106 protein-coding genes and 1 tRNA gene (1 of these 107 cut by a window edge) are annotated in these 112,937 nt (G+C 69.6%); 32 read left to right on the top strand and 75 right to left on the bottom strand.

Annotation, left to right across the window (positions count from 1 at the left end; translation table 11 throughout):
- Positions 1–121 precede the first annotated feature (121 nt).
- Positions 122–295, top strand: coding sequence for a DUF5302 domain-containing protein (locus ACFWHT_RS06185; protein ID WP_378826473.1), 174 nt, complete (start codon positions 122–124; stop codon positions 293–295).
- A 56-nt stretch (positions 296–351) separates the two neighbouring features.
- Here ACFWHT_RS06185 and ACFWHT_RS06180 read toward each other — a convergent pair whose 3' ends face one another.
- Entirely contained in the window at positions 352–1,788 is a 1,437-nt protein-coding gene (locus ACFWHT_RS06180; RefSeq protein WP_378826471.1) for a cation:dicarboxylate symporter family transporter, read from the bottom strand.
- Positions 1,789–1,930: 142 nt separating this feature from the next.
- Between ACFWHT_RS06180 and ACFWHT_RS06175 the strand changes: the two genes are divergently transcribed.
- Both ACFWHT_RS06175 and ACFWHT_RS06170 read left to right on the top strand, forming a co-directional pair.
- The gene (locus tag ACFWHT_RS06175) at positions 1,931–3,211 is read left to right on the top strand and encodes an ATP-binding protein (RefSeq protein ID WP_378826469.1); all 1,281 of its coding nucleotides are present in this window, start codon (positions 1,931–1,933) and stop codon (positions 3,209–3,211) included.
- Entirely contained in the window at positions 3,208–3,894 is a 687-nt protein-coding gene (locus tag ACFWHT_RS06170) for a response regulator (RefSeq protein ID WP_378826467.1), read from the top strand. The genes ACFWHT_RS06175 and ACFWHT_RS06170 overlap by 4 nt, the downstream gene beginning before the upstream one ends.
- A 6-nt stretch (positions 3,895–3,900) precedes the next feature.
- On the opposite strand, the gene ACFWHT_RS06165 is transcribed toward ACFWHT_RS06170, so the two are convergent.
- Positions 3,901–4,545 carry an FMN reductase gene (locus tag ACFWHT_RS06165; protein WP_378826465.1) on the bottom strand — a complete coding sequence of 215 codons (645 nt, stop codon included), beginning with the start codon at positions 4,543–4,545 and terminating at the stop codon, positions 3,901–3,903.
- Position 4,546: 1 nt separating this feature from the next.
- Positions 4,547–5,764 (bottom strand): LLM class flavin-dependent oxidoreductase, encoded by a 1,218-nt coding sequence (locus tag ACFWHT_RS06160; protein ID WP_378826463.1) that lies wholly within the window; start codon positions 5,762–5,764, stop codon positions 4,547–4,549.
- 105 nt (positions 5,765–5,869) lie between these two features.
- On the opposite strand from ACFWHT_RS06160, the gene ACFWHT_RS06155 reads away from it, so the two are divergent.
- Positions 5,870–7,000, top strand: a complete 1,131-nt coding sequence (locus ACFWHT_RS06155) for an acyltransferase family protein (protein WP_378826461.1) — start codon at positions 5,870–5,872, stop codon at positions 6,998–7,000.
- Between the two features lie 78 nt (positions 7,001–7,078).
- Positions 7,079–8,083 (top strand): isopenicillin N synthase family dioxygenase, encoded by a 1,005-nt coding sequence (locus ACFWHT_RS06150; protein ID WP_378826459.1) that lies wholly within the window; start codon positions 7,079–7,081, stop codon positions 8,081–8,083.
- Between the two features lie 14 nt (positions 8,084–8,097).
- Here the strand turns inward: ACFWHT_RS06150 and ACFWHT_RS06145 are convergent, their stop codons facing one another.
- The 3 genes from ACFWHT_RS06145 to rpsO form a co-directional block, all read right to left on the bottom strand.
- Positions 8,098–8,424, bottom strand: coding sequence for a transcriptional regulator (locus tag ACFWHT_RS06145; RefSeq protein WP_378826457.1), 327 nt, complete (start codon positions 8,422–8,424; stop codon positions 8,098–8,100).
- Positions 8,417–9,271 carry a hypothetical protein gene (locus tag ACFWHT_RS06140; protein WP_378826455.1) on the bottom strand — a complete coding sequence of 285 codons (855 nt, stop codon included), beginning with the start codon at positions 9,269–9,271 and terminating at the stop codon, positions 8,417–8,419. Before ACFWHT_RS06140 ends, ACFWHT_RS06145 begins: the two co-directional genes overlap by 8 nt.
- Positions 9,272–9,423: 152 nt before the next feature.
- Positions 9,424–9,693: a 30S ribosomal protein S15 gene (gene rpsO, locus ACFWHT_RS06135; protein ID WP_005048780.1), complete on the bottom strand. Its 270-nt coding sequence runs from the start codon at positions 9,691–9,693 to the stop codon at positions 9,424–9,426.
- A gap of 140 nt (positions 9,694–9,833) precedes the next feature.
- Here rpsO and ACFWHT_RS06130 point away from each other — a divergent pair, with 140 nt between their 5' ends.
- Entirely contained in the window at positions 9,834–11,126 is a 1,293-nt protein-coding gene (locus tag ACFWHT_RS06130) for an MFS transporter (protein WP_378826453.1), read from the top strand.
- Positions 11,127–11,167: 41 nt separating this feature from the next.
- Here the strand turns inward: ACFWHT_RS06130 and ACFWHT_RS06125 are convergent, their stop codons facing one another.
- The 6 genes from ACFWHT_RS06125 to ACFWHT_RS06100 form a co-directional block, all read right to left on the bottom strand.
- On the bottom strand, positions 11,168–11,716 hold the full coding sequence (locus ACFWHT_RS06125; protein WP_378826451.1) for a YceI family protein: 549 nt from the start codon (positions 11,714–11,716) through the stop codon (positions 11,168–11,170).
- 134 nt (positions 11,717–11,850) lie between these two features.
- Positions 11,851–12,219 (bottom strand): FKBP-type peptidyl-prolyl cis-trans isomerase, encoded by a 369-nt coding sequence (locus ACFWHT_RS06120; protein ID WP_285633152.1) that lies wholly within the window; start codon positions 12,217–12,219, stop codon positions 11,851–11,853.
- 85 nt (positions 12,220–12,304) lie between these two features.
- Positions 12,305–13,117, bottom strand: a complete 813-nt coding sequence (locus tag ACFWHT_RS06115; RefSeq protein ID WP_378826448.1) for an ABC transporter permease — start codon at positions 13,115–13,117, stop codon at positions 12,305–12,307.
- A 7-nt stretch (positions 13,118–13,124) separates the two neighbouring features.
- The gene (locus tag ACFWHT_RS06110) at positions 13,125–13,952 is read right to left on the bottom strand and encodes an ABC transporter permease (RefSeq protein ID WP_378826446.1); all 828 of its coding nucleotides are present in this window, start codon (positions 13,950–13,952) and stop codon (positions 13,125–13,127) included.
- Positions 13,953–14,019: 67 nt separating this feature from the next.
- On the bottom strand, positions 14,020–15,207 hold the full coding sequence (locus tag ACFWHT_RS06105; RefSeq protein WP_378826444.1) for an extracellular solute-binding protein: 1,188 nt from the start codon (positions 15,205–15,207) through the stop codon (positions 14,020–14,022).
- A 39-nt stretch (positions 15,208–15,246) separates the two neighbouring features.
- The gene (locus ACFWHT_RS06100; protein WP_378826443.1) at positions 15,247–16,317 is read right to left on the bottom strand and encodes an ABC transporter ATP-binding protein; all 1,071 of its coding nucleotides are present in this window, start codon (positions 16,315–16,317) and stop codon (positions 15,247–15,249) included.
- Between the two features lie 108 nt (positions 16,318–16,425).
- On the opposite strand from ACFWHT_RS06100, the gene ACFWHT_RS06095 reads away from it, so the two are divergent.
- Both ACFWHT_RS06095 and ACFWHT_RS06090 read left to right on the top strand, forming a co-directional pair.
- Complete coding sequence (locus tag ACFWHT_RS06095; RefSeq protein ID WP_378826441.1) at positions 16,426–17,229, top strand: FadR/GntR family transcriptional regulator; 804 nt, start codon at positions 16,426–16,428, stop codon at positions 17,227–17,229.
- A 34-nt stretch (positions 17,230–17,263) separates the two neighbouring features.
- Positions 17,264–17,968, top strand: a complete 705-nt coding sequence (locus ACFWHT_RS06090; protein WP_378826439.1) for a cache domain-containing protein — start codon at positions 17,264–17,266, stop codon at positions 17,966–17,968.
- Between the two features lie 143 nt (positions 17,969–18,111).
- Here the strand turns inward: ACFWHT_RS06090 and ACFWHT_RS06085 are convergent, their stop codons facing one another.
- On the bottom strand, positions 18,112–19,197 hold the full coding sequence (locus ACFWHT_RS06085; protein ID WP_378826436.1) for a PrsW family intramembrane metalloprotease: 1,086 nt from the start codon (positions 19,195–19,197) through the stop codon (positions 18,112–18,114).
- Between the two features lie 440 nt (positions 19,198–19,637).
- Between ACFWHT_RS06085 and ACFWHT_RS06080 the strand changes: the two genes are divergently transcribed.
- Positions 19,638–20,507 carry a fumarylacetoacetate hydrolase family protein gene (locus ACFWHT_RS06080; RefSeq protein ID WP_378826434.1) on the top strand — a complete coding sequence of 290 codons (870 nt, stop codon included), beginning with the start codon at positions 19,638–19,640 and terminating at the stop codon, positions 20,505–20,507.
- 98 nt (positions 20,508–20,605) lie between these two features.
- Here the strand turns inward: ACFWHT_RS06080 and ACFWHT_RS06075 are convergent, their stop codons facing one another.
- Genes ACFWHT_RS06075 through ACFWHT_RS06060 form a run of 4 tightly spaced genes read right to left on the bottom strand, consistent with a single transcriptional unit; the run spans position 20,606 to position 24,879 of the window.
- A complete protein-coding gene (locus ACFWHT_RS06075) occupies positions 20,606–22,066 on the bottom strand; it encodes an aspartate ammonia-lyase (RefSeq protein ID WP_378826432.1) in 1,461 nt (486 codons plus the stop codon).
- 52 nt (positions 22,067–22,118) lie between these two features.
- Positions 22,119–23,036 carry a phosphodiesterase gene (locus ACFWHT_RS06070; RefSeq protein ID WP_378826431.1) on the bottom strand — a complete coding sequence of 306 codons (918 nt, stop codon included), beginning with the start codon at positions 23,034–23,036 and terminating at the stop codon, positions 22,119–22,121.
- 47 nt (positions 23,037–23,083) lie between these two features.
- Positions 23,084–23,416: a peptidase gene (locus tag ACFWHT_RS06065; RefSeq protein ID WP_378826430.1), complete on the bottom strand. Its 333-nt coding sequence runs from the start codon at positions 23,414–23,416 to the stop codon at positions 23,084–23,086.
- Entirely contained in the window at positions 23,413–24,879 is a 1,467-nt protein-coding gene (locus tag ACFWHT_RS06060; protein WP_378826429.1) for an anion permease, read from the bottom strand. The genes ACFWHT_RS06065 and ACFWHT_RS06060 overlap by 4 nt, the downstream gene beginning before the upstream one ends.
- Before the next feature lie 179 nt (positions 24,880–25,058).
- Here ACFWHT_RS06060 and ACFWHT_RS06055 point away from each other — a divergent pair, with 179 nt between their 5' ends.
- Together ACFWHT_RS06055 and ACFWHT_RS06050 are read left to right on the top strand one after the other, a co-directional pair.
- On the top strand, positions 25,059–27,164 hold the full coding sequence (locus ACFWHT_RS06055; protein ID WP_378826427.1) for a S9 family peptidase: 2,106 nt from the start codon (positions 25,059–25,061) through the stop codon (positions 27,162–27,164).
- A 252-nt stretch (positions 27,165–27,416) separates the two neighbouring features.
- A complete protein-coding gene (locus ACFWHT_RS06050) occupies positions 27,417–28,385 on the top strand; it encodes a hypothetical protein (protein ID WP_378826425.1) in 969 nt (322 codons plus the stop codon).
- A 163-nt stretch (positions 28,386–28,548) separates the two neighbouring features.
- On the opposite strand, the gene ACFWHT_RS06045 is transcribed toward ACFWHT_RS06050, so the two are convergent.
- From ACFWHT_RS06045 to truB, 7 genes are all read right to left on the bottom strand, one after another.
- Positions 28,549–29,577, bottom strand: a complete 1,029-nt coding sequence (locus ACFWHT_RS06045) for an ATP-dependent 6-phosphofructokinase (RefSeq protein WP_378826423.1) — start codon at positions 29,575–29,577, stop codon at positions 28,549–28,551.
- A gap of 210 nt (positions 29,578–29,787) precedes the next feature.
- Positions 29,788–31,932, bottom strand: a complete 2,145-nt coding sequence (locus ACFWHT_RS06040; protein WP_378826421.1) for a DEAD/DEAH box helicase — start codon at positions 31,930–31,932, stop codon at positions 29,788–29,790.
- Between the two features lie 142 nt (positions 31,933–32,074).
- The gene (locus ACFWHT_RS06035) at positions 32,075–32,245 is read right to left on the bottom strand and encodes a hypothetical protein (protein WP_378826420.1); all 171 of its coding nucleotides are present in this window, start codon (positions 32,243–32,245) and stop codon (positions 32,075–32,077) included.
- Positions 32,246–32,326: 81 nt separating this feature from the next.
- Positions 32,327–33,277: a bifunctional riboflavin kinase/FAD synthetase gene (locus ACFWHT_RS06030; RefSeq protein WP_378826418.1), complete on the bottom strand. Its 951-nt coding sequence runs from the start codon at positions 33,275–33,277 to the stop codon at positions 32,327–32,329.
- Positions 33,274–33,711, bottom strand: a complete 438-nt coding sequence (locus ACFWHT_RS06025; protein WP_378826416.1) for a hypothetical protein — start codon at positions 33,709–33,711, stop codon at positions 33,274–33,276. Before ACFWHT_RS06025 ends, ACFWHT_RS06030 begins: the two co-directional genes overlap by 4 nt.
- A gap of 26 nt (positions 33,712–33,737) precedes the next feature.
- The gene (locus tag ACFWHT_RS06020; RefSeq protein WP_378826413.1) at positions 33,738–34,106 is read right to left on the bottom strand and encodes a hypothetical protein; all 369 of its coding nucleotides are present in this window, start codon (positions 34,104–34,106) and stop codon (positions 33,738–33,740) included.
- Positions 34,103–34,996 (bottom strand): tRNA pseudouridine(55) synthase TruB, encoded by an 894-nt coding sequence (truB, locus tag ACFWHT_RS06015; protein ID WP_378826411.1) that lies wholly within the window; start codon positions 34,994–34,996, stop codon positions 34,103–34,105. The genes ACFWHT_RS06020 and truB overlap by 4 nt, the downstream gene beginning before the upstream one ends.
- 72 nt (positions 34,997–35,068) lie before the next feature.
- On the opposite strand from truB, the gene ACFWHT_RS06010 reads away from it, so the two are divergent.
- Complete coding sequence (locus tag ACFWHT_RS06010; protein WP_378826409.1) at positions 35,069–35,956, top strand: A/G-specific adenine glycosylase; 888 nt, start codon at positions 35,069–35,071, stop codon at positions 35,954–35,956.
- Positions 35,957–36,023: 67 nt separating this feature from the next.
- Here the strand turns inward: ACFWHT_RS06010 and ACFWHT_RS06005 are convergent, their stop codons facing one another.
- From ACFWHT_RS06005 to ACFWHT_RS05960, 10 genes are all read right to left on the bottom strand, one after another.
- A complete protein-coding gene (locus ACFWHT_RS06005) occupies positions 36,024–37,664 on the bottom strand; it encodes a glycosyl hydrolase family 18 protein (protein WP_378826406.1) in 1,641 nt (546 codons plus the stop codon).
- 62 nt (positions 37,665–37,726) lie between these two features.
- Positions 37,727–40,291 carry a glycosyl hydrolase family 18 protein gene (locus ACFWHT_RS06000; protein WP_378826404.1) on the bottom strand — a complete coding sequence of 855 codons (2,565 nt, stop codon included), beginning with the start codon at positions 40,289–40,291 and terminating at the stop codon, positions 37,727–37,729.
- A 175-nt stretch (positions 40,292–40,466) separates the two neighbouring features.
- Positions 40,467–42,455, bottom strand: coding sequence for a LuxR C-terminal-related transcriptional regulator (locus ACFWHT_RS05995; RefSeq protein WP_378826402.1), 1,989 nt, complete (start codon positions 42,453–42,455; stop codon positions 40,467–40,469).
- Between the two features lie 98 nt (positions 42,456–42,553).
- Positions 42,554–42,982: a 30S ribosome-binding factor RbfA gene (gene rbfA, locus ACFWHT_RS05990; protein ID WP_378826400.1), complete on the bottom strand. Its 429-nt coding sequence runs from the start codon at positions 42,980–42,982 to the stop codon at positions 42,554–42,556.
- Between the two features lie 64 nt (positions 42,983–43,046).
- Positions 43,047–45,815 carry a translation initiation factor IF-2 gene (gene infB / locus ACFWHT_RS05985; protein ID WP_378826397.1) on the bottom strand — a complete coding sequence of 923 codons (2,769 nt, stop codon included), beginning with the start codon at positions 45,813–45,815 and terminating at the stop codon, positions 43,047–43,049.
- A gap of 94 nt (positions 45,816–45,909) precedes the next feature.
- Positions 45,910–46,182, bottom strand: a complete 273-nt coding sequence (locus ACFWHT_RS05980) for a YlxR family protein (protein WP_378826395.1) — start codon at positions 46,180–46,182, stop codon at positions 45,910–45,912.
- A 53-nt stretch (positions 46,183–46,235) separates the two neighbouring features.
- Positions 46,236–47,225 carry a transcription termination factor NusA gene (gene nusA / locus ACFWHT_RS05975; protein ID WP_378826393.1) on the bottom strand — a complete coding sequence of 330 codons (990 nt, stop codon included), beginning with the start codon at positions 47,223–47,225 and terminating at the stop codon, positions 46,236–46,238.
- A 93-nt stretch (positions 47,226–47,318) separates the two neighbouring features.
- A complete protein-coding gene (locus ACFWHT_RS05970) occupies positions 47,319–48,353 on the bottom strand; it encodes a TIGR00730 family Rossman fold protein (protein WP_378826391.1) in 1,035 nt (344 codons plus the stop codon).
- 32 nt (positions 48,354–48,385) lie between these two features.
- A complete protein-coding gene (locus ACFWHT_RS05965) occupies positions 48,386–50,140 on the bottom strand; it encodes a proline--tRNA ligase (protein ID WP_378826389.1) in 1,755 nt (584 codons plus the stop codon).
- Positions 50,141–50,182: 42 nt separating this feature from the next.
- Positions 50,183–50,953: an isocitrate lyase/phosphoenolpyruvate mutase family protein gene (locus ACFWHT_RS05960; protein WP_378826387.1), complete on the bottom strand. Its 771-nt coding sequence runs from the start codon at positions 50,951–50,953 to the stop codon at positions 50,183–50,185.
- Between the two features lie 32 nt (positions 50,954–50,985).
- Here ACFWHT_RS05960 and ACFWHT_RS05955 point away from each other — a divergent pair, with 32 nt between their 5' ends.
- Positions 50,986–52,407, top strand: a complete 1,422-nt coding sequence (locus ACFWHT_RS05955; RefSeq protein WP_378826385.1) for an RNB domain-containing ribonuclease — start codon at positions 50,986–50,988, stop codon at positions 52,405–52,407.
- 36 nt (positions 52,408–52,443) lie between these two features.
- Here the strand turns inward: ACFWHT_RS05955 and ACFWHT_RS05950 are convergent, their stop codons facing one another.
- Complete coding sequence (locus tag ACFWHT_RS05950) at positions 52,444–53,298, bottom strand: hypothetical protein (protein WP_378826383.1); 855 nt, start codon at positions 53,296–53,298, stop codon at positions 52,444–52,446.
- A gap of 44 nt (positions 53,299–53,342) precedes the next feature.
- The gene (gene ispG / locus ACFWHT_RS05945) at positions 53,343–54,473 is read right to left on the bottom strand and encodes a flavodoxin-dependent (E)-4-hydroxy-3-methylbut-2-enyl-diphosphate synthase (RefSeq protein WP_378827924.1); all 1,131 of its coding nucleotides are present in this window, start codon (positions 54,471–54,473) and stop codon (positions 53,343–53,345) included.
- Between the two features lie 268 nt (positions 54,474–54,741).
- Here ispG and ACFWHT_RS05940 point away from each other — a divergent pair, with 268 nt between their 5' ends.
- Positions 54,742–56,619 (top strand): anthranilate synthase family protein, encoded by a 1,878-nt coding sequence (locus ACFWHT_RS05940; RefSeq protein WP_378826381.1) that lies wholly within the window; start codon positions 54,742–54,744, stop codon positions 56,617–56,619.
- 17 nt (positions 56,620–56,636) lie between these two features.
- On the opposite strand, the gene ACFWHT_RS05935 is transcribed toward ACFWHT_RS05940, so the two are convergent.
- Positions 56,637–57,953 (bottom strand): M50 family metallopeptidase, encoded by a 1,317-nt coding sequence (locus ACFWHT_RS05935; protein ID WP_378826379.1) that lies wholly within the window; start codon positions 57,951–57,953, stop codon positions 56,637–56,639.
- Between the two features lie 96 nt (positions 57,954–58,049).
- On the opposite strand from ACFWHT_RS05935, the gene ACFWHT_RS05930 reads away from it, so the two are divergent.
- Positions 58,050–59,669 (top strand): Mur ligase family protein, encoded by a 1,620-nt coding sequence (locus ACFWHT_RS05930; RefSeq protein WP_378826377.1) that lies wholly within the window; start codon positions 58,050–58,052, stop codon positions 59,667–59,669.
- A gap of 13 nt (positions 59,670–59,682) precedes the next feature.
- On the opposite strand, the gene dxr is transcribed toward ACFWHT_RS05930, so the two are convergent.
- Together dxr and ACFWHT_RS05920 are read right to left on the bottom strand one after the other, a co-directional pair.
- On the bottom strand, positions 59,683–60,768 hold the full coding sequence (gene dxr / locus ACFWHT_RS05925) for a 1-deoxy-D-xylulose-5-phosphate reductoisomerase (protein WP_378826375.1): 1,086 nt from the start codon (positions 60,766–60,768) through the stop codon (positions 59,683–59,685).
- 26 nt (positions 60,769–60,794) lie between these two features.
- The gene (locus ACFWHT_RS05920; protein ID WP_378826374.1) at positions 60,795–61,748 is read right to left on the bottom strand and encodes an FKBP-type peptidyl-prolyl cis-trans isomerase; all 954 of its coding nucleotides are present in this window, start codon (positions 61,746–61,748) and stop codon (positions 60,795–60,797) included.
- Positions 61,749–61,862: 114 nt separating this feature from the next.
- On the opposite strand from ACFWHT_RS05920, the gene ACFWHT_RS05915 reads away from it, so the two are divergent.
- Positions 61,863–62,639 carry a lysophospholipid acyltransferase family protein gene (locus ACFWHT_RS05915; protein WP_378826372.1) on the top strand — a complete coding sequence of 259 codons (777 nt, stop codon included), beginning with the start codon at positions 61,863–61,865 and terminating at the stop codon, positions 62,637–62,639.
- 13 nt (positions 62,640–62,652) lie between these two features.
- On the opposite strand, the gene ACFWHT_RS05910 is transcribed toward ACFWHT_RS05915, so the two are convergent.
- Positions 62,653–63,132 (bottom strand): OsmC family protein, encoded by a 480-nt coding sequence (locus tag ACFWHT_RS05910; RefSeq protein ID WP_378826370.1) that lies wholly within the window; start codon positions 63,130–63,132, stop codon positions 62,653–62,655.
- A 76-nt stretch (positions 63,133–63,208) separates the two neighbouring features.
- Between ACFWHT_RS05910 and ACFWHT_RS05905 the strand changes: the two genes are divergently transcribed.
- Positions 63,209–64,204, top strand: a complete 996-nt coding sequence (locus ACFWHT_RS05905; RefSeq protein WP_378826368.1) for an asparaginase — start codon at positions 63,209–63,211, stop codon at positions 64,202–64,204.
- A gap of 34 nt (positions 64,205–64,238) precedes the next feature.
- Here ACFWHT_RS05905 and ACFWHT_RS05900 read toward each other — a convergent pair whose 3' ends face one another.
- The 17 genes from ACFWHT_RS05900 to prmC form a co-directional block, all read right to left on the bottom strand.
- Complete coding sequence (locus ACFWHT_RS05900; RefSeq protein ID WP_378826365.1) at positions 64,239–66,938, bottom strand: FtsK/SpoIIIE domain-containing protein; 2,700 nt, start codon at positions 66,936–66,938, stop codon at positions 64,239–64,241.
- A 58-nt stretch (positions 66,939–66,996) separates the two neighbouring features.
- The gene (locus ACFWHT_RS05895; RefSeq protein WP_378826362.1) at positions 66,997–67,791 is read right to left on the bottom strand and encodes a PP2C family protein-serine/threonine phosphatase; all 795 of its coding nucleotides are present in this window, start codon (positions 67,789–67,791) and stop codon (positions 66,997–66,999) included.
- 72 nt (positions 67,792–67,863) lie between these two features.
- The gene (locus ACFWHT_RS05890; protein WP_378826360.1) at positions 67,864–68,847 is read right to left on the bottom strand and encodes an aldo/keto reductase; all 984 of its coding nucleotides are present in this window, start codon (positions 68,845–68,847) and stop codon (positions 67,864–67,866) included.
- A gap of 93 nt (positions 68,848–68,940) precedes the next feature.
- Positions 68,941–69,612 carry a DUF4870 domain-containing protein gene (locus ACFWHT_RS05885; protein ID WP_378826358.1) on the bottom strand — a complete coding sequence of 224 codons (672 nt, stop codon included), beginning with the start codon at positions 69,610–69,612 and terminating at the stop codon, positions 68,941–68,943.
- A 102-nt stretch (positions 69,613–69,714) separates the two neighbouring features.
- Positions 69,715–70,455 carry a YaaA family protein gene (locus ACFWHT_RS05880; protein WP_378826356.1) on the bottom strand — a complete coding sequence of 247 codons (741 nt, stop codon included), beginning with the start codon at positions 70,453–70,455 and terminating at the stop codon, positions 69,715–69,717.
- Between the two features lie 76 nt (positions 70,456–70,531).
- Complete coding sequence (locus tag ACFWHT_RS05875) at positions 70,532–70,792, bottom strand: F0F1 ATP synthase subunit epsilon (protein ID WP_378826354.1); 261 nt, start codon at positions 70,790–70,792, stop codon at positions 70,532–70,534.
- A gap of 2 nt (positions 70,793–70,794) precedes the next feature.
- Positions 70,795–72,249 (bottom strand): F0F1 ATP synthase subunit beta, encoded by a 1,455-nt coding sequence (gene atpD, locus ACFWHT_RS05870; RefSeq protein WP_378826352.1) that lies wholly within the window; start codon positions 72,247–72,249, stop codon positions 70,795–70,797.
- Between the two features lie 26 nt (positions 72,250–72,275).
- Positions 72,276–73,172: a F0F1 ATP synthase subunit gamma gene (locus tag ACFWHT_RS05865; protein ID WP_378826350.1), complete on the bottom strand. Its 897-nt coding sequence runs from the start codon at positions 73,170–73,172 to the stop codon at positions 72,276–72,278.
- Between the two features lie 19 nt (positions 73,173–73,191).
- The gene (gene atpA / locus ACFWHT_RS05860; RefSeq protein ID WP_378826348.1) at positions 73,192–74,832 is read right to left on the bottom strand and encodes a F0F1 ATP synthase subunit alpha; all 1,641 of its coding nucleotides are present in this window, start codon (positions 74,830–74,832) and stop codon (positions 73,192–73,194) included.
- A 51-nt stretch (positions 74,833–74,883) separates the two neighbouring features.
- Positions 74,884–75,672, bottom strand: coding sequence for a F0F1 ATP synthase subunit delta (locus tag ACFWHT_RS05855; RefSeq protein WP_378826345.1), 789 nt, complete (start codon positions 75,670–75,672; stop codon positions 74,884–74,886).
- Positions 75,672–76,211 carry a F0F1 ATP synthase subunit B gene (locus tag ACFWHT_RS05850; protein ID WP_378826343.1) on the bottom strand — a complete coding sequence of 180 codons (540 nt, stop codon included), beginning with the start codon at positions 76,209–76,211 and terminating at the stop codon, positions 75,672–75,674. Before ACFWHT_RS05850 ends, ACFWHT_RS05855 begins: the two co-directional genes overlap by 1 nt.
- Positions 76,212–76,238: 27 nt before the next feature.
- Entirely contained in the window at positions 76,239–76,475 is a 237-nt protein-coding gene (gene atpE, locus ACFWHT_RS05845; RefSeq protein WP_067198640.1) for an ATP synthase F0 subunit C, read from the bottom strand.
- A gap of 43 nt (positions 76,476–76,518) precedes the next feature.
- On the bottom strand, positions 76,519–77,262 hold the full coding sequence (gene atpB, locus ACFWHT_RS05840) for a F0F1 ATP synthase subunit A (RefSeq protein ID WP_378826341.1): 744 nt from the start codon (positions 77,260–77,262) through the stop codon (positions 76,519–76,521).
- 181 nt (positions 77,263–77,443) lie between these two features.
- Positions 77,444–77,947, bottom strand: a complete 504-nt coding sequence (locus ACFWHT_RS05835) for a hypothetical protein (RefSeq protein WP_378826339.1) — start codon at positions 77,945–77,947, stop codon at positions 77,444–77,446.
- A complete protein-coding gene (locus tag ACFWHT_RS05830; protein WP_378826337.1) occupies positions 77,947–79,158 on the bottom strand; it encodes an MraY family glycosyltransferase in 1,212 nt (403 codons plus the stop codon). Before ACFWHT_RS05830 ends, ACFWHT_RS05835 begins: the two co-directional genes overlap by 1 nt.
- Positions 79,155–79,892 (bottom strand): L-threonylcarbamoyladenylate synthase, encoded by a 738-nt coding sequence (locus tag ACFWHT_RS05825; RefSeq protein WP_378826335.1) that lies wholly within the window; start codon positions 79,890–79,892, stop codon positions 79,155–79,157. The genes ACFWHT_RS05830 and ACFWHT_RS05825 overlap by 4 nt, the downstream gene beginning before the upstream one ends.
- A 47-nt stretch (positions 79,893–79,939) precedes the next feature.
- On the bottom strand, positions 79,940–80,797 hold the full coding sequence (prmC, locus tag ACFWHT_RS05820) for a peptide chain release factor N(5)-glutamine methyltransferase (protein ID WP_378826332.1): 858 nt from the start codon (positions 80,795–80,797) through the stop codon (positions 79,940–79,942).
- Positions 80,798–80,897: 100 nt separating this feature from the next.
- Between prmC and cysK the strand changes: the two genes are divergently transcribed.
- Entirely contained in the window at positions 80,898–81,836 is a 939-nt protein-coding gene (gene cysK, locus ACFWHT_RS05815) for a cysteine synthase A (RefSeq protein WP_378826330.1), read from the top strand.
- Positions 81,837–81,843: 7 nt separating this feature from the next.
- The gene (gene epsC / locus ACFWHT_RS05810; RefSeq protein WP_378826328.1) at positions 81,844–82,413 is read left to right on the top strand and encodes a serine O-acetyltransferase EpsC; all 570 of its coding nucleotides are present in this window, start codon (positions 81,844–81,846) and stop codon (positions 82,411–82,413) included.
- 16 nt (positions 82,414–82,429) lie between these two features.
- Here epsC and ACFWHT_RS05805 read toward each other — a convergent pair whose 3' ends face one another.
- From ACFWHT_RS05805 to lysA, 6 genes are all read right to left on the bottom strand, one after another.
- Positions 82,430–82,915 carry a GNAT family N-acetyltransferase gene (locus ACFWHT_RS05805; RefSeq protein WP_378826326.1) on the bottom strand — a complete coding sequence of 162 codons (486 nt, stop codon included), beginning with the start codon at positions 82,913–82,915 and terminating at the stop codon, positions 82,430–82,432.
- A gap of 23 nt (positions 82,916–82,938) precedes the next feature.
- Positions 82,939–84,021: a peptide chain release factor 1 gene (gene prfA, locus ACFWHT_RS05800; RefSeq protein WP_378826323.1), complete on the bottom strand. Its 1,083-nt coding sequence runs from the start codon at positions 84,019–84,021 to the stop codon at positions 82,939–82,941.
- A gap of 24 nt (positions 84,022–84,045) precedes the next feature.
- Positions 84,046–86,064 (bottom strand): transcription termination factor Rho, encoded by a 2,019-nt coding sequence (rho, locus tag ACFWHT_RS05795; RefSeq protein ID WP_378826321.1) that lies wholly within the window; start codon positions 86,062–86,064, stop codon positions 84,046–84,048.
- Positions 86,065–86,227: 163 nt separating this feature from the next.
- Positions 86,228–87,190: a homoserine kinase gene (thrB, locus tag ACFWHT_RS05790; protein ID WP_378827922.1), complete on the bottom strand. Its 963-nt coding sequence runs from the start codon at positions 87,188–87,190 to the stop codon at positions 86,228–86,230.
- A 29-nt stretch (positions 87,191–87,219) separates the two neighbouring features.
- The gene (locus tag ACFWHT_RS05785; protein ID WP_378826319.1) at positions 87,220–88,533 is read right to left on the bottom strand and encodes a homoserine dehydrogenase; all 1,314 of its coding nucleotides are present in this window, start codon (positions 88,531–88,533) and stop codon (positions 87,220–87,222) included.
- A gap of 73 nt (positions 88,534–88,606) precedes the next feature.
- Complete coding sequence (gene lysA / locus ACFWHT_RS05780; protein WP_378826317.1) at positions 88,607–89,998, bottom strand: diaminopimelate decarboxylase; 1,392 nt, start codon at positions 89,996–89,998, stop codon at positions 88,607–88,609.
- Between the two features lie 121 nt (positions 89,999–90,119).
- On the opposite strand from lysA, the gene ACFWHT_RS05775 reads away from it, so the two are divergent.
- Positions 90,120–91,160, top strand: coding sequence for a YhjD/YihY/BrkB family envelope integrity protein (locus ACFWHT_RS05775; RefSeq protein ID WP_378826315.1), 1,041 nt, complete (start codon positions 90,120–90,122; stop codon positions 91,158–91,160).
- 5 nt (positions 91,161–91,165) lie between these two features.
- On the opposite strand, the gene ACFWHT_RS05770 is transcribed toward ACFWHT_RS05775, so the two are convergent.
- From ACFWHT_RS05770 to ACFWHT_RS05760, 3 genes are read right to left on the bottom strand one after another with little or no spacing between them, the layout of a single operon-like run.
- Positions 91,166–91,936, bottom strand: coding sequence for a DUF2993 domain-containing protein (locus ACFWHT_RS05770; RefSeq protein ID WP_378826313.1), 771 nt, complete (start codon positions 91,934–91,936; stop codon positions 91,166–91,168).
- A 1-nt stretch (position 91,937) separates the two neighbouring features.
- Positions 91,938–93,605, bottom strand: coding sequence for an arginine--tRNA ligase (gene argS / locus ACFWHT_RS05765; RefSeq protein WP_378826311.1), 1,668 nt, complete (start codon positions 93,603–93,605; stop codon positions 91,938–91,940).
- Between the two features lie 50 nt (positions 93,606–93,655).
- Positions 93,656–94,639, bottom strand: a complete 984-nt coding sequence (locus ACFWHT_RS05760) for an N-acetylglucosamine kinase (protein WP_378826309.1) — start codon at positions 94,637–94,639, stop codon at positions 93,656–93,658.
- A gap of 87 nt (positions 94,640–94,726) precedes the next feature.
- Between ACFWHT_RS05760 and ACFWHT_RS05755 the strand changes: the two genes are divergently transcribed.
- From ACFWHT_RS05755 to ACFWHT_RS05730, 6 genes are all read left to right on the top strand, one after another.
- Complete coding sequence (locus ACFWHT_RS05755) at positions 94,727–95,662, top strand: MurR/RpiR family transcriptional regulator (RefSeq protein WP_378826307.1); 936 nt, start codon at positions 94,727–94,729, stop codon at positions 95,660–95,662.
- Entirely contained in the window at positions 95,659–96,411 is a 753-nt protein-coding gene (locus ACFWHT_RS05750; protein ID WP_378826305.1) for a sugar isomerase domain-containing protein, read from the top strand. The genes ACFWHT_RS05755 and ACFWHT_RS05750 overlap by 4 nt, the downstream gene beginning before the upstream one ends.
- Positions 96,412–96,471: 60 nt before the next feature.
- Complete coding sequence (ngcE, locus tag ACFWHT_RS05745) at positions 96,472–97,893, top strand: N-acetylglucosamine/diacetylchitobiose ABC transporter substrate-binding protein (RefSeq protein ID WP_378826303.1); 1,422 nt, start codon at positions 96,472–96,474, stop codon at positions 97,891–97,893.
- Positions 97,890–98,912, top strand: a complete 1,023-nt coding sequence (locus tag ACFWHT_RS05740; RefSeq protein ID WP_378826300.1) for a carbohydrate ABC transporter permease — start codon at positions 97,890–97,892, stop codon at positions 98,910–98,912. Before ngcE ends, ACFWHT_RS05740 begins: the two co-directional genes overlap by 4 nt.
- Positions 98,913–99,034: 122 nt before the next feature.
- The gene (locus tag ACFWHT_RS05735) at positions 99,035–99,823 is read left to right on the top strand and encodes a carbohydrate ABC transporter permease (RefSeq protein ID WP_378827920.1); all 789 of its coding nucleotides are present in this window, start codon (positions 99,035–99,037) and stop codon (positions 99,821–99,823) included.
- Positions 99,824–99,931: 108 nt separating this feature from the next.
- Entirely contained in the window at positions 99,932–100,726 is a 795-nt protein-coding gene (locus tag ACFWHT_RS05730) for an SGNH/GDSL hydrolase family protein (RefSeq protein ID WP_378826298.1), read from the top strand.
- On the opposite strand, the gene ACFWHT_RS05725 is transcribed toward ACFWHT_RS05730, so the two are convergent.
- The 6 genes from ACFWHT_RS05725 to ACFWHT_RS05700 form a co-directional block, all read right to left on the bottom strand.
- Positions 100,671–101,294, bottom strand: coding sequence for a DUF488 family protein (locus ACFWHT_RS05725; protein ID WP_378826296.1), 624 nt, complete (start codon positions 101,292–101,294; stop codon positions 100,671–100,673). The genes ACFWHT_RS05730 and ACFWHT_RS05725 overlap by 56 nt on opposite strands.
- A 91-nt stretch (positions 101,295–101,385) precedes the next feature.
- Positions 101,386–101,458, bottom strand: a tRNA-Arg gene (locus tag ACFWHT_RS05720).
- Between the two features lie 99 nt (positions 101,459–101,557).
- Positions 101,558–101,944, bottom strand: a complete 387-nt coding sequence (locus ACFWHT_RS05715; protein ID WP_378826294.1) for a DUF1304 domain-containing protein — start codon at positions 101,942–101,944, stop codon at positions 101,558–101,560.
- A gap of 37 nt (positions 101,945–101,981) precedes the next feature.
- On the bottom strand, positions 101,982–102,848 hold the full coding sequence (locus tag ACFWHT_RS05710; RefSeq protein ID WP_378826293.1) for a CPBP family intramembrane glutamic endopeptidase: 867 nt from the start codon (positions 102,846–102,848) through the stop codon (positions 101,982–101,984).
- Positions 102,845–103,570, bottom strand: a complete 726-nt coding sequence (gene trmB / locus ACFWHT_RS05705; protein ID WP_378826291.1) for a tRNA (guanosine(46)-N7)-methyltransferase TrmB — start codon at positions 103,568–103,570, stop codon at positions 102,845–102,847. The genes ACFWHT_RS05710 and trmB overlap by 4 nt, the downstream gene beginning before the upstream one ends.
- Before the next feature lie 29 nt (positions 103,571–103,599).
- Positions 103,600–104,439 carry a DUF3097 domain-containing protein gene (locus tag ACFWHT_RS05700; RefSeq protein WP_378826289.1) on the bottom strand — a complete coding sequence of 280 codons (840 nt, stop codon included), beginning with the start codon at positions 104,437–104,439 and terminating at the stop codon, positions 103,600–103,602.
- 122 nt (positions 104,440–104,561) lie between these two features.
- Here ACFWHT_RS05700 and ACFWHT_RS05695 point away from each other — a divergent pair, with 122 nt between their 5' ends.
- From ACFWHT_RS05695 to ACFWHT_RS05680, 4 genes are all read left to right on the top strand, one after another.
- A complete protein-coding gene (locus tag ACFWHT_RS05695; protein WP_378826287.1) occupies positions 104,562–106,571 on the top strand; it encodes a TPM domain-containing protein in 2,010 nt (669 codons plus the stop codon).
- Between the two features lie 102 nt (positions 106,572–106,673).
- On the top strand, positions 106,674–107,411 hold the full coding sequence (locus ACFWHT_RS05690; RefSeq protein WP_378826286.1) for a PspA/IM30 family protein: 738 nt from the start codon (positions 106,674–106,676) through the stop codon (positions 107,409–107,411).
- 62 nt (positions 107,412–107,473) lie between these two features.
- A complete protein-coding gene (locus ACFWHT_RS05685; RefSeq protein ID WP_378826284.1) occupies positions 107,474–108,280 on the top strand; it encodes an arginase family protein in 807 nt (268 codons plus the stop codon).
- Complete coding sequence (locus tag ACFWHT_RS05680) at positions 108,277–108,717, top strand: Fe-S oxidoreductase (protein ID WP_378826282.1); 441 nt, start codon at positions 108,277–108,279, stop codon at positions 108,715–108,717. The genes ACFWHT_RS05685 and ACFWHT_RS05680 overlap by 4 nt, the downstream gene beginning before the upstream one ends.
- Before the next feature lie 17 nt (positions 108,718–108,734).
- On the opposite strand, the gene ACFWHT_RS05675 is transcribed toward ACFWHT_RS05680, so the two are convergent.
- The 3 genes from ACFWHT_RS05675 to ACFWHT_RS05665 all read right to left on the bottom strand — a co-directional run bounded on the left by ACFWHT_RS05675 (position 108,735) and on the right by ACFWHT_RS05665 (position 110,435).
- A complete protein-coding gene (locus tag ACFWHT_RS05675; RefSeq protein ID WP_378826280.1) occupies positions 108,735–109,196 on the bottom strand; it encodes an SIP domain-containing protein in 462 nt (153 codons plus the stop codon).
- A gap of 70 nt (positions 109,197–109,266) precedes the next feature.
- A complete protein-coding gene (locus ACFWHT_RS05670; protein ID WP_378826278.1) occupies positions 109,267–109,971 on the bottom strand; it encodes a tyrosine-protein phosphatase in 705 nt (234 codons plus the stop codon).
- On the bottom strand, positions 109,968–110,435 hold the full coding sequence (locus ACFWHT_RS05665; RefSeq protein WP_378826276.1) for a carboxymuconolactone decarboxylase family protein: 468 nt from the start codon (positions 110,433–110,435) through the stop codon (positions 109,968–109,970). The genes ACFWHT_RS05670 and ACFWHT_RS05665 overlap by 4 nt, the downstream gene beginning before the upstream one ends.
- A gap of 160 nt (positions 110,436–110,595) precedes the next feature.
- On the opposite strand from ACFWHT_RS05665, the gene ACFWHT_RS05660 reads away from it, so the two are divergent.
- Together ACFWHT_RS05660 and ACFWHT_RS05655 are read left to right on the top strand one after the other, a co-directional pair.
- Complete coding sequence (locus ACFWHT_RS05660; RefSeq protein ID WP_378826274.1) at positions 110,596–111,510, top strand: alpha/beta fold hydrolase; 915 nt, start codon at positions 110,596–110,598, stop codon at positions 111,508–111,510.
- Positions 111,511–111,549: 39 nt separating this feature from the next.
- Positions 111,550–112,937: the 5' portion of an ABC transporter substrate-binding protein gene (locus ACFWHT_RS05655; protein ID WP_378826272.1), read on the top strand. Its footprint extends 145 nt past the window's final position; only the first 1,388 of its 1,533 coding nucleotides appear in the window; the start codon lies at positions 111,550–111,552; its stop codon lies off the right edge, out of view.

Raw genomic sequence — 112,937 nt, 5'->3', positions numbered from 1 at the left:
GCATCACCCGACGGGATCCCGCACGAGCGCACCGTCGCGATCGATGTGGACGTACGCGGCATGCTCGGCGACGCGGCCGTCGCCGGCGGCGCGCTTCGGCCGCGCCCGCTAGGCTGGCGGCATGAGCGATGACAAGGCAGTCTCCTCCGAGGAGATGAAGCGCAAGTTCCGAGAAGCGCTCGACAAGAAGAACGCGCAGCAGCGCGGCGGCGAGGCACACCTCGACGGCGACTCCGCGGTGCACTCGACGCACGCACCGCAGATGAAGCGCGAGTTCCGACGCAAGAGCGGCTGACCTGCAGCGAGGGGAGCCGACGTCGCGCCGTCTCCCCTCGCTCCCTTCTCCCCCGGTCAGCGGTCCAGGAGCCGTGCCCGCGCGCGATCCTGCTTGGCCGCCATCTCCGCCACCGCCGCATCGTTCAGCTCCTGCACGTCGGCGGCACGCCGACCATCCGACATGCCGTGGTCGTCGACTCCGTCGAGCGTCGACTCGTCGAACGGGAGCTCACCGCGCAGCACGCTGCGCACACGGTCTCGGTCGATCTGCCGAGTCCACGTGCCGATCAGCAGCGTCGCGACGGCGTTGCCGGTGAAGTTGGTCAACGCACGCCCCTCCGACATGAACCGGTCGATGCCGACGATGACGCCGACGCCGTCGACGAGATCGGGCCGGTACGCCTGCAGCCCTCCGGCGAGTGTCGCCAGGCCCGCCCCGGTGACGCCCGCCGCGCCCTTGCTGGCGATGATCATGAAGACCAGCAGGCCGATCTGCTCGCCGATGCTCATCGGCTGCCCCATGGCCGTGGCGATGAACAGCGAGGCCATGGTGAGGTAGATCGCCGTGCCGTCCAGATTGAACGAGTACCCGGTCGGCACCGTGATGCCGACCAGGGGCTTGGAGACGCCGACGTGCTCCATCTTGGCGATCAGCCTGGGCAGCGCCGACTCCGAGGAGGACGTGCCGACGATGAGCAGGTACTCGCGACCCAGGTACTTCATCAGGCTGAAGATGCTGACCCGCGTGACCACCCACAGCAGCGTCCCCAGCACGACGACCATGAACAGGATGCACGTGATGTAGAACGCGAGCATGAGGATCCCCAGGCTCCAGATGGCGGCCACGCCGGTCTTGCCGACCACGGCGGCGATGGCGCCGAACGCACCGACGGGAGCCAGCCAGAGGATCATGCCGAGGATGCGGAAGACCAGCTTCTGCAGGTGCTTGACCGCCTCCATGATGGGAGCGCCCCGCTCCCCGAGACCCTGCAGCGCGAACCCGGCCAGCAGCGCGATGAACAGCACCTGCAGCACGCTCTCCCCGGTGAAGGCGGAGAAGAAGGTGGTCGGGATGATTCCGAGGATGAACTCGTGAGTGCCGGTGGCCTCGCCCTCGACCTCGTAGCTCGCGGCGGACATGTCCAGTCCCTCGCCGGGGTGGATGATGTTGCCGACCACCAGGCCGATCGCCAGGGCGAACGTGGACATGACCATGAAGTAGATCAGTGCGCCGCCGCCGATCTTGCCGACGGTCGCGGCCTTGGCGATGGAGCCGACGCCCACGACGATCGTGCAGAAGATGATCGGCGCGATCATCATCTTGATCAGCGACACGAACCCCTTGCCGACGGGTTCGAGCGCCTGTCCCGCCTCGGGCCAGATCAGCCCGACCGCGATGCCGAGCCCGACGGCGATGATCACCGACACATAGAGCCACGTGTGCCGGTCCCAGGGGCGCCTGCCCCGCCGCGGATGGAACCTCGGAAGCGTGAATCCGGTCGTGATGGCCATGTGTCCTCCTCGATCATGAACGTCGTCGTCTCATGCCCGGAGGCATCCGCGCCTCCGGTCACCCCACCGTCGCGGACTTCACACCGGGACACGATTTGTGGTCGTATTGGTCACGATCGGAAGGCGACGCGAGGGAGGCGGGATGCTCGGCGGCTCTCGCCCGCGCAGTGCGGCCTCGCGCGTGTTCCTCGTCGTCCTCGGCGCCTCCGTGCTGATCGCGGGGCTCGTGACGGCGTTCCTGGTGATCGAGACGCAGCGCGCCGTGCGCGTCGAGGCGGAGCGGGTCACCGCCACGACGGCGTCGACCATCGCCCTCGCGCCGGATGTGCGCTCCGCGCTCGCCGGCGCCGACACCGCCGCGGCGACGCGTGTGCTGGAGCCCTTCGCCCTGGACGTGCTCGACGAGGCCTCGCTGGATTTCGTCACCATCATGACGATCGACGGCGTGCGCATCACGCATCCGGACCCGAGCGAGATCGGCGAGCGCTACCTCGGCACCGTCCCGGACGCGATCCACCCGCACACGGAGGTCTTCACGGGCACCCTGGGCCCGTCTGTGCGCACGATCGTGCCCGTGCTCGATGATGCGGGTGCCCATGTCGGCTGGGTCGCCGCAGGTGTCACCACGGAATCCATCTCCGAGACGCTGCTGCGCCGTCTGCCGCTCTCTTTCGCGATCACCGCGGTGCTCGTCGCGGTGGGCGCCTTCGGCGCGTGGCTCGCGCGGCGCGTCACGCGCCGCATCACCGGGGATCTGCCTCCGGGGCAGGTGCGCGATGCCGTGTCGTCGTACGAGTCGATCCGCACGCTGGGCGAGGCGCTGCGGGCGCAGACGCACGAGCACGGGAACCGGATGCACACCGCGGTCGCCCTGCTGGAGCTCGGCCGCACCGAGGAGGCGGTCGGGATCCTCACAGAGACGTCTCGGCAGAGCCAGTCCCTCGTCGACCAGGTGACGGCGCGCCGGCACGGCGATCCCGCCGTCGGCGCTCTGCTGCTCGGAAAGGCCTCCCAGGCGAAGGAGCGCGGCATCGACTGGCGGGTGAGGATCGAGCCCGGTGCGCCTCGCTCGGGGCTCTCGGCGGTCGACAGCGTGGCGGTGCTCGGCAATCTCATCGACAACGCGATGGACGCCGCGAGCGCGGCGCCGGAGCGCTGGGTCGAGGTGGTGCTTCGCTCGTCGAGCCCGGATGCTCTCGTGGTCGAGGTCTCGGACAGCGGCGAGGGCGTGCCCCCGGAGCTGCGCGAGAGCGTCTTCCAGCACGGCTACTCCACGAAGCCCGCCGGGGTCGAAGGCCGCGGCGTCGGTCTCGCCCTGGTCCGCTCCGTCGTCGCAGAGGCGCGCGGGACGGTCGAGATCCTCGATGATCCGACCACCTTCCGCGTGACCCTGCCCGCCGCATCGGCGCGGAGGCGAGCATGATCCGCACGCTGATCGTCGATGACGATCCGCTGACCCTCGAGCTGCATCGCACCTATCTGGATCGCCTCGAGGGCTTCGTCGTGTCCGGCGAATGCGCCGGCGCTCGCGCAGCGGCATCCGCCGTCCTGGAGAAGCCCGGACCGGGATCCTTCGATCTCGTGCTGCTCGACATCACCATGCCGGACGGCTCTGGCGTCGACGTCCTGCGCGCGCTGCGCGCGAAAGCCGCGGCAGTGGATGTGATCGCGATCACCGGCGTCCGGGATGCGGAGACCGTGCGTCAGATGGCCGCACTCGGCGTGTTCCAGTACCTGGTCAAACCCTTTCCCTTCGCCGTGTTCCGCGAGCGTCTCCTGGCGTACCGCACGCATCGCGAGCAGGCCGGCGCCACCGACGGCGAGGCGACGCAGGCCGAGATCGACGCGCTCCTGGGGCGCACCACCGGCCGCATCAGCATCCCCAAGGGGCTGTCGGCGGACTCCCTCGACCGCGTGGTCGCGGCGATCCGCGCCGCCGGAGCCCTGTCGGCGAGGGAAGCCGCCGAGAGGCTGGGGATGTCACGCGTGGCCGTGCGGCGCTATCTCGAGCACCTCGCGGCGGATGGGGTGGTCAGCCGCGAGGGCCGATACGGCGCCCGCGGCCGCCCCGAGACCGAGTACCGCTGGATCCGCCCCAGCGGCTGAGTCCGCTCACTCCCCCGCGAGACCCCCGAGCAGGTGGCCGAAGGACTTCCCCTTGCCGAGGTAGGTGTCGGGGTCGAACGGGTCGGACGCGACGGAAGCCTCTCTGCGCGCCATCGCCTCGGCCAGCTCGCGCGCACCGCGCTCGACCCGAGCGCTGAGCGGTGCGACCTCGTCGGCGTTGGCGCCCCAGTCACTGGAAGCCGCGAACACGCCCGTGGACACCGGCTCGGCGTGCAGGTAGGTGAACAGCGGCCGGATGGCGTAGTCGATCGCGAGCGAGTGTCGCGCCGTGCCCGCGTTCGCACCGATCAGCACCGGCTTTCCGGTCAGGGCGTCGGGATCGAGCACGTCGATGAAGGACTTGAACAGGCCTGCGTAGCTGGTCGAGAAGATCGGCGTGACCGCGATGAGCGCGTCTGCGGAGACGACCCTGTTGATCGCCTCCTCGAGCGGTGGACGGGCGAATCCGGTGAGCAGGTTGTCGGTGATGTCGTGCGCGAGGTCGCGCAGTTCGATCACATCCACCTGCACGGTGATGTCGCGCTCGCCGAGCACCCTGGCGGTCTCGGCCGCCAGCCGGTCGGCGAGCATCCGGGTCGATGAGGGGTTCGAGAGCCCGGAGGAGATGACGGCGATGCGCCGGTCGCTCATCTCACGCCTCCTTTCCTGCAAGACCGAAGGCAGCGCCTGCGGGTGCGGGTGCGTCCTGGTACGGGGAGCCGGCGGTCAGGTTGTCGCCGCGATTGGCGCCGGGCCGCGCCTGCCGTGCCGGCCCGTCGCCGTAGGCCGCCCGCACGCGCGCCGCGTGGGTGGGCCCGTCAGGCACGCCGGCGGGCCGGTTCGCGGCGAGTTCGCGGCGCAGCACGGGAACGACTTCGCCGCCGAGGATGTCGAGCTGCTCGAGCACGGTCTTCAGCGGCAGTCCGGCGTGGTCGATGAGGAACAGCTGGCGCTGGAAGTCGCCGAACGTGTCGCGCATGGACGCGTAGCGGTCGATGACCTGCTGCGGTGACCCCACGGTCAGCGGGGTCATCTCGGTGAAGTCCTCCATGCTCGGCCCGTGCCCGTACACGGGCGCGTTGTCGAAGTACGGCCGGAACTCCCGCACCGCATCCTGGGAGTTCGCCGCCAGGAACACCTGACCGCCGATTCCGACGATCGCCTCCTCCGGCGCACCGTGACCGTAGTGGGCGAAGCGCTGGCGGTAGAGCTCGATGAGGCGCTGATAGTGCTCCTTGGGCCAGAAGATGTTGTTCGCGAAGAAGCCGTCGCCGTAGTAGGCCGCCTGCTCGGCGATCTCCGGCGTGCGGATCGAGCCGTGCCAGACGAACGGGGCGACGCCGTCCAGCGGGCGCGGGGTCGCGGTGAAGCCCTGCAGCGGGGTGCGGAACTTGCCCTCCCAGTCGACGACGTCCTGGGTCCACAGCTTGTGCAGCAGCGCGTAGTTCTCGATCGCGAGGGGCAGGCCCTGGCGGATGTCCTGCCCGAACCAGGGATACACCGGCCCCGTGTTGCCGCGGCCCAGCATGAGGTCCATGCGGCCGCCGGTGACGTGCTGAAGCATCGCGTAATCCTCGGCGATGCGCACGGGATCGTTCGTGGTGATCAGCGTGGTCGAGGTCGAGACGATCAGGCGCTCGGTCTGCGCGGCCACATGCGCCAGGAAGGTCGTCGGGCTGGACGACCAGAACGGCGGGTTGTGGTGCTCCCCGATGGCGAAGACGTCGAGACCGACCTCCTCCGCGTGCTTGGCGATCGTCGCGGTCGCCCGGATGCGCTCGGCCTCGCTCGGGGTGATGCCGGTCGTGGGATCCTGCGTGATGTCGCTGACCGACATGATGCCGAACTGCACACCGCTCTGCTCGTTCACTGTTCTCTCCGCTCGGGACGCCTCGCAGCATCCGGTCTATTCACCTGAATGTACTTGGTATAACGCCTCGATCGCAAACCTATTCCCTGCCGGTAGCCTCGGAGCATGAGCAGTGCCGAGCTTCACCCTCCGACCGGCTCGACAGCCACGATCGCGCGCCCCCGACGACGCGTACCGTTCTGGGACAACGCCCGCTTCGCGTGCGTCATCCTGGTCGTGATCGGACACGGCACGCAGCGACTGATCTACGACTCCGACATCTCCTACGCGTTCTACCTCTGGGTGTACGCGTTCCACATGCCGGCTTTCGCCATCATCTCGGGGTACTTCTCCAAAGCCTCCAGCCCCACCCGCCGGCAGATGGCCCGGGTCATCACCGACATCCTCGTGCCGTATGTGATCTTCGAGGGCCTGTGGACGCTCACCAAGCTCCTCGTCGAGGGCAGGGCCGACCCGAATCTGACGCAACCGTCCTGGACCCTGTGGTTCCTGCTGGCGCTGGGCATCTTCCGCCTGGTGCTCCCCTATCTCGCGCTGCTGCGGTGGCCGCTCGCCTGGGCCCTCGCGATCTCGATCGGCGTGGGCTATCTGGACAACGTCAACAGCACGTTCTCGCTGTCGCGCACACTGGGCCTGCTGTTCTTCTTCACACTGGGCTGGTGGCTGCGCGAACGCGACGTGGTGCGCAGACTGCGGCTGATCGACTTCCGACCCTGGTGGCTGCGCGCGGCCGGTGTGCTGGTGCTCAGCGCCTGGGCTTTCGTGTGCTGGCGCTGGCTGGCCACGTGGGATGCGGTCGATCTGCGTTTCTGGTTCTTCTACGACGATTCCTACTCCGACCTCGCCGGCGACCAGTGGTGGGCCGGAGGCATCCGGCTCGGCCTGATGGCTCTCGCGATCCTGCTCAGCGCCTCGTTCTTCGTGCTCCTTCCCCGGCGCACCCAGTGGTGGACGACCCTCGGCCAGTACACGATGTACGTGTACCTGCTGCACTCGTTCGTCCTCTACCCGTTCCGCGAATCGGGAGTGCTGCGAGGGCTCGACCCGACCTGGATCTGGCTGCCCCTGATCACGCTGCTGGCCGTCGCGATCGCCTTCCTGCTGGCATCCAGGCCCGTGCGCCGCCTGTTCCGCCCTCTGATCGAGCCGCGGCCGCGCTGGATGTTCGCCGATCCCACCCTGACCTCGGGCGCCGACCACCGGAGCGATCCGACGGGCTCGCGCCGCAGCCGGTGACCGCGAGCCCACTGAAACAGAACGGTAAGACGGCGCAACATTGCATCCCGGCATCCCGTCGCGGATTAGCGTCGACGCATGACCGATCCGAACCTCCCCGTCCTGGACCTCTCCCGCCTCGATGCGGGAGACGAAGCCGCCGCGCGCTTCCGCGCCGACCTGCGCGCCGCCACCCACGACGTCGGGTTCTTCTATCTGACCGGCACCGGAATCCCTGCGGAGCTCGAACAGCGCCTTCATCGTGTGGCGCGCGAGTTCTTCGTCCTGCCGGAGCAGGAGAAGCTGGCGATCGAGAACGTGCACAGCCCGCACTTCCGCGGCTACACCCGCATCGGCGGCGAGCGCACGCAGGGCAACGTCGACTGGCGGGAGCAGATCGACATCGGCCCCGAGCGCGCGGCGGTCGGAAGCGGCCCCGCCTTCAACCGCCTGATCGGCCCGAACCTGTGGCCCTCCGCACTGCCCGAGCTGCGTGAGGTCGTCACCGAATGGCACGCGGCGCTCTCCGGGATCGCGCGAAGACTGCTGCGCGCGTGGGCGCTCGCGCTGGGCGCCCACGAGGGCTACTTCGACGATCACTTCGGCGAACCCTCGACGCTCATCAAGATCGTCCGCTATCCCGGCACCGACGAGCCGCTTCCTCAGCAGGGCGTCGGCGCGCACAAGGACAGCGGCGTGCTCACACTGCTGTGGGTCGAACCCGGACGCGGGGGTCTGCAGGTCGAGCGCGACGGCGAATGGGTGGATGCGCCGCCGATCGAGGGCGCCTTCGTCGTGAACATCGGCGAACTGCTCGAGTACGCGACCGGCGGCTACCTGCGGGCGACCAACCACCGGGTGATCTCGCCCCGTGCGCCGCAGGACCGCCTCTCGATCCCGTTCTTCTTCAATCCCGCGCTGGACGCCCGGCTGCCGTTGATCGACCTGCCTGCGGACCTCGCGGCGCGCGCTCGGGGCGTCAGCGACGATCCGGACAACCCCATCCACAGCCTGTACGGTCAGAACGCGCTGAAGTCCCGGCTTCGCGCGCATCCCGACGTCGCCGCGATCCATCATCCGGACCTGGTGGCGGCGAGCGCCTGACGCAAGACCGCGCGTCAGGAGCGCCTGCCCCCTCCGGCGTCGAAGTCGACGATCGCCCGCAGGGCCTCCACATGGGCGCGGAAGGCACGGCGCCCCGTCTCGGTGCTCGTCACCCACGTGCGAGGGCGTGTGCCGGCGTAGCCCTTGCGGACCCGCAGGTACGTGACCTGCTCCAGCGCCGCGATCGCTTTGCTCAGCGCCGAGTCGTTCACCTGCAGGATGTCGGCCAGAGCCCCGAAGTCCAGTTCCAGGTCCTCCCCGAGCGCGGCCATGAGCGAGAAGCGGATGGGACTCGCGAAGCTGTCGTCGAGCCGAAGTCGCGGGTGCGCGCTCTCAGTCACGGTTCCGGCCGACCAGGGCGATCACGCCGAATCCGGCAGCGATCACCGCACCGGCGACGATCCCGGGGACGGCGAGTGCGGTCGCGGTGAACGCGGACAGGAGGGTCAGGGCGACCGTCGCGACGCAGGCTGCGGCGAACGCCGTCCACGCGGCGGGCCCCCAGGCGGGCGCGACGGCCGGCGCCGTGCCTGCGGCGACCATCGCGCTCCAGAGCGCGAGGCCGAGCATGACCGGCAGAGAGGACAGCCACGCGAGACCCGTGCTCGGTGCACCGGCGCTCGCGATGGCGACTCCGAGCGCGACGCCGATGCAGGCGGTCACGATGCGGGTCGCGCGATCGAAGGGGGCTCGCACCGAGACCAGCGCCTCACGGGCGACACCGCGGCGCCATTCGCCGACCGCGACCGCAGCGTACGCGATGAGGGCGAGAGCGCCGGGGACCAGCCGAAGCGCCAGCGGCAGCTCGACGCCGCTGACGAGCAGAGCGAGCCCGCCGACGATGCAGGCGATGAGCACCGCGGCGACGATGCCGCGCACGCGCTGCTCGCGCCCGCGACGCCGGTAGCCGTAGGTCTCATGGAGGGATCCCGCGAGAATGCTCCAGATCAGCATCGGCGACATCAGCGCGAGCACCGCGACGCCGCCGTCCGGCATCACGAGGAACAGCACCGTGGTGTAGACGGCGAGACCGACCCCCTCGACGGCGAACAGCCGTGCTGCTGACCTGCGGTCGATGCGCTCCTCGCGCCGCTGAGCGACCTGCACGGACTCGTCGAGGTATGCCTGCGCGACAGCCGCGGATGGCGGGTCGTAGGGCAGTGCCCCGGACTCGGCCCGGTGTTCCATGCGGTCCTCACTTTCCCCTTAGAAACCTTTCTTCTTTCCTACGGGAAAGCGATGCTCGAGTCAAGCACGCGGACACGACGAAGGCCGCCCCACACCGTGGGGCGGCCTTCCAAGAATGTTCTGCGCGATTGCACGCGGCAGCGGTGCTTCTCCTAGCGACGAAGACCGAGACGCTCGATGAGCGAGCGGTAGCGGTTGATGTCGATGTCCTGCAGGTAACCCAGCAGGCGACGACGCTGACCCACGAGCAGGAACAGGCCACGACGCGAGTGGTGGTCGTGCTTGTGCTCCTTGAGGTGCTCGGTGAGGTCCTTGATGCGCTGCGTCAGCATCGCGACCTGCACCTCGGGGGATCCGGTGTCACCGGGGTGCGTCGCGTACTCTTCGATGATCGCCTTCTTGACGTCTGCTTCCAGTGCCATAGATTCGATCCCCTCTCTGCTTGTTGCGCGGTGCCCGACGCCGAATGCGCTGGCTCTCTTCATCCGCGGCCGATCAAACGGCAACCTCAACAGCCTACCAGCAACCGCGGGCCCGCCGCGCACAGCGATAGCCTCGGATCGTGCAGTTCTCCCGCGGTCATCTGATCGACCTCTCCCCCCTGAAGACCAGCCCCGCCTTCGCGCGCATGTGGATCGGCTCCGCGCTGGCCGGCATCGGCGGACAGCTGACGATCGTGACCGTCATGCTGCACGTGTTCGAGCTCACCGCCAGCACGTTCGCCGTGTCGATGATCGCGGTCGCCGGTCTGGTGCCCATGATCCTCGCCGGCCTCTACGGAGGCATGCTGGCGGATGCCTTCGACCGGCGCCGGGTCGCGCTGATCGCCGCCACGGTGGCGTTCGCGGCCACCGCCCTGCTCGCCGCACTCACCTGGGCGCGAGGCGAGAACATCTGGTGGCTGTACGGACTGAGCATGCTGATCGCGGCGGCGAACTCGGTGGGCATGGCCACCCGCACCGCGATCGTGCCGCGCCTCATCCCGCGGGATGAGCTCGCCGCGGCATCCGCCCTCAACGGCGTGGCCTTCGGACTCACGGTGATGGTGGGCCCCGCCGTCGCGGGGATGCTCGTCGCGCTGACGGGATTCGGCTGGACGTACACGATCGACGTGGTCCTGATGCTGTCGATGTTCCTCGGCCTGTGGACGCTGCCGCGGCTTCTGCCCGAAGGCGTGATCGTCCGGCCCGGGATCGCCTCGCTCGTGGACGGCTGGCGCTTCCTTCGCCGAGCGGGGAACATCCGGATGCAGTACCTGCTCGATGTCACCGCGATGACCTTCGGTCAGCCGCTGGCCCTCTTCCCGGCGCTGGGCACCGTGCTGCTCGGCGGCGGTGCGATCACCACCGGCGCCCTCACCGCGGCCGTCGCCGTCGGCACCTTCTCGTCGAGTCTGTTCTCGGGCCGCGTCGTGCACTACCGGTGGCACGGCCGGGGCATCGAGCGAGCCGTGCAGGCGTACGGCGGGGCGATCGCGCTCTTCGGCGTCGTGCTGCTCATCGGGGCGTTCCTGCCGCCGGCGTCCGAGCAGCAGCCGAACATCGCACTGATCGTCCTCGCCTGCATCGCGCTGGCCCTCTCCGGCGCCGCCGACAACGTCAGCTCCATCTACCGCAACACGATGATGCAGGCCGCCGTCCCCGACGCGATGCGCGGCCGACTGCAAGGCATCTTCGTCATCGTCGTCGCCGGCGGACCTCGCGTCGGCGCTCTGTACGCCGGCGCGCTGGCGACCGCGACCAGCCTGTGGTTCCCTCCACTGCTGGGCGGGTTCCTGGTAATCGGCCTCGCCGCAGCGCTCGCCCGACTGACCCCGCGGTTCCGCTCGTACGACGCACTGAACCCCGAGGCCTGACGCTCGGCGCATCCGGCCCCGGGGTCCTCCGGGGATCAGGCTCAGGCCTGCAGCGCCCCCTGCAGGTCGAGTCCGATGGTGATCTCCTTGCCGACGAGCACACCGCCCGTCTCGAGCGCGGCGTTCCAGGTCAGGCCGAAGTCCTCGCGGTTGATGACGGCCTTCGCCGACGCGCCGGCCTTGTAGTTGCCGTACGGGTCGGTGCCGAAGCCGCCGAACTCGAGTTCGAAGCTGACCGGCCTGGTGATGCCGCGGATCGTCAGGTCGCCGTCGACGAAGAAGTCGCCGCCCTCGACGCGCGCACCGGTGGACACGAACGTCATGCTCGGGTGGTTCTCGACATCGAAGAAGTCGGCGGAGCGCAGGTGCGCGTCGCGGTTGTCGTCGTTGGTGTCGATGGAGGTGACGTCGACGTTCGCCTCGACCTTCGCCTCGAGCGGGTTCTCGGGTGCGATCAGGGTGGCGTTCTTGACGCCGAACGTGCCGCGCACCTTGGAGATCATCATGTGCCTGACGCTGAAGGTGACCTCGCTGTGCGCGGGGTCCAGGACCCAGGTGCCGGGGCGGTAGCCGGGGATCTCGATCGACATGTGCGTGCTCCTCATCTCGTGACTGCCGCGGTCCGCGGCCACAGAGGAGCACAACCTGCGCTGACCCAGATCTATTCCCGTGAATAAAAGACCTCCGCCCGCTCGTGCGGACGGAGGTCTCTTGTCGAAGCGGGTCAGCCGACGGCCACCAGATCGATGATGAAGATCAGCGTCTTGCCGGAGAGGAAGTGGCCGGCGCCGGCAGGGCCGTACGCCAGGTGCGGAGGGATGGTGAGCTCACGGCGTCCACCGACCTTCATCCCGGGGATGCCCTCCTGCCAGCCCTGGATGAGACCGCGCAGCGGGAACTGGATGGTCTCTCCGCGGCCCCAGGAGGAATCGAACTCCTCACCCGAGTCGTGCTCGACGCCGGCGTAGTGCACGGTGACCGTGTCACCGGGCTTGGCCTCGTCGCCGTCGCCGACGATGATGTCGCGGATGACGAGCTCGGTGGGTGCAGGTCCGGTCGGTGCGTCGAACTCGGGCTTTGTGCGGTCTGTCATGCCTCCATCAAACCCGAGCGCCGCACCCCGGTCAACGTGAGGCGTCCGCTGAGCGCGAACTCGCCGCGACGGCGATCGCGCGGCGTCACCCGCGCTCGCTGACATCGCGCGAGAGCCGTTGGGACACCCACACGGGGATGAAGGACGCCGCGATCACGACGGTCGCCACGACGTTGACGACGTTCGCCTCGTTCGGCCGCGCCATCTGGTTCATGATCCACAGCGGCAGTGTGTCCACACCGGGCGGCGCGGTGAAGATCGTGACGTACACCTCGTCGAAGCTCAGCGCGAACGCGAGGATCGCCCCCGCGACCAGAGCGCTGCGGAACTGCGGGAACGTCACCATCCGGAAGGTCTGCCACGGCGTGGCCCCGAGGTCCTTCGACGCCTCCTCGAGGCTGGGGTTCATGCGGCGAAGCCGTGCGAGGACGTTGTTGAAGACCATCACGATGCAGAAGGTGCCGTGCGCGATGATCATGCCGAAGAAGCCGACCTGGATGCCGACCGGCTCGAGGATGCGGTTGTAGGTGTTGTTCAGCGCGACGCCGGTGACGATGCCGGGCAGCGCGATCGGGAGCACCACCAGCAGGTTCACGGCCCGCTGCCCGAAGAACCGGTACCGCTGCAGCGCGAAGGACACCAGCGTACCCAGCACCAGGGCGATCACGGTCGCCCCGGCGGCCACCAGCACCGAGTTCACCAGCGCGTCGCGCACCGGCTGGCTGGTGAAGGCCTTTCCCCACCACTCGAGCGAGAACCCCTTGACGGGCCAGGTGGCGATCCGCGCGGAGTTGAAGGAGTTGAGCACCACGAGCATCAGCGGAATGTACATGTAGGCGAGGATGATCGCGACGATCACCGCGAGCACGATCTTGGAGGTGCGGGAGAGCCTCAGCATGCTCGTCTCACATCCTTTCCAGAGCACCGGTGCGCTGCACGCTCACCAGGTAGATGACGACGAAGGCGATCGGCACGATCGAGAACGCGGCGGCCAGCGGCGGGTTCAGGTTGATGTTGGAGGCGATGACGCTGCCGATCATCTGCGTGTCGCCGCCGACGAACTTGGCGACCAGGTAGTCGCCGAGGCTCAAGGAGAAGGTGAAGACCGAGCCGGCGATGATCGCCGGCTTGATCAGGGGCAGGACCACCGTGCGGATGGTCCGCCACGCACCGGCGCCGAGGTCGGCGGACGCATCGAAGAGGTTGGCGGGCAGCTGCCGGATGGCCGTGTAGACCGGCACCGCCATGTAGGGCAGCCAGAGATAGGTCAAGGTCAGCACGACGGTGATGAGGGCGAACCCCGGTCCCTCGATGCCGAACGGGGAGAGCGCCCAGTTGAGGAAGCCCTCCTGGGTGAAGGTGATGCGCATCGCGATCACCTTCACGAGGTACCCGGCCCAGAGGGGAAGGGTGATCGAGACGGCCAGCACCGCCCGCAGCCAGGGCGAGGCGACCTTCGCCATGAAGATCCCCAGCGGCACCGAGATGACGATCGCGAGGGCCGTCACGGCCAGCGCGATGCCCAGCGTGCGCAGCGACGTGGACAGGTATGAGGGATTCGCGATGAGCTGCTCGAAGTTGCGCAGGGTGAAGCCCGGCTTCACCTTGGACGTGAACGGGTCGGTGACCCAGAACGCCGTGATCAGCAGCATCACGAGCGAGAAGATGTAGATCCCGATGAGCCAGGTCATCGGCAGGGCCAGCAGACCGGCGATCCGTGCGCGGCGCTTCATTTCTCTCCTGTCGTCGAGAGGTGGTCCCGGGGCGGGAGAGCGCACTCCCCCACCCCGAGCGGCACGGTCAGCCCTTGACGCTTGTCCAGGCGTCGGTCCACTGCTGGAAGTTGGTGCAGGTGACGTCGGTGCGACCGTCGATGCACTGCTCGATCGGCGTGGTCCAGAACCACACCTTCTCGAAGTACTCCTCATTGGTCGCGTTGTAGTACTCGCAGTGCTCCTTCGCCTCGTCGCTCATGTCGCAGAACGCCGCGTTGGCCGGCGCCATGCCGAAGTTCATCGCGATGGCGCCGTTGACCTCGGGCGAGGAGGCGTAGTCCATCCACGCGTAGGCGCAGTTGGGGTTCTTCGACTCCGCCGCCAGCATCCAGGCGTCAGACCAACCCGTGGAGCCCTCTTCGGGCAGCACGCTCTTGAACCGCTCGTCCTCGGTGAGCTTGCGCAGCACCTCCCACGACGTGCCGAGCACCGTCGTGCCGCCCGTGAACGACGTGACCTGAGCGGCCGCATCGGACCAGTATTCCGAGACGATCTCGTTCTGCTGCTTGAGCAGCTCGACGGCGGCGTCCAGCTGCTTCTCGTCGAGCGCGTAGGGGTTCTCGATCCCCAGCTCCGGCTCGTGCGCCATCAGGTACACGGCTGCGTCGGCGATGTAGATCGGTGCGTCGTAGGCGATCACCTTGCCGGCGTACGGACTGTCCTTCTCCCACGCGACGTCCCAGCTGGTCGGCTCCTCGGTGACCACGTCGCTGTTGTACTGCAGGATGTTGGCACCGCGGCCGATCGGGATGCCGTACGACTTGCCGTTGATGGTGTCGTAGATCTGACCCTTCATGCCCTCGACGATGTCGTCGCCGAAGTGCGGAATGAGCTCGAGGTTCAGGGGCTGCACGTCGCCACCGGCGATCAGTCGCAGGCTCGCGTCACCGGACGCGGAGACGAGGTCGTAGTCGCCCGTGCGCATCAGCTGCACCATCTCGTCGCTGGTCCCGGCGACACGGCGATTGACCGTGCATCCGGTCTCGGCGGTGAAGGCGTCGGACCACGCCGGCTCGACGAAGCCCGCCCACGCCACGATGTTCACCTCCTTCTCGTTGTCGCCGAGCGCCTCCATCATGGCGATGTCGGGAACGTCGATCGAGAGGCCGCCGTCGCCTCCGGACGCGTCCGGTTCGGTGGTTGCGGAGCAGCCCGCGAGCACCAGGGCGGCGGTCGCCGCGACGGCCGATACGGCCAGGACCTTCTTGTTCATGTGATCTCTCCTTCGTGATCTCTGGGTGTGCGGTCGGGGTCAGGGCAGCACGGCGGCGTGCGACGGATTCCACGTGACGCGGACCCGATCGCCGCGCGCGGGCCGTGCGCCGACGTCGTGATGGGCGTTGGGGCGTTCGGCGATCATGTCGATGCCCGCATCCGTGGCGACGAGGTAGCGGGTCGCCGGGCCCGTGTAGACGATCTCGGCGACCACCCCGTCGAGGCCCACCTCGCCGTCGGCGGGTGCGCCGTTCGCGGCAGCATCCAGCCGCACCCGCTCGGGACGGATGCTCATCGCACGGCGTGCGCCGGTCAGCGTCTCGGCGAGCTCGGCGCCGATGAGGTTCGACAGCCCGAGGAAACGGGCGACGAACTCGCTGCGCGGCTCCTCGTAGACCTCGCGTGCGGTTCCGATCTGCTCGATCCTGCCGTTGTTGAAGACGGCGACACGGTCGCTGAGCGTGAGCGCCTCCTCCTGATCGTGGGTGACGAAGACGAAGGTGATGCCGACTTCACGCTGGATCTGCTTGAGCTCGATCTGCATCTGCTCGCGCAGCTGCTTGTCCAGCGCGCCGAGCGGCTCGTCGAGCAGGAGCACCTGCGGACGCAGGATCAGTGCACGGGCGAGCGCGATGCGCTGACGCTGTCCGCCGGACAACTGGTGCGGCAGCCGATCGGCGACCTGATCCAATCGCACACGGCGCAGGGCCTCCCCCACCTGCTCGCCGCGATCCGCCTTGCTCGTGCCCCGCACGCGCAGGCCGTAGCCGACGTTGTCCTCGATCGTCATGTGCGGGAACAGCGCGTAGTCCTGGAAGACGGTGTTCACGTTCCGCGCGTGGGGCGGCGTGCGCGAGACGTCGACTCCCGAGAGGCGCACCGTGCCCGAGGTCGCCTCCTCGAAGCCGGCGATGATGCGCAGCACCGTCGTCTTTCCGGAGCCCGAGGGGCCGAGCATCGAGAGGAACTCGCCGGGCGCGACGTGAAGGTCGAGGTCGCGCACCGCGGTGAAGTCGCCGAAGGACTTCGACAGCCCTTCCAGCGACACGCTGCCGGCGGCGGCGCTGTCGCTCGTCGTGTCCTGCGCGGCGGGGGCGGCGGTGCTCATGTCGTGCTCCTCGGTCATCATCGAACGGCAAGGTTCGCTAAACATATAAAACCGGAGGTCATATTTCAAGTCCTACCGGAGAACCCGCGGAAATGTAAGAATCCAGGTATGGAATCGCTGACCTCGACGCCGGACGTCCACGCCGCGCCGTCAGCAGAGCCCGTGCGACACACCGCGCGCCAGCCGCATCGCCTTCAGGGGACCCTGTTCCAGCCCATCGGAGACGAGGGGCGGGCCGAACTGGTGGAGCGGCGACTCGTCGACGCCATCCACCGCGGGCACCTGCGCGCCGGCGAGCGCCTCCCCTCGGAATCCGAGCTCGCCCGAAGCTTCGGAGTGGCTCCGGTCACGGTCCGCGAGGCGCTGCTCACCGTGCGCGGCATGGGGCTGATCGTCACGCGCCGGGGTCGGCACGGCGGCAGCTTCGTCGTCGAGGATGCCGATCCCCTGGCCTTCGCGCGCGCCGAGCTCGCGCGCACCTCACGCATCGCGCTGCGTGACCTGGGCGCCCACTATGCGGCGATCACGGCGGCCGCCGTGCGTCTGGCGGCGCGGCGCGCCGACCCCACGGAGACCAGCAGGGTTCGCCAGCGCCTGGAGCGGCTCGACGACCTGGACGTCGACCAGCAGCGGCGCGTGCTCGACGACGTCCAGGTCGAGCTCGTCTCGCTGAGCCAGTCCGCCAGACTCACCCGCGAGCAGATGAGGCTTCAGGCGGAGTTCTCTCCCTACCTGCGCCTGGTCGGCCCGGATGCGGACGGGCTCAGGATGCAGGCCGAAAGGCTCGCGGGCATGATCGACGCCGTCGAGAACGCCGATCCCGAAGACGCGGGGCGGCGCACCGAGACCATGGTCGCCGACGTGATCGACGCCCTGATCCAGCTGCAGGCGTCCAGCCGGAGCAGCGACTGAGAATGCCATCCATCGACGTGCACAGGAGGACGCGATGAGCATCACCATCACCGACCGGACCGAGGCGGCGCAGATCGTCGAGCAGTACTTCGGCACTCCCATCCGCACACTGCTGGACTGGGTCGCACCCTGTGCCGCCGAGCTCGCGGACGCCCTCGAGAACGGCGCCCTCACGCGAGCGAGGCTCGACGCCGTCGTGGAACCGTACGCTCTGCGCACGCTCGAACTCGACGCGGTCCCCGTCTACGGGGCCGGTTTCATCGCCGCCATCGATCTTCTCGCGGACGCCAGCGGCCACCTCGCGTGGTGGCAGGGCGAGGAGCGCCGCAAACTCGCGCTCGCCTCGCAATCGGTCAACAAGGAGCACATCGACTACAGCGAGCTGGAGTGGTACCGCGTGCCGATGGGCACGGGCGCACCGCACGTCGCGGGTCCCTATGTGGACTACCTGTGCAGCGACGAGTACACGATCACCATCGCCGTGCCGGCGATGGTGGGTGAGGCGCGCCTGGGTGTGGCGGGCCTGGATCTGCTCGTGTCGGAGGTGGAGCGCGAGCTCACACCCCGATTCGCCGCACTGGGACAGCAGGTTACCCTCACCAACGGCGTCGGCCGGGTCGTCGTGTCGACGGATCCCCGATGCGCGACGGGCGACTCGGTGCGCGGCAGCAGGCTCGCCGACCTGCCCAGGATCCCCTGCGAGGGCGTGGCGCTGGACGTGATCGTCGAGCGTGCCTGACGCCGACTTCCCGACGGGGTCTTGACTTCGCCGCGGGGTGGAGGCACCCTGTCAGTAAGACCAGCTCAGCGCCCGGGAGACTCGCAGGCATCGCCGCAGCACCGGGCGCTGAGTGCGTCTCCGGGACGCGGTCGCGGCGTCGATCAGTAGGCCAGCAGCTGCGCCCTCGTCGCGCGGGTACGCGTGAGCAGGGCGTGCTCATCCGCCGCAGCGTATGCGTCATGGCCGTGCACGGCACGCTGGCGCACCGCGGCAAGGGCGGTGGCGTCCTTGATGAACGACCGCATCAGTCGACGGCGGTCACCGCGCAGCCCTGCCGCCCACTGCATCCCCACCCTGCGCCCGGCGGGAGTCGCCAGCATGACCACCTCCTCGGGCGTGAACCATCCGGCCGCCGCATAGTCACCCAGCCGCTGCTGGGTCAGTCGCGATTCCTCCCGTCGAAGAGCGATGATCGCGAAGATGAAGCCCAGGAACAGCGGGACCTGAGTGGTGAGGTAGAGCACGAAGAAGTCTCCCAGCAGCGACGAGCCGTTCCAGAACGCGTGCAGAGCGATCGCCCCCAGCAGGCCGAGTGAGGCCGCGCCGAGCGCACCGCCCGGTCCGCCGCCACGGCGCGCCGCGAGACCGATGGCGAAACCGGTCAGCGCGGTGAACATCGCATGCGCGAACGGCGAGAGCAGGCCCCGCAGCAGGAAGGTGAGCGTCAGCTGCCCGGCCCCTCCGTCGATCAGGCTGATGCCGAAGTACTGGATGTTCTCGGTGAAAGCGAAGCCCGCACCGACGAGCGCCCCGTAGACCACACCGTCGACGGGGCCGTCGAACGCGCGCCGGCCGATCAGGAACACCAGCAGAACACCCGCGCCCTTGGCGATCTCCTCGATCAACGGGGCCTGGATGACCGCGGTGAAGAACTCGTTGCGCAGCCCGACGGCAAGGGTGAGCGCGAGGTCGACGAGCAGCGCGATCCCGATGGACGCCACCGCCCCCCAGGCCAGAGCGAAGATCACCAGGCTGCGCGGCTCGGGCTCCCAGCGGTCGATCAGCCGCACGCCGAACAGCACGATGCCCAACGGCACGAGAGCCAGGACCAGCCCCACGACCGAGGCTCCCGCTCCCAGGAACAGCGCGAAGTAGGCGATGAGGGCGAGTAGCGCGAATCCGAGCACGCCGAACACCCAGATCGCGACCGAGCGGCCGTGACGTACGGGCATCGGCAGCGCGGGCATGGCCGGCGCAGGCGACGGCGGCACGGGAGCCGGAGGAGCGGAGAGGGAGGGCCTGTCGAAGGCGGAGGCGAAGGCCACAGGTCGCCCTGCCGGCTGAGACGGCGGGCCGTAGGGAGGGGAGGCTGGACGCCCGGACCCAGGAGGCGCGTGCACCGGCTGCGCGGGGCGGCCGAATCCGGGCGGGGAGTGCTGAGCTCCCCCCGGCACCGGCGGCCGACCGTACAGCGGACGAGGAGGCGAGCCGTAGACGGGCGCGGGAGGCTGACCGTAGACCGGAGCCGGCGGCTGACCGTGGACCGGAGGCGCGCCGCTCGGCGGCACCGGCGCACCGACGGGGTCCTCCGAGGGGGCGGGCGCCGGGGGCTGTCCTCCAAAGCTCATGCTGAAAGCCTAGAGGGAGCCTCGGTCATGTCCTGCACCCGGCCCGGTAGCGTAGAGGCATGCGGTTTGCCCACCTGAGTGCTCGCGACTCCGACTCCCTCCAGCTCGCCGTCATCGACGGCGAGGAGGCGATCCTCGTCAGCGACCTCCTCTCCCCCAGCCCGAAGACCCTCCAGGAGCTCATCGCGGGGGGTGACGAGCTGCTCGACCGGCTTCGCGCCGCGTTCGCTGAGGCGGCAGCGCCCCGGCATCCGATCGACGGCTTCGGCTTCGGCTCCGCGGTCATCGACCCGCCGGCGATCCTCGCCGTCGGGCTGAACTACGCGGCCCATTCGAGTGAGCTGGGGTTGAAGACCGACACCGCTCCGACCGTCTTCACCCTGTGGCCGAACTCCCTGACAGGGCACGGGCGCACGACCGAGTGGCCGCGCACCCTCAGCGAGTCGATCGACTACGAGGCCGAGCTGGGCGTCATCATCGGCCGGCCGGCCAAGGATGTCTCCGCCGATGACGCGCTCGACGTGGTGTGGGGGTACACGGCGGTCAACGACATCACGGCCCGGGACATCCAGTTCGCCGAGGCGCAGTGGTGCCGCTGCAAGTCCTTCGACGGCTTCACCCCCACCGGCCCGGTCGTCGTGACCGCCGACGAGATCGCCGATCCCCAGGACCTGCACATCTGGGCCGTGGTCGACGGGCACACCGTCCAGGACGCGTCCACCGGACAGATGGTCCGCTCGGTCGCGACGCTGATCGCGCACCTTTCGTCGTCGGTCACCCTGCAGCCGGGCACCCTCATCTCCACAGGCAGTCCCGGCGGCGCGGGCTACTCGCGCGACCCGCAGATCTTCCTGCGTGACAGGTCGACGGTGACCGTGGGCATCGACGGCATCGGCGAGCTCACGACCCACTGCCGCATCCTGGACTGAGATCGCGGACTGCCGACCGACCGGGCATCCCCGCCGGTCCGACCGCCCGAAGACGAAAGGCGCCGTCCCCGCGGGGACGGCGCCTTTCTCGTTCGATATCAGTCCTGCGGCAGATCCTCGGCGGCGATCACCGGGATGGCGGAGGTGACCGTCTCCAGCCCGGAGAGACGTGCAGGCGAGATCTGCTTCAGAACCTCCTCGCGGGTCATCAGCCCCGCCTCCACCACGAGATCGGCGATGTTGCGGTTGGTGAGAAGCGCCGTCTTCGCGAGGGCCGCGGACGCCGCATAGCCGATGAACGGCGTCAGCGCCGTGACCACCCCGACGGACGCGCCGACCATCGCGCCCAAGCGCTCACGGTTGGCGGTGATGCCCTCGACGCAGTTCACCCGCAGCGTCCACATGCCCTGGCGCATCCAGGTGATCGACTGGAAGATCGAGTGCGCGATCACAGGCTCGAACGCGTTGAGCTGGAGCTGACCGGCCTCGACCGCCATCGTCACCGTCACGTCGGCTCCGACGACCGCGAAGGCGACCTGGTTCACGGCCTCGGGAATCACGGGGTTGACCTTGCCGGGCATGATGCTTGAGCCCGCCTGCATCGCCGGGAGGTTGATCTCGCCCAGACCGGCCTGCGGCCCGGAGGACAGCAGTCGCAGGTCGTTGCAGATCTTCGAGAGCTTGATCGCGTTGCGCTTGAGCGACGAGGAGAACGACATGAAGGCGCCCGTGTCGCTGGTCGCCTCGACGAGATCGGTCGCGGTGCTCAGATCGAGGCCGCTGATCTCGCGCAGGTGCTTGAGCACGGTGGGCGCGTAATCGGGGTGCGTGGTGATCCCGGTGCCGATCGCGGTGGCGCCCATGTTGATCTCGGTCAGCAGCGACGCGTTCTCGGTGAGGCGGCTGTGGTCCTCGCCGAGCGTGGTGGCGAAGCCGTGGAATTCCTGGCCGAGGGTCATCGGCACGGCGTCCTGCAGCTGCGTGCGACCGACCTTCAGGATGTCGTGGAACTCCCCCGACTTGTCGAGGAAGGACCGGCGCAGCAGGTCGAGCTCGTCCAGCAGCGAAAGGAGGTTCAGCGAGAGACCGATCTTGACCGCGGTCGGGTACACGTCGTTGGTCGACTGACTGCGGTTGGTGTGGTCGATCGGCGACAGGAACGCGTAGTCGCCCTTCTCGCGACCGGCCATCTCGAGGGCGATGTTGGTGATCACCTCGTTCGCGTTCATGTTCGTCGAGGTGCCGGCCCCGCCCTGGATGACGCCGACGATGAACTGATCGTGGAACTCGCCGTCGATCACGCGCTGGGCTGCACGGTCGATCAGGTCGGCGCGCTCGGCGTCGAGCACGCCGATCTCCTTGTTCGCGCGCGCCGAGGCCTGCTTGACCATCGCGAGGGCCCGGATCAGATCGGGGTAGACCGAGATGGGTCGTTTGGTGATCGGGAAGTTCTGCTCGGCCCGCAGCGTGTGCACGCCGTAGTAAGCGTCCGCGGGGATCTCGATCGTGCCGATCGAATCGGTCTCGGTACGGGTCAGGGCAGGCGCGTCAGCGGCCATGTCACATCCTTGTGGGTAGTGGCGGGTGAAAGGAGAGGAGGATGCCTCAAGTCTACGCCTCCGGCCTCGCAGGCTTTCGCGAGAACACCTCGAGACGCTCCTGAGGCGACAGCGCCGCCATGCGTCGCAGCCAGTCCTCGCTGAAGTAGTCTCCGGTCGGCGCTTCCGCGACGGGCACCACGGTGTGCGTGATCGTCGCGGGTCGGACATGCACGAGCTGGAACGACTGCGCCGCATCCATGCCGTTGACCTCAGCAGCCGGACGCCCGAGGTTCATCGTGTAGCAGGTGGACGACGCCACGCTGACGGGGATGCCCGCGAAGGTGCCCGACGAGGAGTAGTGCAGGTGCCCGGCGAGGATGCCGCGCACGTCGGTGCCGCGGATGACCTCCGCGAGCTCGTCCTGGTGTCTCAGCTCGAGGATGTCGAACAGCGGCACGTGCGCTGGCAGCGGCGGATGATGCATCGCGAGCAGCGTGCCGTGCGGCGCCGGCTCGCGGAGCACACCGGCGAGCCAGCCGCGCTGCTCGTCGTCGATGTCCCCGTGATGCCAACCGGGCACGCTGGTGTCGAGCGCGATGACCCGCAGGCCGTCGAGGTCCCAGACGCCCGTGACCGGGTCATGCGTCGGCGGCGCGTCGAACAGACCCGCGCGCAGAGCCGGCCGCTCGTCGTGGTTGCCCGCGACCCAGATGATCGGGCAGTCGAGCTCCGCACCCACCGGCTCGAGATCGGCGCGCAGCCGGCGATAGGCGTCCGGCTCGCCGAGATCGGTCAGATCGCCGGTGACGACGATCGCCGAGGGCCGCGGATCCACGCGTCTCACGGCGTGGAGCGTGTGCTCCAGGTTTCGCTGGCTGTCGGAGCCGCCCGCATGCCGGGCGCCGTCCGCGAGGAAGTGCGGGTCGCTCAGATGGATGATCGTGTGGGACGCGGCCGGATGCCGTCCGAACGAAGGCATGTCGATCATGCGCTCAGCCTACGACCAGGGCACGACATCCAGCGGCGGGCCCGCGGTCAGTGTCCGACGACGATGAGCACGATGCCGCCGATCACGGCCGCGCCGCAGAGCACGAAGCATCCGATCGCGGCCACGAACGCCAGAGCCCTCTGCCCGTCGGTGAGCGGATTCTTCCGAGCCGCCTTCGCCGCCTGCTTCGCCGCGCGCTTGATCTCCTTCTCGGAGAGCACGGTGATGGCATCCGTGAACTCGACCGGAGTCACGACGGGCACGCGCCCGGCGCGCACGAGCATCCGCAGGCCGAGTGCGTAGAAGAAGACGATCGCGACGGCGCCGACCAGCGCCGCGGCGAACACGCTGAGGAACGCCATCCAGTCGATCGTGATCATCGTGCGTCCTCCTGCTGCTCGGCGGAGAGATCCCATTCGGCGAGTCGGGCGCGGGCGCGGCGGCTCGCACTGAGCGCCTCCCACTCCGCCGCGGCCTGCTCGGCCGCGGCGAGCTTCTTCACGGCGCGGTCCGCAGCCTTGCGGGCGGCCTTGATCTCGCTCGGCGAACCACCCGCCTTCTTGAGCTTCTTCGCCTTGCGCGCCGCACGCTCGGCCTCGTCGGCCTTGCGCTCGGCGCGATCGAGCGCGCGCATCAGCTCGATGCGGCTCGTGCGCCGTGTCGGACCGGGAGTCTCGGGCAGTTCGACCACGTGACCGGACTCGGCCACGTCGCTCATGGCGTTGGCGGGGGTGACGGCATCGCGGCGCGACCGCAGGAACAGGCCCACGATCACGACGAGCGCGAGCACCGCGTCGATCAGCACGCCCCAGTTCCCGAGCCAGATCACGATCAGCGCAGCGAGCGCACCCACGCCGCCTGCCGCGGGCAGAGTCAGCAGCCAGCCGATGGCGATGCGACCGGCCGTCCGCCAGCGCACCACGGAGCCACGACGCCCCAGGCCCGACCCGATCACGGATCCCGACGCGACCTGGGTGGTGGAAAGCGCGAAGCCGAAGGCGCTCGAGGCGAGGATCGTCGCCGCCGTCGAGCTCTCGGCGGCGAAGCCCTGCGCGGGCTTGACCTCGGTCAGTCCTTTGCCGAGGGTGCGGATGATGCGCCAGCCGCCGAGATAGGTGCCCAGCGCGATCGTGAACGCGCAGGCCGCGATCACCCAGAACTCGGGGTTGTGATAGTCCGAACTGTTCGGATCGCCGGTCTGCCAGCCCACGGTGATGAGCGCGAGCGTGATGACGCCCATGGTCTTCTGCGCGTCGTTCGTCCCGTGCGCGAGAGCGACCATCGACGAGGTGAAGATCTGTCCCCAGCGGAACCCCGACCGGCCGTCGGGCCTGCCGTCGTAGCGACGGGTGACACCGTAGGCGACCTTGGTCGCGGCGAACGCGATGAGACCCGCGGTCAGCGGTGCGATCAGGGCCGGCAGCACGACCTTCGACATCACGACGCCGAAGTTGATGCCGGCAGCGCCCACGCCGACGAGCGTCGCGCCGATCAGACCCCCGAAGAGGGCGTGAGAGGAGCTGGAGGGCAGGCCGAGCAGCCAGGTCAGCATGTTCCAGGTGATCGCGCCGATGAGGCCGGCGAAGATCAGCTGCGGGAGCAGCGCGTGGTCGATGTCGCCCTCGTTGACGATGCCGCCCGACACGGTCTTGGCGACCTCCGTGGAGAGGAAGGCGCCGACGAGGTTCAGCGCGGCGGCCAGGAGCACGGCGGTCTTGGGCTTCAGCGCGCCCGTGGCGATGGGCGTGGCCATCGCGTTGGCCGTGTCGTGGAAGCCGTTGGTGAAATCGAAGAAGAGTGCCAGCGCGATGACCAGCACGACGACGAGGGCTGCGGTTTCCACCGTTCTCTTTCGTTGGGATTGCCAGGAGGGGATGCCGGGAGTCCGGCGTGACGAACGAAGAGTTCACCGTGGGTTCGAGATCCGTTCAAGGGCCCGCCAGAATCCTCCCACCCTGCTCGGCCCCGGTCAACTCGCCCCGACCGCGCCCCGGCCGCGGTCGCCTCCGATAGCTTGGAAGGGTGAGCGATACCAGCATCCGGCCGCCCGTCGCGGCTCGCCGCCCCGTCACCCGCACGCACCACGGCGATTCCTTCGAGGACGCCTACGAATGGCTGCGGGCCAAGGAGGATGCCGAGGTCACGGCGCACCTCGAGGCCGAGAACACCTACACCGAGGCACGCACCGCGCACCTCGAGCCGCTGCGCGAGGCACTGTTCCAGGAGGTGAAGTCGCGCGTCCTGGAGACCGACCTGTCGGTGCCGACGCGCCGGGGCGACTGGTGGTATTACAGCCGCACGGAGGAGGGCGCTCAGTACGGCATCCAGTGCCGTACGGCAGCCGTCGGCGACGACTGGACGCCTCCCGTTCTCGAGCCCGGGACCGCTGTGCCGGGCGAGGTGGTGCTGCTGGACGGCAACGCCGAGGCGGAGGGCCACGAGTTCTTCTCCCTCGGCGCGTTCGACCTGTCCGATGACGGCACGAGGATGCTGTGGTCCGTCGATGTCGAGGGCTCCGAGCTGTACACCGTGAAGGTTCGCGACCTCTCCTCGGGCGAGCGCCTCGACGACGTCATCGAGAACACGGGGCAGGCCTTCTTCACGCCCGACGGACGATCGGTGATCTACACCACTCGCGATGAGGCATGGCGCCCGGACACGCTCTGGCTGCACCGTCTCGGCACGCCCGTCGGCGACGACGTCCGACTGTTCCACGAGGCCGACGAGCGCTTCTGGCTCGGTGCGGGCATCACCCGCAGCAGGCGCTACCTCGTGATCGGACTGGGCTCGAAGATCACCAGCGAGGAGCTGCTGGTCGATCTCTCCGACCCCAATGCGCAGCCGCGCGTGGTCTGGCCGCGCCGCGAAGGCGTGGAGTACTCCGTCGACCATGCGGTCATCGACGGAGAGGACCGTCTGCTCATCCTGCACAACGAGGACGCGCTCGACTTCGAGCTCGTCTCGGTCGCGGCATCCGACCCGCAGGGCGAGCGGCGCGTGCTTGTGCCCCACACCCCCGGTCGCCGGCTGCTCGATGTGGACTGCTTCCGCGATTTCGCGACCGTCGAGTTCCGCGCCGACGGGGTGCCGCACGCCGCCCTGCTGGATCAGCGCACCGGGAAGCTCGACCCGGTCGAGTTCGACGAGCCGCTGTACGAGGCGTACTTCAGCGGAAACCCCGAGTGGCACGCGCCGTTCCTGCGCATGGGGTACACCTCGTTCGCGACCCCGCCCACCGTCCTCGAGCTCGAGCTCGCCACCGGCGAGAAGCACGTGCGCAAGCAGCAGCCCGTGCTCGGCGGGTACGAGTCGTCCGATTACGGGCAGCAGCGCGTCTGGGCCACCGCGTCCGACGGCGTGCAGGTGCCGATCTCGCTGATCTGGAAGCGCTCGCTGGGCGAACCGGGCGCCCGGCCGCGCCCCGTGCACCTGTACGGCTACGGATCGTACGAGCACTCCATCGACCCCGGTTTCTCGGTGATGCGCCTGTCGATGCTCGACCGCGGCGTGGTGTTCGCCGTGGCGCATGTGCGCGGCGGCGGCGAGATGGGACGGCACTGGTACGAGGACGGCAAGGAGCTGCGCAAGCGCAACACGTTCACGGACTTCATCGCCTGCGGCCGTCACCTCGTCGACACCGGCGTGACCACGCCTGAGCGCATGGTCGCCGAGGGCGGCAGCGCAGGGGGCCTGCTCATGGGCGCGGTCGCGAACCTCGCGCCGGAGCTGTTCGCCGGCATCCTGGCCGGGGTGCCCTTCGTCGACGCGCTCACCTCGATCCTGGATCCCTCGCTGCCGCTGACCGTGGTGGAGTGGGACGAATGGGGCGACCCGCTGCACGATGCCGAGGTGTACGCGTACATGAAGGGCTACACCCCGTACGAGAACATCCGCACCGACGTGGCCTATCCCCGCATCCTCGCGATGACGTCGCTGAACGACACCCGCGTGCTGTACGTCGAACCGGCGAAGTGGGTGGCGGCTCTGCGACATGCGGGCGCCTCGGACGTGCTGATGAAGTGCGAGATGTCAGCGGGCCACGGCGGTGTCAGCGGCCGGTACAACGCCTGGCGCGAGCGTGCTTTCGAGCTCGCCTGGATGCTCGACGTGCTCGGCCTGGCCGACTGAGCCCGCCGCCCGGCGCTTGCGCTCGGGCCGTGTCCCAGTCGTGGCGGGTGCCGGACTCGCGCACCCGCCACTGCGCGGCCGCGCCGCGCACGGTGTCCCAGAAGCGGCGCGTCGCGCCGCCGAGAAGCCGCCACAACGCAGACACGGCGCCAGCCCTCGTCCGCTCTCCACAGCGGGGCGATCCGTACGACTTGTGCACGGTTCTCGGCTTTGAGCATCCGCGGCCTGTCGCCCAGCGGCTGAGATGTCTGCATGACACGCAGAAAGCCGCTCCCCGGCCATCTTCGAGAGGCGCCGTTCCGCGTCGATCAGGCGCACGCCGCGGGCGTGTCGCGCTCCCGTCTGCGCGCCGCTGACCTGTGCGCGCCGACGCGCGGGGTCCGCCGGATGCGCGACGACGCGTCGCCGCATCCGGAACCCGGAGCCACGGCGTCGGAGCGGATGCGGATGCTCTCAGCGCTGCTGCGCAGCGACGTCGAGGGGTTCGCACCCGCGCTGACCCCGCACCAGTTCTTCAGCCACGAGACGGGTCTGGCGCTGCTCGGCGCTCCCCTGCCGTACACGTCGGATGCCCGGCGGCAGGTGCACGTCTCCGTCCGCCGCCCGCATGCGCTTCCCCGGCGGCGAGGCGTTCACGGTCATCGCCTGCAGGCGCGCGAGTCGGCGCGTTGGCACGTCGACTCGCTGCCGATCGAGCATCCCGCCCGGATGTGGCGCCAGGCAGCCTCGGACTGGCAGCTCGACGATCTGATCGTCGCCGGCGACTTTCTCGTGCATCCTCGCAACAAGCTGGTCACCATCGACGACCTCCGCCGGGAGATCGCGGAGGCCGGTGACGTCGGTGGGCGGCTGGGAGCCGCACTGCGAGAGATCCGCGCGGGTGCCGAGAGCCCCGAGGAGACTCGACTTCGCTTGCTGCTCACCCGGGCCGGCCTGCCCGAGCCGGAGCTGAACATGAACCTCTTCGATGCTGACGGCGCATTCGTCGCGCGGCTCGATCTGGCCTATCCGCGGTTCCGGGTCGCGCCGGAGTACGACGGCCGAGGGCACGCCGAGGCAGATCAGTTCGCACGGGATGCTGATCGCTGGGACGGCATCAGAGCAGAGGGCTGGGAGCACGTGCGCATCCTCAGTCACCACCTGCGCCCCGACCCGCAGGTCGCGATCGACAAGGTCGCCGTCGCGCTCTTCGCCGCCGGGTGGCGCCCCGGACGCACCTGACATCGTGTGCCACAAGATGCCGGTCGGGCGGCCCGCGACCATCGCATAGGGGGACACGGCATCACGGCTGTTCCCTCACGGGCGGGTACCGAGGCCACGGACCCGCCTGTTCTGGGACACGGCCCGCCCGGCGTTCGAGGGCTGGTCAGCCGCCCAGGGCTGATCAGCCGAACAGGGCGGAGGCTTCTTCGTAACGGCTGAGCGGAACCGTGTTCAGCTCGCCGAGCGCCTCGTGGAACGGCACCCGCACGATGTCGGTGCCCCGCATGGCGACCATCTGACCCCACGCCTGATCGACGATCGCGTCGGCCGCGTTCAGGCCGAGCCGGGTGGCGAGCACCCGGTCGAATCCCGATGGCGATCCGCCGCGCTGGATGTGGCCGAGCACGGTCGAGCGGGTCTCGATGCCGGTGATGCGCTCGATCTCCGGTGCGAGGATCTCACTGATCCCGCCCAGTCGCGGCCGGTTGAACGCGTCCAGGCCCTTGTCGCTGTACGCCTCGTCCATACCGGTCAGCGTGAAGCCCTCCGACACCACCACGAGAGGTGCGCGGCCCCGGTCGAACGCCCGGGTGACCAGCGCGCAGATCTCGTCGATCGACATCGGAACCTCGGGAATGCAGATCGCGTGCGCGCCCGCGGCCATGCCCGCGTGCAGGGCGATCCAGCCGACATGACGCCCCATCACCTCGGCGACCATGCAGCGCTGGTGCGAGTCTCCCGTCGTGCGCAACCGGTCCATGGCGTCGGTGGCGATGTTCACCGCCGTGTCGAACCCGAACGAGTAGTCGGTGGCGCGCAGATCGTTGTCGATGGTCTTGGGCACGCCGAGCACATTGACGCCGTCCTTCGACAGCCGGTCGGCGGCAGCGAGGGTGCCCTCGCCGCCGATCGCCACGATGCCGTCGATGCCGTGTGCGGTCAGCGTCCTGCGAATGTTCTCCGCGCCCCCGCGGCTGCCCTCGTACGGGTTGGTGCGGCTGGTGCCGAGAATGGTGCCGCCCACCTTCGACAGGCCCTTCACCTCGTGCCGGGTGAGCGGGAAGAAATCGCCGTCGACGACGCCGCGCCATCCGTCGCGGATGCCGACGAACTCGAGGTCGTAGGTGGTCATGCCCTTGAGCACGATGCCGCGGATGACCGCGTTGAGCCCGGGGCAATCGCCGCCACTCGTGAGGATGCCGATCTTCATGCTGCTGCCTTCGTGCTTCGGGTGGGGAGGGACAAGGCGACGCTGCCTGACTTCGACCCTAGTGCCGAACACGAGCGGATGCCATTCGCGCGGCATGAAAAGGCACGATCTTGACGCTCGATTCCGAGCAGCCAGCAATATCTGAGGCGTTCATCACAAAGGAGCCTCGAAGGGGCGCCAAGAACCGAGGTTCTTAACGCCCCAGGGGCTTCAGGCTTCGCCGAGCGCTTCACGCAGCAGGTGCATGAGCGCGGCCAGCTGCACCGACTCGCCCGGCGCCTCCTCGACGGCGTCGCCGTCGAGGGCACGAGCGGCGAGTCCCTGCTTCTGATCGATCAGCTCCGCGATCTTGGTGTCGATCGTGTGCGCCGCGATGATGCGCCATGCGGTGACCGGCTCGTCCTGACCGATCCGGTGCACCCGGTCGATGGCCTGCGTCTGCTCGGCCGCCGTCCAGCTCAACTCGGCGAGCACGACGTTCGACGCGGCCTGCAGGTTCACGCCCACACCGGCAGCGGTCAGCGAGCACACCGCGATCCCGACCCGGGGATCGTTGTTGAACGCGTCGATCGCCTGCTGGCGTGCGGGGGTCGACTGATCGCCGCGGATCGAGACCGACGTGATGCCGGCCGCTGCGAAGTGCGCCTCGGCCTGATCCATGACGTCGACATGCTTCGCGAAGAAGACCACCTTCTCGACCGAGCGCTGCAGCTGGGCGGCGTAGTCGGCGGCGAGCATCGCCTTGGCCTGACCGATCCTGCGGACCATCGTGAAGACGTTGTCGCCGCCCGTGCCGGCGGCCTTCGACTCCTCGAGTTCGTTGTGCGCCACCAGGCGCACGATGTCCTCGTCGATCTGTCCGGCTCCCACGGGTCCGTGGGCGGCGGCGCGCGCCTCGACGATGCGCCGGTACTTGGCCGCCATCCGCTCGCCCAGCTCGCGCTCGGCGGCCCGGATGCCGCGCCCGAACTCGTCGTCGAGCTGCACGGGCAGGTCGGCGATGAGCTTGTCGGGCAGGTCGGCCGCGACGTCGCGCTTCTTGCGGCGCACGATGCCCAGGGAGATCACGGCGTCGCGCGCCTCGGCGTAGAAGGACTTGTCGGCGGGCGTGAGACCGGTGGCATCCAGCTTCTCCATCAGCGCGGTCTCGGGCTTCTCGCCGTTCGTCCAGCCGAGGAAGCGCCAGATCGCGTCGAAGTCCTCGACGTCGTTGATGAGCGGGGTTCCCGTCAGCGCGAGCATGAGCGGGTCCCGCTCCCGCTCGCGGATGCGGGACGCCAGGGCGAGCACGTTCTGCGACCGCTGCGAGCCGAGGTTCTTGATGAAGTGCGCCTCGTCGACGACCATGCCCTTCAGGCCGATCGATCCCAGCCACGAAAGGTGGCGGTCGAGGATCTCGTAGTTCACGATGAACACGTCGGCGAAGGCATCGATGTCATCGCCGTCGCCCTGGATCACCGCCGCGCGACGCTGCGGGGTCCACAGCTCCACCTCGCGCGCCCAGTTCATCTTCACCACGTTGGGCACGACCACCAGCAGCGGGTACGCATCGGCGACGGATGCCGCCAGCACCGACTGCGCGGTCTTGCCGAGTCCCGGCTCGTCGGCGAGCAGGAAGCTGCGGTGACCGGAGCGCACGGCCTCGACGAAACGGGACTGGTGCACCATCACCTCACGGCCCTTCGGCGAGATGTGGTCGTACTCGGGCGTGGGCGGCAGCTCCATGCTCGCCGCTCCCCCGCCGGCACCCGACTCGAACGCCTTGTACAGCGGTCCCATCAGCTCCCAGCCGTCCAGGCGGCGGCGCGGCACGGCCGCGGGTCGCGGCGTGAGATCGGGCGCGAGGAACGGGTTCGCGAGCTGGCGGGATTCGACGGACGGCGGCGTCACCTGCTTCTCCGCGAGCGCCGCGGGCACGACCTGGGTCGTGCGCACCGGGGCGACATCGGTGATGATCAGCTCCTCCGGGGCCAGCTCGGCTCCCGATTCCAGCAGCCAGTCCCGCCGCATCCGCTTCGCCACGGGAGACGCGGCCTGGTCGGCCTCGAGCAGCTGGATCAGCGAGGTGTCGCGGGCCGCGGTCTTCGCGAGAATGGTGGCCACGCCGTCGAGACGCTTGAGCAGCTCCGCGCGAGCGGCGTCGGTGACCTCCGCATCGGCCTTCACCCGTGCGCGCTCCTCGCGCACGAGGAACGCGATCACCTGGAACTTGACCCTGTTGGTCGGACCCAGCTTGGCGCGCTGCGCCTTCGCCTCGATCTCGCGCACCTTGCGCGCGAGGATCGGGATGAGCGGGGCCTCTTCGTCGCGACGAGAGGTCTTCTTCTTCCGCTGTGCGGTCGCCGTGCTCGGCATGCTCCTCCTGAGCGTGAGTACCGGTCGCCCGTGTCGGGCGTACAACTGGTGTTCCGCGCGCGGCTCCTGCCAGGACGTCGCGGAGATGGGGTTGCGGATGCGGACAGCGTCACGCGCGGCTGCGATGGCCCCCGCGAGGATTCTACGCCATGCTGCTGGGCGCGTCGGCGGATGGACGCGCCCAGACGCCGGTTCCGGGTGCGGGGCGACGGATGCGCTGCCTGCGCAGCACGACCAAAGCTGCGCCGATCACGACGGCGAACAGGGTCGACAGGCGGGTCAGGGCGAACCAGTTGGCGTCGAGCGCGAGCACGGCGCCCGCCGAGCAGCTCCATCGGGCTCACGAGAAGCGAGGGTGGACCTGCCTCACGGTCGAGAGCAATCACCGCGCGGATCAGCCTGCCAGACCGAGTCGCTCCCTCGCCTGGGCGACGTCGGCCGCGATCTGCGCGATGAGCGCGTCCATCCCGTCGAACGCGACCATCCCGCGCAGGTGGTCGCTGAACTCGACGGTCACCCGGTGGCCGTACAGATCCAGGTCGGACGCGTCGAGGACGTGCGCCTCCACCTGACGGCGGTGGACGTCGTGAAAGGTCGGGTTGGTGCCGACCGAGATCGCCGCGGGGTGACGGATGCCGGTGTCGTGGTCGGTCAGCCAGCCGGCGTACACCCCGTCGGCGGGCACCAGGGCATCCACCGTCTCGGAGAGGTTCGCCGTCGGGAATCCGAGCTCGCGCCCGCGCTTGAGTCCGTGCACGACCTCTCCGGCGACGGTGACCGGCCGTCCGAGCGCCCTGGCCGCCTCGACGACGTCACCGGCCGCCAGCAGCTCGCGCACCCACGTCGAGGAGACCCGACGCCGGGCACCGTCCGGATGCACGTCCTCGACGACATCCACCGTGAACCCGTGCTGCGGGCCGAGCTCGCGCAGCAGTCCCGGGTCGCCCGCTCCGCCGCTGCCGAATCGGAAGTCCCGCCCGACGAGCACCGTGACGACGTGCAGCGAGTCGACGAGAATCGTGCGCACGAACGCCTCGGCCGGGAGAGAGGCCAGCGCACGGTCGAAGGTGAGCACCAGCGTGGCGTCGAGATCGAGCTCGCCGAGCAGTTCGAGCTTGCGCTCCGTGGCCACGACGTTCTCGGGACACAGCTCAGGACGAAGGATCTCGAGCGGGTTGCGGTCGAAGGTGACCGCGACGGTCTTCGCACCGACCGCGGCGGCGTCGATGCGCATGCGCTCGATGACCGCCCGGTGCCCGACGTGGACACCGTCGAACTTGCCGATGGCCACGACCGTGGGACCGAAGTCGGCGGGGACCTCCGAAGGATCGCGGAAGACGATCATGCCCGCGCTCCTCGGGGCCGGTGGGTGCGCAGCCACCAGAGACCGAACACGGGCAGCACGAGCGGGATGAACACGTAGCCCATCCCGAAGAACGACCAGACGCTGTCATGCCCGAACAGTGACGGCACCAGCAGGCTGAGCGCACCGACGACGAGTACACCGGTGAGTTCGAACACGATGGCGATCCACGCCACCGTGTACCAGCCGCGCCGGTGCGCGAGGATCAGCGCCAGCGTGGCGAGGACGTAGACCACGGCCGCCAGTGCGGACAGCCCGTACGCCAGCGGCGCCTCGTCGAAGCGCCGTACGATCTGCACCAGGCTGCGCCCGGTGGAGGCCAGCGCCATCACCGCGTAGACGATCACGAGGACGCGGCCGACACCGGTCATCCGGGTGCGTGCAGCTGCAGGGGTCGGGGCATCGGTGTGGGACATCGCAACGTCCATCCTAATCCGCGTGCTCACGCGATCTGCACGGTCCAGATGGTCTGCATCCGCCACAGCATGATGGCCAGCGAGAAGCCCACGACCCCGAGGACGACCGTGCTCCACCGGCTGCGATCGAGCAGCGCCCACAGTGTTCCTCCCGCCGGCAGGAGCAGTGCACCGACCAGGTACACCCAGTACTCGAGAAGGTCCCCGGTGGGTGGATTTCCCGCGAGAGGCGCGACGATGGCCACGACGACCTGCACGATCAGCAGGGCCTCGATCAGCAGCACGCCGCCCACGGTGTAGTCGCTGGGGCGGCGGCCGGCGAGGCCCGCGATCAGGCAGAACAGCCCCACCGCGCACGCCACGGCGATCTGGACCACGGTGAACCACAGGATCATGCCTGCACCTCCGGCATGTTCATGGCGCTCTTGACATCGCGTCCGCGGGCTTCCAGGACGCCGACGAGCGCTCCGTCGGGATCGATCCCCGCGACCTCCGTGGCGACGAGACGTTCGCGCTGTCCCGCGAGGCGCTTGCCGTGGCGCAGGTCCCGCGCCTCCTCGGCGGTGAGCGGGAGCACGGGCATCACGTGCGCCGCCGCGGCCGCCGGGGTGAGCACGGCGGCTCCCGCGAGGCCGTCGACGCCGACCGCGCCGGCGACGTCGAAACCGCCCACGCGCGTTCGGCGCAGGGCCGTGAGGTGTCCGCCGACCCCGAGCGCATCGCCGAGGTCGCGGGCGAGGGCGCGGATGTAGGTGCCCGAGGAGCAGTCGACCACGACGTCCAGGTCGAGGTGTCCGTCTCCGCGACGCTCGGCGGTGACCTCGAAGCGCGAGACGGTGACCCGGCGCGCGGCGAGCTCGACGCTCTCCCCCGATCGGACGAGATCGTACGCCCGTCGTCCCGCCACCTTGATGGCGGAGACCGAGCTCGGCACCTGAGAGATGGCTCCGGTCAGCTCGAGGATGCCGGCACGGACCGCCGCGCCGTCCACATGCGCCCACGCCGCCGCGTCCGCCGTGTCGACCACGTCGCCCTCCGCGTCGTCGGTGGTGGTCCGCGCACCGAGGCGGATGGTCGCCGTGTAGGTCTTGTCGGCACCGACGATGTAGGTCAGCAGCCGAGTGGCACCCTCGATGCCGATCACCAGCAGGCCGGTGGCCATCGGGTCCAGTGTGCCCGCATGCCCCACCTTGCGTGTGCCGACGGCGCGCCGAACGCGGGCGACCACGTCGTGACTGGTCAGGCCACCGGGCTTGTCGACGAGGAGGATTCCGGGCGATACCACCCTTTCAGCCTACCGAGACCTGCCAAGTGCCGCCTGACGGAGCACCGCGACGGGCTCGTCTAGGCTGACGGTGTGTCGACCGCCGTACCCCTTCCGAGTGTGCTGGCGGACTGGTACGACGGCACCGCCCGGGACCTCCCCTGGCGCCGCGCAGAGTTCCACGAGACGTACGGGGCCTGGGGCACGCTCGTGAGCGAGTTCATGCTGCAGCAGACACCGGTCGCGCGGGTCATCCCGCATCTGACGGCCTGGCTGGAGCGATGGCCGACTCCGCTTGACATGTCGGCGGCCTCCCCTGCGGAGGTCGTGAACCAGTGGGCGAACCTGGGCTATCCGCGACGAGCCCTCTGGCTGCACCGCGCGGCGATCGAGGTCGTCGCGCGCCACGGCGGCACGGTGCCCCGCGACATCACGGCTCTGCTCGCGCTGTCCGGTATCGGCGACTACACGGCGCGCGCCGTCGCCGTCTTCCACTACGGGGACAGACACCCCGTGGTCGACACGAACACGCGACGCGTGATCGCACGCGCGATCGACGCACACGCGCAGCCGGATGCCCCGTCGAGGCGCGACCTGACGCGGATGTCGGAGCTGCTTCCGGCCGACGGAGCGGAATCCGCGGTGTTCAACGCGGCGATGATGGAGCTCGGTGCGACGGTGTGCACGGCGCGATCCCCGCGCTGCGGAGTCTGCCCGATCGCCGACAGGTGCGCGTGGCTGGCGGCCGGACGGCCTGAGACCGGCGACAGCCGCCGGCGCCAGGCGAAGTACGAGGGCTCGGACCGCCAGGCGCGCGGCGGTGTGCTGCGCGCCCTGCGGCACGCGCCGGAGCATCGGATGCCGGCCGTCGCGGTCCTCGCCGACTGGCCCGATGCCGCACAGCGCGACCGCGCGGTCGATTCCCTCGTCGCCGACGGGCTCATCGAGGCCGCCGACGGGACACTGCTGCTCCCCCGGTGACGACCACGATGCCCCGGGATCTGGTCCCGGGGCATCGTTCGCCGATCGCGTCGGCGGAGCGGGCGTGTCAGCCGCAGGCGCTCAGCAGCTCCCACGGACCCCACTGCGTCGCGCCGGGCGTCTCGTTCTGCGTCCACCACTTCGCGCGGTACTCGGAGCCCTGGTAGCTCACCACCGAACCGCCCGTGTAGACGGCGTCGGAAGCCCAAGCAGCCGCGCACGCGCCCTCGCCCGGGTCCGTTCCGCCCTCGCCCGGGTCCGTACCGCCCTCACCCGGGTCGGTACCGCCGCCGGGGGTGTCGCCGTCACCGGGAGCGCCGGTGCGCAGCTTGTCGGCGTACGCCCCGATCAGCTCGCCGTTGCGGTCGCCGTCGAGTACCCAGAACATGCCGCCGCCGAGCCCGAGGTCGAGCGTGTACTGCGCTTTGCGTTCGATGGACCTCACGTTGTCGTAGCTCCACCACTGATTGCCGTCATAGCGCCAGGCCGAGCCCGTCACCGGGTCGTAGTGGTCCGTGCCCACCGTCTTCAGCTTGTCGTAGTCCTCGTTGCCCTCCTCCCAGGTGCCGGGGGCCGCGCCGTTCGCCGTCCCCCACGGCTCTGCCGAGGTGGCTCCCTTCCAGCCGCGACCGTACGCGGCCATTCCGAGGCCCAGCTGCTTCGGGTCGATACCGGCTCCGAGGTACAGCTGCACGGCCTTGTCGGCGTTGAATCGCCGCTCCGGCTGGCGCGGGTCGTCGGGGTCGTCGAACAGGTTGCCCTGATGCCCGGTCAGAGCCGCGTCCCATGCTCCGTGCAGGTCGTAGCCCTGCACGTTGCCATAGTCGAGATAGGTGAAGTTCTCGGGATCGTTCCAGCCGCCCGCCGTGATGTCGGCGGGGTTGGCCGGCAGGAAGGCGGACAGCAGGTAGTGCTTCCCGTTCGTGGCGCCGTAGGCGTCGAGCTGGGTGCGGAACTCCTTGAGCAGGGCGGTGAAGTTGGCCTTGTCGTTGGCCTCGTCCACGTGGTTGCCCACGTTTCCGTTCTGGCTGCCCGGCCACTCCCAGTCGATGTCGATGCCGTCGAACACGCCCGCCGCGGCTCCCGGACCGCCGCGGCCGTCGATGACCGGAAGGTTGCCCTTGATGTACAGGTCGATGCAGCTCGACACGAACGCCTTGCGCGAGGCATCCGTCGCTGCCGCCTTCGAGAAGTTCTTCGACCAGGTCCAGCCGCCGAGCGAGATCATCACCTTGAGGTTCGGATGCTTCTGCTTGAGCTGCTTGAGCTGGTTGAACGAGCCCGCGAGCGGCTGGTCCCAGGTGTCGGCGGCGCCCGAGACCGATGATGCGGCGTCGTAGCCCATGCCGAAGTCCGCCCAGGCGTCACCCGCGCCATCGGAGCCGTTCGGTCCGTCGCCCTGCGCCTTGTTCGCGATGAAGCACTTGAGGGTCTCGTGATGGATGTTCCCGAACGCGTAGTTGATGTGCGTGAGGTCGTCGGCCGCACCCGATGTCTCGAGCTGCTTGACCTTGAAGTTGCGACCGTAGACCCCCCATTGGGCGAAGTACCCGACGCTCCGGTAGCCGTTCACGCTGGCAGCGGCATCCGGCGCCGGGTTCTCCGCAGCAGTAGCGGCGGGTACGGAGAAGGTGGCGGCGATCGTCGCGGCCACGGCCGCTCCCGCGAGCGCGGCGACGATGCCGCGCCGGGGTCGTCTTGTTCTCATCATTCTCTTCCTCTGTTCGTTCTCCGGATGACGGGCGGGCGCGGCGCGCCTGCCCGCGTCTTTCAACAGCCGGCGGCCGCCCACACCTGAGCCGAGCCCGGCTCCTCCCCCCGGGTCCACCACCGCGCGGTGTAGACCCCTCCGTCGTGGCTGACGATCGCACCGACCGTGTACACCGCGGTCGCGTCCCACGCCGGCGCCGTGCACGAGCCGCCGCCGTCTCCGCCCGAGCCCGCGCCGGGCTCGGCCACGCTCACACCGCGGGGCAGGTCGTGCAGGGTCGAGTAGGTGTCGTCGCCGATCGTCACCCGCAGGTTGGAGATCTCCGAGATCGGCAGCCGCCAGGACAGCTTGGTGTACGCCGAGCCGCCCGCCGGGATGCCCCCGGACGGCACCGTCAGCTGGTACGTGTGGAAGTCTCCCTGCAGCCCGCCGGCGTTGCTGCCGGTGTGGTCGCTGGAGATCCTGGTGATGCCGAAGCCGTTCTGCTCGCCGAGCGCACCGGTGTCGCTGGTGGCCGTGTCGAAGGTGATCGTGGCGCCGGCGGGGATCGCGGTCTGCCCGCCGTTCACGAAAGTCACTCGCGGGTTGATCGGATAGTTGTTGTCTCCGAGGGCGAACTCCGAGAGCTCCACGTGCAGGTCGATCGCCCGCTCCGGCATGGGGACGTTCGCCTTCGAGGCACCGTACGGCTGGGATGCCGCCAGGCGATCGTGCAGCGCCGTCACGAGCGTCGAGCCCATCTCGTACTGCCCCTTGCCGGCGTTGTAGGCGTAGTCGCCGGCGAGCTCCCAGATCATCGCGCCGCCGATCCCGTTGTCGGCGATGTAGTCCGCCTTCGCCTCGATCGCCTGGTCCGCGTCACCGGAGAGGAACGTCTTCGTGGTGTCGTTCCACCACCACTCCACCTTGGTGACGGGGTCGAAGTGATGGGTGTAGGTTCCGGTCAGCGTCGTCGGCGCCCCGTAGGAGGCGGTGTAGTCGCCCACGACGCCCTTCTGCAGGTTCAGCACATGCCAGATCGGGTTCGCACCCGCGCCCACCTCGCCCCCGGACTTGTCCAGGTCGTGCCAGAGGTTGTCGATCCCCTCCGCACCGGCGCCGCACTTCGTGTTCCCGCCCAGTGCCGGTCCGGTCCCCGCGGGGCACCGGGACTGGTCGGCGAGCGGAGCGGAGCCGTACAGTCCGTGCGTTCCGCCCTGCACGCCGTACCAGCCTCGCGTGTAGAAGGGAACTCCGACGTTGATGCGCCCGGCGGGCATGGAGCCGCGGAAGTAGTGGTAGGCCCAGTCCGTGTTGAGGTAGCCGATCCCGTCGTACGCGCCGTAGACGCCTCCGGCGGTCAGCTCGGGGTCCTTGCCGTCATCGAACAGCGCCGCGTTGCCGCCGACGTACGCGTTCCAGGACCCGTGGAGGTCGTAGCTCATGATGTTCACGTAGTCCAGGTACTTCGCGACCTGGTAGACCTCGGCGCCGCGCAGAAGCCATCCCGAGGCGGGTGCGGCCACGGTCAGCAGGTAGTGGCGTCCGTCTGCGGCGCCGGCCCGGTCGAGCTTCTCGCGCAGGGACTTCATCAGCGACTCGTATCCGGACCAGAGATCGGCGCGCCGGGGCTCCGAGAAGGAGAAGTCCTCGGGATTGCCCGACTTGCCGTTGCTGTTGGCGTACTCGTAGTCGATATCCACTCCGTCGAAGCCGTAGCTGCGGATGAACTCCACGGCGGAGTCCGCGAAGGCGTCGATCTTCGCCTGCGAGTCGGTCAGCGTGTAGAAGCCGCCGTCCGCCACCCGCTCCCCGTCGGTGTCGAAGTGCCCTCCCGTCTCGGCCCAGCCGCCGATCGAGATCAGGGACTTCACACCGGGGTTCTGCTTCTTGTACGTCGACAGCAGGTTGAAGTGACCCTGATACGGCAGCTGCGCATCCATCTCGGCGCCGTCGACACCGGGCCAGGTCATGCTCGTGGCGGGGTTGCCGGCGACGTCCTGGTTCACCGAGACGTCGCCGTCGCCGTCGATGTGGGCGAACGCGTAGTTGATGTGGCTGAGCTTGTCCCAGGGGATGTCGGATGCCAGGTAGCGGGGCTGCCCGTTCGCGCCGGTGCGCCAGCTGGTGAAGTACCCGATGACGCGGTGCTCGAGGCCGTTGGGCAGCTTCTCCCTGCCGCTCTCGTCGTAGACGGTGCAGTAGGGCACGTCGACGCCCGGTGTCTGATACAGACCGTCCGGACGGCACTTCTCGTCGGGGTTGGCGGTCCATGGCGCACCGGGCTCCGCGGACGGCGTCGGATCCGGCGACGGCGTCGGATCCGGCGACGGCGTCGGATCCGGCGACGGCGTCGGATCCGGTGTCTGCGTCGGGTCCGGGTCCGTGGCGCCGCACGCGCCGATGCTCACCCAGACGACGGCGCTGCCGGGGGCCTCGTTCTGGGTCCACCACTGCGCTCGGTAGTTCGTCGCGCCGGAGGAGACCTCCGACCCGCCCGTGTACGCCGTCTGCGGCGACCACGGCGTCGCGCACGGTTCTGCCGCGGTCGCCGTCGTCTCCGCCGTCGCGGACCCTGCGATCACGATCACGGCGCCGACGACGGCTGCGACGCGCAACCGGAGGGAGGATCGTCGTCTGGTCATGGGGACTCCTCTTCTGCGGAGGGCGGCGGTCGTGTGGGGCCGGCTGGGCCCGACGCTATCGACGCCGGCGCGGCGCTCGCATCCGTGGTTTCCACATGCTTCGACGAGACCACCGCGCGAGACCACCGTGCGAGACCACCGTGCGGGACCACCCGGCGGGCGACGCTCAGCGTGGTCAGACGTGCTGGTTCGTACGGTGCGCGAGGGCGGTCAGCTCGCCTCTGCTGCGGACCTCGAACTTGCGGAAGATCCTGCCGGCGTGCACTTCGATCGTGCGCACCGAGACATGCAGCCGCTCGGCGATCACCCGATTCGCCGCTCCCTCCGCGATGAGCATGGCGATCTGCAGTTCTCGCCCGGTGAGCACAGGCTGCCAAGCCGCTCGACAGGCGGCGAGGGGATCGGAGACGACGCCGGGAATGGGCGTCGTGGGCGTGGACACGTCGACGTTCGGCTGTTCGCCGAGTCTGGCCAGACGCCCCTCCGTCGCGCAGCGCCAGGCATCCGCACCGGCATCCGCCAGCAGCCCGATCGCGGCGCGCAGGTGCCAGGCGGCTCCCGCCCGGTCTCCGCGCGTCAGCCCGGCGATGCCGAGCATCGCCTCCACGCGTCCGCGCTCGAAGGGCGATCGCACCGCCCGGGCCTCCTCCGCAGCGGTGTCGAGCACGTGCGCGAGCGCATCGGCGCGCCTGATCCGGCGGCGCAGATCGCGAGCGCGCGTGAGGTCGGGAGGCTCCACCGGGAGCGGCACGTCCAGCGGACCCGCCTCGTCGAGTCCGGGAAGACCGATGTCCTGGGCGCCCGAGGAGCGCTCCGCGCACAGTCGCAGGTGCACGGCGGCCTCATTGCTGCGCCCGGAGAGGTACGCGGCGATACCGCGCTCCATCAGCCGGTCGTGCGAGTGCGGAAGCGGTGAGGCCGCGTCGAGTGCGGCGGAGAGCTCGCCGCTGCGGCCGTCGACGGCCAGCTCCAGGCGGCGGGCGAGACGAACGGCGAGCCCGCGGTACGGCAGTGCCGCCGGCGCGCTCGCCGCGGCGCTGCGCAACCCCGCGAGAGCTTCGCCGAGGTCTCCCCGCCACGTGCGCAGCAGCGCGGTCAGCACGTCGCGGTGGGCGCGCAGCAGCGGTCCTGGTGCGAGGGTCTGCGACGCCGTGCGGTCCGGATGCTCGGCATCCGCCTCGGCGAGCAGCGCGAGTCCCTCGTCGATCTCCCCGCGCAGCGCCGCGCGCAGCGCCGCCCGCAGCGGAGAGGGCGTCGCCGTCTGATCGGCCGACACTTCCCGCGACCAGCATCCGGAGAGGAACGTCGCCTCCTGCTCGTCGGCCCAGCCCCGCCTGCTCGACGGCGTCGAGCCGTGGCGCAGCGTCATCGCCAGCCCGAGGGCGCCCGTCGCCGCGTTCCCCGCACCCGGCGCGCCGATCACGGGCGACAGCCACGCGATTGCGTCGTCGAGCCATCCTCCGCTCAGGGCCGCGCGACCGGCCAGGATCCGCGCCGCATCGATGGTCGCGGCGTCGGCATGACTCGCGGCCTCCCTCGCGACGGCGTAGGCGCGCACGGGATCGCCGTCGATCAGGGCCCGCTCCGCCAGATGCAGAAGAGAAGGCGTCAGCGCGCTCTCGCCCTCCATCGTGCTCAGCGCCCGGTGCCAGAGGGCCGCCTCGGACTCGCCGCGTGCGCGATACGTCCGCTCCAGTCGTCGATGCACGATCGTGCGCTCCGAGAGGTCGGCCGTGCCGTGCACGAGGATGCGTGTCCGCTGGTCGGCGTACCCGAAGCGACCGGCCACAAGCGAAAGCGCCGAAGCCGCCCTGGAGGCGATCAGCTGCCCCATCGGGATGCCGCAGGCCTCGAGAAGGACATCCACCCGATCATCCACGCAGACGGCTGCGGTCAGCAGGATCAGGCGATCCCGCGGGTCTGCGAGGATGCCCGACCCGTCGTGGATCGCCGGAACGAGCGGCAGCGGATCCGGCAGGGCGCTCAGTCCGCGGCGCTGTGCCGGGCTGAGCACGTCTGCGATCCGCGCCGCCATCGCGCGGTCACCGCCGCAGGCGGTCTCGATGTGGGCGACGACGTGCGGCGCAGCGGACTGCGGGGCATGATGCGTGCCGGAAACTCCGGATGCCGAAGCGCGCACGCTCCGGGGTACTGCGAACGCCATGGCCACATTGCCCTCCGCTCACGACATCGATCGCGTGCGGAGTATGTTAGCACTGATTACAAACGTCGGCGGCGGGCGTCGAGACGACACCGCGGCCGTCATTCCGTGTGCGCGTCGCCCTCTCGGTACGGGTCCGCCTCACCGGCGTGCGTCGCGCCATCCGCGAGCCGGGCGACCTCCTCATCGCGCTCACGGGCCTGCCGCAGCAGGTCGGCGATGTGGCCGGCCGACTCGGGCAGCGCATCCGGGATGAACTCCAGGGTCGGCACCAGGCGCACGTTGAGCTGTCGACCGACCTCCTTGCGCAGCATCCCGGTCGCCGAGGTCAGCGCGGCGCCGCTCGCGACGCGCTCCTCTTCCGTGCCGAGCACCGTGTAGAACACGGAGGCATGCTGCAGATCGCCCGAGACCCGGACGTCGGTGAGCGTGACGAAGCCGAGGCGCGGGTCGCGCAGGCCCTTCTCGAGGCGTTCAGCGAGGATGACGCGGATGCGGTCCGCCAGTCGCGCCTGTCGTTCTCCAGCCATGTTCCTGTCCTCTGTGTGACGGATGAGGGGCGCCCACCCGGGCGCCCCTCATCGATCGGATCGATCAGCCGCGAGGCTTCTCGACGAGCTCGGTCGTCTCGATCTCGTCGCCGATCTGGATGTCGTTGTACTTGCCCAGTCCGATACCGGCCTCGAAGTCCGTGCGGACCTCGGTGACGTCGTCCTTGAAGCGGCGCAGCGACTCGATGGCCAGGCCATCGGCGAGCACGACGCCGTCGCGGATGACGCGCGCCTTGGCGTTGCGCGTGATCGTTCCCGAGCGCACGATGACACCGGCGATGTTCCCGAACTTCGAGGAGCGGAACACCTCGCGGATCTCGGCGACGCCCGACTGGACCTCTTCGAACTCCGGCTTGAGCATTCCCTTGAGGGAGTTCTCGATCTCCTCGATGGCCGCGTAGATCACCGAGTAGAAGCGGATGTCCACGCCCTCGCGGTTCGAAGCCTCACGGGCCTTGGCGTCCGGACGGACGTTGAAGCCCACGATGATCGCATTGTCGATCGTCGCGAGGTTCACATCCGACTCCGTGATGGCGCCGACGCCGCGGTGGATGATGCGCAGCTGCACCGAGTCGTCGACCTCGATCTTGAGCAGCGACTCCTCCAGCGCCTCGACGGCACCGGAAACGTCGCCCTTGATGATGAGGTTGAGCGTCTCCACCTTGCCCTCTTCGAGAGCGCGGGTGAAGTCCTCGAGCGAGATGCGCTTGCGGGCCTTGGCCAGCAGGGCGTTGCGCTCGACGGCCTCACGCTTCTCAGCGATCTGACGCGCCATGCGGTCCTCCTCGGTGACGATGAAGACGTCACCGGCGCGGGGCACGGAGTTCAGACCCTGCACCTGCACGGGACGAGAAGGTGCCGCCTCGGTGACGGCCTCGCCGTTCTCGTCGAGCATCGCGCGCACGCGGCCGTAGGCCGTGCCGGCGACGATCGAGTCGCCGACCTTCAGCGTTCCCGACTGGATCAGCACCGTGGCGACCGAGCCGCGGCCCTTGTCGAGCTTGGCCTCGATCGCGACACCACGGGCAGCCTTGTTCGGGTTGGCTGTGAGGTCCAGACCCGCGTCGGCCGTCAGCAGGACGGCGTCGACGAGCTCCTGGATGCCGGTGCCCTGGCGTGCCGAGACGTCGACGAACATGACGTCGCCGCCGTACTCCTCGGCCACCAGACCGTACTCCGTGAGCTGCTGGCGCACCTTGGCCGGGTTCGCCTCGGGCTTGTCGACCTTGTTCACCGCGACCACGATCGGCACATCGGCCGCCTGGGCGTGGTTGAGCGCCTCCACCGTCTGCGGCATGATGCCGTCGTCGGCGGCGACCACCAGGATCGCGATGTCGGTCACCTGCGCACCACGAGCACGCATGGCGGTGAACGCCTCGTGACCCGGGGTGTCGATGAAGGTGACCGCGCGCTCGATGCCGTCGTGCTCGGTCCAGATCTGGTAAGCACCGATGTGCTGCGTGATACCGCCGGCTTCGCCCTCGATGACGTTGGACTGACGAATCGCGTCGAGCAGCCTGGTCTTACCGTGGTCGACGTGACCCATGACAGTGACCACGGGAGGACGGATCTCGAGGTCCTCCTCGCTCTCCGCATCCAGCTCGGCCTCGAGGTCGAGACCGAAGCCCTCGAGGAGCTCCTTGTCCTCGTCCTCGGGCGAGACCATCTGGATCTTGTAGCCGAGCTCGGCGCCGAGAACCTCGAAGGTCGCCTCGTCCAGCGACTCGGTGGCCGTGGCCATCTCGCCCAGGTTGAACAGGATCGTGACGAGAGTTCCGGGCTGGACGGTGTAGCCGTTCAGTGCCTCGAGCTTGTCGGCGAAGTCCGCGATCGACGCGCCGCGGCGCAGGCGGATGGTCTCGCCGTTGCCCTTGGAGACGTTGATGCCGCCGACGACCGGCGCCGACCGCATCTCGAATTCCTGCCGCTTCGCCCGACGCGACTTGCGCTGCTTGCTCTTGCCGCCACCCTTGCCGAAGGCGCCTGCGGTGCCCCCGCCGGGACCGCGACCACGACCGCCGCCGCCACCGGGACGACCGGCGAAGCCGCCGCCACCGCCGGGACGACCGGGAGCGCCGCCGGCACCGGGACCGCCGCCGGGGCGGCCGGGACCGCCGGTGCGCTGCTGGAAGGGAGCGCCGGGACGACCGCCCTGACCGCCGCGCGCGCCGCCGGGGCGACCGGGACGCGGAGCACCGAGGCGAGGAGAGCCGGGACGGGGCGCCTGCGGACGCGGGATGTTCCCCGGCGTCGGACGCTGGCCCATGCCCTGCGCGGAGGCGAAGGGGTTGTTCCCCGGACGCGGTCCGGCGGGACGCTGGCCCATGCCCTGCGCGGACGAGAACGGGTTGTTGCCAGGACGCGGTGCACCGGGCTTGGGCGCGGCGCCGCCGGGCTTGGGCGCGCCACCGCCGGACTTGGGGTCGGCGGACTTCGGGTCGGCGGCCTTGGCGGGTCCGGGGCTCGGCGCGGAGGACGCCGCGGCGCTCTCCTGCTGTGCGGCGGGCGCTTCGGGCGCAGCCTCGGGTGCTGCGGGCTTGGCCGGGCCGGGCTTGGGACCGGGAACCGGACCCGCGGGCTTGCGCCCGGAGGGTGCGGATGCCTTGGCCGCCGGCTTGTCGTCGGCCTTGGCCGCGGGCTTCGCCGAAGGATCGGCCTCGATGGCGGCGCGAAGCTTGCGCGCCACCGGGGGCTCGATGGTGGAAGAGGGACTCTTCACGAACTCTCCGAGCTCCTTGAGCTTCGCGAGAGCGAACTTGCTGTCGACGCCGAGTTCAGCGGCGATCTCGTGCACGCGTGGTTTACCAGCCACAATTCTCCTGTCAGGGTCGGTCCGCCCTGGCAGGGCAGACCACTAGTCGCGGACGGGTCTCATTTCGAGCCGTTCACTTTGTTTCCATAGCCGTTCAGCCTTTGTTTCGGTGGAAGTACCGTTCGGTGGTCCGCACATCCTCCGCCTCGGGAAAGTCCGGGGAAGGAGAGACGCGCAGCGCTCGTGCGAAGGCGCGGCGCCGCAGGGCGGCATCCAGGCACTCGCGAGCCGGATGCAGCCATGCGCCTCTCCCCGGCATGACCGCTCGCTCGTCGAAGACGAGCTCGCCGTTGTGCTGGACCACCCTGATCAGGGCGGATCGAGAGGCACGATCGCGGCAACCGACACACGTTCGTACAGGTTCCATCTTACACCTCGCCGTGAGGACCGAAGCCCGACGCGCGCGGGCCGGCCGCCGTCTCAGCTCTCCGACATCACGCTGTCGGGCTGGATGTCGATCTTCGCGCCGGTCAGCTTCGCGGCCAGGCGCGCGTTCTGCCCCTCCTTGCCGATGGCGAGGGACAGCTGGTAGTCGGGCACCAGAGCGCGCACCGCCTTGGTGCCGGCGTCCAGGACGAACGCCGAGGTCACCTTCGCGGGCGACAGCGCGTGGGCCACGAAGGTGGCGAGGTCGGCGTGGTGGTCGACGATGTCGATCTTCTCCCCCGCGAGCTCCTCGGTGACCGCGCGCACCCGACGGCCCATCTCGCCGATGCACGCGCCCTTCGCGTTCACCGCCGGGTCGTTCGCCTTCACCGCGATCTTGGTGCGATGACCGGCCTCGCGGGCGAGCGAGACGATCTCGACCAGGCCTGCCGCGATCTCCGGGACCTCGAGGGCGAACAGCTTGCGGACGAGCCCGGGGTGTGTGCGCGAGACGGTGATCTGCGGCCCCTTCATCCCCTTCGCGACGCTGGTGACGTACACCCGCAGGCGCGTGCCGTGCGAGTACTCCTCACCCGGCACCTGCTCCTCGGGGGGCAGGATCGCCTCGACGGTGCCGAGGTCGACGTGGATCATGCGCGGGTTGGGTCCCTGCTGGATGACGCCGGCGACGATGTCGCCCTCCTTGCCCCGGAACTCCCCCAGCACGGCGTCGTCGGCGATGTCGCGCAGACGCTGGCCGATGACCTGCTTCGCGGCGTAGGCGGCGATGCGCCCGAAGTCCTCGGGGGTGGTCTCCTCCTCGCCGATGACGGCGCCCTCGTCGTCGTGCACGGGCTGGAGCACCGCGACGTGCCCGGTCCTGCGATCGAGCTCGACCCGCACGCCGGCAGGGACGGCGCCGTCCTCCGAGACGTGCTTGCCGTACGCGGTGAGGATCGCCTGCTCGATGATCGAGACGAGTTCGTCGAAGGGGATCGCCTTCTCCTTCTCGATTCCGCGCAGCAGTCCGAGTTCGATATCCATCAGCGGTCTCCTCTATTCAGCTCTCACCGCGGACAGACACTCCGCGGGCATCAGAACAGAATAGCCGAATCCGCGTGGACCGGCCCGCCGGACTCAGCCGGCGGAAGGCAACTCGCTGATCGCGCGGATCAGGGCGTAGAGCGAGCCGACCGAGCGCTGCCGCAGAGTGAGCGCCAGGCGCGGCAGCTCCACCGCATCGCCGTCCGTGCGCTCCACGTCCAGCGGCTCGATGCGCTCGATCCGACCTTCCGCGCACATTCCGCCGAAGCGCGCGTTGAGATCGTCGATCTCAGCGTCCGTGGGCTGATGCACCAGGCGCAGCACCAGACGGTCGCCCACCCAGCGAAGCGAATCGTAGTTGCGCCAGAACCCGGTGATGCTCGACACCGCCTCTTCCACCGAGTCCGTGATGAGCACCCGGTCGAGGTCGTCGCCCGAGATGACGCCGGCGGGCGCGAGGTGCTCATCGACGAACGTCTTCAGCCCGTTCCAGAAGGACCCGCCCTCGCTGTCGAGCAGCACGATCGGCATGGGCTCCGCCTTGCCGGTCTGCTGCAGGGTGAGCAGCTCGAACATCTCGTCCATGGTGCCGAACCCGCCGGGCAGGCAGATGAAGCCGCGCGACTCCTTCATGAGCATGAGCTTGCGGGTGAAGAAGTACTTCATCGACACCACCTGCGCGTCCTGTTCGAGGATCGTGTCGATGCGCTCCTCGAACGGCAGCCGGATCGAGACGCCCAGCGACATCTTGGTCCCCGCGCCCTCGGCTGCCGCGCGCATGATCCCCGGACCCGCACCCGTGACCACCATCCAGCCGTCCCCGGCGAGCGCGGCGGCGACCTCGCGCGCCTGCACGTAGAGTGGGTCGTCCTGCAGGGTGCGCGCCGATCCGAAGACGGTCACCTTCGGCACGCGGTGGAAGGGCCGGAACAGCCGGAAGGCGTCGCGCATCTCGCCGAGCGCCGCCGAGGCGATCTTCAGGTCGAGCCGATCGGTGTGCTCCATGCCGAGCAGCAGAGCGGTCTGCATCATGCGCGCCACCAGGCCACGATCTGCGTGGACGCCGGCCTGATCCAGCAGCGCGGTCAGGTCGTGTCGCAGGTCGTCGTTCAGCGTCGCATCCGTCATGCACTCAGCCTGTCACACCGACCGCACGCCGCTCAGCGGCGCAGGCGGTCGACGACCTCCGCGACGGAGACCGCTTCGCGCTCCCCGCTCGCCCGGTCCCACACCTCGACCTGCCCGTCGGCGGCACCGCGTCCGACGATGATGATCTTCGGGACGCCGACGAGCTCGGCATCGCCGAACTTCACGCCCGGCGACACCTTGACCCGATCGTCGTAGAGCACGTCGAGACCGCCGGCCTCCAGCCGTCCGGCGATGTCCTCCGCCACGTCGAAGGCGACCTGATCACGACCGGCCGCGACCACGTGCACGTCGAACGGCGCCACGGAGGCGGGCCAGATGAGGCCCTTCTCGTCGTTGTTCAGCTCCGCGATGATCGCGAGAATGCGGGTGACCCCGATCCCGTACGAGCCCATCGTGACGGTGACGAGCTTGCCGTTCTGGTCCAGCACCTTGAGCCCCAGCGCTTCGGCGTACTTGCGTCCGAGCTGGAAGACGTGGCCGATCTCCATGCCACGCGCGAGCGTGACCGGCCCCGAACCGTCGGGCGCGGGGTCCCCCTCGCGGACGTTGGCGATCTCCACCACGCCGTCGGCGACGAAGTCCCGGCCGGCGACGACCGTGTGCGCGTGCTTCTGGTCGATGTTCGCGCCCGTGATCCATCGGGTGCCGTCCGAGACGCGCGGGTCGACGAGATAGCGGATCCCCGTGGCGGACTCCTCACCCAGCACGGGCCCGGTCCCGGACCACGGCCCGATGTAGCCGCGCACGAGCAGCGGATGCCTCTCGAAATCGGCGTCGGAGGCCGCCTCGACCTCCGCGGGTGCGAACGCCACCTCCGCGCGCTTCATGTCGACGTCGCGGTCGCCCGGGATGCCGACGATCACGAGCTCGCGCGAGCCGTCGAGATGGGTGAGCGCGAGCACGACGTTCTTGAGAGTGTCGGCGGCGGTGTATCCGCCGCCGAGCGTCGCATTGGAGTGCGCGACGAGAGTCTCGATCGTGGGCGTGTCCGGCGAATCGAAGACCGTCACGGGGCCGACGCCCTCCCAGCTCACGGACTCGGGAGCCTGCGTGCGGTACGCCTCGACGTTGGCGGCGTAGCCGCCCTCGCTGCGCACGAACGTGTCCTCACCCACCGGCGTGGGGTGCAGGAACTCCTCGCTGCGCGAGCCACCCATCGCCCCGGCGTCCGCCTGCACGATGACGTACTCGAGTCCGAGACGCTGGAAGATGCGCTCATAGGCGTCGCGCTGGGCCTGGTAGCTGAGCTCGAGTCCCTCGTCCGAGGCGTCGAAGGAGTAGGCGTCCTTCATGGTGAATTCTCGACCGCGCAGCAGGCCCGCCCGCGGACGCGCCTCGTCGCGGTACTTGTCCTGGATCTGGAAGAGCATCAGCGGCAGGTCCTTGTACGAGGAGTACAGGTCCTTGACGAGCAGGGTGAACGCCTCCTCGTGCGTGGGCGCGAGCAGATAGTCGCCGCCCTTGCGGTCGTGCAGGCGGAACAGCAGGTCGCCGTACTCGTCCCACCGCCCGGTCTCCTCGTACGCCTCACGCGGCATCAGAGCCGGGAAGTGCACCTCCTGCGCGCCCGCAGCGGCCATCTCCTCGCGCACCACGGTCTCGATCCTCGACTTCACGCGCAGGCCCAGCGGCAGCCATGCGAAGATGCCGGCCGCCTGCGGCCGGATGTACCCGGCGCGGATCAGCAGCTTGTGGCTGGCGACCTCGGCGCCTGCCGGATCTTCGCGGAGCGTGCGGAGGAAGAAGTTCGAAAGACGAGTGACCACGGGTCGATTCTAGTGACCACGCGCCGACGCCTCTGCGCCGCCTCAGTTGAGCGCGCGCGTGCTCGCCGGGATCATCCCGTCCGCGTACAGCTCCTCGGCGCAGTCCTGCAGCGCCGTCAGCGCCACGCGCTGGGGCAGCGGTCCGTACGAGATGCGGGCGACACCGAGCGCTTCGTACTCGGCGGCGGTGAGTGCGCCGGGCAGCCCGATCACGCTGACCTTGCCGATGCCGATGCCTTCGACGAGCGTGCGAGTCGCGTCCGCATCGAGCACGCCCGGGACGAAGACGGCGGTCGCGCCGGCATCGAGGAACGCTCGGCCCCGTTCGATGGCATCCGTCAGCTTGTCGGAGAACGGCTTGTCGCCACCGCGGACGATGGCGTCCGTGCGGGCGTTGAGCGCGAACGCGACGCCCTCGGCCTCGGCCGCCCGGACGATCGCCTCCACCTGAGCGACCGACTCGGCGAACGGCTTCAGCCGGTCCTCGACGTTCGCGCCGACGACCCCCACGCCGATGGCGAGGCGGGTGGTCTCCCCCGCATCCCCATAGCCGTCGTCGAGGTCGGCGGAGACGGGCAGATCGACGGATGCCGCGATGCGTCCGACCATGTCGAGCATGAGCTCTCGTGGGATCTCGCCGTCCGCGTAGCCGAAGGTCGCGGCGATGGAATGCCCCGCCGTGGCCAGCGCACGCGTCTCGGGGAGGGCGGCGACCGCCTTCGCGGAGACGACGTCCCAGATGTTGACGACGCGGAGGATCTCGGGCTCGGCGTAGAGACGGGTGAGGGTGCGTGCGTTGTCTGCGGTGCTCATGACTCTCACGCTACTCGGCATAGGCTGACGGCATGCCTCAGCGTCGATCACATGTGGCCCCGTCCGCCGAGCAGAGCGAACTGGCCGCGGCTCTGGCCGCGCTGCGCGCGGGCATCGATTCGCCCACCGAGTTCTCCGCCGAGGCGGTCGCGGAGGCGGACACCGTCTCGCCCGCTGTTCCCGAGCTGGATCTGCGCGATGTGCCCTTCGTTACCCTCGACCCTGCGGGATCGAAGGACCTCGACCAGGCGCTGCACCTGGAGCGCGCAGGATCCGGCTTCCAGGTCAGGTACGCGATCGCCGACGTTCCCGGCTTCGTGCGGGCCGGTGGCGCGCTGGACGCCGAGGCCCGGCAGCGCGGTCAGACGCTGTACCTTGCGGACGGCAGCATCCCGCTGCACCCGAGGACGCTCTCCGAAGGGCGCGCCTCGCTTCTGCCAGGGCAGGAACGACCCGCGCTGGTGTGGACGTTCGACCTCGACTCGGTGGGCGCGGTGAACGGATTCCGGCTGCAGCGCGCGCAGATTCGCTCGCGCGCGCAGTTGGACTACGCGTCGGCCCAGCAGTCGCTCGATCGCGGAGGGGAAGGGCCGCTGACACTGCTGGGCGAGATCGGCACCCTCCGTCAGCAGCAGGAGCAGCGGCGCGGTGGCGCCAGCCTCAACCTGCCCGACGAGGAGGTCGTGCAGCGCGCGGACGGCACCTACGACATCGAGCGACGTCATCCGCTTCCGATCGAGGACTGGAACGCCCAGCTGTCGCTCATGACGGGCATGGCCGCCGCCGAAATGATGGTGGACGCCAAGGTGGGCGTCCTGCGGACCATGCCGCAACCCGACGAGCAGGCGTTCGCCACGTTCCGACGGCAGACCGCGGCGCTCGGCCGCCCCTGGACGACGGGCCGCTACGGTGACTACCTGCGACAGCTGGACATGACCGATTCGATGACGCTGCCGGTGCTGGAGGCGGCCGCATCGCTGTTCCGCGGTGCCGGGTACGTCGCCTTCGACGGTGAGCTGCCGGTCGGCGACCTGGAGCAGGCCGCGATCGCGGCACCCTATGCTCACGCCACCGCTCCCCTGCGCCGGCTCGTCGACCGCTGGTCGCTCGCGATCTGCCTGGCCGTGTCGGAGGGCAAAGCCGTGCCGGAGTGGGCACGGGAATCGCTTCCGCAGCTGCCGGAGCTGATGCAGCGGTCCGGTCAGCGCGCCTCCGCCCTGAACTCCGCGACCATCGACCGGGTCGAGGCGGCGCTGCTGCATCCGTTCGTCGGCCGACGGATAGAGGCGACCGTGATCGAACTGCGCGGAGAGGAGCGCGCAGCGGTGCAGATCGCCGAGCCGGCGGTCACGGTGTCGGCGCCCGTGCCGGCCGGTGCCGAGCCCGGCGAGAGAGTCGTGCTCACGCTTGCCGGCGTGGACATCGCGAACGGCGGCGTGGAGTTCGCGGCCTGACGCCCTTGGAGCACCCGGATGCGGATCCGACCGGGCTCAGGCCGGGACGGCGGACGTCGACATCACCAGCAGCTGCGGGTCGCTGAGATCCAGCGACACGGTGATCGAGGCGAACTCCGCGAGCGAGCGCACGTGCGTCCCGCCGCAGAGGAAGCCGACCTCGCCCTCCGGCAGCGAGCAGCGCCAGGTGCGACGGTCCACGATGCTCGGACCCTCGACGTCGATCCGGCTGGCGCCGCCGGATGCCACCCATTCGGCCAGCAGGGCGTTGATGCGCGCCTCGCGCTCGACCAGCGAGGCGGCGAAGCCCTCCGCATCGAAGCCCGCCTTGCGCAGGCTCTTCCCGAGGCGGTACTCGTCGATGCTGCCGTCCGCGTGGATGTGGCTGGACTGATTGGCTCTGCGCTCGAAGTCCGGGTTGCCGAGCGGGTCCACCCCGGGGTTCTTGCGCCACAGATCCGCCAGCGACGCGTCCAGCGCCAGGGATGCCAGGTGGCACGCCGTGTGCCCGCGACTCAGGCCGTCGCGCCTGTGCTCGTCGACGACCAGCTCGACCATGGCACCGGCGACGAGCTCAGCCGGTGCGCCGTCGTCGATGCGATGCCCGACGAGCCAGGTCCAGCCCTCCTCCCCGCGCTTGACGGGGATCTCGTCCGCGACCGCGAGCACGCCCTCGTCGCTGATCGCCGCCATGACCGCCTCGGCCACATCGACGCGTCCGCCGTCTGTCGCGACGAAGCCGGAGTCTCCGGGCTGGTCCGGCCAGGTGTGATCGACCGGGTGGAACGGCGTGGCGTCGACCACGACGATCGACTTCTCCCTGTCGACCAGCAGCACCTCTGCGGTGCCGGTCAGGGAGCCGTCGGGGAACGAGACGCGTGTGGGCTGCATGGTTCTCTCTGGGTGAGGGGTCTCAGTGATCCGGTTCTCGTCGCTCAGCCGGTGATCACCTGTGCGGCCCCCAGGGGGGCGTCCGAGCCCATCTCGGCCGCGATGCGGTTCGCCTCCTCGATGAGGGTGGCGACGATCTCCGCCTCGGGAACGGTCTTGATGACCTCGCCCTTCACGAAGATCTGGCCCTTGCCGTTGCCCGAAGCGACGCCCAGGTCGGCTTCGCGCGCCTCGCCCGGGCCGTTGACGACGCAGCCCATGACGGCGACGCGCAGCGGCACGGTCATGTCCTTGAGCCCCTCGGTGACGTCCTCGGCGAGCGTGTAGACATCGACCTGGGCGCGTCCGCACGACGGGCAGGACACGATCTCGAGCTTGCGCTCGCGCAGATTCAGGGACTGCAGAATCTGGTGACCCACCTTGACCTCCTCCGCCGGCGGCGCCGACAGGGAGACGCGGATGGTGTCGCCGATGCCCTCGCCGAGCAGGATGCCGAACGCCGTGGCGCTCTTGATGGTGCCCTGGAATGCGGGCCCCGCCTCGGTGACGCCGAGGTGCAGGGGCCAGTCGCCGCGTTCGGCGAGCTGCCGATAGGCCTTCACCATCACGACCGGGTCGTTGTGCTTGACCGAGATCTTGAAGTCGTGGAAGTCGTGCTCCTCGAACAGCGATGCCTCCCAGACGGCGCTCTCCACGAGTGCCTCCGGGGTCGCCTTGCCGTACTTCTCGAGCAGGCGACGATCGAGCGAGCCGGCATTGACGCCGATCCGCAGCGACACGCCGGCGGCCTGCGCGGCCTTCGCGATGGCGCCGACCTGGTCGTCGAACTTGCGGATGTTGCCCGGGTTGACGCGCACGGCCGCGCATCCGGCGTCGATCGCCTGGAACACGTACTTCGGCTGGAAGTGGATGTCGGCGATCACGGGGATCTGACTCTTCGCCGCGATGATGTGCAGCACGTCCGCGTCGTCCTGCGAGGGCACGGCGACGCGCACGATCTCGCATCCGGATGCGGTGAGCTCGGCGATCTGCTGCAGGGTGCCGTTAATGTCGGTGGTCTTCGTCGTCGTCATCGACTGCACGCTCACGGGGGCGTCGCCGCCGACGAGCACCTTGCCGACGCGGATCTGACGGGACTTGCGACGAGGCGCGAGGACTTCGGGGACGCGCGGCATCCCAAGGTTCACTGCTGGCACGACTCCAGGCTACCGCCGCTGGATCCATGCGGGCTGGATGCGCGCGCCGGCCGGATCGTGCTCCACCCGGCTCCGCTGTCACCGAGCCGGGAGGGGCGTCGGCGATGTGGTACTTTCGCGGTATGTCCGCGACCCGCACCTGGTGGCCCGCCTCCTAGGCGGCGTTTCGCGTACCCACGAGATCACGACCGCCTTCCGGGGCGGTCTTTCTTTTCTCCGCGCCGGATCGGAGAACCTGGAGACACCGATGACCGCTCTGCCCGAACGCATCCGCGACCTCGCCGCCGATCCGACCGCATCCTTCGTCCTGATCGCCCGGGACGGCGGGGTCGAGTTGCTCACCGGCGATGTCCTGGACGTGGACGCACTGTCCGACATCCCGCTCGAAGGTCCCGGCGGCCCGCGCGAGGTGTTCGCGATGGTGCCCTATCGGCAGGTGCGCGAGCGCGGTTTCGAGGCGCAGGACGACGGCACTCCGCTGCGCTGCCTGCTGGTCGCGCAGCACGAGAGTCTGGACGCCGCAGAGCTCACGGCGGCTCTCCCGGCGGGCCCGATCACGCTGAGCGAAGGCGGCTTCGATATCTCCGATGAGGAGTACGCCGGCATCGTGGAGCAGGTCATCGCGGAGGAGATCGGGCGCGGCGAGGGGGCGAACTTCGTCATCCGCCGTGATTACCGGGCCGCGTTCGATGCCGACGACCGCACCGCCGCGCTGACCTGGTTCCGTGCACTGCTCGAGCACGAACGGGGCGCGTATTGGACGTTCGCCGTTGTCACACCCGGGCGGATCGCGGTGGGCGCCAGCCCGGAGGCGCATGTCGTGGCTCGGGAGGGCGTCGTGACGATGAACCCCATCTCGGGCACCTTCCGCCATCCGGCCGGAGGCGCGACCAGGGCGTCGCTGACCGAGTTCCTCTCCTCGACGAAGGAGACGGAGGAGCTCTTCATGGTCGTCGACGAGGAGCTCAAGATGATGAGTCAGGTGTGTTCGGACGGCGGGCGCATCACCGGGCCGCACCTGAAGGAGATGTCGCGGCTCACCCACACCGAGTACATGCTGCGCGGGCGCAGTCGGATGGACCCGAGGGAGATCCTGCGCGAGACGATGTTCGCGCCGACGGTCACCGGGTCGCCGATGCAGAACGCCTGCGCGGTGATCGGGCGTCACGAGCGCTCGCCCCGTGGGTACTACTCCGGTGTCGCGGCGCTGTTCACGCCGAACGACGAGGGCGGTCATGACCTGGACGCGCCCATCCTGATCCGCACGGTCTATCTCGACGAGGGGCGCCTGCGGGTACCGGTCGGTGCGACCCTGGTGCGGCACTCGGACCCTGCGGGAGAGGTCAGCGAGACGCACGGCAAGACGGCGGGCGTGCTCGGGGCGATCGGAGCGATCGAGCGCGATCACGCCGCCGAAGCGCGTGACGACGACGCCCCCGCTGCCGCGCGACTCGCCGACGACCCGGCCGTCGCGGCGCTGCTGGCCTCGCGCAACACCCGCCTCGCGGACTTCTGGATGCAGCCGCAGGACGCGCACGCCGAGGGCGGGCTCACCGGGCGCAGTGCGCTCGTCGTCGATGCCGAGGACCGCTTCACCACCATGCTCGCCCACCAGTTGCGTCACCTGGGCCTCGACGTGCAGATCGCGGCCTGGGATGCCGTGACCGATGCCGTCGTCGACTCCGCCGACCTGGTGGTCGCAGGACCCGGCCCCGGAGACCCCCGCGACGGCTCTTCGCCGCGGATCGCACGGATGCGGCAGATCGTCGCGCGTCGCCGGACGGCGGGAGCTCCGCTGTTGGCCGTGTGCCTCAGCCATCAGATCCTGGCCGACGGCTTCGGCATCGACCTCGTACCGCTGGATTCCCCCTACCAGGGTGTGCAGAAGACCGTCCCGGTCTTCGAGCACGAGGCATCGGTCGGCTTCTACAACACGTTCACCGCGCGCGTCTCCCCCGGCATCACGCGCATCGGCGCCGCCGAGGTGTCGTCCGATGCCACGACCGGAGACGTGTACGCGCTGCGCGGCGCAGGCTTCGCCTCCATCCAGGGCCATCTGGAATCGATCCTGTCTCGTGACGGCATCGCCACCCTGGAGCGGCTCGCCGCACACGCACTGGCCTGACGCGCGAAGCGGGCGGGTCAGCCGCCCAGGAGGTTCATCGGCTTGACGATGTCGGCGATGATCAGCAGCGCGCCCATGCCGATCAGCAGCACGGCGACGACCACCGTGATCGGCACCAGGCGCGTGGCGTCGACGGGCCCGGGCTCGGGCCGTCCCGTCAGCCGGGCCCAGATCCGCTTGATGCCCTCCCACAGCGCCACGACGATGTGGCCCCCGTCCAGCGGCAGCAACGGGATCAGGTTGAACACGAACAGAGCGATGTTCAGCGCCGCCAGCAGGTTCAGCAGCACCGCGAGCCGGTTCAGCACCGGCGCGTCCGTCGCCGCGACCTCCCCCGCTATGCGTCCGACTCCGACGACGCTGAGGGGGCCGTTGGGGTCGCGTTCCGAGCCGGTCACCAGCGAGACGCCGACGTCCCAGAGGCGCACCGGGAGGTTCGCGATCAGCGAGGTCACCCCGCCCGCCTGCTCCAGGGCGAGCTCGGCGCCGGTACCGATCGGCTGGCGGGTGTATTCCAGCTGCGCGGTGATCCCCGCGTATCCCACGCGGTGCGTGACGGGTGCCCCCGTGCGGTCGAGCACGGGCCGGCCGCCGGCGTCGACCTCGCCGCGCTCGGCCACGACCGGCGTCAGCTGCAGTGGCACTTCGTCATCGTCGCGGCGCACGATCACCTCCAGCGCGCGTCCCGGGGAGTCCCGGATGATCTGCGAGGCCTCGGCGAAGGAGTCGATGACCCTGCCGTCGATGCTGAGCAGGGTGTCGCCGGGGAGGAACCCGGCCTGAGCGGCGGGTGCGGCGGGGTCGTCCGGGCTGCAGGCGTCCTGCCCGGCACCGGCGGCGACGACGCACTCGCTGAGTCCCGAGATGGTGGTGCTCGCCTGCTGGACGCCGATGCCCGATGCCATGATCGTGAACAGCAGCACCGCGAGGATCAGGTTCATCAGCGGCCCGCCGATCATCACGATCACGCGCTTCCAGACGGGCAGCCGGTAGAAGACCCGCTCCTCAGCACCCTCGGCGATGGTCTCGTCGTTCGCGCTGCGGGCATCCTGGATGAGCGAGGCGAACAGCCCCCGCGCCGGCCCGGTCCTCGCCGAGGGCGGGTACATGCCGGACATCGAGATGAATCCGCCCACGGGCAGGGCCTTGATCCCGTACTCCGTCTCGCCGATGCGACGCGACCACAGCCGCGGCCCGAAACCGATCATGTACTGCCCCACGCGCACGCCGAAAAGCTTGGCCGGCACCAGATGGCCCACCTCGTGCAGCCCGATCGACACGCCGAGCCCGACGAGCATGAACAGGATGCCGCCCAGATACAGCAGGATCTCCACCCGACCACGTTAGTGCCCGCGTCGAGGAATCCGCTGTGCTCCGCCCGAGCCGGCGAACCGGGCGCAGGGCGCCCCGCGTGAGATCATGGAGAGGCTATGACCACTCAGCCCTCCCTGCCGCCTGTGCTCCGTCCCGCAGACCCGCCGCGACGTGCACTGGCCGACCTCGCCGACCGCTTCGCCCGAGAGGTCCGCGGTGACCTCGCGGGCGTCGAGCTCAGCGGGATCACCCTGGCCACAGCCGATCTCCGCGCCGGTGAGGCCTTCGTCGCGATCCGGGGCGTGAACCGGCACGGCGCCGAACTGGCGCAGACCGCCGCGGCTCAGGGGGCGGTCGCGATCATCACGGATGCCGCCGGTGCCGACATCGCCGCATCCGTCGGTCTGCCGATCGTGATCGTCGAGGACCCCCGCGCCGTGCTCGGTGAGCTGAGCGCATGGGTGTACGGCACAGGCGCGTCCGACCCGCTGCCGCTGCTGTTCGGCACGACGGGCACCAACGGCAAGACCAGCGTCTCGCATCTGCTGCAGGGGATCTTCGATCAGCTCGGCGTGGTCTCCGGGCTCTCCTCCACCGCCGAGCGTCACATCGCCGGCGAGGTCATCGTCTCGCGGCTGACGACGCCGGAGGCGTCGGAGATGCACGCTCTCCTCGCGCTGATGCGCGAGCGCAGCGTCGAGGCCGTCGCGGTCGAGGTGAGCGCGCAGGCGCTCTCACGGCATCGCGTCGACGGAATCGTGTTCGACGTCGCCGGCTTCACGAATCTCTCGCACGACCACCTGGACGACTATGCGGACATGGAGGAGTACTTCCAGGCGAAGCTGCCGCTGTTCACCCCCGAGCGTGCGCGACGCGGCGTGATCAGCCTCGACTCCGCGTACAGTCCTCGGGTCGTCGAGAGCGCGAGCATTCCCGTCGTCACGGTGGGCACGCCGTCGATCGCCGCGGATCCGGATGCCGCGGCCGCGGCCGACTGGGTGGTGACCATCGACGAGGAGCGTCAGAGCGGCACGCTGTTCACGCTGACCGGCCCCGAGGGCCGCGCGCTCACCACGCTCGTGCCCGTGATCGGGCAGCACATGGCCGCCAACGCCGGCCTCGCGATCGTCATGCTGCTCGAGGCCGGATACGCATGGGAGCGGATCACCGACGCCTTCGAGCGAGACGGCCAGATACTCGCCTACCTCCCCGGGCGCACGCAGTTCATCTCCGGCGAGACGGGTCCCGCCGTGTACGTGGACTTCGGCCATTCACCCGATGCGTTCGAGAAGACCCTCGCGGCCGTCCGGCGTGTGACCCCGGGCAAGGTGCTCATGCTCTTCGGCGCCGACGGCGACCGCGACGCCACCAAACGCTTCGACATGGCGCGCACGGCCGTCAACGGCAGCGACATCCTCGTCGTGACCGACCACCACCCCCGGTTCGAGGATCCGGCGTCGATCCGCGCGACGCTCATCGCGGGTGCGCGGCAGGCCCGGCCCGACGCCGAGATCCACGAGTTCTCCCCGCCGGAGAAGGCGATCGTCGCCGCCGTCGGCATGGTCGGCGACGGGGATGCCATCCTGTGGGCGGGACCGGGGCATCAGGACTACCGCGACATCCGGGGTGTGCGCACGCCCTACTCGGCCCGCGAGCTCGCCCGGCGCGCGCTCATCGCCGCCGGCTGGCCGGCGCCGGAGCCGCACTGGCCCGTCCCCTACGACGACCGGGTCTGACCGCGCACCGACGTCAGGGCGCCGACGCGATCAGCGCGTCCGCCTTCGCGCGGGCCCAGGCCTCCGCTTCGGCGAGCATTTCCAGCGTGAGCGCCTCGGGCGCGTCGTGCGCGTCGATGACCCGCTGGATCGTCTCGACGATTCCGAGGAAGGACAGCCGGCCGTCGTGGAAGGCGTTCACGGCCTGCTCGTTGGCCGCGTTGTAGACGGCGGGGAAGGTGCTGCCGGCGCGGCCGACGGTCTTCGCCAGCGCCACGGCGGGAAAGGCCTCGTCATCCAGCGGCTCGAAGGTCCAGCTCGTCGCCTGCCTCCAGTCCAGCGGGCGACCGACGCCGCCGACGCGGTGCGGCCAGTCCAGTCCCAGGGAGATGGGCAGACGCATGTCCGGCGGGGATGCCTGTGCGATCGTCGACCCGTCGACGAACTCGACCATCGAGTGCACGATCGACTGCGGGTGCACGACGACCTCGATGTCGTCATAGGGCACGTCGAAGAGCAGATGCGCCTCGATCACCTCCAGCCCCTTGTTCACCAGCGTGGCGGAGTTGGTCGTGACCATCCGGCCCATGTCCCACGTGGGGTGGGCCAGGGCCTGGGCCGGAGTCACGTCGGCCAGCTCGCTGCGGCTGCGTCCCCTGAACGGACCACCCGACGCGGTGACCACCAGCCGGCGCACCTCGGCGCTCGTCCCCGCCCGCATCGCCTGCGCGAGCGCGGAGTGCTCCGAGTCGACGGGCACGATCTGCTCGGACGCCGCAGCGGCCCGCACCAGCTCGCCGCCGACGATCAGCGACTCCTTGTTCGCCAGCGCCAGCGTGCGACCGGCCTTCAACGTCGCAAGGGTGGACCCGAGACCGATGGACCCCGTGATGGCGTTGAGCACGACGTCGGCCTCGACGTCGCGCACCAGCTGCTCGGATTCGGATGCGCCGAGCGCCGTGTGCTCGAGGTGGAAGTCCTGCGCCTGCTGGGCGACCAGCTCCGCGTTCGACCCGGCGGAGATGCCCACCAGCTCGAATCGGCGCGGATTCGCGCGGATTACGTCCAGCGCCTGCGTGCCGATGGAGCCGGTGGAGCCGAGGACGATGATGCGACGCATGTCGTCAGCTTATGCGCGCGTGAGGACTACTCGGCCGCGACGTGCTGGGTGCCGAGGATGTCTATCACGAACACCAGGGTCTTGCCGCCGAGCTCATGCGCCTCGGGGTCCTCGCCGTAGCCGAGCGCGGGCGGGATGACCACGAGCACCTGTGAGCCGACCTTCTGTCCGGCCAGAGCCTGCACGAAGCCGGGGACGTAGGTGTTGCCGGGGAGGGAGATCGGCTCGCCGTTCTTCCACGAGGAGTCGAAGCTCTTCCCGTCGGCCCAGTCGACGCCGTAGTACTGCAGCAGGGTCGTGTCCCCGTCGGCGACCTCCGCGCCGTCGCCCTCCTTGAGGACCGCGATCTTCAGGTCCTTCGGCGCGTCGCCGTCCGAGATGGCGACCTCCGGCTGGCCGTCCTTCGCGAGCTCGACCGTGGGCAGGCCCGCGGTCGACTTCTGCGGTTCGCCCCAGGCCGCCGTCGGCACCTTGCGGAGCACGTCGACGACGTAGACCTGGGCACCCGCGCCGCCCTCCTGGGCGGGGAACGCCGCCGTGATGCGCGAGCCGATCGTGGCGCACCCGATGACCTGGACGAGGGTGGGGTTGGAGAGCACGTTCTGCGGCAGCATCTGGCCGTCTTCATAGCCGAGATCACCCAGGCGCTCGCCGGTGGCCGCGTCGAAGGCGCTGAGGGCGTACTCGACGTAGTCCCCCTCGCCGACCGCTCCGCCGTCGCCCTCCGAGAACACGGTGCGCTGCAGCTCCTTCACGTCCTGCTTCAACTTGAAGCTGGCCGTGGCCGGCTTGCCGAAGTCGCCTTCGACCTTCACGCCCTCGGAGACCGCGCCCGGCGCCGCCGACTGCTCGCACAGGTCGGCAGCGGAGGACGAGTCGCTCGAGGAGGTCGGCGACGGCTCGGTCGAGCCGGAGCATCCGGCGAGAAGCAGCGCCGACACGGCGACGGTGGACAGCAGGGCGAGGGGGCGCAGACGCAAGAGGAGACCTCGTAATCTCTGTGGGGAAGCTCCCATCTTGGCGCATCCTTCTTTGCCGATGCTGAAAGCCGGGCCATTCCCGGCCGGGAATGCGCCGCTCGATAAGCTTCTCGGATGAGTTCTGAGCAGTCGGCAGAGTCCGCGAGCGAGGCGGAATCCCCAACTCCCCGACACGCCGGGTTCAAGTACGCGGTCGGGCGAATGATCGCAGCGCCTCTCGCGCGGCTGGTGTACCGCCCGCGTATCGAGGGCCGCGAGAACGTGCCCCGGGACGGCGCCGTCATCCTGGCGAGCAACCACCTCTCGTTCATCGACTCGATGGCGATCCCCGTCGCGGCCCCGCGCCCGGTGCACTTCCTGGCCAAATCCAGCTACTTCGAGGGCACGGGGATCAGGGGTGCGCTGTCGCGCGAGTTCTTCACGTCGGTCGGTGCGATCCCGGTGCGCCGGGGAGCAGGGCAGGCGGCGCTGGACGCCCTCGATCAGCAGCGCCGGCTGCTGGAGGAGGGACTCGCCGTGGCGCTCTATCCCGAGGGCACGCGATCGACCGACGGCCGGCTGTACAAAGGCCGCACCGGCGTGGCCTTCCTCGCTCTGCAGACCGGCGCTCCGGTCGTACCGGTGGGACTCATCGGCACGGATCGCGTGATGCCGGTCGGCGCGAAGATGCCGTCGATCACCGAACGCGTCACCGTGCGCTTCGGGGAGCCGATCGACGTCTCGAAGCACGGCGCCGCCAACAGCGGCAGGGCGCGGCGCCTCGCCACGGACGAGATCATGGCCGCGATCCACGCGCTGAGCGGCCAGGAGCTCGCCGGAGTGTACAACGAGCCGCCCGCACAGACGCCCATCGAGAAGATCAGACAGGCTCTCCCGCACGAGCGCCGCTGACCTCGACGACGGCTCAGGGAGCGACGGCGATGTTCGCCTCATGCCGGACCGGGAAGTTCACGGAGTTGGCGATGAAGCACCATTCGTGCGCCTGGTCGTGGGCGTGCCGGGCGGCGTCGATCATCGAGACGTCGGACACCGTCACCCGTGGTCGCAGCACCACCTCGGAGAAGGCACCGCCGCCGGTGCCGTCCTCGCGCATGATCCCCGTGGCCTCATCCAGGTAGGAGGTGACGACGACCCCTGCGGTCACGCACGCATGCAGATAGGACAGCAGATGGCACTCCGACAGTGCGGCCAAGAGCATGTCCTCCGGGTTCCAGCGAGCAGGATCGCCGCGGAACGGCTTGTCGGCCGAGGCGAGCATCTCGGGCTTTCCTGCAACGGAGATCGTGGTGTCGCGCGCGTAGTCGCGGTACCCGCTGGTGCCGCTGCCACGGTTGCCGGTCCACGTCGTGGTGAGCGCGTAGTGGTGTTCGCCGAGCCGAGCCATGCGGCCAGTCTCGCACGTCACCTCCCGACGGCGACCGGCCGGGTGGCATCCCGGCACCTCGCAGTAGGCTGGTCGGGTGCTGGAGACCCTGACATTCCGTGATGCTGTCGAACTCGCCGTCGTGGAGCGCAGCGGCTTCGTGGAGACCCGCCATGCGGGCGCCGCGGTCGTGCTGTCTCCGGAAGGCGACACGGTCGCCCGGTACGGCGATGCGGATGCCCTCATCCTGCCGCGATCGAGTCTCAAGCCGCTGCAGGCGGTGGCCGCCGTCACCGCCGGCGCCGCGCTCGAGGGCGAGCAGCTCGCACTCGGCACCGCCAGCCACTCCGGAACCGACCGTCACGTCGAGGTCGTTCGCGAAGTGCTCGCCGCCGGAGGACTGACCGAGGACGACCTCGCCTGCCCACCCGCCTGGCCGACCGACGCCGCCGCGCGGCGGGAGATGATCAACGATCACGCCGTCGAGTCGCGGATCCGGATGAACTGCTCGGGCAAGCACGCGCTCATGCTGCGGGCATGCGTCGCGACGGGCTGGCCGACCGCCGGGTATCTCGATCCCTCCCATCCTCTCCAGCTGCACATCCGCGACGTGGTCGAGAGACTCACCGGCGAGAAGATCGCTCACACGGCGATCGACGGCTGCGGGGCTCCCGTGCACGCGGTCACGCTCTCCGGCCTCGCCCGCTCCATCCACCGCATCGGAACCGCCTCGGAGCGCTCTCCCTTCGCACTGCACCGGGTCGCGGGCACGCTGGTGCGCGCCGTGCGCGAGAACCCCTGGACCATCGCCGGACCCGGTGAACCCGACACCATCGCCGTCGAGACCCTGGGCGTCTTCGCGAAGGGCGGAGCCGAGGGCCTGATGGTCATGGTCGCCCCCGGCGGCACCACGGTCGCACTGAAGATCCTCGACGGCAGCCTCCGTGCCGCCACGATCGTCGCAGCGACCCTGCTCGCCCGCGCCGGCGCGCTCGGCGATGCCGACGTGGCTTCTCTCGCAACGGCGCTGCCGCTCGACGTGCTCGGCGGCGGTGCTCCTGTCGGGACGATCCGGGTCGCCGCCGGGATCTGAGCAGCGCACACCCGGTGCGCAGGGCGCGCCGGCGTCAGGCCAGCAGCACGCGCCGTGGCCGATGTCCCGGCCGCACCGCCCAGGCGCGATCAGCGTGCAGCTGCGCGAACGGGGGCAGCTCACGGACTCCGGCCAGCTGACGCAGCTCGTTCGCGCACTCGGCGGCGATGACCAGCTCGCCCGCCGTGCGCACCTGCTGCAGCAGAGTCCACTGCGCACGCCACTGCTCCGGGTCGCCGACGATGATCACGTCCTCCGAAGCTGCCCCGGAGCCGGTCGCCTCGGCCACCGTGACGACAGTGCGCTCCGGATGCGCGCCCGCCAGAACGGCTCGCGTGGCGTTCACCGCCGGCGTCACGAGGCCGGCGCAGAGGGTGCCCGCACGCCACAGCTCGGGTTCGGCCGCGCGACCCGCTCCGCCGAGCGCGTCGGATCCGCGGGCATTCTCGTGCACGACGCAGAACTGCACCTCGCGCCCGTCCATCCAGGCTCGGCCCGCCGGTCGGTCACGGTCGAACGATGCCGGTTCGCCACCTGCGGCGATGTGCTCGACCTTGCTGGTCAGGCGCAGGAGCGCGCGCCGGGGCAGGGCGTCGATCAGGCGCGTCAGCGGGCCCGAGGCGCGCGACGCGGTGACGATCGCGCCCGCGGGCGAGCGCACGATGGACTCCCAGCGGCTCAGGAACAGCTGCGCGTGATCCGGCGGATACTGGCCGATCAGCAGGTCGAGATCGTCGCAGAGAACGAGACCGTGGCGTCCGGTCGCGAGCTCCGCCACGGCGTCCCACGCCTGCTCCGGATCGCCCGGGACGACGACGGCGTCGGGCTGCTGCGCGGCGATGACGTCGATGACGGCGCTCTTTCCTGCTCCTGGTCCCCCGATGACGGCCAGGCCGTCGCCGGGCGAGAGCCGCACCCATGGCTGTCGCTGGTGCTCGGGCTCGTCCGCGAGGCCCAGCAGTCGCACCCCCTCCTCGCGCTCGTCCGGCAGCGGGATGCGGTCCGGCAGCGGCGGGAGCCAGGGGCTGAGCTGCGCCCCGTGGCCGCTCCAGCGCGTCGCGACCATCGACAGCTCGGTCTCGGTCGTCAGCGCGATCCGGGCGAGCTGAGCATCGTCGTCGCGAGGTCGGCGCACGTACGCGAGCCCGCGCGACTCGGCTCCGCCGGAGAGCTCGGCTGCGGCGTCCGTGCCGATCACCAGCCGACTGTCGGCCGCATCCGCGACGCGCAGGCTGACGCGAAGCGGGCAGTTCGCAGCGAGGGCGTCGCGGATGATCCCGCCCGCGCGCTGCGTCCCGAGGACGAGATGCATGCCCAGGGCGCGCCCCCTCGCGGCGACGTCCGTGAAGATCGCGGCGAGGTCCGGATGGTCCTGCACGAGCGCGGCGAACTCATCGACGACGATCACGAGTCTCGCCAACTCCGCGCAGTCGCGGATGTCACGCACGCCCGCCGCCGCGAGAGCAGCCTCGCGGCGCCGCAGCTCAGCCGTGAGGCTGCCCACGCCGCGGCGCGCGCCCTCGGCGTCGAGATCCGTCACCACGGCGACGACATGGGGCAGCGTGCGCAGCGGATCGAACGCGGTGCCTCCCTTGAAGTCGACGAGGACGAAAGCCACCTGTTCCGGTGATCTGGTCGACGCCATCGCGGTCACCCAGCTGGTCAGAAGCTCGCTCTTGCCCGTCCCCGTCATCCCGGTCACGATCGCGTGCGGACCGTCCTCGACCAGGTCGACGAGCAGGTCCGCCCGCTCCCCCCGGCCGATCACAGCGGGCAGAGATCCGCCCTCCGACTGCGGCAGCTCGCCGAGACGCACCCCGTCGGGCAGGGCGTCCTCGCCATCTGCACGACCGGCGAGCTCGGCACCGATCACCCGCACCTGCTGCACCGACAGCGCTTCAGCGCAGACCTCGTTCACGCCGTCGCGGGTGCGCGCCTGACCGCGAGTGGGAACGACGCAGTCCAGTACGGTGGAGATCCCGTCCGGTGGGTCCTCTCCCGGCATCCGGATGCAGATGGTCGCATCGGCGCGCTCCTCGCCGTCGCCGACCCCGAGACGGAACGCGGCACGCCGCCGGCCGGTGTGGGGCAGGCTGTCCAGAGACCACTCCGCGATGCCCGGGCCGTGCAGGCCGAGCTGGGCGGGAGGGAACCTCATGCAGAGCTGGGCGATGATGGCCCGGGCCACGGCAGCGGCCACCGGGCGAGACGCACGGATGCAGATGCCCCCGCCGAGAGGAACGGACACCGGGGCGTCGGTGAGCCGCTCGGCACGCGCCCGGAACGCGCGTGACCGGTCATCTTCTCCCCCGCGGGCCTGTACGCTGCTGCGGCGTTCGCCCCGCCCCAGCACCAGCCGGGTGTCGACGCCCGGTTCGGCGAGGCCGCGCAGAGGCGGTTCCCGCAGGCAGCCGGCGGCATCCGGTTCGCGCCGCCGCAGTGCGGCGAGCTCCTCCGCGTGAAGCCGCTCCAGTTCGGCCTCCGCGCGCTGCCACGACGCGTCCGCCTCGGTGTCGGCCCGCCGCCGCTCGCGCCGCCGGGCTCGCAGCCCGTCGAGGAGGGATGCGACGAGCATGAGCGGCCCCAGGGCCGCGAAGCACAGGGCGAAGAGCGAGCCGGTGATCAGCCAGAGCACCACCCCGGCGATGATCGGCACCACGGCCGCCACGAGCGGAAGCGGTGGTCTGCGCGTGTCAGCGGGGGGCGAGGGCAGGACGATGGTCGTGGCATCCATGCCCACCATTGCAGCGCATGGCACCGACGGGAATCGACCTGTCCACAGGCCGCCGGGGTCATTCGCCCGATCGGTCCTCTGTGGAGGACGAATCGTCGAGGATGACGCGCAGCACGATGACCGTGACGTTGTCGCGGCCGCCGTTCTCCAGAGCGGCCTCGATCATGGCATCGACAGCGGCGGCGGGATCGTCGTGCTCGCGCAGAAAGTGCAGGATGCCGTAGTCGGTCAGCTCCTTGGTCAGTCCGTCGGAGCAGATGACCAGGGTGTCGCCGTCCAGGACGTCGAGAGACACGAAGTCGGGCCCGACGTACTCGCTGGCGCCGACGGCCCTGGTGATGACGTTGCTGTACGGATGGCCGTCGGCCTCGTCAGGACTGATCTTCCCGGACGCGATGAGTTCCTGCACCACGGAGTGGTCGGTGGTGACCTGCGCGAGCGCGTCGCCCCGCTTGAGGTACACCCTCGAATCGCCGATGTTCAGCACGTTCCACTGCCTGGAGCCGTCCTCGGCGGTGCCGAGGTACATCCCCGTGAGGGTCGTTCCTGTTCCCTCGTCGGTCGTCTCGGGGTGACCGTGGATGTCTTCGATGGCCATCCGGAGCGCCGCGTCGATGGCGGAACCGGAGATCTCACCGGCGTCGACCATCTCCTCGAGCCGGGCGACGGTGCTCTGGCTCGCGATCTCGCCACCGGCGTGTCCGCCCATCCCGTCGGCCACGACGAACAGCGGGAACTTCGCCAGGAACGCATCCTGGTTGTTCTCCCGGCGTCGCCCCCGATCCGTCGTGCCCGCCCAGGCGATCTGCAGGGCGTCGTCGACGCGATACGTCTGCGTGGTCGTGTCAGGCACGGGAGGTCTCCGTCGGATGGGTGGTCGCCGGAACGACCAGAGGATACGGACTCATCGTAGTGGAGCGGATGCTCACATCCGCCCGGCGGGATCTTCCGGCAGCGGGAAGAGCGCGTCGATCGCCGCGAGGTCCTGCGCGGACGGGACCCACGCGTCGGCGGCGGCCGCGTTGGACTCGACCTGTTCGGGCGTCGTGGCGCCGGCGATCACGCTCGACACTCCCGGCTGGGCGAGCAGCCAGCCGAAGGTCGCCTCGAGCATGGTGATGCCCCGCTCGTCGCAGAACGCCCGGTAGGCGTCGAGGGCATCCCAGGGGGCATCTGCCCAGATGTGCCGCCGCGTGTCCATGATGCGGCTTCCCTCCGGTCCTCCTTCGCGGGTGAACTTGCCCGTGAGCAGGCCGTTCTTCAGGGGGAAGTAGGGGAAGAACCCGAGTGCGTACCGGTTGACCGCGGGCAGCACCTCGCGCTCGGAGGCGCGGGCGAGCAGAGAGTAGTGGTTCTGGGCGGAGATGAAGCGCCCGGTCGAGCGGGCGCGGGCGGTGAACTCGGCCTCGGCGATCTGCCAGCCGTCGAGGTTGGAGTGCCCGTAGTAGCGGATGCGGCCCTCTCGGACGAGCTCGTCCAGCGCGTCGATCGTCTCGGCGACCGGCGTCTGCGGATCGGGCAGGTGCAGCTGGTAGAGGTCGATCCAGTCGGTGCGCAGCCGCCTGAGGGATCTCTCGACGGCGAGGCGCACGTACCGTCTGGACCCGCGGCCGCCCGGGAAGTCGTAGCCCATGTCGCGCTCGTGCCCGAACTTGGTGGCCAGGACGACGCGATCACGGCGACCTTCGAGAGCCTCTCCCATGAGCTCTTCGCTGCGCCCCGGCTCGGCTCCGTACATGTCGGCGGTGTCGAAGAAGGTGACGCCGCTGGCCAGCGCCGCGTCGATCACCGCCCTGGTGCCCTGGAGCGTCTCGGTCACCGTCCCCGCGCGACCGAAGTTGTTGCAGCCCAGACCGGCTGCAGAGACGACGAGGCCGGATGCGCCGACGCGGCGCTGCGAGGTTGCCATGAGTCCACCGTATCGAATGCCCCGCACACGCGAATGCCCCCGGCGTCGGCCGGGGGCATTCGCGGGACGCCGAAAGGCGCCCGGGGCTTCAGATCACTTCACCCAGTCGGGGGCGAGGTAGAACTTGCCCTCCTGGCCGGACTGGAGCTGGTTCGGCACGTTGACCGCATGCATGATCCCGATGATCAGCTGCGCGATCGGCAGCAGGATGTACAGCAGCGATGCGATGCCGAAGGTGACCACCGTGAGCACGCCGGTCGCCGCGTACGCGATGACGACGATCAGCTGGTAGTTCAGGTTCTTGGCGTTCGCCCGGTGGTACGCGGGCGAGACCTTGTCCTTCTCCGTGAGGTAGAAGATCAGCGCGGGGATCCAGCTGAAGAACACCGACAGCCACAGGTTCACGGTGATGTTGCTCTGCACCTGGCCGCCGTAGCCGTACGGGGCGCCCGCAGGCGTGCCATATCCGGGCTGCGGCGCGCCGTAACCGGGCTGCGGGGCGCCATAGCCGGGCTGCGGGGCGGCATAGCCGGGCTGCGGGGCGGCATAGCCGGGCTGCGGGGCGGCTGGTCCGGGCTGACCGTACTGCGGCTGCGCGCCCGGCGCACCGTACGCGGGCGGAGCCGGCGGCACGGGGCCGCCCGCGGGCGACTCGGGCGGGGTGGGCGCTGCGGGAGGTGCCGGGGGCGCCGGGGGAAGATCCTGGGCGGCCTCGTTCGGCTCTGCGCTGTTCGGCTCTGCGGGGCCGTTTGCGTCGTTCGACATGGAAAGTCCTTCCTCGGGGGCTCCAAGCGGGCCGGAGCAACTCTACTTTGGCATAGCCACGGCGGCGCGGCCAGCACATTCAGCCGGTTCTTCCACCATCGTTCACTCCGAGACGACGAGCTCCAGCACGCCCTCTTCCGCACCCCGACGCAGCAGGACGCCCTCGGATTCCGCCCAGGCGAGCAGAGCGGACGGCGTGCGCACGCGAGGGCGCGACAGGGCGAGGGCGCGAACCAGCTCGCCCTTCGCCCTCTTGTTGAAATGATTGAGCGCCCGACCGGTCTCGGTGACGACCCGGACGTACGCCGAACGGACCGAAGGGGGAACCGGACCGAGTGAGACGTACGCCTCGCTGCGCAGATCCAGCACGAAGACGGCGCCGTCGAGCGCGGCCTGCACGGCATCCGCCCAGATCCGTCGCAGCGGCGGGAGACCGGGGAGGGAGGTCCCCGCCGCCAGACGGTACGCGGGGACGGCATCGAGCGCACCGACCGGTCCGAACGGCGCCGAATGGATCAGCACGTGATCCCCGAGCCAGCGCCGCGGGGTCCTGTCCATCCCCGCGGCGTCGAGGGCATCGTAGAGCACCCCGGTGTACCGGTCGACGGCGGGCATCGTGGGCGATGTGCGCAGCGTGCGGTTGTGGTCGATGTCGCTGCGCTGCCGATCGCTGAGCTTGAGAACCCGCGCCGCCTCCGCGGGGTCCTCAGCGAGAGACACGAGCGCATCCGTCACCGACTCGCGCTGAGGAGTCAGGACGGGCAGCGCCAGTGACGCAAGCTCCAGTGGTCTGCCGCGGCCACCTGGGCGCTTGGTCTCGGAGGGTGGGAGCAGGATCTTCATCGGTCTCCACGTGTACGGCGACGCGCCCGCCCCGGCCCCCCTGGGGGCTCGGAACGGGCGCGTCGATGAATCGGTGTCAGGCGATCAGTGCGGCGTTTCCGGCCACGATCGTCAGGACGTCGCCCTCCATCGAGAGGAAGCCGTCCTGGGCGTTGGCCAGCACCTTGGTGCCGTCGGACTGAGTGATGCGGACCTGGCCCTCGGCGAGGATGGCCAGCACCGGCTCATGACCGGACATGAATCCGATCTCGCCCTCGACGGTCTTGGCGACGACCAGCGACGCCTCTCCCGTCCAGACCTCCGCGTCGGCGGAGACGAGGCTGACATGCAGCGCCATGGTCAGGCGTTCTCCTTCTGGATCTGAGCCCACTTCTCCTCGACATCGCCGATGCCGCCGACGTTGAAAAAGGCCTGCTCGGCGACGTGGTCGAAGTCGCCGCGGCAGATCGCGTCGAAGGACTCGATGGTGTCCTTGAGCGGAACCGTGGACCCCTCGACGTTGGTGAACTTCTTCGCCATGTAGGTGTTCTGCGAGAGGAACTGCTGGATTCGACGCGCACGTGACACGACGATCTTGTCCTCCTCGGAGAGCTCGTCGACGCCGAGGATCGCGATGATCTCCTGCAGCTCCTTGTTCTTCTGCAGGATCTGCTTGACCGTGGTGGCCACGCGGTAGTGGTCCTCGCCCAGGTAGCGGGGGTCCATGATGCGCGAGGTCGAGGTCAGCGGGTCGATCGCCGGGTACAGACCCTTCGACGCGATCTCACGGCTGAGCTCGGTCGTCGCATCGAGGTGCGCGAACGTGGTCGCCGGAGCCGGGTCGGTGTAGTCGTCGGCGGGCACGTAGATCGCCTGCAGCGAGGTGATCGAGTGGCCGCGCGTGGAGGTGATGCGCTCCTGAAGGAGGCCCATCTCGTCGGCGAGGTTCGGCTGGTAGCCCACGGCGGAGGGCATGCGGCCCAGCAGCGTGGAGACCTCGGAACCGGCCTGCGTGAAGCGGAAGATGTTGTCGATGAACAGCAGCACGTCCTGCTTCTGCACGTCGCGGAAGTACTCCGCCATGGTCAGCGCCGAGAGGGCCACGCGCAGACGCGTCCCCGGCGGCTCGTCCATCTGGCCGAAGACGAGGGCCGTCTTGTCGAAGACACCGGCCTCTTCCATCTCGTGGATGAGGTCGTTGCCCTCACGGGTGCGCTCACCGACACCGGCGAACACCGACACACCGCCGTGGTCCTGTGCGACGCGCTGGATCATCTCCTGGATGAGCACGGTCTTGCCGACGCCGGCGCCGCCGAACAGACCGATCTTCCCACCCAGCACGTACGGGGTGAGGAGGTCGATCGACTTGATGCCCGTCTCGAACATCTGCGTCTTGGACTCGAGCTGGTCGAAGTTGGGCGCCTTGCGGTGGATCGGCCAGCGCTCGGTGATCTCGATGGTCTCGCCGGGCTCGGCGTTGAGGACCTCGCCGATCACGTTGAAGACCTTGCCCTTGGTGACGTCGCCGACGGGCACCGAGATGGCGTCGCCCGTGTCGCGGACCTCCTGGCCCCGGACGATGCCGTCGGTCGGCTTGAGGGCGATGGCGCGGACCAGGTCGTCGCCGAGGTGCTGGGCGACCTCGAGAGTGATCTCGTTGGAGTCCTCGCCGATGGTGATGGTGGTCTTCAGCGCGTTGTAGATCTCGGGGATCGAGTCGTGCGGGAACTCGATGTCCACAACCGGACCGTTGACGCGTGCGACGCGCCCGACGACCGCGGTCGCGGGCTGGTCAGCCGTAGCGGTGGGGGTCATTTCTTCGTCTCTTTCCTGAGGGTCTGTCAGCTGGATGCGAGCGCGTCGGCGCCGCCGACGATCTCGGCGATCTGCTGGGTGATCTCGGCCTGGCGCGCGTTGTTGCGCAGGCGGGTGTAGTCGGTGATCAGCTTGTCGGCGTTGTCGCTCGCCGACTTCATCGCCTTCTGCGTGGCCGCCTGCTTCGCAGCCGACGACTGCAGCAGCGCGTTGAACACGCGGCTCTGGATGTACACCGGCAGGATCGCATCCAGCACGGTCTCGGCGTCGGGCTCGAACTCGTAGAGCGGGTACACGGTCGAGCCCGCCTCCGAGTCGTCGGCCTCCGCGATCTCGAGCGGCAGCAGGCGCACGGACTCCGGCGACTGCGTCATCATGCTGACGAAGCGGTTGTACACGAGGGTGATCTCGTCGACGCCGCCGCCGTCTCCCCCGCGGGAGAACGCGTCCAGCAGTGTGTGCGAGATCTCTTCGGCCGTGTGGAAGGACGGCGTGTCGGTGTCACCCGTCCACTCCCCCGCCGATGCGATGCCCCGGAACTGGAAGTAGCCGACGGCCTTACGACCGATCAGGTAGAACACCGGCTCCTTGCCCTGCTCCCGCAGGAGTTCGGCCACCTCGAGACCCTCGCGGAGGATCTGCGAGTTGAACGCTCCGGCGAGACCGCGGTCCGAGGAGAAGATGACGACCGCGGAGCGGGTGATCTTCTCGGGTTCGCGGGTCAGCGGGTGGTCGACGTTCGAGTGCGTCGCGACGGCGGACACGGCCCTCGTCACGGCCCGCGCGAAGGGGCTGGACGCTTTGACGCGCGCCATCGCCTTCTGGATGCGCGAAGCCGCGATGAGTTCCATCGCCTTCGTGATCTTCTTGGTCGTCTGAGCAGAGGAGATCTTCTGCTTGTAGACCCTGAGTTGAGCGCCCATGAATCAGTACCTCACGCGATTACGCGCGACGACCCTTGACGATCTTCTCCTGGTTGACGTCGTCCGCCTCGGCGGCGGCGTGCTCCTCGTGGCCAGGGGCGCCGATGGCGTGGCCCTTGCCGCTCTGGAACTCCAGAAGGAAGGCGTCCGTCTGCTTGTCGAGCTCGGCGACGGTGTCGTCGTCGAGGACGTTGGTCTCGCGCAGGGTGTCGAGGATGCCCGTGTTGCGGCGCAGGTAGTCCAGCAGCTCGCGCTCGAAGCGCAGCACGTCCTCGACCTCGACCGTGTCGAGCTTGCCGTTGGTGCCGGCCCAGATCGAGACGACCTGCTCCTCCACCGGATACGGCGAGTACTGCGGTTGCTTGAGCAGCTCGGTCAGGCGCGCACCGCGGGCCAGCTGACGCCGCGAGGCCGCGTCGAGGTCGGATGCGAACATCGCGAAGGCCTCGAGCGAGCGGTACTGCGCGAGCTCGAGCTTCAGGGTTCCGGAGACCTTCTTGATCGACTTGACCTGGGCGTCACCACCGACTCGCGACACCGAGATTCCCACGTCGACAGCGGGACGCTGGTTGGCGTTGAAGAGGTCGGACTGCAGGAAGATCTGGCCGTCGGTGATCGAGATCACGTTGGTCGGGATGTAGGCCGACACGTCGTTCGCCTTGGTCTCGATGATCGGCAGGCCGGTCATCGAGCCCGCGCCGAGCTCGTCGGAGAGCTTCGCGCAGCGCTCCAGCAGGCGGGAGTGCAGGTAGAAGACGTCACCGGGGTACGCCTCGCGGCCCGGCGGGCGGCGCAGCAGAAGGGACACGGCGCGGTAGGCCTCAGCCTGCTTCGACAGGTCGTCGAAGATGATCAAGACGTGCTTGCCGCCGTACATCCAGTGCTGACCGATGGCGGAGCCGGTGTAGGGCGCCAGGTACTTGAAGCCGGCGGGATCGGATGCCGGGGCCGCCACGATCGTGGTGTACTCCAGGGCACCGGCCTCTTCCAGGGCGCCCTTCACCGAGGCGATGGTCGAGCCCTTCTGACCGATGGCGACGTAGATGCAGCGCACCTGCTTGTCGACGTCGCCGGACTCCCAGTTGGCCTTCTGGTTGATGATCGTGTCGATGGCCAGAGCGGTCTTGCCGGTCTGGCGGTCGCCGATGATCAGCTGGCGCTGGCCACGGCCGACGGGAATCATGGCGTCGATGGCCTTGACACCGGTCTGCATCGGCTCGTGCACCGACTTGCGCTGCATGACGCCGGGCGCCTGCAGCTCGAGCTCGCGCACGCCCTCCGTGGCGATCGAGCCGAGGCCGTCGATCGGGTTGCCGAGCGGGTCGACGACGCGACCCAGGTAGCCGTCGCCGACGGGGACCGAGAGCACCTCGCCCGTGCGCGTGACTTCCTGTCCCGCCTCGATGCCGGTGAAGTCGCCGAGGACGACCACGCCGATCTCGTGCTCGTCGAGGTTCAGCGCGAGGCCCTTGGTGCCGTCTCCGAAGGTGACGAGCTCGTTGGCCATGACGCCGGGCAGTCCCTCGACGTGCGCGATGCCGTCGGCCGCGTCGATGACGGTGCCGACCTCCGTCGCCGCGGCGCCCGTGGGCTCGTAGGCCGCTGCGAAGTCCTTCAGCGCGTCACGGATGACGTCGGGGCTGATCGATAGTTCTGCCATTGTCTTCCCTTTGTGTGTCCGGGTGTGCGCGGTTCCCCGCGTCAAACTGTGTCAGCTCGCGAGCTTCTGTCGGAGCTCGGCGAGGCGGGCGGAGATGCTGCCGTCGATGACGTCGTCGGCGACCTGCACGCGCAGGCCTCCGACGACTGAGGGGTCGACCACCTGGTTGATGGCGATCTCTCCCCCGTAGCGGCGGGCCAGAGCGTCACGGAGACGGCTCTGCTGCGCTGCGGCGATGGGCGCTGCCGTGTAGACGGTCGCCACCGTGCGGCCTGCCTGCGCCGAGACGATGTCGACGGCGCGGGCGAGCATCCGGCGCACCCGGCGCTCGCGCGGCTGGCGCACCAGCGAGGAGGCGATCAGGACCGTGGCCGGAGCCGCCGAGCCGCCGAGAACCTTCTCGACCAGCGCCGCCTTGGCGGGCGCGTCGCCCAGGCGGCTGCCCAGCGCGAGCTCCAGCTCGGGGTTGGCCGCGACGATCCGGGAGAAGCCGAAGAGCTCCCCGGCAACGTCGTCCTTCGCCGAGGCGATGGCCGCCGCGCGGATCGCGAGCTCCTCGACGCCGTCGACGAGATCGGATGCGCTGGACCAGCGCTCGGCCGCGACAGCGGTCAGCAGCGCGCGCACCGGAGCCGAAGACCCGGCGAACACGCTCGAGACCAGCGCGGAGCGTGCCTGAGCAGGCGCCGAGGGATCGGCGAGCGCGCCGCTCAGCTGGGCCGACTCCCCGATCGAGCGGGCGGCTGCGAACAGCTCTGCCGCGCTGTCGAGGGTCAGGCCCGACGCTGCGGCAAGCGCGTCCGTCGATGCCGCGAGTGCCTGAGTGGTCGCGCTGCCCATTACTTCGCCTTCTCGAGGTCGGCCAGGAAGCGATCCACGACGGCCGTCGCGCGGGCGTCGTCGGTGAGGGTCTCCCCCACCACGCCTCCGGCGAGGTCGATCGCGAGCGTGCCCACCTCGCTGCGGAGCGAGACGAACGCCGCCTGGCGCTCCGCCTCGATCTGCGTGTGAGCGGCCGCGCTGATGCGGTTGGCCTCGGCCGTGGCGCTCTCCTTGGCCTCGGCGACGATCTTCTTGCCGTCCTCTCGGGCGGCCTCGCGGATCTCACCGGCCTCGGTGCGCGCCTCGGCGAGCTGACGGGTGTACTCGTCGAGCGCGGCCTCGGCCTGCTTCTGAGCCTCGTCCGCCTTGGCGATGTTGCCTTCGATCGCTGCAGAGCGCTCATCGAGCATCGCGGTCAGGCGCGGAAGGGCGACCTTCCAGACCACGATGAGAATGATGAGGAACCACAGCGCCGACCAGACGATGTCGTACCACGCGGGCAGGAGCGGGTTCTGGGGCTCCCCCGCCGCGAGGTTCGTGACAAGAGCGTTCAGCATCCTGTCTCCTTCAGAAGTCGCTGCGGTTTACGGGAAGGGGATGAATCCGACGGCGATGCCGACGAATGCAAGCGCCTCGGTGAAGGCGATACCGATCCACATGAGGACCTGCAGGCGGCCTGCGAGCTCGGGCTGACGGGCGACACCCTCGATCGTCTTGCCGACGACGATGCCCACGCCGATGGCCGGGCCGATGGCTGCGAGGCCGTAGCCGACCGCTGCGAGGTGACCGTTGATGTCAGCGAGAACCGTAGTTGCGTCCACGGGTTTTTCCTTTCGGTTTTGGTCAGCTGGTGGGCTGACCCGTTCAGTGCTCTTCTGCGACCGCGAGCTGGATGTAGATCGCGGTGAGGACGGTGAAGACGTAGGACTGCAGGACGACCACGAGGATCTCGAAGATCGTGAACGCACCGCCGAAGGCGAGCGTTCCGACGCCGAGTGCGGCCCAGCCGCCACCCGCGGTGAACATGAAGAACGCGGTGGCCGAGAAGCAGAGCACGAGGATCATGTGCCCGACGACCAGGTTCATCATCAGTCGCAGCGTGAGGGTCACGGGGCGGATGATGAAGGTGGAGATGAACTCCAGCGGCGTGACGATGATGTACACCGGCCACGGGACGCCGGACGGGAAGAGGGAGTTCTTCCAGAAGCCCAGCGGGCTCTTCTTCATGCCGGCGTAGATGAAGGTGACGTAGCTGATCACCGCGAGGGTGAGGGGCACGGCGATGATCGCGGTGCCCGGCATGTTCAGGAACGGGATGATGCCCGTGATGTTCATGAACAGGATCATGAAGAAGATGGTGACCAGCAGCGGCGCGAAGCGCTCACCGTCCTTGCGTCCGAGCAGGTCGTGCGCGATGCCGTTGCGGACGAACCCGACACCCATCTCGACGAGGCTCTGGAAGCGGCCGGGGACGACGCGCATGCGTCGCGTGCCGAGCCACAGGATCAGGACGACGGCGATCACCGAGAGCAGCTGGATCAGATGGATCCGGTGCACGGGGATCACGCCGAACAGCTCGAAGAGGATCGGCGGGAAGAAGTCGTCCATCGAAGGACCGTGGAACTCACCGTCACCGGCAATCGGACGAAGGATCATTGTCGCAACGGGATTCAACAGCGCGGGCTCCAGCTTCGGGTCACCGGCCGAGACCGGGGCGACGAGGGACGTTGTGCATCACAGCGCAAGCGCTCGCGAGACGAGCGGCGGGCACAGGTAAACACTATCAGATTCAGTCGGACTGCTTCGGCGCCGCGGAGGCGCCGCCGTCGTCCGTCTCATCCTCGGGGTTGACGGTCGGAAGATCGATGTCGCTGACGTTCGGCAGGCGCATCCGCATCAGCACGACGACGTCGACGATCAGCGACATGGCGATGCCGGCGACCAGCGAGAGGAAGAACACCAGCGGCACGATCCACGGCTGGCCGCGCAGCACGATCATCAGGACGACGAACAGGCCGATCTTGAGCAGCCACCCGCCCAGGACGATCGCGAAGAACAGCTGCACGTAGAGCGGGTCCCCGAACCATCTGTTCGCGAAGAGGATGCTGCCGCCGGTGATCCCGAGGAAGACGAACGCGAGAAGCACGCCGATCAGGCCGCTCCACAGGCCCTGCGGACCGGCCACGGCGAAGCCGATGCCGGCGGCGATCACCGCGAGCACGAGCGCGGCGCCGGCCGACCAGATCAGCGTGCGCCGGAGGATGGGAGTGCTGGAGACGGGGCTCGGGGTCATCAGGGCTCCAAGGTGTTCTGTGCTGTGGCGGTGGGCGCCGGATCGGCAGCGCCGGCATCGGCGGACGGGTGCGTACGGTCATCGGCCTGACGGCGACGGGAGGGCATCAGGGTCACGGCGAGGCAGGCCGCGCTGCCGATCACGCCGAACACGATGCCCACGACGTAGCCCCCCGGCCAGTCCTGCCTGGTCGAGATGTACATCAGCAGGACCGCGAGCGAGATGACGGCGGTCCAGGAGTAGAAGATCAGCACCGCGTCTCGGTCGCGGTGGCCGAGATCCAGCATCCGGTGGTGCAGGTGCTTGCGGTCGGGGGCGAACGGCGACTTGCCCGCGCGCATGCGGCGGAACACCGCGAGGCCGAAGTCGAGCAGCGGGAGCATGACGATCACCAGCGGAAGGACGATCGGGATGAAGGCCCCGAGCAGCTGCGAACGGCCGAAGCGCTCGGGATCGAACGCGTTGACGTCTCCCTGCGCGGTCACGGCGATCGCCGAGGTGGCCATCAGCAGTCCCAGCACCAGCGCGCCGGAGTCGCCCATGAACAGCTTCGCGGGACTCCAGTTGAAGGGCAGGAAGCCGACGCACGCTCCGATGAGGACGGCCGCGAGGAAGGTCGCGAGGTTGAAGTAGCTCGTCGCGCCGGAGTCACGCGTGAGCATGTAGGAGTACACGAAGAAGATGCCGTTGGCGATCAGGCAGACGCCCGCGACGAGCCCGTCGAGCCCGTCGATGAAGTTCACCGCGTTCATGACCACCACGATCGCGAGCATGGTGATCGAGATGCTCACCCACGGCGAGACGAGGATCATGTCGCCCACCGGCAGCGACAGGACCTGCAGGCCGCCGCCCGCGGTGATGATGCCGGCCGCCAGGAACTGCGCGGCGAGCTTGATCATCCAGTCCAGGTCCCACAGGTCGTCGATCACTCCGACCACGGCGATCAGCAGCACCGCGGCCAGGATCGACCACAGCGTCTGCGGAGGGGACCACATCCGCTCGAAGAAGGGGTTGGCGGCCGAGATCAGGACGGCCACCGCGATGCCCAGGAACATCGCCACGCCGCCGAGCCGCGGGGTGGGGGTCTTGTGCACGTCCCGTTCACGGATGCCCGGGTAGAGCTTGAACCTCAGGCTCAGCCGCCAGACCGCCCACGTCAGCGCGAAGGTGATCGACGCCGTGAGGATGATCGTGAACAGGTACTGCTTCACTCTTCGACTGCCGGACTTCCGCCGCCGTCCGCCTCGTCGGCGACGACGTCGCCCGGCTTCTCGGCGGGCTCGAGGAGTTCGCCGAGCACGTCTTCCAGCTGTTCGCGGGTCACGGCTCCCTCGCGCAGGATGCGGACGGTCGCCGTCTCGTCCTCGCCGGCGCCCACCAGGGAGGTGGCATCGACGATGGTCGAGGGGATGCCGTTCTCGCTGTATCCCTCCTCGAGGTACACGGCCACGCTTTCGCCCAGCATCTCCTGGGCGTCCGAGGCGATGATCGCCGCCTCGCGGCCCGTGAGGTTCGCACTGGAGACGGCCAGCGGACCGGTCTCGGCGATGAGCTCGAGTGCGACGCGCCGATCGGGCATGCGCACGGCCACCGTGCCGAGGGTGTCGCCCAGGTCCCAGCTCAGCGACTGCTGCGCGGGAAGGACGATGGTCAATCCGCCCGGCCAGAAGGCGTCGATGAGCTTCTGCACGGCTTCGGGCACCTCTTCGACGAGGGCGCCCATCATGTCCTGCGAGGCGACGAGCACGGGCGGCGGCATGTCACGCCCGCGACCCTTGGCCTCGAGCAGCCGGCGCACGGCGCTCGGAGAGAACGCGTCCGCCGCGATGCCGTAGACGGTGTCCGTGGGGAGCACGACGAGCTCGCCGCGGGCGATGGCCTGGCGCGCGTGGCGCATGCCGGCGAGGATCTGCTCCTGGTCGCGGCAATCGAAGACAGTAGACATGGCCTCCCCATTCTACGGTGATCGCCGCCGATCAGCCGTGGACGCCCTCAGTCCCGCAGTGCCGTGGTCGCGCGGTCCCGGCGGGTGAGATCCTGATGCGTGGCGGCCGCGCGCCAGCCGTCGCCGGAGAGGATGGCGCGGATCTGCTCGCCCTGCAGCTCGCCGTGCTCGAGCACCAGCAGCCCGCCGGGGCGCAGCAGCTGCCTGGCACGGCGGCTGATGATCCGGACGACGTCCAGCCCGTCGGGCCCCCCGTACAAGGCCTGCGCAGGGTCGTGCAGACGTACCTCCGGATCGCGCGGGACGGCGTCGTCGGGCACGTACGGCGGGTTGGAGATGACGACGGATGCCGTGCCGCGCAGTTCATCGAACGCCGTGGCGAGGTCGCCGTGGACCAGCGTGAGATTGTCGGCCCGAGCCGTGTTGCGGACGGCCCAGGCGTGCGCGTCGGCCGACCGCTCGACCGCATGCACGCGGGCGTGCGGCACCTCGGTCGCCATCGCCAGAGCGATCGCGCCGCTGCCCGTGCCCAGATCGATCGCGACGGGCGCCGGGTCCGCGCTCTCCAGCAGCGCGTCGATGGCGAACTGCACGACGGTCTCGGTCTCGGGCCGCGGGACGAAGACTCCGGGCCCGACGGCCAGCTCCACGTGCCGGAACGCCGCGACCCCGGTGAGGTGCTGCAGCGGTTCCCGCTCGCACCGGCGCGCCACCAGCGCATCCAGTCGCCCCGTCTCCGCGTCATCGAGCAGATCGCCCCGCATCACGGCGGCCTGCAGCTCTCCCCTGCCGATCCCGTGCACATGCCCGAGCAGCAGCTCAGCGTCCACCAGGGGGTCGGGAACGCCTGCATCGGCGAGCTGCTGGGCGATGGCGCGCAGTCGCGCGGCGAGGCTCTCGGGCATCCCCCCAGCGTAGGCGTCGCGCACCTCGGTCACATTCCGCAACGCGAGCGGCTGCGGGCCGTAGGCTGATGACGCTGATCCCCTCGACGAAAGGTCCGCCATGGCCGGCATCCACTCCGACATCACCACCGCGTTCGGGAACACCCCGCTGGTTCGCCTGAACCACCTCACCGAGGGGCTGGACGCGACCGTGCTCGTGAAGCTCGAGTCGTTCAACCCGGCGTCCAGCGTGAAGGACCGCATCGGCATCGCGATCGTCGACGCGGCCGAGGCGTCCGGCGATCTGAAGCCGGGCGGCACGATCGTCGAGGCCACGAGCGGCAACACCGGCATCGCACTGGCCATGGTCGGCGCCGCGCGCGGCTACAAGGTCATCCTGACGATGCCCGCTTCGATGTCGAAGGAGCGCCGCGTGCTGCTGAAGGCGTTCGGCGCCGAACTCGTGCTGAGCGATCCGACCAAGGGCATGAGCGGCGCCATCGAGGTGCTCAAGGAGATCATCGAGCGCACGCCGGGTGCGATCTGGGCCCGCCAGTTCGAGAACCAGGCCAACCCGCGCATCCACCGCGAGACGACCGCGCAGGAGATCCTGCGCGACACCGACGGCGCTGTCGACGTGTTCATCGCCGGCGTCGGCACCGGAGGCACCGTCAGCGGCACCGGCCAGGCGCTGAAGGCAGCCAAGCCCGACGTGAAGATCATCGCCGTCGAGCCCAAGGACTCCCCCCTGCTGTCCGAGGGACGCACGGGTCCGGCGAAGATCCAGGGCATCGGGCCGAACTTCGTGCCCGACGTGCTCGACCGCGAGGTGATCGACGAGATCATCACCGCCGAGTTCGACGAGTCGATCTCCACGGCGCGCGCTCTCGCCGCCAAGGAGGGGCTGCTGGTCGGCATCTCGAGCGGAGCGGCCGTCGCTCAGGCGCTGAAGGTCGCTGCCCGCCCCGAGAGCGCGGGCAAGACCATCGTCGTGGTCGCCCCCGACACCGGAGAGCGCTACCTGTCGACCGCGCTGTTCGAGGACCTGCGCGAGGACTGACGCACCGGTGAGCCTGATCGCCCGGATCCGCGAGGACGTCGCGGCCGCACGCCGCCGCGACCCCGCTGCCCGCAGCGGGGTCGAGGTGGCTCTGCTGTATCCAGGACTGCACGCCATCTGGGCGCATCGCGTCTGGCATGCGATGTGGCGGCGCGATCTGCGGTTCGCCGCGCGCGCAGGATCTCAGCTGACGAGGTGGCTCACGGGCATCGAGATCCATCCGGGTGCACGGATCGGACGGCGCTTCTTCATCGACCACGGCATGGGGGTGGTCATCGGCGAGACGGCCGAGGTCGGCGATGACGTGATGCTCTACCACGGCGTCACGCTGGGCGGGCGCACCAGAGACCATGGCAAGCGGCACCCGACCCTCGAGGACGGCGTCTCGGTCGGCTCCGGCGCGAAGGTCCTCGGACCGGTTCGCATCGGCGCCCGTTCCGTCGTCGGCGCGAACGCCGTGGTGACCAAGGACGCCCCTGCCGACAGCATCCTCGTCGGCGTTCCCGCCAAGCCCCGGCCACGAACCGGTGCCGAGGACTCCCGAGCGCTGCTGACAGCCGCCGACTACTCGATCTGACCGCGACGGCGTCCGCTCAGAGCGCCAGGTGCATGACGTGCAACCCGACCGGCCCGTGCCGGCGGGAGCGGAAGGCGCCCGGCACGGTGCCGACGATCTGGAAGCCGAGCGACTGCCACAGGCGCACCGCGCCGGTGTTGGTCTGCACGACCGCGTTGAACTGGATCGCGGAGTAGCCCTCACGGCGGTGCCAGTCGATCACGTGCAGGGCGAGGGCACGTCCCACGCCCGCGCCCCGGACGGCGGGATCGACCATGAACGACGCCGTTCCGACATGAGAGCCGCGTCCTGGACGGTTCGGGCCCATCTTGGCCGAGCCGACGACGCGGCCGTCCAGCACCGCCACGACGGTGCGCCCCGGCGGCCGCTCCATCCACAGCGACGCAGCCTGCTCGGCGGTCAGCCCGTCGGGGTAGGCGTAGCTCTCGCCGTCCTCGACGATCGCGGCGAAGAACGGGTGGATCTCATCCCAGTCGCCGCCGGTGGCCTCCCGGATCACCACGCCTCGATCCGTCGCCGAGGCGGTCATCCCTCATCGCCCGCGAGCGAGGCGAGGCGCTCGGCCTCATCGGCCTCGATGCACGACTCGATGATCGGCTCGAGCGCGCCGTCCATCACCTGGTCGAGGTTGTACGCCTTGTATCCGGTACGGTGATCGGCGATCCGGTTCTCCGGGAAGTTGTAGGTGCGGATGCGCTCCGAGCGGTCCATCCCCCGGATCTGCGAGCGGCGGGCATCGGATGCGGCGGCGGCCAGCTCCTCCTGCTGACGCGCCAGAAGCCGGGCGCGCAGCACGCGCATGCCGGCCTCGCGGTTCTGCAGCTGCGACTTCTCGTTCTGCATGGACACCACGATGCCGGTCGGCACATGCGTGATCCTCACCGCGGAGTCCGTGGTGTTGACCGACTGCCCGCCGGGACCGGACGACCGGTAGACGTCGATCTTCAGATCGGCGGGGTCGATCTGGATCTCCTCCGGCTCGTCGACCTCGGGGAACACGAGCACGCCCGTGGTGGATGTGTGTATGCGGCCCTGCGACTCGGTGGCGGGCACGCGCTGCACCCGGTGCACGCCGCCCTCGTACTTCAGGTGCGCCCAGACCCCGTGCGCCGGATCGGACGATGAGCCCTTGATGGCGACCTGGACGTCCTTGTAGCCGCCGAGGTCGGACTCGTTGCGCTCGAGAAGCTCGGTCTTCCAGCCGCGGTGCGCGGCGTACTGGACGTACATGCGCAGCAGGTCGGCGGCGAACAGCGCCGATTCGGCACCGCCCTCCCCCGCCTTGATCTCCATGATGACGTCGCGGGCGTCGTCGGGGTCACGAGGGATCAGCAGGCGCCGCAGCTTCTCCTGCGCGTTCTGGAGGTCGTCCTCCAGTGCGGGGACCTCGGCGGCGAACGCCTCGTCCTCGCGAGCGAGCTCACGGGCCGCGTCGAGATCGTCGGACGCGGCCCGCCAGGCATCATGCGCCGCGACGATGCGATTCAGTTCGGCGTACCGCCTGTTGACGCGCTTCGCGCGCGCGGCGTCGGCGTGCACCGCCGGGTCGGAGAGCTCCTCCTGCACCCGGCGGTGCTCGTCGATGAGCGCCTGGACGGACTCGAACACGCCGCTACCCCGTTCGCCGGCGGCTCAGCGGATGTTGTTCTCGTGGCCGTGGCTGGAGCCGGTCGACTGCGGCGCCGGGATCGACTTCTGCATCTGGAAGAGGAACTCGACGTTCGAGCTGGTTTCCTTCAGCTTTCCGAGCACGACCTCCAGGGCCTGCTGCGGGTCGAGTCCGGCCAGCGCGCGGCGCAGCTTCCAGGTGATCTTGACCTCGTCGGCCGAGAGCAGCATCTCCTCGCGGCGGGTGCTCGAGGCGTTGACGTCGACCGCGGGGAAGATGCGCTTGTCGGCGAGGGCGCGCGACAGGCGCAGCTCGCTGTTGCCGGTGCCCTTGAACTCCTCGAAGATGACCTCGTCCATCTTCGAGCCGGTCTCGACGAGGGCGGTGGCGAGGATGGTCAGCGAGCCGCCGTTCTCGATGTTGCGCGCGGCGCCGAAGAAGCGCTTGGGCGGGTACAGGGCCGAGGCGTCGACACCGCCGGTGAGCACGCGTCCCGACGCCGGGGCCGAGATGTTGTAGGCGCGGCCCAGTCGGGTGATCGAATCGAGCAGCACGACCACGTCACGCCCCAGCTCGACCAGGCGCTTTGCGCGCTCGATGGCGAGCTCGGCGACCGTGGTGTGGTCCTCGGCCGGACGGTCGAACGTGGAGGCGATGACCTCGCCCTTCACCGTGCGCTGCATGTCGGTGACCTCTTCGGGTCGCTCGTCGACGAGCACCACCATGAGGTGCACCTCGGGGTTGTTCTGCGCGATCGCGTTCGCGATCTGCTGCAGCACGATCGTCTTGCCGGCCTTGGGCGGGGCGACGATCAGGCCGCGCTGCCCCTTGCCGATCGGGGCGACCAGATCGATGATGCGCTGGGTGAGCTTCTCGGGCGCGGTCTCCAGGCGCAGGCGCTCCTGCGGGTACAGCGGCGTGAGCTTCCCGAACTCGACCCGCGTGCCGGCGTCCTCCGGGGACAGGCCGTTGATCGAGTCCACCTTGACGAGCGCGTTGTACTTCTGACGGCCCTGCTGCTCGCCCTCACGCGGCTGCTTGATGGCTCCGACGATGGCGTCGCCCTTGCGCAGGTTGTACTTCTTGACCTGGCCGAGCGAGACGTACACGTCGCTCGTCCCGGCGAGGTAGCCGGTGGTGCGCACGAAGGCGTAGTTGTCGAGCACGTCGAGGATGCCTGCGACCGGGATGAGCACGTCGTCCTCGCCGATCTCGGTCTCGAACTCGTCGGCGTTCTGGTTCGCTCCACCGCGGCGCTTGTTGCGCTGCCGGGTGCGGCCGGAGCCCTGCTCCTCGTCGGCGCCGTCCTGCTGAGTGCTCTGCCCGTTGCCGTTCTGGCCGTTGCCGTTCTGCGCGTTGCCGCCACGCCCGCGGCTGCGGCTGCGGCTGCGGCTGCGCCCTCGGCCGGATCCCTCGCCGTCTGAGCTGTCTGCCTCGGCGGATCCGCCCTGGTCGCCCTGCGCGGTGCTCGGCTCGGCTCCGGCCGGGTCGCCTGCGTTCTTGCCCTCGGCTGCCGGCTGCTTCTTCTCGGCGTCCTCGGCCGCGGCATCGGTGGCCTTCGCGCCGCGACGACCGCGCGCCGGTCGTTTGGCGGGCTCGGCCTGCCCGGCGTCCGCGGCCTCCGCGGCCGGTGCGTCCGCTGCCGGCTCGGCGGCCTTCTCGGCAGACGGCTCCTCCGACGGGGCCGCCTTGGCGCGCGACGCGCGCTTGCGCGCGGGCTTGGCGGGCGCTTCCTCCGCATCGGCGGCGGGGGCGGCGGCCGGCGTCTCGGGAAGGTCGAGCGTCTCGGCGTCGGTCTTCTTCGCGCGGGTGCGCCGCGGGGCCTTCGGCTTCTCGGTCGCCGCGGGCGCATCCGCCGGTGCGGCGGGGGCGTCAGCCGGTGCGGCGGGGGCCTCGGCCGACGCGGCGGTCTCGGCGGACGCCGCGGACGCGGACGCCGTGGTGGCGCGCCGCGGGGCGCGCTTGCGAACGGGCGCCGCGGGCTCGGATGCGACCGTCTCAGCGGTCGACTGGTCGTTCTGGGTCTCGGAGAAGTTCTCCACGAGTACTCCCTCATATGTCGTGGGAAATGAGCAATCCACAGAATGCGCAGCACGAGCTGCGCGTCACACGCGCCGGGGCAGAGCGCCTGCCGGCCAGTTCCTGGATGGTTCTGGGGATCGCGTGCGGATTTCGCAGAGATGCGATGGGGCGAGATTCACGAAGTTACGTGGAGCCCTCCGCTCGATCCCTAACTGTACCACCACGCACGTCGACGGCGAGCATGTGGGCGTCCCACGGTGTGTCCGTCACGGCATCCGCCACCTCCACCGCCCGCTGGCGCGCACCGGGTCCGTCGGCGAGCACGAGCACACTCGGCCCGGCGCCGGAGACGACGGCGGCGAAGCCCGCCGCGCGCAGCGCCTGCACGAGACGCAGCGTCTCGGGCATCGCCGCACCTCGGTAGTCCTGGTGCAGCCGATCGGCCGTGGCGTCCAGCAGGAGCTCTGGGCTCTGCGTCAGCGCCGCGACCAGCAGCGCCGAACGGGAGACGTTGAACACCGCGTCCTCGCGCGGGACCTGGTGCGGTTGCAGCGAGCGCGCCAGCGAGGTGGACATCGTGAAGCCGGGGACGAAGACGAGCGGCGCCACACCGCGATGCACGAGCAGCTTCTTGTGCTGCGGGCCGCGCTCGCCCATCCAGGCGATCGTGAGACCACCGAAAAGCGCGGGGGCGACGTTGTCGGGGTGTCCCTCGATCTCGGTCGCCAGTCGCAGCAGCGCCCCGTCGTCGAGGTCGACGTCACCGGCGAGCAGGCCCTTCGCGATCAGGATGCCCGCGGTGACCGCCGCGCCGGACGATCCCAGCCCGCGCCCGTGCGGCACCCCGTTGTCGGCGTGGATGCGCAGGCCGGGCATGGTCCGCCCGGCGTCGGCGAAGACGTGCGCGATCGTGCGGACGACGAGGTTGCCCGCATCGCGAGGGATCTCCTGCGCACCGGCCCCCGTGACGTCGATCTCCAGCCGGTCGTCGGTGAACGCCGACACCGTCAGGGTGTCGTACAGGCTCAGTGCGAGCCCGAGGGTGTCGAAGCCGGGCCCCAGGTTCGCGCTGGTCGCCGGCACGGTGACGATGACGGTGCGCCAGGCGCCATCCGTCGGCGGCGCGTCCGAGACGACGGGCTCCATGTCCGCCGGCACGACGGTGACGCCCACCGTCACTCCCCCTCGACGCGCAGCACCGACACGACACGCTCGACGACATCGCTCTCCGTCAGCCGCTCGACGGCGGCGCTGAGCGCACTGTCGGCGGCGCGGTGCGTGCCGATGATCAGGCGCGCCGTGCCGCCGTCGCCCTCGCGGGCGGGCTCGACGGTCTGCACGAGCGTCGCCACCGACACACCGCCCTCGCTGAGCAGCCCGGCGATCGTGGCGAGCACGCCCGGCTCGTCGGAGACCTCGAGCGTGACCTGGTAGCGGGTGGTGACGTGGCCGATCGAGACGACGGGGAGGTTCGCCCTGGTCGACTCGCCCACGCCGACGCCTCCGGCGATGTGGCGCCTGGCGGCCGAGACGACGTCGCCGAGCACGGCGGACGCCGTCTGGACTCCGCCGGCGCCGGCGCCGTAGAACATGAGGGAGCCGGCGGCCTCGGCCTCGACGAAGACCGCGTTGTTCGCGCCGTGAACCGAGGCGAGCGGATGCGTGCGCGGCACGAGCGCGGGGTACACGCGCACCGAGATCGACTCCGCGTCATCCCCGTTCAGCCGCTCGCACACGGCCAGGAGCTTGATCACGAATCCGGCCTCGCGGGCCTCTTCGATCATGGTCGCCGTGATGGAGGTGATGCCCTCGCGGTGAACGGCCCCCAGCGGCACGGCGGTGTGGAACGCCAGGCTCGCGAGGATCGCCGCCTTCTGCGCGGCATCGTAGCCTTCGACATCGGCCGTCGGGTCGGCCTCGGCGTAGCCGAGGCGCTGAGCGTCGGCGAGGACGTCCGCGAAATCGGCCCCCTCGCCGTCCATCCGGTCGAGGATGTAGTTCGTCGTGCCGTTCACGATGCCCATGATCCGCACGACGCGATCGCCGGCGAGCGAATCGCGCAGCGGCCGGATGATCGGGATGGCACCTGCGGCTGCGGCTTCGTAGTGCACCGACGCGCCCACCCGGTCGGCGGCCTCGAACACCTCGGGACCGTGAGTGGCGAGCAGGGCCTTGTTCGCGGTCACGACGTCGGCGCCCGAGCCGAGGCCCAGCAGGATGTGCGAGCGCGCCGGCTCGATGCCACCCATCAGCTCGATCACGATGTCGGCGCCGGTGATCAGCGTCTCGACGTCGGTGGTGAACAGCTCGCGCGGCAGATCGGCGTCGCGGGGCGCATTCACGTCGCGCACGGCGATGCCGGCCAGCTCGAGCCGCGCACCCGCGCGGTCGGCCAGCTCATCGCCGTGGCGCAGCATCAGCGATGCCACCTGTGATCCCACGGCACCGGCGCCCAGCAGCGCCACGCGAAGTCGTCGGTACTCAGTCATCTGCGCTCCTCAGCACATCGGGGTCTGGGGTCTGGATCTCGGGGCGCACGTCGCGCGCGGCTCTCCCGGCGGCTCACCGGTCGATGCCGGCGTCGCGGGCCAGGAGGTCGACGATGCTCTCGCCGCGCACGATCACGCGGGCCTCGCCGGCGTCCACGGCGACGATCGGCGGACGGGGAACGTGGTTGTAGTTGCTCGAGAGCGCTGCGCAGTACGCCCCGGTCGCCGGCACGGCCAGCAGATCTCCGGGAGCGATGTCGGCGGGAAGGTACTCGTGATCGACGACGATGTCGCCGGACTCGCAGTGCTTGCCCACCACCCGCACCAGGCTCGCCCCGTCCGCCCCCGCACGCGAGGCGAGACGTGCGGAGAACTGTGCGCCGTAGAGCGCTGGGCGTGCGTTGTCGCTCATGCCGCCGTCGACGCTCACATAGCGGCGAACGCCCACGTCCAGCTCGACGTCCTTGATGGTGCCGACCTCGTACAGCGTCACGCCGGCGTTGCCGACGATGGCGCGACCGGGCTCGAAGGAGAGCGCAGGGATGCGGATGCCCCTGGCCTCGCACTCCTCGGCGACGGCCGAGACGATGCCGGCCGCGAGGCTCTCGATGGGCTCGGGGCGGTCGGTGCGGGTGTAGGCGATGCCGAACCCGCCGCCGAGGTTCAGCTGGGGGATGTTGCCGCCCGCGAGCAGCTCCTGGTGCAGATCGAGCACGCGTGCGGCGGACTCGCGGAAGCCCGCGACCCCGAAGATCTGGGATCCGATGTGGCAGTGCAGGCCGGCGAGGTCGAGACCGTCGACCTCGCGGATGCGGGCGACGAGCTCGGGCGCCTGTGCGAGCGGCGTGCCGAACTTCTGATCCTCGTGCGCGGTGGCGAGGAAGTCGTGGGTCTCGGCGTGCACGCCGCTGTTGACCCTCAGCATCACGCGCTGCGTGGTGCCGGTGCGCGAGACGATCGCGGCGAGTCGCTCGATCTCGATCTCGCTGTCGATGATGATCGTGCCGACGCCGACCTCGACGGCGCGCTCGAGCTCCGCGACCGACTTGTTGTTGCCGTGGAAGCCCAGCCGACCGGCATCCGCGCCCGCGGCGAGTGCGACCTCCAGCTCTCCCCCGGTGCAGACGTCGACGTTCAGTCCCTCATCCATCACCCAGCGCACGATGCTGGTGTTCAGCAGTGCCTTCCCCGCGTAGTACACCCGCGCCGTGGTCCGGTGCTCGGCGGCGGCCGCGTCGAAGGCGTCACGGAACGCGGACGCCCGGCGGCGAACCTCGCCCTCGTCGAGCACCTGCAGCGGGGTGCCGTAGGTGCGGGCGAGCTCGCACGCACCGATGCCGCCCAGGCTCAGCTCGCCGTCGGCGTCGCGCGTGGCCGACGCCGGCCAGATCTCGGGCACCAGGTCGTTGGCGTCGTCGGGGACGGCCAGCCAGTCGGGAGCGGGCGAGGAGACAGCTGAATGCACGGAGCACCAATCGTGGGGCGGGATCCTCGGGCGGGGAGCGCACGGCGAGGTTGCCCACGATTCTAGAGCAACCGCGGAAGGGGCCCCCTCCACATCTTGTTCGGTGACTAGGGTGGTGCAGATGGACGGCTCAACCGGTTCACAGCGTCGCGGGTCCGTGGCGAGGGCGTTGGCGGCGCTGATCGAGCGGCTGCTGCGATGGCGCCTCGTGCGCGCCGCGCTGCTGTACACCAGTCGCCGCGGCCCCATGCTGGCCGACGCGGTCACCTATCGCGCGCTGTTCAGCGTGTTCGCCGCGGTGCTGCTGGGATTCTCTGCCGCCGCCCTGTGGCTGTCCGGAAACGACGACGCCTGGAATGCGATGGTCTCGGCCGTGGATGCGGCGCTACCCGGATTGCTCAAGACTTCGGACGGCGACGGGATCGTCGACCTCGACGCGATCCGCGCACCCGCCGGGCTCTCGATCGCGGGAATCGTGTCGCTCGCCGGTCTGATCGGATCCGCTCTGGGCGCCATCGGGGCGCTGCGGACGGCACTGCGTCTGCTGGCGGGGACGGCGGCGGCGGATGTCGCCTGGTACATGGTCATGCTGCGCAATCTGCTGCTGGCGGCGCTGATCGGCGGCGTGTTCGCCGGTGCCGCCGCGGTGACCTTCGCCGGCGAGCTGATCGTCCGGTGGGTCGCCGAGGCGATCGGGGTGCCGGCCGGTTCGGACGCCGTGTTCTGGGCGGTGCGGATCGTGTCGATCCTGGTCGTCTTCCTGCTCGATGCCACCCTGATCGCGGCGGCGTTCCGGGTGCTGTCGGGGATCCGTGCGTCGGCGCGGAACCTGTGGGCGGGCGCCGCCCTGGGCGCGGTCGCGCTGATCGTCCTGCAGGAGCTGTCGAGCCTCTTCGTCGGCGGAGCCAAGGCGAACCCGCTGCTGGCGTCCTTCGCCTCCCTGCTCGCGCTGCTGCTGTGGCTGAACCTGTCGACCCAGGCAATCCTGCTCTCCAGCGCCTTCATCGTCGTCTCGGCCGCCGAGGAGCACGACCGCGTGAGCGCGCGGTTCGGTGCACGCACGCTCGCCGAGAACGCGCTGCGGCTGGCGGAGGAGGACGTGCGGACGTCGACCGCCGCTCTGCGCGAGGCTCAGGAGGCCGTCGAACACGAGCGGAGCTGACCGCCTCAGCAGGTGCCGTTCTCGAGCAGCGACTCGTCGACGGCGATGCGGCCGTCGGCGCGGATGTCCGCCACCGCGCGCGTGCCCTCGATGCGGAGCCCCGTGAGCGTGATCCCCGCGGGAAGCCGGTCGGCGATGCACACACGCTGAGGGGCGGCCAGTCTCTCACCAGCGCTCCCGATCAGCGTTCCCAGCAGCTGCAGGTCGACGCTGTTTCCGGCGATGCTCACCGACACCGGGGTCAGCAGCAGGTCTCCGTCCTGAGCCCCCGGGCGGACCGTCAGACCGAGCGGGACCTCCCGGCCGAGGACGGCGATGTCGGCCTGCACCGTGGCGTTCGGCGCGGCGAGCGTCACCTCGGCGTCCGGGAAGTCGGACCGCTCCAGCAGGCCTCGGAACTGCTTCTGGTCGATCGACACCGTCCCCCGGGCGCTGCCGAGTTCGCCGCCGCCCAGGGGGATGCGCGTGGCCGTGACCTGCGCCGAACCGGTGATGCCGCCGATCGTCACCTCGTCCGATGCGATCCGCAGTTCGTCGAGCTCTCCCCCGATCAGCTGCGGAAGGAGGATCCCGGAGGCCTCCACGTCGAGCTGCTGGTCGGCGGGCAGGCTCAGCTGTTCGACGACCAGTGAGCGCACCACGCCGGGAAGCACGGCGCGTGCCACGAGCTCGGCCGCGCACAGCAGCCCGGCCAGCACGACGACGACGATGAGGACGACCCACGGCCAGCGTGCCCGCCTGGGCCCCCTGATCGCCGTGCCCGCCGCGTCGGTCATGTCACATCCGCTCGGGCGCCGAGACTCCGAGCAGCCCCAGCCCGTTGCGCAGCACCTGCCCCGTGGCGTCGTTGAGCCACAGGCGCGTACGGTGCACGCCCTCGATCGGGTCATCGCCCTGCGGGATCACACGGCAGTTGTCGTACCAGCGGTGGTACAGGCCGGCGAGCTCCTCGAGGTAGCGGGCGATGCGATGCGGTTCGCGCACCTCGGCGGCGAAGGCCACCAGTCGCGGGAACTCCTGCAGCGCGCCCAGCAGCGCGCTCTCGGTCTCGTGCGTGAGCAGCTCGGGTGCGAACTCGGAGCGGTCGACAGCCGAGTCGGCTGCGTTGCGTGCGACGTTGTGGGTGCGTGCGTGCGCGTACTGCACGTAGAAGACCGGGTTGTCGTTGGTGCGCTTCTGCAGCAGTTCGGGATCGAGGTCGAGCGGCGAGTCGGCGGGAGAGCGCTCGAGCGCGTACCGCAGAGCGTCGGTCCCGATCCAGGCGCGCAGGTCGTCCATCTCGATGATGTTGCCCGCGCGCTTGGACAGGCGGGCGCCGCGCACCGAGACGAGCTGGCCGATGAGGACCTGGATGTTCTTCTCGGGGTCCTCGCCCGCGGCGCCGGCGATGGCCTTGAGCCGGTGGACGTAGCCGTGGTGGTCCGCCCCCAGCAGATAGATCTTGTTCTGGAAGCCGCGGTCGCTCTTGTTCAGGTAATAGGCGGCGTCGGCGGCGAAGTACGTGTACTCGCCGTTCGACCGCCGGATCACGCGGTCCTTGTCGTCGCCGAAGTCCGTGGTCCGCACCCACACGGCGCCCTCGTCGTCGAACACGTGGCCCTGTGCCCGCAGGCGCTCGACTGCCTGGTCGACGAGGCCCGCGCCGCCCTCGGAGGATGCCGCATGCAGCGTGCGCTCCGAGAACCACACGTCGAAGGGGACGTTGAACGCCTCCAGCGACGCCTTGATCTCGGCGAGCTGGTACTCGTAAGCCTGGTCCCGCGCGACGACGAGCTGCTCGTCGGCGGGCAGCTCGAGGAGCCCGGGATGCGCCGCGACGACGCGGCGCGCGAGCTCGGCGATGTACTGTCCGGGGTACCCGCCCTCAGGGGTCGGCTCGCCCTTCGCCGCGGCGAGCACCGAGTGCGCGAAGCGCTCCATCTGAGCACCGGCGTCGTTGATGTAGTACTCCCGCACCGCTTCGGCGCCGCTGGCGAGCAGCAGGCGCACGATCGAATCCCCCAGCGCCGCCCAGCGGGTGTGGCCGATGTGCAGGGGTCCCACCGGATTGGCGGAGACGAACTCGACGTTCACCGACACGCCCGTCTGCGAATCGTTGGTCCCGTACGCGGCGCCGGCGTCGACGATGGTCTTCGCGAGCGCGCCCGCGGCACCGGCCTCGAGTCGGATGTTGATGAAGCCCGGGCCGGCGACCTCGACGCTCGCGATGCCCTCGACCCCGGAGAGCCTGTCGGCGATCTGCTGGGCGAGCTCGCGCGGGTTGGTGCCGAGTCGCTTCGCGAAGCGCATGGCCACGTTGGTCGACCAGTCTCCGTGATCGCGGTTGCGCGGGCGGTCGAGCACGATGTCGGCGGCGGTGACACCCAGGTCCTCACCCGGGCGTCGCTCGTCCGCGATCGGCGTGAGGACGGCGAGGACGGCGGCGGCGAGGGCTTCAGGATTCATAGACGTCCCAGTCTACGACCCAGCAGTCCGCGCGAACGCGCGAGGTGTGCTCAGCGGAACGCGGCGACGGTCGCGGTCAGCCTGCTCAGCGTGTCGTCGTCGGGGCGCCCGCCCGCCGCGCGCAGAGCGAGCACCGCGGCGCCGACGGCGCCGTCGCCGACGGGTCGCATGTCGAGGCCCGAGGCCAGCTCTCCGAGCCCGGCGAGGAATGCGTCGCGGACGGGGCCGGGCCGGGAGAGCACGCTTCCGCCGAGCACCAGCGGTCCCGGGCCGCTCAGGACCGCCGTGAGGGTCTCGGCGAGATGCTCGCCCGCGGTCACGAGGATGCGGTGCGCGACCGGATCCGGCTCGCCGAAAGCGAGGGGCGCGAGTGCGGCGAGCTCGATGGGCGGGTGTGTGTAGAGCATCCCGACCAGTCGTTCCAGCTCGTCCGGGCGGCCTTCGTGGCGCACACCCGTGCGCGTCAGTCCGTAATGCGCGAGCATCCGGTCGGTCAGGGCGGTCGACGGTCCCGTTCCGTCGAGATCCTGCACGGCCGCGCGAGCGATCGCATGACCGATCCAGTAGCCGCTGCCGCGATCGCCGACCAGCCACCCGAGTCCGTCGCCGGTGCCTTCGATCCCGCCGTCCTGCACGCGGATGACGCAGGCCCCCGTCCCCGAGACGAGCGCGTACCCGAACGGCGATGCGGCACCGCTGAAGTAGGTCGCCAGCAGATCGGATTCGAAGCGGAGCTCTCCGTCGAATCCCCGCGCGACCAGCCGGTCCTGCAGCCAGCCCACACCGCCGGATGCCCGCATGCCGGCCATGGCCGGCACGATCACGGAGACGTCGGCGAGCCGGGTGCCGCTCGGCGTCAGTGCCGCGGAGACGGCATCGAGCACGCCCTCCGCGGCCCGGTCGGGGCCGGCCGAGATCGGGTTGCCACGGCCCCCGACGCCGTACCCGAGGCACTGACCGCGCAGGTCGGTGAGCACAGCCCGGGTGGAAGTCCCGCCGGCGTCGATGCCCAGCAGAAGCGCTTCGTGACTCATTTGTGATGTTGTCCTATTTGACGTTTTCGTCCGGTGAGAATAGTTTTCATCTCAACGGGAAAGAGCCCGTCGGGGATTCAGGAGGCAATGGTGCCACGGACGAAGGACTTCGGCAACGGAATGACGATCGCGCGCCGCATCGCGGCCGGTCGTCACACCATGCCGACGGCGATGAGCAAGATCGCCGACGTCGTCACGGGGCATCCGGCCGCGCCCATCGAGCTGACCATCACCGAGCTCGCGGACCGGGCCGGCACCTCCCCCGCCACCGTCACACGGTTCTGCCGCGCCATCGGCTTCGACGGCTACACGCAGTTCCGCGTCGGCGTCGCGAGCGAGATCGGGCGCGGAGACGCGGACGAGAGCTGGCATGCCGACATCGGCGAGGAGTTCGGCGCGACCGACGCCCCCGGCAAGGTGCTGCAGACGCTCGTCGCCCTGCACCTGGAGAGCCTGGAGACGACGGCCGCGCGACTCGACCTCGACAGCGTCATGAACGTCGCCGGCGCCGTCGCGGCCGCTCGTCACGTGGACATCTACGGTGTCGGCGGCAGCGGGGTGATCGCCCGCGAGTTCCAGGGTCGCCTGTACCGCATCGGCGTCAGCGCGCACGCGTGGTCGGACGTGCACGACGGACTGACCAGCGCCGTCATGCAGAACGCGTCATCGGTCGCCATCGGCATCTCGAGCACCGGCCGCACCGACGAGACCGTGCAGATGCTCTCCCAGGCCGGCGCCGCCGGGGCCTTCACGGTGGCGATCACGCACGATGCGGACTCGTGGCTCGCCGGCCTCGCCGACGTCTCGCTCGCCACCGCGGAGCCCTCCCGGTACCTGCGTCCCGACGACCTGTCCGTCAAGCACTCGCAGCTGCTCGTGCTGGATCTGCTCTACCTCCTCGTCGCGCAGCAGATGTTCGCCGAGGCGTCCACGCATCTCGCCGCCAGCGCCATGGCGGTCTCCGCCCACCGGCGACCGCCCCGCACCCCGAAGCCCGCACCCGTCCCGGAGGAGACCCGATGACCGCGACCCCGAACGACCTGCTCCGCGAGGCGACCACGCGTCTCGACCGACTGGCCGCCGATGCGCAGGCCGGCGCACTCGACCCCGCCATCGCGCTGATGGTCGAGGCGCTGGACGGCGGGGGCGTGCTTCAGGCATTCGGCACCGGCCACTCCGAGGCGTTCGCGATGGAGATCGCGGGACGCGCGGGCGGCCTCATCCCGACCAACCGCTTCGCTCTGCGCGACATCGCGATGCACGGCGAGCGCGGCATCGAGGTGCTCACCAGCTCACTGGAGAGGGAGCCCTGGGTCGTCGATGAGCTGATGGCGACGGTGACCGTCGGTGAAGCCGACGTCTTCCTCATCGCCTCGAACTCGGGGGTGAACGGCTCGATCGTGGGAACGGCGCTGTGGGCGCAGGAGCGCGGTCACAAGGTGATCGCCGTCACCAGCCTGCAGCACACGTCCCGCGTTGAGCCGAAGCACCCGAGCGGCAAGCGGCTCAGCGAGATCGCCGACGTGGTGATCGACAACCTGGCTCCCTACGGCGACACGACTCTCGAGCTCGGCGACGGCATCGGCGCCGGCGCGATCTCCTCGATCACCGGCGCCTTCATCGCCCAGCTGCTCACCCTCGGCGTGGCGCGCACGGTCGCCGAGCGCGGCGACACACCCCCGATGTACATCTCCGCCAACATCCCCGGCGGCGATGCCCACAACTCCGTCCTTGAGGACCGCTACGCGGGCCGCATCCGACGGGGCGCTTGATCGGACATCCGGTCGGCCCGACACCCACACACCGATCACATCACTACGGAAGGTAAGAAGATGGAACTCAAAGAAGCATCCATCAGCCGTCGCAACCTGCTGCGCGGCGCAGCCACGGCCGCACTGCTGCTGCCGTTCGGCGCAACCCTCGCCTCATGTGCAGCACCCGGCGGCGGCGGAGGCAATGGCGGGACCTCGGGCGGCGAGGTCACGGCGGACAACCCGTTCGGCGTGGCGGCGAACTCCAAGGTCGACGCGGTCATCTTCGACGGCGGCTACGGCGTGGACTACGTCGAGAACGCGGCGAAGATCATGCAGGGGAACAAGAACCTCGACGGCGTGTCCGTCAAGGTCTCGTCGTCCACCAAGATCGCCCAGGAGCTGCAGCCGCGCTTCGTCGGAGGCAACCCGCCGGACCTCATCGACAACTCGGGTGCGAACTCGATCGGCTGGAACACGATCCTCGAGCAGCTGGAGACGCTCGACGACGTGCTCGACGCCGAGAACCTCGAGGGCACCAAGATCAGCGACACGCTGTTCGGCGGCGTGAAGGCGCCCGGCACCTTCGACGGCAAGTTCGTGGCGCTGAACTACGTCATGACGGTGTACGGCATCTGGTACTCCTCCAGCCTGTTCGAGGAGAACGGCTGGGACGTGCCCACCTCCTGGCAGGATCTCAAGGCTCTCGGCGAGAAGGCCAAGGCCAAGGGCAAGTACCTCTTCCTCTGGGGCAAGGAGGCGGCGACCTACTACCAGACCATGGTCGTGGACTCCGCTGTGATCCAGGCCGGCGACGACGTGCGTCTTCCGCTGGAGAACCTCGATGCGAAGGCGTGGTCGCACCCGGCCATCCAGGGCATCCTCGAGATCCTCTACGACCTCATCAAGTCGGGCTACGTCAAGCCCGGTGGCGGCGGTACGCAGTTCACCCAGGCCCAGGCGCAGTGGAGCCTGGACCAGGAGGCGCTGCTGTACCCCTCGGGCTCGTGGATCGAGAACGAGATGAAGAAGACCACGGCCGAGAACTTCATGATGAAGGGCTTCCCGGAGCTGCCGCTGGACGGCAGCCAGACCACCCCGGCGGGGACCATGCGGGCCGAGGCGGGCGAGCCGTTCGTGGTTCCGACCAAGGCGAAGAACCCTGCGGGCGGCAAGGAGCTGCTGCGCACCATGCTGTCGAAGGAGTCGGCGACGGCGTTCTCGAAGAGCAAGCTCGCCCCGACGATCGTCAAGGACACCGTCCCGGCCGACGGCTTCGGCTCGACGGCTCTCGTGTCGCAGTCCGAGATGCTCGCCGCCGCCGGGGAGAACGTCTTCACCATCAAGTCGTTCAACCTGTACGGCATGAACTCCGACCAGCTGCCCATCTGGAACTCGTTCCTGGACGGCAAGATGACGGTCGCCGAGATCACCAAGCAGCTGCAGGCGCTCACCGACAAGGTCCGCGAGGACAGCTCTGTCACGAAGATCGAGATCAAGTGAGCTATTCCACCGTCAGCGGTGGACCGGGTCTTGAGACGGCCGCGGTCACCGCAGCCCAGGCGGGGCGGCGCAAGCCGTCCCGCCTGGGGCGGCGAAAGCTGACCTTCGACTACGTCTCCTTCCTCCTCGTCTTCCTGGGCCTGCCCCTCGCGATCTTCCTGATCTTCGTGATCTCGCCGTTCGTGCAGGCCCTGTACTACGGAATGACCAACTGGACCGGGTTCTCCGCCACGATGGACTTCGTCGGCATCGAGAACTTCGTCAAGCTGTTCAACGACCCGATCTTCCTGCGCGCGATGCTCAACAACATCGTGCTGGCGGTGGTCGTGCCCCTGATCACGATCGTGATCGCGCTGGTGTTCGCCAGCATGATCACCGTCGGAGGCCCGAGTCAGGGCCAGGTGCGCGGTCTGAAGGGCTCGAGCTTCTACCGCGTGATCTCGTTCTTCCCGTACGTGATCCCCGCGATCGTGATCGCGATCCTGTGGAACATGATCTACACCCCCAACGGTCTGTTCAACGGCATCCTGGGTCTGCTGGGCATCGACACGGATCAGTTCGCCTGGCTGGGTGATGAGCGCACGGCCATGGGCGCGACGATCTTCGTGATCGTGTGGAGCATGGTCGGCTTCTACATGATCCTCTTCATCGCCGCGATCAAGGGCATCCCCGCCGAGACTCTGGAAGCCGCCCGCATCGACGGCGCCGGCCGCTTCCGCACCGTGATCTCCATCCTGCTGCCGCAGATACGCGACAACGTGCAGACGGCCTACATCTACCTGGGGATCATGGCGCTGGACGCCTTCGTGTACATGGCCGGTCTGAACTCCACCGGCGGCCCGGGCAACAGCACCCTGGTGATGAGCCAGTACCTGTTCCGCACGGCCTTCGAGAAGGGTCAGTTCGGTCTGGCCACCGCCATGGGAGTGGTCCTCGCCGTGATCACCCTGCTGTTCGCCGCGCTCGTCATCGGCGTGTTCCGCCTGATCGGCGGCAAGGATGAAGGAGGACGCGCATGAGCACCGACACGCGCGCCGCGATCACGATCGACAAGCGCTCGGCCCCCGAGCGCCCGCACACGAAGCGCAAGGTGGCGTCGACGACCGGAGACAAGGTCGTCGGAGGCGTCTCGCACGTCGTGATGGGGATCTGGTCCCTCGTCGTGATCCTGCCGATGATCTGGACACTGGTCGGCTCGTTCAAGACGACCAAGGAGATCTTCGCCTCGCCGTTCGGCCTGCCCGCGGAGTGGAACTTCGACAACTACGTCAGCGCCTGGGTGGACAACGCCTTCGGCCAGATGTTCGTCAACACGGTCATCGTCGTCGGCGTCTCGCTCGTCGCCGTGATGATCCTGGGCGCCATGTGCGCCTACGTGCTGGCGCGGTTCTCGCTGCCCGGCAGTCGGATCATCTACTACCTGATGCTGGCGGGGCTCACCTTCCCGGTGTTCCTCGCTATCGTCCCGCTGTTCTTCATCCTGCAGGGCATGGGCCTGCTGAACACACTGCCCGGCCTGATCCTCACCTACGTGGCGTTCGCGCTGCCGTTCACCGTGTTCTTCCTGTTCTCGTTCTTCAAGTCACTGCCGTATGAGATCCAGGAGGCCGCCTATGTCGACGGCGCGAGCGAGTGGCGCACGTTCTTCCAGGTGATGCTGCCCATGGCCAGGCCCGGCATGGCCGCGGTGGCGATCATGAACTTCCTGGGCCTGTGGAACCAGTTCCTGCTGCCGATCTCGCTGAACACGAACAAGGAGAACTACGTGCTCTCGCAGGGCATGGCCTCGTACGCGTCCTCGGCGGGCTATGCCCTCGATTTCGGCCAGATGTTCGCGGCGGTGATGATCACGATCATCCCGGTGCTCATCGTGTACGTCCTGTTTCAGCGCCAGCTGCAGGGCTCCGTCTCCCAGGGCACCTCGAAGTAGCATCCGCATGAACCGATCGCCCCTTCCCGTCTGCTCGGCGGAGGGGCGATCGGCGTCCGCGATCCCACCGGAATTCGCATCCCGCCCCTCTTCGCCTACTCTCATCCCATGACCCTGCACACGCCGACCCGACGGCGCCGCACGGCCCTGGTGGTCGTGAGCGCACTGACGCTGGTCCTCGCCGTCGCGCTGGGCGTGTCGCGCCCGTGGATGCCGCCGGCGGAGACGCCGCCCCTGGCCGCCGCCGAGAACGGGATCTCCCCCGCCCCGCTTGTGCTGCCCGAGCACCCCCGGGTGCTCGTCTTCGGAGACTCCTGGACGTACGGCTCGGCGGCGACCGTCCGCACGCGGGGATACGCCTACCTGCTGGCCGATCTCATCGGCGGGGAGACCGTCGTCGACGGCGTACGCGGCAGCGGGTACCAGAAGCCGGGCGTCGACGGCCCCGATTTCCGCACACGGATCGGGGCTCTCGACACCGGCGTCGACCCCGACCTCATCATCGTCCAGGGCTCGATCAACGACCGTCGCGAGAACGGCGCCGGTTATCCCGCAGCCGTGAACGCGGCCTGGGATGATCTGACCGCCGTCTTCCCCGGGGTGCCGATCGTGGTGCTCGGTCCCGCACCGCACGAGCTGCCGGTCGGCGCGGCCACCGCCCGCATCGACCGCGACCTCGCGCGTCTCGCCGCCGAACGCGCCTGGTGGTACATCTCCCCCGTGCGCGACGACTGGATCACGCCGGAGAACTATCTGCGGCTCATCGACGTGGGTCCGGGACGCAAGCACCCCTCGAACGCCGGGCACGAGTATCTCGCGCAGAAGGTCGCGGAGTACCTCCAGACCTTCAGCGGGGCCCCGCTGACCGCGGCGGACGGGACGACGCAGAGCCCGGCGAAGTAGCGTCCGCAGCGGGATACTCCACGCGCACCCCGTCCGCGAGGGCTCCGGCTGTGAGCGCGGCGGGAACGACGCGCCCGTCCGGCATCAGGTGCGCCACAGCGATGCCGCGGGCGAGCAGGTGGTCGGCGATGATCCGGCGATGGCAGCGCCACCAGACGGCCTCCGAGCACATCACGGCGGGTGGATGCCGTGCATCGGCCAGCTCGATCAGCTCGTCGAGCCCCGCCGCGAATTCGTCGCCCAACGCGTGGTCGGCGTAGTTGTGGAAGCTGCGGTTGCGCCACAGCGCGTTCACGTCGTCGGGCACGTCGTGCTGGCGGGGCCTGCGTCCGGTCAGCTCCTCGATGCGGCTGTAGCCCATGCCGGCGGCTCGAAGGCTCATCGCCAGCGCGTCCTCGTCGAACCAGGGGTAGCGGGTGGAGCCGGGCAGCCTGCGCACGTCGACCACCGCCGCTGCGCCCGCGTCGACGAGCAGCGTCAGGAAATCCTCCAGCGGATGCGTGGAGTGCCCGACCGTGAGGATCGCCGGGTCGGTCATCGAGGGGTCTGCGGGCAACGCGTGCGACATCCCGGTCCCTCCTCGTCTTCCGACTCACCGGGCGGTGCCACGGCATTCACGCAGAAGAAGGCCGCCCCTGCGGGACGGCCTTCTTCGTTCGTGCCCCCGACAGGAATCGAACCTGCGACCTACGGTACCGGAAACCGGCGCTCTATCCGCTGAGCTACGGAGGCGAACTCAACGAGCCTATCATTCGCGCAGCGCTGCTCCGCGCCGCGCGAGGCGCCCGCGCGGCACCGTCACAACACGCTGCGCGGCCGGTGCCGGGCGCCTCACGCGAGTGAGACGCCCAGGGCCACCACGGCCAGCAGCGGGACGGCGCCCTGCGTCACAGCGGCGCGCAGCTTCGTTCGGTCCGAGAGCACGAGCACGAGCGCGGCGGCGAGCATCATCGCGGTGGCGGCAAGCGCCAGCGTCACACCGACCGTCTGCTGACCGGCGAGGACGAGCACACCGCCCAGGAGCGCTGCGATCGCCAGGAAGAGGTTGTAGAAGCCCTGGTTGAAAGCGAGCTGCCGCATGGTCTCGGCATCCGCCTGGCTGGCGACGCCGAAGATGCGACGGGTGGCCGGAGCGGTCCAGCGCACGGATTCCAGGATGAAGATGTACACGTGGATTGCGCCGGCTATGGCGGCGAGGACGAGACCTGTGATCAGCATTCGTCGATTCTCCTCCGTGCGGCCCGCACGGCGAGCGTCACACGAGGAAGAACGGCAGAAGGCCCGGATTGTGCGCGTGCACGAGCACGGCGAAGACGACCGCGTCGAAAAGGAGATGCACGGTCACCACGTACGCCAGAGAGTGGGTGCGCAGGAAGATCCAGCCCTGCAGCAGCGCGAACGGGATGGTCAGCACGGGACCCCACGCGCGGTAGCCGAGTTCCCACAGGAACGATACGAACACGAGCGCCTGCAGCACGTTCGCCGCCGCATCGGGGAGGTGGCGCCGCAGCAGCGCGAACACCGTGCAGATGAAGAACAGCTCGTCCCAGATGCCCACCGCGCCGACGCCGACGAAGAGGCGTCCGATCAGTTCGGGCGAGTCGACGACCGGCCAGTTCAGGTACACGCCGCTGGTGATGAAGTAGAACGGCAGGATCAGCCAGCCCAGCACGAGCACGGCGACCAGCCAGCCCCACTGCCAGCGATTCCACGGACGATGCGCCCGCCACGGGAACGAGATCGCCCGTTCGCGGAGCACGAAACGCGACACGAGGTAGGGCACGGCCACGGCGCCGCCGAGGGCGAGCGTGAATCGAAGCATCGCGAGGTCGTCGAGCTGAGCCTCGAGCGAGATGGCGTGCACGATCACCATCCCGAGTGCGATCAGGGCGAGATCGCGCGTCAGCGATGGCATCCGCTTCCGCCCGATCTCCCACGTCGGGCGGTGCCCCGCCGAGACGCTGACCGTCCGGGGCGCGCCTCGCTCCACTAGCGCCGCGGTCCCGACGCCGGTGGCGATCAGTACCCAGCCCGCCCAGCTCCAGCCGAGCACGAAGAACGCGGGTGCCGCCAGGCACACGAGAACGGCAGGGCCGAGCCGGCGCCAGACGGCGGCGGTCACGCCCGCGGCGCCCTGCGGTAGGTGAGGTCGCGGATGTCGCGCCCCTTGGCGATGCCCTTGCGCTCGAAGGCCGTCATCACGCGGCCGTCGAAGCGCTCCGCCCACTCCCCCTCGAAGTCCCGCTCGAACTCGGGCGCGTCGTCGAGCACTTCGCGCATCTGGACCGCGTAGTCCTCCCAGTCGGTCGCCAGCCGGAGCACCGCGCCGTCGGCCAGCGCGCGCGCCGCCGTCGTCGGGAACCCCGGACGCACCAGGCGCCGCTTGTTGTGCCGGCTCTTGTGCCAGGGGTCGGGGAAGAAGATCCACACTTCGGATGCCGCGCCCGCGGGCAGATACGTGGAGAGGACCTCTGGCGCGTTGGCCTCGATCAGGCGCAGATTGCGCGCGCCTTCGCGGTCGGCGTCGAGCATGGTCCTGGCCAGGCCTGCGCGGAACACCTCCACCGCGAGGAAGTCGTCGTCAGGGCGCGTCGAGGCGGCCGAGACGATCGCGTGCCCCTGCCCCGAGCCGATCTCCACGATCAGCGAAGCGGTGCGGCCGTAGACGGATTCCACGTCGAGGCGAGCGTCCGGATGCACGGAGGTGAACGCCACGTCGCGCGGCACGTCGAGCAGATAGAAGGGAGCGAGCTCCTCGAAGGCCCGCTCCTGTCCCTCGGACATGCGGCCGCTGCGCCGCACGAACGAGACCGGCTCTTCGCGGAAGGTGCGGGGTTCTGACATCCCTCCAGGGTATCCGCGGGAGCGTCCGCTCATGAGGCCGGTGCCGTGACGAAGTCGATGAGCTCCTCGACCCGCCCCAGCAGCGCCGGTTCCAGGTCGCGGAAGGTGGTCACGCGGGACAGGATGCGCTGCCACGCCCGCGCGATGTCGGCCTGGTCCTCGGCGGGCCAGCCGAACGCGCGGCAGATGCCGGTCTTCCAGTCGGTGCCGCGCGGGATCTGCGGCCAGGCGCGAATGCCCATCGCGGCCGGCGTGACGCACTGCCAGACGTCGATGTACGGGTGACCGACGATCTTGAGGTGCTTCCCGTGCGGGCCGCGCAGGATCTGCTCGACCATCCGGGTCTCCTTCGAGCCGGGCACGAGGTGGTCGACCAGCACACCGTAGCGGCGCGTCGCGTTCGGCGGCGCCTCGGTCAGCAGCTCGTCGAGCAGGTCGATGCCCTGCAGGTACTCGACGACGACCCCCTCGACGCGCAGGTCGGCGCCCCACACCTTCTCCACCAGCTCGGCGTCATGCCGGCCCTCGACCAGGATGCGACTGGGAAGCGCGACCTTGGCGCGGTCGTCGGCGACGACGAACGAGCCGGATGCCGTGCGCCGGGCGCCCTGCGGTGCGGCCTTCGGCACCACGAGGCGCACCGGCTTGCCCTCCACGAGGAAACCACCGCCCATCGGGAAGCTGCGGCGGCGGCCCTTCCAGTCCTCCAGCTCGACCATCCCGGCCTCGACGCGCGTGATCGCCCCGCAGTAGCCGTCGGCCGCCACCTCGACGACGAGATCCTTCACGGCGGGCACGTCGCTCGCCTTCGCGAAGCCGCGCTCCCGCCATCCCGCCGCGAGCACATCGCTGCCGTACCTGTCGTCCATGCCATCCAGCGTATGCGTCTCGCTGAGGGCGAACGGGGATCGCCCTCACGAGGCTGTCGCGTGTCGGCCGCTTTGCCTAGACTCGTCGCATGGGGGCACGGCTGCCGGTCGGAGGGAACAGTATGCGTCAACGGTGGCTGGTCTGGGTCGCGGTCCTGCTCGGTACGGTCCTGGGCGGGTTCTCGTTGAGCGCGGCCTCCGCCACGGATCCGGGGCCGCTCACCGGCTCCGGCAATGTCACGGACATCAGCGGCGTGCTCTCCGCCGAGCAGTTGTCCACCGCCGACGCCCGGTTGTCGAAGCTTCGCGCGGACACGGGACTCGACCTTTTCGTCGTCTTCGTCCCCGAGTTCACCGGCGCCACCGACGAGAGGGACTGGGTCGCCCGTACCGCCTCGGGCAACGGCTTCAACGACCACCAGTATCTGGTCGGTGTATCCACCGGCGGTCGCATGCTCGCGATCGCGGGTCCGGACCAGGGCGGCCCGATCTCGGTCTCCGACCGCACGCAGATCACCGAGGCGATGCTCCCCGCACTGCGCGGCGACGACTGGGCCGGATCGATCGATGCGGCGGCGGCCCAGGTGCAGGAGATGCTGGTCGACGGACCGGCGCGTGCGGCGATGGGCTGGACGGTGTTCGGCGTCATCGTGCTGATCGCCGTGATCGTCGTGATCGTCGTGCTGCTGATCCGGCGGGCCCGCAAGCGCGCGGCCGAGCAGGCGAAGCGTCAGGCGCAGCTCGCCGAGATCGGTCAGCAGGCGAACATCGCGCTCGTGCGCACCGACGATCTCGTGCGCTCCAGCGAGCAGGAGATGGAGTACGCGCGCGCCCAGTTCGGCGACGACGTGATCGGCGACTTCGTCACGGCGCTGCAGACCTCACGCAGCAATCTGAACGAGGCCTTCTCCCTGCAGCAGAAGCTCGACGACGAGATTCCCGACACCGACGAGCAGAAGCTCGAGTGGTCGCAGCGCATCCTGGAGCTGTGCTCCGCGTCGACGAAGGTGCTGGAGGAGCGCAAGGCCGACTTCGACGAACTGCGCAAGCTCGAGCAGAACGCCCCGGCCGCGCTGGACAACGTGCGCAAGCTCCGAGCCGCCGCCGGTGCCGAGGTCGATCGCGCCGATCAGATCCTCGCCGCGCTCACGACCGCCTATGCGTCCGCAGCGATCTCGCCCGTCGCCGACAACCCGGCGCAGGCCCGATCCCGCCTCGCCTTCACCGACGCGCAGGTTGAGGCCGCCGACGGGTTCATCGCCGCCGGAAAGACCGGCGACGCGGCCGTCTCGGTGCGCGCCGCAGAGGGCGCCGTGCAGCAGGCGACGCAGCTGGAGGATGCCGTCGAGCAGTTGCAGAAGTCGCTGAAGGATGCCGACGATCGTGCCGCTGCCCTCATCGCGGAGCTTTCCAGCGACCTGCAGACGGCTCGCTCGCTGCCCGACGCGCACGGTGCGGTCGCCCAGGCCGTCGCGGCCACGGAGCAGGGCATCCGCCAGGCGCAGAGTCAGCTCGGTGCAGCGGGTCGCAACCCCGTCGAGGCGCTGCGCGTGCTGGAGGCGGCGAACATCGCCATCGACGGTGTCATCGCGCACGCGCGCGACGAGCAGGCCAGGATCCAGCGCGCCGCCGCCATGCTCGGCGATGCGATGCAGCGTGCGCAGATGCAGATCTCGTCGGCGGAGAGCTTCATCCTCAACCGCCGCGGCTCGATCATGTCGACCGCGCGCACACGGCTCTCCGAAGCGCAGGGAAGCCTCGCCCAGGCCCACGCCGTCGCCCCGACCGATCCGGTCCAGGCCCTCGCGCTCGCGCAGCGCGCCGACACCCTCGCCGCCGAGGCCCTGCGCCTCGCTCAGAACGACTACAGCGGCTGGAACGGCGGCGGAGGCGGGAACGACAACCTCGGCGCCCTCATCGGCGGCATTCTCATCGGTTCTGCCGGAAACCACCACCGAGGCGGAGGCTGGGGAGGCGGAGGAGGCATCCTCGGCGGCGGAGGCGGCGGCTGGGGAGGCGGCAGCAGCGGGAGCAGCGGCGGCTTTTTCGGCGGAGGAGGCGGCGGCTTCTCCGTGGGCGGCTTCGGCGGAGGCGGAGGCGGCTTCTCCGGCAGCAGCGGAGGCCACTTCTGAACCCCATCCCGCGCCTGATCGCGACTCATCAGATCGACCTCTAACCTGACCAGACACGTACACGGCAAGACAACCATCCGAGAAGAAAAGGAACCACACACCATGGCCAAGGAATCCATCTTCGGACGCATCTCCACGCTCGTCCGTGCCAACATCAACTCGCTCCTGGACCAGGCCGAAGATCCGCAGAAGATGATCGATCAGCTCGTGCGCGATTACACGAACAACATCGCGGACGCCGAGTCGGCCATCGCCGAGACCATCGGCAACCTGCGCCTGCTCGAGCGCGACCACGAAGAGGACGTGCGGGCGGCCAACGAATGGGGCAACAAGGCGCTCGCCGCGAGCCGCAAGGCCGATGAGCTGCGCGGCGCGGGCAACACCACCGACGCCGACAAGTTCGACAGCCTCGCCAAGATCGCTCTGCAGCGCCAGATCGGCGAAGAGCGCGAGGCGAAGGCCGCCGAACCGCAGATCGCGGCGCAGACCGAGATCGTCGACAAGCTCAAGAGCGGCCTGAACGGCATGAAGGACAAGCTCGGGCAGCTCAAGACGAAGCGCAGCGAACTGCTCGCGCGCGCCAAGGTCGCCGAGGCGCAGACCAAGGTGCAGGACGCCATCGGCTCCATCAACGTGCTCGACCCCACCAGCGAGCTCGGCCGCTTCGAGGACAAGATCCGCCGTCAGGAGGCACTGGCCCAGGGCAAGGCCGAGATCGCCGCCTCTTCGCTGGACGCCCAGTTCGAGAGCCTCGAGGATCTCGGAGAGCTCACCGAGGTGGAGGCCCGGCTCGCCGAGCTGAAGGCCGGCCGGCCGCAGGCCGCGATCGAAGCAGAATGATCAGGCGGGTGGATGCCCAACAGTCGGCATCCACCCCCCTTCTTCTCCACTTCGAAGACACCATGACCCGATTCCTCATCGTCCCGCAATGGCAGGGGTCACCCTCGGCCCGGGGAATGCTCCTCGTCGACGGCGCGAACGCCATCGCCGGGGATCTTCCCCGCCGGGACACCACGATCCTCGACGTCCCGCTCGAAGCGGGCGAGTCGCTCGACACGGGTGTGCGCCGGCTCAGCTCGCTCCTGCGGGTACGCGAGCTGATGCGCGACTCGATCACCGCGACGGACGGCCACCTCGTACTCGTGGGTGGCGACTGCAGCGTGAGCGTCTTCGCCCTGTCGGCACTCGACACCTCCGACGTCGCCGTGCTGTGGTGCGATGCGCACCCCGACCTGCACACGCCGCAGTCATCACCGTCCGGCGCGTTCTCCGGCATGGCGCTGCGGGCGGTCCTCGGCGAGGGCGAAGCCCAGCTGGCCCTCTCCCCCGCGATCGCACCCGAACGCGTCGTCCTGCTCGGTGCCCGCAGCATCGACGAGGAGGAGCTGGACGCGCTGTCGGGCCTCACCGCGCTGAGCCCCCACGATGCGCAGGATCCCGCGGCCGTCGCGGCCGCCGTGCGGGCGACGGGCGCGACGAAGGTCTGGGTGCACATCGACGTCGACGTCATCGACCCCGGCGACTTCGAGGGCGTGTCCGATGCCGCTCCCTTCGGCATCGGAACATCCGCACTGGTCGCGGCGATCAAGAGCGTGCGCGAGACGATGCCGCTCGCAGGCGCCACCATCGCGGGATTCGCCCCGCGCACGCCCGCTGATGCCGTGCAGGACATGGGCGCGGTGCTTCGCCTGATCGGAGCGGTGGCATGAGCGACGACCTGCACCGCGACGCCGAGCGGGCGCTCGAACGCGGCCGGCGGCTCGACCGCCGCATTCCGTCGGTGCTCCTTCGCCCGCCGATCAGCACGCTCGGTTACTGGTGGGGCACGGCGGTGGGGTGGGTCTGGGGTGGACTGTGGAGCACCGGTCCCGTCGAACGGCGCGGCGGACTCTGGGTGTTCCGCGGGCTGCCGCGCTGGGCCTTCGGACGCGGCGGCGTCTGCGTCGGCGGATGCTACCTGACGGGCGACGTGGACCCCTCCGATGCCGTGCTGCGGCACGAGGCCGTGCACAGACGGCAGTGGCGGCGATACGGCTTCCTCATGCCGGTGCTGTACCTGCTCGCCGGTCGCGACGCGCTGCGCAACCGCTTCGAGATCGAGGCGGGGCTGGAGGACGGCGGCTACCTGCGCTCTGCGCGCCGATAGCTGGCCGGATCCCGGCGTCAGAAGACGGGCAGTCCGTAGCGAGCGGGAGCGTGGATCGCGTCGGCCGCGACGCCATGGCGCTCGGTGAGGTGCTCGACGATGTCGGCCGTGCTCACGTAACCGCCCAGCAGCGTCGCTTCGGTGCGGAGCACCGGGTCGGTCTCTTCGCAGAGCATCTCATCGGCCCACGCGTTCGCGGCGCGCGTCAGCGCCTCGCCGCTGGCACGGCGGATGCCGGCGCGGGTCGTGCGCGACAACCAGGTCACCGTCATCCGCGGGGGTGCGATCACGACGCCGGCATCACCCGGCTCGGGGACCTCGACGAACACGCGCCCGACGGCGCAGAGCGGGAGCGTCGCGAGCAGAGCCTCCAGCTCAGCGAGCGAGTTCTCGTCCGCCGTGATGAGGTGCTGCACCTGCGGTCGCCGGGATGCCCGGCGTGCGGCGCGGCCGCCTGCGTGGGTCTCGACGATGCTCATGATGCATCGATCATATCATTCAGCGAAGGGTTGCCTAACCTTCCCCAGCCACGCGTTCGAGGAAGGCGTGTCAGACGACGAGCGCGGACCGCAGCGCCGTCAGCTCCGCATCCGTGAGCCCCGCCTCTCGCAGGTAGCCGGCCGCCGATCCGTACCGCGCGTCGATGTCCTCGAGCAGTTCGGTCATGACCGGCGCCGGCGACTGCGTCGCGAGCTGGATGGCGTTGCGGGCATCCGGCATGTGCGCCCGCAGGTACTGCACGACGGCGCGGTTGCGCGCCGCGGGCAGCTGCGAAGCGGTGAGCGCATAGTCCGCGATGACGGCATCCCGGTCCGCGCCGACGGCACTCAGCGCGAGCGCGACCGTCACCCCCGTTCGATCCTTGCCGACGGTGCAGTGCACCAGCGTCGGCTCACCCGCCGCGATGATCCGCAGGGCGTCGACCAACCGGTCCGCGCCCTCGTCGATGAGATGACGGTACATCCCGGCGAGATCCATGTCCTGCTCGAAGAACGAGCCCACCGAGCCCAGGAACAGCGGGATCCGCGAGGTCGTCACGCCGGTGAGAGCCGACGGCTCCGCGGCGACCTCGGCATCGTCGCGCAGGTCGATCACGTGGCGCACCCGCTCGCGCAGGCGCAGGACGCCGTCAGGCGTGAGCCCTGCGAGCTGGCCGGAGCGCAGCAGCACCCCTTCTCGCACTCGTGATCGGCCCGCCGGGATCCCGCCGACGTCGCGGAGGTTCGCGACCCCGGGAACATCGATCACCGTCATCGGGCCGCCCGGGGCGCCACAGGGTAGCGTCCGGCGATCACGAGGCGGTTGAACGCGTTGATCGAGACGCAGGCCCAGCTCAACGCCGCATACTCCTTGTCGGTGAACACCGCCAGTGCGCGATCGTAGACGTCGTCGGGGACACCGTCCTCGGAGATGAAGACGAAGGCCTCCGCCAGCTCCAGCGCCGCTCGCTCACGGTCGCTGAACACGTGACTCTCGCGCCAGCTGGCGATCTGCATCTGCACGTCGACGTCGACGCCCGCAGCGAGGGCCCGATCGACGTGCACCCGGGTGCAGTACGCGCAGCCGTTCAGCTGCGAGCTGTGCAGCATGACGAGCTCTTTGAGCCTGTCCTCGATGCCGTTCGCGGCGCAGATGTCGCCCACGGTCCTCGAGAACGCGTCCAGCGCCTGGTATGCGGCAGGCTCGGTCTTGGACAGGTGCACGCGAGGCTCGGTCATGCACCCAGCCTATCCGGATCGCGCCGATCGACCATGGTCGCCTTCGCCCTCATATTGCCAAGCGTGATCGCTCTTTAGACAGCGGAATGCGCATTGTGTCGGTATGTGTCATGTTGAATTGCTCTCGCATTTCTCGCGCAGCTGCTCTGCGGAGCAGAATATGGCCGTGGCAACCGACACCAGCGAGTTCCGCTATCTGCCCGCGCAGGCCGAGCGCCTGGGCACCGCCGTCCCCCCGGCGAGACGCATCAGCCTGCCTCTCGGCGACGGGCGCACGATCAGCGCGCTCCGCTTCGGCGACGAGCCTCCGGAGGTGACGTTCCTGCACGGGGCCGGGCTGAACGCGCACACCTGGGACGCGGTGGTGCTCCTGCTCGGAAGGCCCGCGCTCGTCATCGATCTCACCGGCCACGGCGACTCCTCCTGGCGCGGCGACGCCGACTACTCCCCCGCTTCGCTGGCCGCCGACGTCGTGACGGCGATGAGCGCATGGACCGCAGCGCCTCAGCTGCTCGTCGGCCACTCCCTCGGCGGGCTCACCGCTGCGGTCGTGGCGGCCCGGCATCCGGAGCTGGTGCGCGAGCTCATCCTCGTCGACATCGTGCCGGGGCTGGACACCGATGCCGCACCCGCCGTGCTGCGCGACTTCTACGCGGTGACCGATTTCGCCTCCCGCGACGAGGCCGTCGACCGCGCCCAGCACTTCGGTCTCGGAGGCGCTCGCGAAGACGCCGAGCGCGGAGTCTTCTTCAACACGCGCGTGCGCGAGGACGGGCGCGTTGAGTGGAAGCATCACTTCGCCCACATCATCGGGCACGCCTTCGACGCGCTCAACGCCGCGAACCGTGCCACCGCGACGGTCAACCCCTGGGCCGACCTCACCAACGCCGCGGGACGTGTCACGCTCGTGCACGGAACGCACGGCTTCCTCCGAGACACCGACGTCGCGGAGTTCATGCGCCGCCTGCCGGCCGCGGACGTCCTGCCCGTGGACGCCGGGCACAACGTGCAGGAGACGGCACCGGAGTTCCTCGCATCCGTCGCCGCCCGTGCACTGGACCGCACTCCGCGCTGACCACCCGGACACACAGCACCCTCCCGAGAGGACACACCCTTGTCTGCTTTCACCACCACCCGCCGATCCGCCCGCCTGGCGGCCCTGGGCACCCTCGCCGCCGGCGCGCTCGTGCTCAGCGCCTGCGGCGGCTCTCCCGAGCCGGCCGAGACCTCGCCCGGCAAGCCCGATCCGGATGCCGACCTGACGGTCGGCCTGGTCCTCGAACCCTCCAACCTCGACATCCGCCGCACCAGCGGCGCCGCCCTCGAGCAGATCCTCGTCGACAACATCTACGAGGGACTGGTCACCCGTACACAGGACAGCACGATCGAGGACCGTCTCGCCGCCTCGCACGAGATCTCGTCGGACGGACTCACCTACACCTTCACGCTGCAGGACGGCGTCACCTTCCATGACGGCACCGCCCTCACCTCCGCCGACGTCGTCGCCTCGTACACCACGGTCAAGGACGACGCCGGCATCCAGGGCAACGCGGAGTTCGCCGTCGTGTCGACGATCACCGCGCCCGATCCGCAGACGGTCGAGATCACCCTGAGCGAACCCGACCAGAACTTCCTGTTCACCCTCACCGGCCCGGCCGGCCTGGTCTTCAAGAAGGGCGAGACCACCGATCTGAAGACCGCGGAGAACGGCACCGGTCCGTTCATCCTCGACCGGTGGACCAAGGGCAGCGCGATCACGTTCGACCGCTACGACGAGTACTGGGGCGAGAAGGCGGGGCTGGCCGAGGTCACCTTCCAGTACATCCCCGACTTCACCGCGGGCGTGAACGCCGCGCTCGACGGCACGCTCGACGTGCTCACGGCCGTCGACCCGAACCTCGTCCCCCAGCTCGAGGACTCGGCGGACGAGTTCGTCATCACGACCGGGCGCACGACCGACAAGGCCACCCTGGCCTTCAACAACGCCAAGGCCCCGCTCGACGATGTGCGCGTGCGGGAGGCGCTGCGTCTGGCGATCGATCACGAGGCGCTCGTGGAGGCCGTGGGCGCCGGTGAGACGCTGTACGGCCCGATCCCGGAGCTCGACCCCGGCTACGAGGACCTCGCCGAGGTGGCGCCGTACGATCCCGCCAAGGCGAGGGATCTGCTGAAGGAGGCAGGCCAGGAGGAGCTCGACCTCACGCTGACCATCCCCTCGTTCTACGGCACGACCGTCGCGCAGGTGCTCGTCTCCGACTTCGCGAAGGTGGGCGTCTCCCTCGAGGTGGACCGCGTCGAGTTCCCCGCCTGGCTCGAGGACGTCTACACGAACCACGACTACGAGCTGAGCTTCGTGCTGCACGTCGAACCGCGCGACTTCGGCAACTGGGCGGACCCGGACTACTACTTCGGCTACGACGACGCCGAGGTGCAGGAGCTGTACGCGCGGTCTCAGGCCGAGTTGGATCCCGAGAAGTCGGCGGAACTGCTCCGCGAGGCGGC

Source organism: Microbacterium sp. NPDC058342, from assembly GCF_042723935.1.
Lineage (GTDB): Bacteria > Actinomycetota > Actinomycetes > Actinomycetales > Microbacteriaceae > Microbacterium.
Note: the sequence above shows the minus strand (reverse complement) of the source record. Positions and strands in the feature narration are given on the sequence as shown.

Bases quoted from the DNA above. Each gene is read 5' to 3' on its own strand.
- ACFWHT_RS05915 (WP_378826372.1), top strand. From the start codon at position 61,863: ATGAGTTCTGAGCAGTCGGCAGAGTCCGCGAGCGAGGCGGAATCCCCA.
- ACFWHT_RS05875 (WP_378826354.1), bottom strand. From the start codon at position 70,792: ATGGCGCTGCATGTCAGCCTCGTCTCCGCCGACGCGGAGGTCTGGACG.
- ACFWHT_RS06180 (WP_378826471.1), bottom strand. From the start codon at position 1,788: ATGGCCATCACGACCGGATTCACGCTTCCGAGGTTCCATCCGCGGCGG.
- thrB (WP_378827922.1), bottom strand. From the start codon at position 87,190: ATGGAGCCCGTCGTCTCGGACGCGCCGCCGACGGATGGCGCCTGGCGC.
- ACFWHT_RS05865 (WP_378826350.1), bottom strand. From the start codon at position 73,172: ATGGGCGCTCAACTCAGGGTCTACAAGCAGAAGATCTCCTCTGCTCAG.
- ACFWHT_RS05930 (WP_378826377.1), top strand. From the start codon at position 58,050: ATGACCACTCAGCCCTCCCTGCCGCCTGTGCTCCGTCCCGCAGACCCG.
- ACFWHT_RS06115 (WP_378826448.1), bottom strand. From the start codon at position 13,117: ATGCTGAGGCTCTCCCGCACCTCCAAGATCGTGCTCGCGGTGATCGTC.
- atpB (WP_378826341.1), bottom strand. From the start codon at position 77,262: ATGGACGACTTCTTCCCGCCGATCCTCTTCGAGCTGTTCGGCGTGATC.
- ACFWHT_RS05750 (WP_378826305.1), top strand. From the start codon at position 95,659: ATGACCGCGACCCCGAACGACCTGCTCCGCGAGGCGACCACGCGTCTC.
- ACFWHT_RS05900 (WP_378826365.1), bottom strand. From the start codon at position 66,938: ATGGATGCCACGACCATCGTCCTGCCCTCGCCCCCCGCTGACACGCGC.
- ACFWHT_RS05730 (WP_378826298.1), top strand. From the start codon at position 99,932: ATGACCCTGCACACGCCGACCCGACGGCGCCGCACGGCCCTGGTGGTC.
- ispG (WP_378827924.1), bottom strand. From the start codon at position 54,473: ATGCCGCGCGTCCCCGAAGTCCTCGCGCCTCGTCGCAAGTCCCGTCAG.
- ACFWHT_RS05665 (WP_378826276.1), bottom strand. From the start codon at position 110,435: ATGACCGAGCCTCGCGTGCACCTGTCCAAGACCGAGCCTGCCGCATAC.
- ACFWHT_RS06040 (WP_378826421.1), bottom strand. From the start codon at position 31,932: ATGCCGAGCACGGCGACCGCACAGCGGAAGAAGAAGACCTCTCGTCGC.
- ACFWHT_RS05760 (WP_378826309.1), bottom strand. From the start codon at position 94,639: ATGAGTCACGAAGCGCTTCTGCTGGGCATCGACGCCGGCGGGACTTCC.
- ACFWHT_RS06020 (WP_378826413.1), bottom strand. From the start codon at position 34,106: ATGATCCTGTGGTTCACCGTGGTCCAGATCGCCGTGGCGTGCGCGGTG.
- ACFWHT_RS05950 (WP_378826383.1), bottom strand. From the start codon at position 53,298: ATGCAGCCCACACGCGTCTCGTTCCCCGACGGCTCCCTGACCGGCACC.
- ACFWHT_RS06095 (WP_378826441.1), top strand. From the start codon at position 16,426: ATGGAATCGCTGACCTCGACGCCGGACGTCCACGCCGCGCCGTCAGCA.
- ACFWHT_RS06165 (WP_378826465.1), bottom strand. From the start codon at position 4,545: ATGAGCGACCGGCGCATCGCCGTCATCTCCTCCGGGCTCTCGAACCCC.
- ACFWHT_RS05940 (WP_378826381.1), top strand. From the start codon at position 54,742: ATGACCGCTCTGCCCGAACGCATCCGCGACCTCGCCGCCGATCCGACC.
- ACFWHT_RS06050 (WP_378826425.1), top strand. From the start codon at position 27,417: ATGACACGCAGAAAGCCGCTCCCCGGCCATCTTCGAGAGGCGCCGTTC.
- ngcE (WP_378826303.1), top strand. From the start codon at position 96,472: ATGGAACTCAAAGAAGCATCCATCAGCCGTCGCAACCTGCTGCGCGGC.
- ACFWHT_RS06085 (WP_378826436.1), bottom strand. From the start codon at position 19,197: ATGCCCGCGCTGCCGATGCCCGTACGTCACGGCCGCTCGGTCGCGATC.
- nusA (WP_378826393.1), bottom strand. From the start codon at position 47,225: ATGGATATCGAACTCGGACTGCTGCGCGGAATCGAGAAGGAGAAGGCG.
- ACFWHT_RS05955 (WP_378826385.1), top strand. From the start codon at position 50,986: ATGCCTCAGCGTCGATCACATGTGGCCCCGTCCGCCGAGCAGAGCGAA.
- ACFWHT_RS05970 (WP_378826391.1), bottom strand. From the start codon at position 48,353: ATGACGGATGCGACGCTGAACGACGACCTGCGACACGACCTGACCGCG.
- ACFWHT_RS05880 (WP_378826356.1), bottom strand. From the start codon at position 70,455: ATGAAGATCCTGCTCCCACCCTCCGAGACCAAGCGCCCAGGTGGCCGC.
- ACFWHT_RS05770 (WP_378826313.1), bottom strand. From the start codon at position 91,936: ATGACCGACGCGGCGGGCACGGCGATCAGGGGGCCCAGGCGGGCACGC.
- ACFWHT_RS05675 (WP_378826280.1), bottom strand. From the start codon at position 109,196: ATGAGCATCGTCGAGACCCACGCAGGCGGCCGCGCCGCACGCCGGGCA.
- rbfA (WP_378826400.1), bottom strand. From the start codon at position 42,982: ATGGCTGGAGAACGACAGGCGCGACTGGCGGACCGCATCCGCGTCATC.
- ACFWHT_RS06150 (WP_378826459.1), top strand. From the start codon at position 7,079: ATGACCGATCCGAACCTCCCCGTCCTGGACCTCTCCCGCCTCGATGCG.
- dxr (WP_378826375.1), bottom strand. From the start codon at position 60,768: ATGCGTCGCATCATCGTCCTCGGCTCCACCGGCTCCATCGGCACGCAG.
- atpD (WP_378826352.1), bottom strand. From the start codon at position 72,249: ATGACCCCCACCGCTACGGCTGACCAGCCCGCGACCGCGGTCGTCGGG.
- ACFWHT_RS05835 (WP_378826339.1), bottom strand. From the start codon at position 77,947: ATGACCCCGAGCCCCGTCTCCAGCACTCCCATCCTCCGGCGCACGCTG.
- ACFWHT_RS06080 (WP_378826434.1), top strand. From the start codon at position 19,638: ATGCGGTTTGCCCACCTGAGTGCTCGCGACTCCGACTCCCTCCAGCTC.
- ACFWHT_RS05685 (WP_378826284.1), top strand. From the start codon at position 107,474: ATGACCCGATTCCTCATCGTCCCGCAATGGCAGGGGTCACCCTCGGCC.
- ACFWHT_RS05660 (WP_378826274.1), top strand. From the start codon at position 110,596: ATGGCCGTGGCAACCGACACCAGCGAGTTCCGCTATCTGCCCGCGCAG.
- ACFWHT_RS05725 (WP_378826296.1), bottom strand. From the start codon at position 101,294: ATGTCGCACGCGTTGCCCGCAGACCCCTCGATGACCGACCCGGCGATC.
- ACFWHT_RS06110 (WP_378826446.1), bottom strand. From the start codon at position 13,952: ATGAAGCGCCGCGCACGGATCGCCGGTCTGCTGGCCCTGCCGATGACC.
- ACFWHT_RS05690 (WP_378826286.1), top strand. From the start codon at position 106,674: ATGGCCAAGGAATCCATCTTCGGACGCATCTCCACGCTCGTCCGTGCC.
- ACFWHT_RS05825 (WP_378826335.1), bottom strand. From the start codon at position 79,892: ATGTCTACTGTCTTCGATTGCCGCGACCAGGAGCAGATCCTCGCCGGC.
- ACFWHT_RS06105 (WP_378826444.1), bottom strand. From the start codon at position 15,207: ATGAACAAGAAGGTCCTGGCCGTATCGGCCGTCGCGGCGACCGCCGCC.
- ACFWHT_RS05850 (WP_378826343.1), bottom strand. From the start codon at position 76,211: ATGCTGAACGCTCTTGTCACGAACCTCGCGGCGGGGGAGCCCCAGAAC.
- ACFWHT_RS06000 (WP_378826404.1), bottom strand. From the start codon at position 40,291: ATGACCAGACGACGATCCTCCCTCCGGTTGCGCGTCGCAGCCGTCGTC.
- ACFWHT_RS05910 (WP_378826370.1), bottom strand. From the start codon at position 63,132: ATGGCTCGGCTCGGCGAACACCACTACGCGCTCACCACGACGTGGACC.
- atpA (WP_378826348.1), bottom strand. From the start codon at position 74,832: ATGGCAGAACTATCGATCAGCCCCGACGTCATCCGTGACGCGCTGAAG.
- rpsO (WP_005048780.1), bottom strand. From the start codon at position 9,693: ATGGCACTGGAAGCAGACGTCAAGAAGGCGATCATCGAAGAGTACGCG.
- cysK (WP_378826330.1), top strand. From the start codon at position 80,898: ATGGCCGGCATCCACTCCGACATCACCACCGCGTTCGGGAACACCCCG.
- ACFWHT_RS05680 (WP_378826282.1), top strand. From the start codon at position 108,277: ATGAGCGACGACCTGCACCGCGACGCCGAGCGGGCGCTCGAACGCGGC.
- ACFWHT_RS06045 (WP_378826423.1), bottom strand. From the start codon at position 29,577: ATGAAGATCGGCATCCTCACGAGTGGCGGCGATTGCCCCGGGCTCAAC.
- ACFWHT_RS05995 (WP_378826402.1), bottom strand. From the start codon at position 42,455: ATGGCGTTCGCAGTACCCCGGAGCGTGCGCGCTTCGGCATCCGGAGTT.
- ACFWHT_RS06100 (WP_378826443.1), bottom strand. From the start codon at position 16,317: ATGAGCACCGCCGCCCCCGCCGCGCAGGACACGACGAGCGACAGCGCC.
- ACFWHT_RS06120 (WP_285633152.1), bottom strand. From the start codon at position 12,219: ATGACAGACCGCACAAAGCCCGAGTTCGACGCACCGACCGGACCTGCA.
- ACFWHT_RS05890 (WP_378826360.1), bottom strand. From the start codon at position 68,847: ATGGCAACCTCGCAGCGCCGCGTCGGCGCATCCGGCCTCGTCGTCTCT.
- ACFWHT_RS06170 (WP_378826467.1), top strand. From the start codon at position 3,208: ATGATCCGCACGCTGATCGTCGATGACGATCCGCTGACCCTCGAGCTG.
- ACFWHT_RS06030 (WP_378826418.1), bottom strand. From the start codon at position 33,277: ATGATCGTCTTCCGCGATCCTTCGGAGGTCCCCGCCGACTTCGGTCCC.
- prmC (WP_378826332.1), bottom strand. From the start codon at position 80,797: ATGCCCGAGAGCCTCGCCGCGCGACTGCGCGCCATCGCCCAGCAGCTC.
- ACFWHT_RS05695 (WP_378826287.1), top strand. From the start codon at position 104,562: ATGCGTCAACGGTGGCTGGTCTGGGTCGCGGTCCTGCTCGGTACGGTC.
- ACFWHT_RS06185 (WP_378826473.1), top strand. From the start codon at position 122: ATGAGCGATGACAAGGCAGTCTCCTCCGAGGAGATGAAGCGCAAGTTC.
- ACFWHT_RS05885 (WP_378826358.1), bottom strand. From the start codon at position 69,612: ATGTCGAACGACGCAAACGGCCCCGCAGAGCCGAACAGCGCAGAGCCG.
- ACFWHT_RS05785 (WP_378826319.1), bottom strand. From the start codon at position 88,533: ATGACTGAGTACCGACGACTTCGCGTGGCGCTGCTGGGCGCCGGTGCC.
- ACFWHT_RS05715 (WP_378826294.1), bottom strand. From the start codon at position 101,944: ATGCTGATCACAGGTCTCGTCCTCGCCGCCATAGCCGGCGCAATCCAC.
- trmB (WP_378826291.1), bottom strand. From the start codon at position 103,570: ATGTCAGAACCCCGCACCTTCCGCGAAGAGCCGGTCTCGTTCGTGCGG.
- ACFWHT_RS06025 (WP_378826416.1), bottom strand. From the start codon at position 33,711: ATGTCCCACACCGATGCCCCGACCCCTGCAGCTGCACGCACCCGGATG.
- ACFWHT_RS06175 (WP_378826469.1), top strand. From the start codon at position 1,931: ATGCTCGGCGGCTCTCGCCCGCGCAGTGCGGCCTCGCGCGTGTTCCTC.
- ACFWHT_RS05855 (WP_378826345.1), bottom strand. From the start codon at position 75,672: ATGGGCAGCGCGACCACTCAGGCACTCGCGGCATCGACGGACGCGCTT.
- ACFWHT_RS05700 (WP_378826289.1), bottom strand. From the start codon at position 104,439: ATGGACGACAGGTACGGCAGCGATGTGCTCGCGGCGGGATGGCGGGAG.
- ACFWHT_RS06070 (WP_378826431.1), bottom strand. From the start codon at position 23,036: ATGATCGACATGCCTTCGTTCGGACGGCATCCGGCCGCGTCCCACACG.
- ACFWHT_RS06075 (WP_378826432.1), bottom strand. From the start codon at position 22,066: ATGGCCGCTGACGCGCCTGCCCTGACCCGTACCGAGACCGATTCGATC.
- ACFWHT_RS05980 (WP_378826395.1), bottom strand. From the start codon at position 46,182: ATGGAACCTGTACGAACGTGTGTCGGTTGCCGCGATCGTGCCTCTCGA.
- ACFWHT_RS06140 (WP_378826455.1), bottom strand. From the start codon at position 9,271: ATGGAACACCGGGCCGAGTCCGGGGCACTGCCCTACGACCCGCCATCC.
- ACFWHT_RS05960 (WP_378826387.1), bottom strand. From the start codon at position 50,953: ATGAGCACCGCAGACAACGCACGCACCCTCACCCGTCTCTACGCCGAG.
- ACFWHT_RS05775 (WP_378826315.1), top strand. From the start codon at position 90,120: ATGGACGGCTCAACCGGTTCACAGCGTCGCGGGTCCGTGGCGAGGGCG.
- ACFWHT_RS06005 (WP_378826406.1), bottom strand. From the start codon at position 37,664: ATGAGAACAAGACGACCCCGGCGCGGCATCGTCGCCGCGCTCGCGGGA.
- ACFWHT_RS05755 (WP_378826307.1), top strand. From the start codon at position 94,727: ATGGTGCCACGGACGAAGGACTTCGGCAACGGAATGACGATCGCGCGC.
- ACFWHT_RS06090 (WP_378826439.1), top strand. From the start codon at position 17,264: ATGAGCATCACCATCACCGACCGGACCGAGGCGGCGCAGATCGTCGAG.
- argS (WP_378826311.1), bottom strand. From the start codon at position 93,605: ATGAATCCTGAAGCCCTCGCCGCCGCCGTCCTCGCCGTCCTCACGCCG.
- ACFWHT_RS05670 (WP_378826278.1), bottom strand. From the start codon at position 109,971: ATGACGGTGATCGATGTTCCCGGGGTCGCGAACCTCCGCGACGTCGGC.
- ACFWHT_RS05735 (WP_378827920.1), top strand. From the start codon at position 99,035: ATGGGGATCTGGTCCCTCGTCGTGATCCTGCCGATGATCTGGACACTG.
- ACFWHT_RS06125 (WP_378826451.1), bottom strand. From the start codon at position 11,716: ATGTCGATCGAGATCCCCGGCTACCGCCCCGGCACCTGGGTCCTGGAC.
- ACFWHT_RS06155 (WP_378826461.1), top strand. From the start codon at position 5,870: ATGAGCAGTGCCGAGCTTCACCCTCCGACCGGCTCGACAGCCACGATC.
- ACFWHT_RS06065 (WP_378826430.1), bottom strand. From the start codon at position 23,416: ATGATCACGATCGACTGGATGGCGTTCCTCAGCGTGTTCGCCGCGGCG.